Annotated in this window: 110 protein-coding genes and 5 tRNA genes (2 of these 115 running past the window's edge); 63 read left to right on the forward strand and 52 right to left on the reverse strand. The window is 58.5% G+C overall.

All coding sequences use genetic code 11. From position 1 onward, the window contains the following. The 5 genes from purB to GSF27_RS02485 all read right to left on the reverse strand — a co-directional run. On the reverse strand, nt 1-816 hold the 5' portion of the coding sequence (gene purB, locus GSF27_RS02465) for an adenylosuccinate lyase (protein ID WP_160965367.1). It extends 564 nt beyond the left edge of the window; only the first 816 of its 1,380 coding nucleotides appear in the window; the start codon lies at nt 814-816; the stop codon falls past the left edge of the window. An 80-nt stretch (nt 817-896) separates the two neighbouring features. After that, entirely contained in the window at nt 897-1,532 is a 636-nt protein-coding gene (gene hflD, locus GSF27_RS02470) for a high frequency lysogenization protein HflD (RefSeq protein ID WP_237457334.1), read from the reverse strand. A 46-nt stretch (nt 1,533-1,578) separates the two neighbouring features. Beyond that, entirely contained in the window at nt 1,579-2,706 is a 1,128-nt protein-coding gene (gene mnmA / locus GSF27_RS02475; RefSeq protein ID WP_370462550.1) for a tRNA 2-thiouridine(34) synthase MnmA, read from the reverse strand. A gap of 80 nt (nt 2,707-2,786) precedes the next feature. Beyond that, entirely contained in the window at nt 2,787-3,254 is a 468-nt protein-coding gene (locus GSF27_RS02480) for an NUDIX hydrolase (protein WP_160965369.1), read from the reverse strand. Nucleotides 3,255-3,350: 96 nt separating this feature from the next. Next, entirely contained in the window at nt 3,351-4,028 is a 678-nt protein-coding gene (locus GSF27_RS02485; RefSeq protein ID WP_160965371.1) for a pseudouridine synthase, read from the reverse strand. A gap of 132 nt (nt 4,029-4,160) precedes the next feature. Between GSF27_RS02485 and GSF27_RS02490 the strand changes: the two genes are divergently transcribed. Next, a complete protein-coding gene (locus GSF27_RS02490; protein WP_160965373.1) occupies nt 4,161-6,395 on the forward strand; it encodes an NADP-dependent isocitrate dehydrogenase in 2,235 nt (744 codons plus the stop codon). Between the two features lie 140 nt (nt 6,396-6,535). Here the strand turns inward: GSF27_RS02490 and GSF27_RS02495 are convergent, their stop codons facing one another. Next, nucleotides 6,536-6,814, reverse strand: a complete 279-nt coding sequence (locus tag GSF27_RS02495; protein WP_160965375.1) for a cold-shock protein — start codon at nt 6,812-6,814, stop codon at nt 6,536-6,538. A 360-nt stretch (nt 6,815-7,174) separates the two neighbouring features. Between GSF27_RS02495 and clpS the strand changes: the two genes are divergently transcribed. Both clpS and clpA read left to right on the forward strand, forming a co-directional pair. Then, a complete protein-coding gene (gene clpS / locus GSF27_RS02500; protein WP_160965377.1) occupies nt 7,175-7,546 on the forward strand; it encodes an ATP-dependent Clp protease adapter ClpS in 372 nt (123 codons plus the stop codon). Nucleotides 7,547-7,586: 40 nt separating this feature from the next. Continuing rightward, entirely contained in the window at nt 7,587-9,854 is a 2,268-nt protein-coding gene (gene clpA / locus GSF27_RS02505) for an ATP-dependent Clp protease ATP-binding subunit ClpA (protein WP_160965379.1), read from the forward strand. Nucleotides 9,855-9,964: 110 nt separating this feature from the next. Here the strand turns inward: clpA and infA are convergent, their stop codons facing one another. The 4 genes from infA to trxB all read right to left on the reverse strand — a co-directional run bounded on the left by infA (nt 9,965) and on the right by trxB (nt 12,699). Further along, a complete protein-coding gene (infA, locus tag GSF27_RS02510) occupies nt 9,965-10,183 on the reverse strand; it encodes a translation initiation factor IF-1 (protein ID WP_160965381.1) in 219 nt (72 codons plus the stop codon). 92 nt (nt 10,184-10,275) lie between these two features. Beyond that, nucleotides 10,276-10,983, reverse strand: coding sequence for an arginyltransferase (locus GSF27_RS02515; RefSeq protein WP_160965383.1), 708 nt, complete (start codon nt 10,981-10,983; stop codon nt 10,276-10,278). Nucleotides 10,984-10,985: 2 nt separating this feature from the next. After that, entirely contained in the window at nt 10,986-11,708 is a 723-nt protein-coding gene (gene aat, locus GSF27_RS02520; RefSeq protein ID WP_202410240.1) for a leucyl/phenylalanyl-tRNA--protein transferase, read from the reverse strand. Between the two features lie 43 nt (nt 11,709-11,751). Then, entirely contained in the window at nt 11,752-12,699 is a 948-nt protein-coding gene (gene trxB, locus GSF27_RS02525; protein ID WP_160965385.1) for a thioredoxin-disulfide reductase, read from the reverse strand. A 301-nt stretch (nt 12,700-13,000) separates the two neighbouring features. Here trxB and GSF27_RS02530 point away from each other — a divergent pair, with 301 nt between their 5' ends. The 8 genes from GSF27_RS02530 (at nt 13,001) to GSF27_RS02565 (ending at nt 22,379) form a co-directional block, all read left to right on the forward strand. After that, nucleotides 13,001-15,313, forward strand: a complete 2,313-nt coding sequence (locus GSF27_RS02530; protein WP_160965395.1) for a DNA translocase FtsK — start codon at nt 13,001-13,003, stop codon at nt 15,311-15,313. Nucleotides 15,314-15,365: 52 nt separating this feature from the next. Next, nucleotides 15,366-15,986, forward strand: coding sequence for an outer membrane lipoprotein chaperone LolA (gene lolA, locus GSF27_RS02535; protein WP_160965397.1), 621 nt, complete (start codon nt 15,366-15,368; stop codon nt 15,984-15,986). Continuing rightward, nucleotides 15,979-17,334, forward strand: a complete 1,356-nt coding sequence (locus GSF27_RS02540; RefSeq protein WP_160965399.1) for a replication-associated recombination protein A — start codon at nt 15,979-15,981, stop codon at nt 17,332-17,334. The genes lolA and GSF27_RS02540 overlap by 8 nt, the downstream gene beginning before the upstream one ends. A 54-nt stretch (nt 17,335-17,388) precedes the next feature. Beyond that, nucleotides 17,389-17,763 (forward strand): fluoride efflux transporter CrcB, encoded by a 375-nt coding sequence (crcB, locus tag GSF27_RS02545; RefSeq protein WP_160965401.1) that lies wholly within the window; start codon nt 17,389-17,391, stop codon nt 17,761-17,763. Between the two features lie 14 nt (nt 17,764-17,777). Further along, complete coding sequence (serS, locus tag GSF27_RS02550) at nt 17,778-19,055, forward strand: serine--tRNA ligase (RefSeq protein WP_160965403.1); 1,278 nt, start codon at nt 17,778-17,780, stop codon at nt 19,053-19,055. A gap of 122 nt (nt 19,056-19,177) precedes the next feature. Beyond that, on the forward strand, nt 19,178-20,584 hold the full coding sequence (cysG, locus tag GSF27_RS02555; RefSeq protein WP_160965405.1) for a siroheme synthase CysG: 1,407 nt from the start codon (nt 19,178-19,180) through the stop codon (nt 20,582-20,584). A 35-nt stretch (nt 20,585-20,619) separates the two neighbouring features. After that, nucleotides 20,620-21,987: a glutathione-disulfide reductase gene (gene gorA / locus GSF27_RS02560; protein WP_160965407.1), complete on the forward strand. Its 1,368-nt coding sequence runs from the start codon at nt 20,620-20,622 to the stop codon at nt 21,985-21,987. A gap of 125 nt (nt 21,988-22,112) precedes the next feature. Next, nucleotides 22,113-22,379: a hypothetical protein gene (locus GSF27_RS02565; protein WP_160965409.1), complete on the forward strand. Its 267-nt coding sequence runs from the start codon at nt 22,113-22,115 to the stop codon at nt 22,377-22,379. A gap of 137 nt (nt 22,380-22,516) precedes the next feature. Here the strand turns inward: GSF27_RS02565 and GSF27_RS02570 are convergent, their stop codons facing one another. From GSF27_RS02570 to GSF27_RS02580, 3 genes are all read right to left on the reverse strand, one after another. Beyond that, nucleotides 22,517-23,683, reverse strand: coding sequence for a cation:proton antiporter (locus tag GSF27_RS02570; RefSeq protein WP_160965411.1), 1,167 nt, complete (start codon nt 23,681-23,683; stop codon nt 22,517-22,519). A gap of 136 nt (nt 23,684-23,819) precedes the next feature. Beyond that, entirely contained in the window at nt 23,820-24,320 is a 501-nt protein-coding gene (locus GSF27_RS02575) for a DUF934 domain-containing protein (protein WP_160965413.1), read from the reverse strand. Then, the gene (locus GSF27_RS02580) at nt 24,304-25,965 is read right to left on the reverse strand and encodes a nitrite/sulfite reductase (protein WP_160965415.1); all 1,662 of its coding nucleotides are present in this window, start codon (nt 25,963-25,965) and stop codon (nt 24,304-24,306) included. The genes GSF27_RS02575 and GSF27_RS02580 overlap by 17 nt, the downstream gene beginning before the upstream one ends. A 735-nt stretch (nt 25,966-26,700) precedes the next feature. Here GSF27_RS02580 and GSF27_RS02585 point away from each other — a divergent pair. Continuing rightward, the gene (locus tag GSF27_RS02585; protein ID WP_160965417.1) at nt 26,701-27,156 is read left to right on the forward strand and encodes a MarR family winged helix-turn-helix transcriptional regulator; all 456 of its coding nucleotides are present in this window, start codon (nt 26,701-26,703) and stop codon (nt 27,154-27,156) included. A 93-nt stretch (nt 27,157-27,249) separates the two neighbouring features. Here GSF27_RS02585 and GSF27_RS02590 read toward each other — a convergent pair whose 3' ends face one another. Next, complete coding sequence (locus GSF27_RS02590; RefSeq protein ID WP_160965419.1) at nt 27,250-27,552, reverse strand: hypothetical protein; 303 nt, start codon at nt 27,550-27,552, stop codon at nt 27,250-27,252. 141 nt (nt 27,553-27,693) lie between these two features. After that, on the reverse strand, nt 27,694-31,398 hold the full coding sequence (metH, locus tag GSF27_RS02595) for a methionine synthase (RefSeq protein ID WP_160965421.1): 3,705 nt from the start codon (nt 31,396-31,398) through the stop codon (nt 27,694-27,696). A 337-nt stretch (nt 31,399-31,735) separates the two neighbouring features. Here metH and nfuA point away from each other — a divergent pair, with 337 nt between their 5' ends. Continuing rightward, nucleotides 31,736-32,320 carry a Fe-S biogenesis protein NfuA gene (gene nfuA / locus GSF27_RS02600; RefSeq protein WP_160965423.1) on the forward strand — a complete coding sequence of 195 codons (585 nt, stop codon included), beginning with the start codon at nt 31,736-31,738 and terminating at the stop codon, nt 32,318-32,320. 129 nt (nt 32,321-32,449) lie between these two features. Further along, entirely contained in the window at nt 32,450-33,328 is an 879-nt protein-coding gene (locus tag GSF27_RS02605) for a crotonase/enoyl-CoA hydratase family protein (RefSeq protein ID WP_160965425.1), read from the forward strand. 72 nt (nt 33,329-33,400) lie between these two features. Here the strand turns inward: GSF27_RS02605 and GSF27_RS02610 are convergent, their stop codons facing one another. The 4 genes from GSF27_RS02610 to GSF27_RS02625 all read right to left on the reverse strand — a co-directional run bounded on the left by GSF27_RS02610 (nt 33,401) and on the right by GSF27_RS02625 (nt 41,453). Continuing rightward, entirely contained in the window at nt 33,401-34,474 is a 1,074-nt protein-coding gene (locus GSF27_RS02610) for a 3-deoxy-7-phosphoheptulonate synthase (protein WP_160965427.1), read from the reverse strand. Between the two features lie 208 nt (nt 34,475-34,682). Further along, complete coding sequence (locus GSF27_RS02615) at nt 34,683-38,102, reverse strand: exodeoxyribonuclease V subunit beta (RefSeq protein ID WP_160965429.1); 3,420 nt, start codon at nt 38,100-38,102, stop codon at nt 34,683-34,685. Continuing rightward, the gene (locus tag GSF27_RS02620) at nt 38,099-40,927 is read right to left on the reverse strand and encodes a PD-(D/E)XK nuclease family protein (protein WP_160965431.1); all 2,829 of its coding nucleotides are present in this window, start codon (nt 40,925-40,927) and stop codon (nt 38,099-38,101) included. The genes GSF27_RS02615 and GSF27_RS02620 overlap by 4 nt, the downstream gene beginning before the upstream one ends. 73 nt (nt 40,928-41,000) lie before the next feature. Continuing rightward, nucleotides 41,001-41,453 carry a tetratricopeptide repeat protein gene (locus GSF27_RS02625; RefSeq protein ID WP_160965433.1) on the reverse strand — a complete coding sequence of 151 codons (453 nt, stop codon included), beginning with the start codon at nt 41,451-41,453 and terminating at the stop codon, nt 41,001-41,003. 104 nt (nt 41,454-41,557) lie between these two features. Between GSF27_RS02625 and rmuC the strand changes: the two genes are divergently transcribed. The 3 genes from rmuC to GSF27_RS02640 are packed head-to-tail and all read left to right on the forward strand — an operon-like array spanning nt 41,558 to nt 44,517. Continuing rightward, entirely contained in the window at nt 41,558-43,081 is a 1,524-nt protein-coding gene (gene rmuC, locus GSF27_RS02630; RefSeq protein WP_237457336.1) for a DNA recombination protein RmuC, read from the forward strand. Then, a complete protein-coding gene (locus tag GSF27_RS02635; RefSeq protein WP_160965435.1) occupies nt 43,081-44,040 on the forward strand; it encodes an AEC family transporter in 960 nt (319 codons plus the stop codon). The genes rmuC and GSF27_RS02635 overlap by 1 nt, the downstream gene beginning before the upstream one ends. Before the next feature lie 3 nt (nt 44,041-44,043). Then, a complete protein-coding gene (locus GSF27_RS02640; protein ID WP_160965437.1) occupies nt 44,044-44,517 on the forward strand; it encodes a DUF2489 domain-containing protein in 474 nt (157 codons plus the stop codon). 21 nt (nt 44,518-44,538) lie between these two features. Here GSF27_RS02640 and trmA read toward each other — a convergent pair whose 3' ends face one another. Together trmA and GSF27_RS02650 are read right to left on the reverse strand one after the other, a co-directional pair. Next, nucleotides 44,539-45,633 (reverse strand): tRNA (uridine(54)-C5)-methyltransferase TrmA, encoded by a 1,095-nt coding sequence (trmA, locus tag GSF27_RS02645; RefSeq protein ID WP_160965439.1) that lies wholly within the window; start codon nt 45,631-45,633, stop codon nt 44,539-44,541. 184 nt (nt 45,634-45,817) lie between these two features. Continuing rightward, on the reverse strand, nt 45,818-47,299 hold the full coding sequence (locus tag GSF27_RS02650) for a nitrogen regulation protein NR(II) (RefSeq protein WP_160965441.1): 1,482 nt from the start codon (nt 47,297-47,299) through the stop codon (nt 45,818-45,820). 205 nt (nt 47,300-47,504) lie between these two features. On the opposite strand from GSF27_RS02650, the gene GSF27_RS02655 reads away from it, so the two are divergent. From GSF27_RS02655 to GSF27_RS02675, 5 genes are all read left to right on the forward strand, one after another. Continuing rightward, nucleotides 47,505-47,580, forward strand: a tRNA-Val gene (locus GSF27_RS02655). Between the two features lie 15 nt (nt 47,581-47,595). After that, nucleotides 47,596-47,672: transfer RNA gene (locus tag GSF27_RS02660), tRNA-Asp, on the forward strand. A gap of 255 nt (nt 47,673-47,927) precedes the next feature. Continuing rightward, nucleotides 47,928-48,302 (forward strand): hypothetical protein, encoded by a 375-nt coding sequence (locus GSF27_RS02665; RefSeq protein WP_160965443.1) that lies wholly within the window; start codon nt 47,928-47,930, stop codon nt 48,300-48,302. Nucleotides 48,303-48,311: 9 nt separating this feature from the next. After that, nucleotides 48,312-49,433: a hypothetical protein gene (locus GSF27_RS02670; RefSeq protein ID WP_160965445.1), complete on the forward strand. Its 1,122-nt coding sequence runs from the start codon at nt 48,312-48,314 to the stop codon at nt 49,431-49,433. 61 nt (nt 49,434-49,494) lie between these two features. Continuing rightward, nucleotides 49,495-49,953: a hypothetical protein gene (locus GSF27_RS02675; protein ID WP_160965447.1), complete on the forward strand. Its 459-nt coding sequence runs from the start codon at nt 49,495-49,497 to the stop codon at nt 49,951-49,953. 92 nt (nt 49,954-50,045) lie between these two features. On the opposite strand, the gene GSF27_RS02680 is transcribed toward GSF27_RS02675, so the two are convergent. From GSF27_RS02680 to GSF27_RS02695, 4 genes are all read right to left on the reverse strand, one after another. Further along, the gene (locus GSF27_RS02680) at nt 50,046-51,176 is read right to left on the reverse strand and encodes an NADH:flavin oxidoreductase (RefSeq protein WP_160965449.1); all 1,131 of its coding nucleotides are present in this window, start codon (nt 51,174-51,176) and stop codon (nt 50,046-50,048) included. A 58-nt stretch (nt 51,177-51,234) separates the two neighbouring features. Next, a complete protein-coding gene (locus GSF27_RS02685) occupies nt 51,235-51,525 on the reverse strand; it encodes a DUF1330 domain-containing protein (protein WP_160965451.1) in 291 nt (96 codons plus the stop codon). A 176-nt stretch (nt 51,526-51,701) separates the two neighbouring features. Further along, complete coding sequence (locus GSF27_RS02690) at nt 51,702-52,211, reverse strand: MarR family winged helix-turn-helix transcriptional regulator (RefSeq protein WP_160965453.1); 510 nt, start codon at nt 52,209-52,211, stop codon at nt 51,702-51,704. A 193-nt stretch (nt 52,212-52,404) separates the two neighbouring features. Next, nucleotides 52,405-52,890, reverse strand: coding sequence for a hypothetical protein (locus GSF27_RS02695; RefSeq protein ID WP_160965455.1), 486 nt, complete (start codon nt 52,888-52,890; stop codon nt 52,405-52,407). A 351-nt stretch (nt 52,891-53,241) separates the two neighbouring features. On the opposite strand from GSF27_RS02695, the gene katG reads away from it, so the two are divergent. Further along, nucleotides 53,242-55,398: a catalase/peroxidase HPI gene (gene katG, locus GSF27_RS02700; protein ID WP_160965457.1), complete on the forward strand. Its 2,157-nt coding sequence runs from the start codon at nt 53,242-53,244 to the stop codon at nt 55,396-55,398. A gap of 520 nt (nt 55,399-55,918) precedes the next feature. Further along, a complete protein-coding gene (locus GSF27_RS18060) occupies nt 55,919-56,644 on the forward strand; it encodes a DUF1294 domain-containing protein (RefSeq protein ID WP_160965459.1) in 726 nt (241 codons plus the stop codon). Nucleotides 56,645-56,685: 41 nt separating this feature from the next. Here GSF27_RS18060 and GSF27_RS02710 read toward each other — a convergent pair whose 3' ends face one another. The 8 genes from GSF27_RS02710 to rsxA all read right to left on the reverse strand — a co-directional run bounded on the left by GSF27_RS02710 (nt 56,686) and on the right by rsxA (nt 63,398). Further along, entirely contained in the window at nt 56,686-57,612 is a 927-nt protein-coding gene (locus tag GSF27_RS02710) for a DMT family transporter (protein WP_160965461.1), read from the reverse strand. Between the two features lie 346 nt (nt 57,613-57,958). Then, complete coding sequence (locus GSF27_RS02715; protein ID WP_160965463.1) at nt 57,959-58,225, reverse strand: RnfH family protein; 267 nt, start codon at nt 58,223-58,225, stop codon at nt 57,959-57,961. 20 nt (nt 58,226-58,245) lie between these two features. Further along, complete coding sequence (locus tag GSF27_RS02720) at nt 58,246-58,920, reverse strand: electron transport complex subunit E (protein WP_160965465.1); 675 nt, start codon at nt 58,918-58,920, stop codon at nt 58,246-58,248. Next, nucleotides 58,917-59,639: an RnfABCDGE type electron transport complex subunit G gene (locus tag GSF27_RS02725; RefSeq protein WP_160965467.1), complete on the reverse strand. Its 723-nt coding sequence runs from the start codon at nt 59,637-59,639 to the stop codon at nt 58,917-58,919. The genes GSF27_RS02720 and GSF27_RS02725 overlap by 4 nt, the downstream gene beginning before the upstream one ends. Before the next feature lie 38 nt (nt 59,640-59,677). Then, nucleotides 59,678-60,766 (reverse strand): RnfABCDGE type electron transport complex subunit D, encoded by a 1,089-nt coding sequence (locus tag GSF27_RS02730; RefSeq protein WP_160965469.1) that lies wholly within the window; start codon nt 60,764-60,766, stop codon nt 59,678-59,680. After that, entirely contained in the window at nt 60,763-62,271 is a 1,509-nt protein-coding gene (gene rsxC / locus GSF27_RS02735; RefSeq protein ID WP_160965471.1) for an electron transport complex subunit RsxC, read from the reverse strand. Before rsxC ends, GSF27_RS02730 begins: the two co-directional genes overlap by 4 nt. A 4-nt stretch (nt 62,272-62,275) precedes the next feature. After that, a complete protein-coding gene (locus GSF27_RS02740; RefSeq protein ID WP_160965473.1) occupies nt 62,276-62,803 on the reverse strand; it encodes an RnfABCDGE type electron transport complex subunit B in 528 nt (175 codons plus the stop codon). Nucleotides 62,804-62,825: 22 nt separating this feature from the next. Beyond that, nucleotides 62,826-63,398 carry an electron transport complex subunit RsxA gene (gene rsxA, locus GSF27_RS02745; RefSeq protein WP_202410242.1) on the reverse strand — a complete coding sequence of 191 codons (573 nt, stop codon included), beginning with the start codon at nt 63,396-63,398 and terminating at the stop codon, nt 62,826-62,828. 424 nt (nt 63,399-63,822) lie between these two features. Between rsxA and nifL the strand changes: the two genes are divergently transcribed. The 9 genes from nifL (at nt 63,823) to GSF27_RS02790 (ending at nt 72,077) form a co-directional block, all read left to right on the forward strand. Next, a complete protein-coding gene (nifL, locus tag GSF27_RS02750; protein WP_160965475.1) occupies nt 63,823-65,421 on the forward strand; it encodes a nitrogen fixation negative regulator NifL in 1,599 nt (532 codons plus the stop codon). A gap of 22 nt (nt 65,422-65,443) precedes the next feature. Then, on the forward strand, nt 65,444-67,051 hold the full coding sequence (nifA, locus tag GSF27_RS02755) for a nif-specific transcriptional activator NifA (protein ID WP_160965477.1): 1,608 nt from the start codon (nt 65,444-65,446) through the stop codon (nt 67,049-67,051). A 528-nt stretch (nt 67,052-67,579) separates the two neighbouring features. After that, nucleotides 67,580-69,013, forward strand: a complete 1,434-nt coding sequence (gene nifB, locus GSF27_RS02760) for a nitrogenase cofactor biosynthesis protein NifB (RefSeq protein ID WP_237457337.1) — start codon at nt 67,580-67,582, stop codon at nt 69,011-69,013. Between the two features lie 124 nt (nt 69,014-69,137). Continuing rightward, complete coding sequence (locus tag GSF27_RS02765) at nt 69,138-69,416, forward strand: 4Fe-4S binding protein (RefSeq protein WP_160965481.1); 279 nt, start codon at nt 69,138-69,140, stop codon at nt 69,414-69,416. Nucleotides 69,417-69,488: 72 nt separating this feature from the next. After that, nucleotides 69,489-69,929, forward strand: coding sequence for an ArsC/Spx/MgsR family protein (locus GSF27_RS02770; protein WP_160965483.1), 441 nt, complete (start codon nt 69,489-69,491; stop codon nt 69,927-69,929). A 33-nt stretch (nt 69,930-69,962) separates the two neighbouring features. Continuing rightward, nucleotides 69,963-70,559 (forward strand): nitrogen fixation protein NifQ, encoded by a 597-nt coding sequence (locus GSF27_RS02775; RefSeq protein WP_160965485.1) that lies wholly within the window; start codon nt 69,963-69,965, stop codon nt 70,557-70,559. Nucleotides 70,560-70,639: 80 nt separating this feature from the next. Further along, entirely contained in the window at nt 70,640-70,957 is a 318-nt protein-coding gene (grxD, locus tag GSF27_RS02780; protein ID WP_160965487.1) for a Grx4 family monothiol glutaredoxin, read from the forward strand. 57 nt (nt 70,958-71,014) lie between these two features. Next, on the forward strand, nt 71,015-71,287 hold the full coding sequence (locus tag GSF27_RS02785) for a BolA family protein (RefSeq protein WP_160965489.1): 273 nt from the start codon (nt 71,015-71,017) through the stop codon (nt 71,285-71,287). A gap of 40 nt (nt 71,288-71,327) precedes the next feature. Continuing rightward, nucleotides 71,328-72,077, forward strand: a complete 750-nt coding sequence (locus GSF27_RS02790) for a dinitrogenase iron-molybdenum cofactor biosynthesis protein (RefSeq protein ID WP_160965491.1) — start codon at nt 71,328-71,330, stop codon at nt 72,075-72,077. A gap of 256 nt (nt 72,078-72,333) precedes the next feature. Here GSF27_RS02790 and GSF27_RS02795 read toward each other — a convergent pair whose 3' ends face one another. Both GSF27_RS02795 and GSF27_RS02800 read right to left on the reverse strand, forming a co-directional pair. Then, nucleotides 72,334-72,747, reverse strand: coding sequence for a DUF2750 domain-containing protein (locus tag GSF27_RS02795; protein WP_160965493.1), 414 nt, complete (start codon nt 72,745-72,747; stop codon nt 72,334-72,336). A 20-nt stretch (nt 72,748-72,767) separates the two neighbouring features. Further along, entirely contained in the window at nt 72,768-73,070 is a 303-nt protein-coding gene (locus GSF27_RS02800; RefSeq protein ID WP_160965495.1) for an antibiotic biosynthesis monooxygenase, read from the reverse strand. Between the two features lie 467 nt (nt 73,071-73,537). Between GSF27_RS02800 and GSF27_RS02805 the strand changes: the two genes are divergently transcribed. From GSF27_RS02805 to GSF27_RS02860, 12 genes are all read left to right on the forward strand, one after another. Then, nucleotides 73,538-74,095 carry a hypothetical protein gene (locus tag GSF27_RS02805; RefSeq protein WP_160965497.1) on the forward strand — a complete coding sequence of 186 codons (558 nt, stop codon included), beginning with the start codon at nt 73,538-73,540 and terminating at the stop codon, nt 74,093-74,095. Between the two features lie 101 nt (nt 74,096-74,196). Further along, nucleotides 74,197-74,454: a nitrogen fixation protein NifZ gene (locus GSF27_RS02810; RefSeq protein WP_160965499.1), complete on the forward strand. Its 258-nt coding sequence runs from the start codon at nt 74,197-74,199 to the stop codon at nt 74,452-74,454. A 37-nt stretch (nt 74,455-74,491) separates the two neighbouring features. Continuing rightward, complete coding sequence (locus tag GSF27_RS18065; RefSeq protein ID WP_202410243.1) at nt 74,492-76,183, forward strand: nitroreductase family protein; 1,692 nt, start codon at nt 74,492-74,494, stop codon at nt 76,181-76,183. Nucleotides 76,184-76,368: 185 nt separating this feature from the next. Further along, nucleotides 76,369-78,066, forward strand: coding sequence for an ATP-binding protein (locus tag GSF27_RS02820; RefSeq protein WP_160965501.1), 1,698 nt, complete (start codon nt 76,369-76,371; stop codon nt 78,064-78,066). After that, nucleotides 78,063-78,437, forward strand: coding sequence for a NifB/NifX family molybdenum-iron cluster-binding protein (locus GSF27_RS02825; protein ID WP_160965503.1), 375 nt, complete (start codon nt 78,063-78,065; stop codon nt 78,435-78,437). Before GSF27_RS02820 ends, GSF27_RS02825 begins: the two co-directional genes overlap by 4 nt. Continuing rightward, nucleotides 78,434-78,841, forward strand: a complete 408-nt coding sequence (locus tag GSF27_RS02830; RefSeq protein ID WP_160965505.1) for a hypothetical protein — start codon at nt 78,434-78,436, stop codon at nt 78,839-78,841. The genes GSF27_RS02825 and GSF27_RS02830 overlap by 4 nt, the downstream gene beginning before the upstream one ends. Nucleotides 78,842-78,866: 25 nt before the next feature. After that, on the forward strand, nt 78,867-79,544 hold the full coding sequence (locus GSF27_RS02835) for a glutathione S-transferase family protein (protein WP_237457338.1): 678 nt from the start codon (nt 78,867-78,869) through the stop codon (nt 79,542-79,544). After that, nucleotides 79,531-80,031, forward strand: coding sequence for a hypothetical protein (locus tag GSF27_RS02840; protein ID WP_160965507.1), 501 nt, complete (start codon nt 79,531-79,533; stop codon nt 80,029-80,031). Before GSF27_RS02835 ends, GSF27_RS02840 begins: the two co-directional genes overlap by 14 nt. A 60-nt stretch (nt 80,032-80,091) precedes the next feature. After that, nucleotides 80,092-80,406, forward strand: a complete 315-nt coding sequence (locus GSF27_RS02845; RefSeq protein WP_160965509.1) for a rhodanese-like domain-containing protein — start codon at nt 80,092-80,094, stop codon at nt 80,404-80,406. A 40-nt stretch (nt 80,407-80,446) separates the two neighbouring features. Beyond that, nucleotides 80,447-80,839, forward strand: coding sequence for a hypothetical protein (locus GSF27_RS02850; protein ID WP_160965511.1), 393 nt, complete (start codon nt 80,447-80,449; stop codon nt 80,837-80,839). Nucleotides 80,840-80,898: 59 nt separating this feature from the next. After that, nucleotides 80,899-81,132, forward strand: coding sequence for a hypothetical protein (locus GSF27_RS02855; protein ID WP_202410244.1), 234 nt, complete (start codon nt 80,899-80,901; stop codon nt 81,130-81,132). Nucleotides 81,133-81,660: 528 nt separating this feature from the next. After that, nucleotides 81,661-82,857, forward strand: coding sequence for an MFS transporter (locus tag GSF27_RS02860; RefSeq protein ID WP_160965515.1), 1,197 nt, complete (start codon nt 81,661-81,663; stop codon nt 82,855-82,857). A gap of 3 nt (nt 82,858-82,860) precedes the next feature. On the opposite strand, the gene GSF27_RS02865 is transcribed toward GSF27_RS02860, so the two are convergent. The 3 genes from GSF27_RS02865 to GSF27_RS02875 all read right to left on the reverse strand — a co-directional run bounded on the left by GSF27_RS02865 (nt 82,861) and on the right by GSF27_RS02875 (nt 86,730). Continuing rightward, complete coding sequence (locus GSF27_RS02865; RefSeq protein WP_160965517.1) at nt 82,861-83,769, reverse strand: ribose-phosphate diphosphokinase; 909 nt, start codon at nt 83,767-83,769, stop codon at nt 82,861-82,863. Then, entirely contained in the window at nt 83,769-85,352 is a 1,584-nt protein-coding gene (locus GSF27_RS02870) for a thymidine phosphorylase family protein (protein ID WP_160965519.1), read from the reverse strand. The genes GSF27_RS02865 and GSF27_RS02870 overlap by 1 nt, the downstream gene beginning before the upstream one ends. A gap of 100 nt (nt 85,353-85,452) precedes the next feature. Then, nucleotides 85,453-86,730, reverse strand: coding sequence for an MATE family efflux transporter (locus GSF27_RS02875; RefSeq protein ID WP_160965521.1), 1,278 nt, complete (start codon nt 86,728-86,730; stop codon nt 85,453-85,455). A gap of 192 nt (nt 86,731-86,922) precedes the next feature. Here GSF27_RS02875 and GSF27_RS02880 point away from each other — a divergent pair, with 192 nt between their 5' ends. Continuing rightward, complete coding sequence (locus tag GSF27_RS02880) at nt 86,923-87,825, forward strand: oxidoreductase (RefSeq protein WP_160965523.1); 903 nt, start codon at nt 86,923-86,925, stop codon at nt 87,823-87,825. Nucleotides 87,826-87,927: 102 nt separating this feature from the next. Continuing rightward, complete coding sequence (locus tag GSF27_RS02885) at nt 87,928-88,605, forward strand: haloacid dehalogenase type II (RefSeq protein WP_160965525.1); 678 nt, start codon at nt 87,928-87,930, stop codon at nt 88,603-88,605. 50 nt (nt 88,606-88,655) lie between these two features. Here the strand turns inward: GSF27_RS02885 and GSF27_RS02890 are convergent, their stop codons facing one another. The 5 genes from GSF27_RS02890 to GSF27_RS02910 form a co-directional block, all read right to left on the reverse strand. Beyond that, nucleotides 88,656-89,621 (reverse strand): nitronate monooxygenase family protein, encoded by a 966-nt coding sequence (locus tag GSF27_RS02890; RefSeq protein WP_160965527.1) that lies wholly within the window; start codon nt 89,619-89,621, stop codon nt 88,656-88,658. Nucleotides 89,622-89,758: 137 nt separating this feature from the next. Then, nucleotides 89,759-90,358: an acyltransferase gene (locus GSF27_RS02895; RefSeq protein WP_160965529.1), complete on the reverse strand. Its 600-nt coding sequence runs from the start codon at nt 90,356-90,358 to the stop codon at nt 89,759-89,761. A gap of 307 nt (nt 90,359-90,665) precedes the next feature. Beyond that, nucleotides 90,666-91,415: an endonuclease/exonuclease/phosphatase family protein gene (locus GSF27_RS02900; RefSeq protein WP_160965531.1), complete on the reverse strand. Its 750-nt coding sequence runs from the start codon at nt 91,413-91,415 to the stop codon at nt 90,666-90,668. 3 nt (nt 91,416-91,418) lie between these two features. After that, entirely contained in the window at nt 91,419-92,579 is a 1,161-nt protein-coding gene (locus GSF27_RS02905; protein WP_160965533.1) for a phosphatidylserine/phosphatidylglycerophosphate/cardiolipin synthase family protein, read from the reverse strand. Continuing rightward, entirely contained in the window at nt 92,554-92,820 is a 267-nt protein-coding gene (locus GSF27_RS02910; RefSeq protein ID WP_160965535.1) for a hypothetical protein, read from the reverse strand. Before GSF27_RS02910 ends, GSF27_RS02905 begins: the two co-directional genes overlap by 26 nt. A gap of 150 nt (nt 92,821-92,970) precedes the next feature. Here GSF27_RS02910 and GSF27_RS02915 point away from each other — a divergent pair, with 150 nt between their 5' ends. After that, a complete protein-coding gene (locus GSF27_RS02915) occupies nt 92,971-93,720 on the forward strand; it encodes a TIGR01621 family pseudouridine synthase (protein WP_160965537.1) in 750 nt (249 codons plus the stop codon). A gap of 49 nt (nt 93,721-93,769) precedes the next feature. Here the strand turns inward: GSF27_RS02915 and GSF27_RS02920 are convergent, their stop codons facing one another. Then, nucleotides 93,770-94,051 carry a pyrimidine/purine nucleoside phosphorylase gene (locus GSF27_RS02920; protein WP_160965539.1) on the reverse strand — a complete coding sequence of 94 codons (282 nt, stop codon included), beginning with the start codon at nt 94,049-94,051 and terminating at the stop codon, nt 93,770-93,772. Nucleotides 94,052-94,241: 190 nt separating this feature from the next. Here GSF27_RS02920 and GSF27_RS02925 point away from each other — a divergent pair, with 190 nt between their 5' ends. Together GSF27_RS02925 and GSF27_RS02930 are read left to right on the forward strand one after the other, a co-directional pair. Next, on the forward strand, nt 94,242-94,817 hold the full coding sequence (locus GSF27_RS02925) for a DNA-J related domain-containing protein (RefSeq protein WP_160965541.1): 576 nt from the start codon (nt 94,242-94,244) through the stop codon (nt 94,815-94,817). Between the two features lie 9 nt (nt 94,818-94,826). After that, a complete protein-coding gene (locus GSF27_RS02930) occupies nt 94,827-95,579 on the forward strand; it encodes a spermidine synthase (protein ID WP_160965543.1) in 753 nt (250 codons plus the stop codon). A gap of 60 nt (nt 95,580-95,639) precedes the next feature. On the opposite strand, the gene GSF27_RS02935 is transcribed toward GSF27_RS02930, so the two are convergent. From GSF27_RS02935 to folD, 4 genes are all read right to left on the reverse strand, one after another. Further along, nucleotides 95,640-96,707, reverse strand: a complete 1,068-nt coding sequence (locus tag GSF27_RS02935; RefSeq protein WP_160965545.1) for a methyltransferase — start codon at nt 96,705-96,707, stop codon at nt 95,640-95,642. A 24-nt stretch (nt 96,708-96,731) separates the two neighbouring features. Continuing rightward, nucleotides 96,732-97,430, reverse strand: coding sequence for a 16S rRNA pseudouridine(516) synthase RsuA (rsuA, locus tag GSF27_RS02940; protein WP_160965547.1), 699 nt, complete (start codon nt 97,428-97,430; stop codon nt 96,732-96,734). Then, nucleotides 97,417-98,205: a tRNA pseudouridine(65) synthase TruC gene (gene truC / locus GSF27_RS02945; protein ID WP_160965549.1), complete on the reverse strand. Its 789-nt coding sequence runs from the start codon at nt 98,203-98,205 to the stop codon at nt 97,417-97,419. The genes rsuA and truC overlap by 14 nt, the downstream gene beginning before the upstream one ends. A gap of 63 nt (nt 98,206-98,268) precedes the next feature. Further along, the gene (gene folD / locus GSF27_RS02950; protein WP_160965551.1) at nt 98,269-99,114 is read right to left on the reverse strand and encodes a bifunctional methylenetetrahydrofolate dehydrogenase/methenyltetrahydrofolate cyclohydrolase FolD; all 846 of its coding nucleotides are present in this window, start codon (nt 99,112-99,114) and stop codon (nt 98,269-98,271) included. 248 nt (nt 99,115-99,362) lie between these two features. Here folD and GSF27_RS02955 point away from each other — a divergent pair. The 4 genes from GSF27_RS02955 (at nt 99,363) to GSF27_RS02970 (ending at nt 100,144) form a co-directional block, all read left to right on the forward strand. Further along, nucleotides 99,363-99,439, forward strand: a tRNA-Pro gene (locus GSF27_RS02955). A gap of 69 nt (nt 99,440-99,508) precedes the next feature. Next, nucleotides 99,509-99,585: transfer RNA gene (locus GSF27_RS02960), tRNA-Arg, on the forward strand. 32 nt (nt 99,586-99,617) lie between these two features. Then, nucleotides 99,618-99,693 (forward strand) — tRNA-His (locus GSF27_RS02965). Between the two features lie 208 nt (nt 99,694-99,901). Then, nucleotides 99,902-100,144 carry a DUF4404 family protein gene (locus tag GSF27_RS02970; RefSeq protein ID WP_160965553.1) on the forward strand — a complete coding sequence of 81 codons (243 nt, stop codon included), beginning with the start codon at nt 99,902-99,904 and terminating at the stop codon, nt 100,142-100,144. A 76-nt stretch (nt 100,145-100,220) separates the two neighbouring features. Here GSF27_RS02970 and GSF27_RS02975 read toward each other — a convergent pair whose 3' ends face one another. Both GSF27_RS02975 and GSF27_RS02980 read right to left on the reverse strand, forming a co-directional pair. Beyond that, nucleotides 100,221-100,625, reverse strand: coding sequence for an HPF/RaiA family ribosome-associated protein (locus GSF27_RS02975; RefSeq protein ID WP_370462551.1), 405 nt, complete (start codon nt 100,623-100,625; stop codon nt 100,221-100,223). Between the two features lie 124 nt (nt 100,626-100,749). Further along, nucleotides 100,750-101,262: a universal stress protein gene (locus GSF27_RS02980; RefSeq protein ID WP_160965555.1), complete on the reverse strand. Its 513-nt coding sequence runs from the start codon at nt 101,260-101,262 to the stop codon at nt 100,750-100,752. 142 nt (nt 101,263-101,404) lie between these two features. On the opposite strand from GSF27_RS02980, the gene GSF27_RS02985 reads away from it, so the two are divergent. Next, on the forward strand, nt 101,405-102,412 hold the full coding sequence (locus GSF27_RS02985; RefSeq protein ID WP_160965557.1) for a hypothetical protein: 1,008 nt from the start codon (nt 101,405-101,407) through the stop codon (nt 102,410-102,412). Nucleotides 102,413-102,463: 51 nt separating this feature from the next. Continuing rightward, the gene (locus GSF27_RS02990; RefSeq protein ID WP_160965559.1) at nt 102,464-103,408 is read left to right on the forward strand and encodes a TIGR01777 family oxidoreductase; all 945 of its coding nucleotides are present in this window, start codon (nt 102,464-102,466) and stop codon (nt 103,406-103,408) included. 7 nt (nt 103,409-103,415) lie between these two features. Here GSF27_RS02990 and thpR read toward each other — a convergent pair whose 3' ends face one another. Next, complete coding sequence (thpR, locus tag GSF27_RS02995) at nt 103,416-104,027, reverse strand: RNA 2',3'-cyclic phosphodiesterase (RefSeq protein WP_160965561.1); 612 nt, start codon at nt 104,025-104,027, stop codon at nt 103,416-103,418. 98 nt (nt 104,028-104,125) lie between these two features. On the opposite strand from thpR, the gene GSF27_RS03000 reads away from it, so the two are divergent. Both GSF27_RS03000 and GSF27_RS03005 read left to right on the forward strand, forming a co-directional pair. After that, nucleotides 104,126-104,608: an Hsp20 family protein gene (locus tag GSF27_RS03000; RefSeq protein WP_160965563.1), complete on the forward strand. Its 483-nt coding sequence runs from the start codon at nt 104,126-104,128 to the stop codon at nt 104,606-104,608. A 32-nt stretch (nt 104,609-104,640) separates the two neighbouring features. Next, entirely contained in the window at nt 104,641-105,324 is a 684-nt protein-coding gene (locus GSF27_RS03005) for a class I SAM-dependent methyltransferase (RefSeq protein ID WP_160965565.1), read from the forward strand. On the opposite strand, the gene GSF27_RS03010 is transcribed toward GSF27_RS03005, so the two are convergent. Continuing rightward, complete coding sequence (locus GSF27_RS03010; protein WP_160965567.1) at nt 105,321-106,322, reverse strand: GlxA family transcriptional regulator; 1,002 nt, start codon at nt 106,320-106,322, stop codon at nt 105,321-105,323. The two genes, GSF27_RS03005 and GSF27_RS03010, sit on opposite strands and share 4 nt — an antisense overlap. 190 nt (nt 106,323-106,512) lie before the next feature. Here GSF27_RS03010 and GSF27_RS03015 point away from each other — a divergent pair, with 190 nt between their 5' ends. The 5 genes from GSF27_RS03015 to GSF27_RS03035 form a co-directional block, all read left to right on the forward strand. Next, nucleotides 106,513-108,408: a beta-ketoacyl synthase gene (locus GSF27_RS03015; protein ID WP_160965569.1), complete on the forward strand. Its 1,896-nt coding sequence runs from the start codon at nt 106,513-106,515 to the stop codon at nt 108,406-108,408. Between the two features lie 166 nt (nt 108,409-108,574). After that, nucleotides 108,575-109,120, forward strand: a complete 546-nt coding sequence (locus GSF27_RS03020; RefSeq protein ID WP_160965571.1) for a helix-turn-helix domain-containing protein — start codon at nt 108,575-108,577, stop codon at nt 109,118-109,120. A 110-nt stretch (nt 109,121-109,230) separates the two neighbouring features. Beyond that, nucleotides 109,231-111,384, forward strand: a complete 2,154-nt coding sequence (fadB, locus tag GSF27_RS03025) for a fatty acid oxidation complex subunit alpha FadB (RefSeq protein WP_160965573.1) — start codon at nt 109,231-109,233, stop codon at nt 111,382-111,384. 29 nt (nt 111,385-111,413) lie between these two features. Then, nucleotides 111,414-112,592 (forward strand): acetyl-CoA C-acyltransferase FadA, encoded by a 1,179-nt coding sequence (fadA, locus tag GSF27_RS03030; protein ID WP_160965575.1) that lies wholly within the window; start codon nt 111,414-111,416, stop codon nt 112,590-112,592. Nucleotides 112,593-112,751: 159 nt separating this feature from the next. Then, nucleotides 112,752-113,419 carry the 5' portion of a TraB/GumN family protein gene (locus GSF27_RS03035; protein WP_160965577.1) on the forward strand. The gene runs 340 nt beyond the window's last position, so only the first 668 of its 1,008 coding nucleotides appear in the window; its start codon is at nt 112,752-112,754; the stop codon falls past the right edge of the window.

Consider the following 113,419-nt stretch of genomic DNA (forward strand, 5'->3'; position numbering starts at 1 on the left):
GAGGATAGTGTTGAAGCGGGCAACGGCGTCAAACAGCTCGGCCATGTAGTCGTGTGGCTCGATCTGGGTGGTGTAGGGGTTCCAGGTCAGGCCCAGGCTCTCAACAAAGACCTGTGCATTACCTTGCCAGTCCACGTTGGGGTAAGCGGAGAGGTGAGCGTTGTAGTTGCCCACGGCACCATTGATCTTACCCAGCAGCTCTACCTCCTGGATGCGCTGCAGTTGACGGCGCAGGCGTGCAACCACGTTGGCCATCTCCTTGCCCACGGTGGTGGGGCTGGCAGTCTGGCCATGGGTGCGGGACAGCATGGAGTCAGCAGCGTAGTCGTGTGCCAGTTTGGCAATGGCGTCCACGATCTGCCGGGCCTGTGGTACCAGCACGTCATCGCGGCCCTGGCGCAGCATGATGGCGTGGGAGAGGTTATTGATGTCTTCAGAGGTGCAGGCGAAGTGCACGAACTCGGTGACTTTCAGCAGTTCGGCGTTGTCCGCGAACTGCTCTTTAATGAAATACTCAACCGCTTTTACGTCGTGGTTGGTGGTCGCCTCAATGGTTTTGATGCGCTGGGCGTGCTCTTCGCTGAAGTTGGCCACAATGCCATCCAGCAGGGCGTTGGTCTCGGCGCTGAAGGGCGGAACTTCACCGATGCCTTCGTGCTGGGCCAGACGCTGCAGCCAGCGGATTTCCACTTCAACGCGGGCACGGATGAGGCCGTATTCGCTGAAAATGGTGCGATAGTCGGTGGTTTTACTGCCGTAGCGGCCATCAATGGGGGATACCGCAGTGAGGGCGGAGAGTTCGGGAGCTGAAGCCATAGTCGTCCAAGAGCCGTTCAAAAATTAACCAGTGAGAGGGTGAGGCGCGAATGATACCGGAAAAGTCCCTGCCTGCCGACCTAATTGAGCGGCAGTGTACGCAGCAATTCCTCGGCGCAGGCCGCCAGTCGCTTGCGCTGGATCAGTAGCTGCAGCCTGGAGCCCTTCACCTGTCGCCACAGGGTCGCCGAGCGGATACCGGCAAACAGCAGGGCGCGAACCTGATTGGCGATGCGGGCCTGCTGCAGGTAGTTGAAATCGCCCATGACCTGGATGCGGAAACGGAAGGTGCTGATGGTGTCGCCATAGAGGCCACCGATACTGGCAAGGACATTCTCGTGGCAGCAGCCGAAATGGTCAGCCTGCTCGGAGATCTGCTGCAGGCGCTTGCTGATCACCCCCAGCATATCCTTGCGGCCCATCATCTTTTTCTGCAGGTGCAACATGCCCAGCACGTAACGCAGGGCATCCGGGTGCTGGCGTACCTGCTTTTGCCGCAGCACATTGAGCATCACCTGCAGGCCCAGTTCCAGGCCTGAGGCATCACCGCCGTAGACTTCCAGTGTGGAGTCCGGGTTGATCTTGAACAGGCTGGCGATTGAGGTCTGTTGGTAGCGACTGGGTACAAAGCCGGTCTTGGCCAGCTCCTCCACCAGGGCGGCGGCCTGAAATATTCCTGCCAGAGCGAGAGTCTGGTGCATCCACTGGGTCTTCAAAAATCCTGCCTCGGTTGAGTGTCGGTTGAGATTCGATTGGCAGCGTTTACAGCGCTTGCTCGATAACAGCGCCGCCCAGGCAGACGTCGCCGTCATAAAAGACCACCGACTGGCCCGGTGTCACGGCACGTTGCGGCTGGTCGAATACTACTTTGAGCTGGTTATCGCCGGTTTTCTCCACAGAGCAGGCCTGGTCTGCCTGGCGGTAGCGGGTCTTGGCATGACACCGCAGCGGGAAGGTGTCTGTCTCACCATTGATCCAGTGCGCCTGGCCGGCGGTCAGGGCCTGGCTGAAAAGGAGAGGGTGGTTGGTACCCTGCACGGCCAGCAGCTGGTTGTTGACCAAATCCTTGCCTGCGACATACCAGGGTTCATCGCTGGCGCCTTTCATGCCGCCAATACCCAGGCCCTGGCGCTGGCCGATGGTGTGGTACATCAATCCGGCGTGGCGGCCGATAACATTGCCTTCGTCGTCGACGATATCGCCGGGTTGGGCGGGCAGGTACTGCTGCAGGAAATCCTTGAAGCGACGCTCACCGATAAAGCAGATGCCGGTGCTGTCCTTCTTGTTGTGGGTAATCAGGTTGTGCTCTTCCGCCAGTTGCCGCACCACCGGCTTTTCCAGGTCGCCAACGGGGAAAAGGGAGCGGCCGAACTCCTCTTCACCGACGGCGTGCAGGAAGTAGCTCTGGTCTTTATTGGGATCCAGCCCCTTGAGCAGCTGGGCGTGGCCGTCCAGGTCGCGGCGGCGCACATAGTGTCCGGTGGCAATCAGGTCGGCACCGAGCATTTCGGCGTACTCCAGGAAGACCTTGAACTTGATCTCCCGGTTACAGAGGATATCGGGGTTGGGTGTGCGGCCGGCCTGGTATTCGGCCAGGAAGTGCTCGAACACGTTATCCCAGTACTCGGCGGCAAAATTGGCGGTATGCAGGCGGATGCCGAGGGTATCGCAGACCCGCTGGGCGTCGATGAGGTCATCCTTGGCGGTGCAGTATTCGGTGCCGTCGTCCTCGTCCCAGTTCTTCATGAACAGGCCTTCCACCTGATAGCCCTGTTGCAACAGCAGCAGGGCAGCGACGGAGGAGTCGACACCGCCGGACATGCCCACGATTACTTTGGTGGTGGCGTTGCCGGTGTGGGGATCTGGGGTCTGGGGATTACTGCTGGTCACTGGGCTGATTCCGCTGCACTGTTCGATTGCCTGCCTGAACTCTGCTGCCGGACACCGGCTGAGGCAGAAAGGCGGCTATTCTACCGGTGCTGGTAGAGCAGTTCCAATGGGTAGCGGACGCCCAGGCGGTAATCGTCAATCACCTTGAGCACAATCGGGCTGCGCAGCTGCTCCTGCAGCTCCAGCAGCTCTTCATAGCTCAGCCAGACGGCCTCAATAATACCTTGGTCTAATTGAGCGTCCTCCTTTGCGGCTATAGCTTCCGCGATCAGGGTTGAGCGCAGGTAGGTGATGCCATTGGGGGCGTGGTAGAGCGAGAGGCCACCAAAGGCTATCGGCCGGACCTGCCAGCCAGTCTCTTCCAGAGTTTCGCGAACGGCGGCGTCGGTCAGGCTTTCGCCGCCCTCGATGTGGCCTGCGGGCTGGTTGTAGACGATGCGGTTATCGCGCAACTCCTTCACCATCAGGTAGCGGCCTTCGCGTTCGACGATGGTGGCTACGGTGGCGTGAGGTCTGTTGTTGGCGGTGGTCTGTGTTGTGTCGGGCATCTGCTATCGGTTCTCCACTGGCTGGCAGCCTGTTTTGTAGTTTTGCAACAAGAATATGCTCCGGGTTCCTGGTGTCGGGCGGCGGCTGAAGGCAAATTACCGCTTGCGCGACGGCCTGTTGCCGCGTGGAGTCTGCGGGTTGGTGCGGCTGCGGCGGGTGCTGCCGGACCTGTTGCCTGGTGGTGGGCGTTTTCCCGCAGGCTTGTCCGCGGTGCTGCCGGCGGGCAGGGACACCTCGAGCTGGCGGTGCTCCCCGGGTTGCAGCTGTTCCAGGCTCCACTCCCCGATGCTGGCGCGAATCAGCCTCAGGGTGGGGTGTCCGGCTGCAGCAGTCATGCGCCGAACTTGCCGGTTACGCCCTTCGCGTATGGTAATTTCAAGCCACTGGGTGGGGATGTTGCGCCGTTCACGAATGGGAGGGTCGCGTTGCCACAGGCATGGCGGAGGCTCCATGCGCCGCACCCGGGCGGGCAGGGTGGGGCCGTCCTTGAGCAGGATGCCATCCCTCAGCTGCTGCAGGGCCTGATCGGATGGCAGGTTCTCAACTTGCACCCAATAGGTTTTCGGGAGCTTGTGGCGGGGATCGGCTATCCTGTGTTGTAGCTGGCCGTCGTTGGTGAGCAGCAGCAGCCCCTCGGAGTCGTAATCCAGTCGCCCGGCCGGGTAGAAACCGGGCATGTCATGCAGGTACTGTTTCAGGGTGGTGCGGCCATCGCTGTCGCTGAATTGGCACATTACCTGGAACGGTTTATTAAAGAGAATGATCTGGCTCATGGCGTTACTGGCTGTGGCTTTGATGTAATTTTACTACCGAAATCGGGGTGTGTCTGGTAAGATGCGCCGCGAATTTCCGGAGCCGGGCAATGGCTCCTACCAGCGGATTGACCTGACGTAACGGGAGATAAAATGTCTAACGAAACACCCAAGATCATCTATACCCTCACTGACGAAGCGCCTGCACTGGCCACCTATTCACTGCTCCCGATCGTTCAGGCGTTCGCCGGTAAGGCGGGCGTTGAAGTGGAAACCCGAGACATCTCCCTCTCCGGTCGTATCCTGGCCACCCTCAGCGAATTTCTGCCTGAAGAGCAACGCATTGCCGACGACCTGGCTGAGCTGGGAGCCCTGTGTGAGACTCCCGAAGCCAATATCGTCAAGCTGCCCAACATCAGTGCTTCCGTGCCTCAGTTGAACGCTGCCATTAAGGAGCTGCAGGCCCAGGGTTATGCTTTGCCTAACTATCCGAACGAGCCTGCCAGCGATAAGGAAGTGAAGATCAAGGCGCTCTACGACTCTGTCAAGGGTAGTGCGGTAAACCCGGTGCTGCGTGAAGGTAACTCCGACCGCCGCGCGGCGGCTTCCGTTAAGGCCTACGCCAAGAAAAACTCCCACCGCATGGGCAAGTGGACCTCCGACTCCAAGTCCCACGTGGCTCACATGACTTACGGCGACTTCTACGGCAGTGAAAAGTCCCACGTGTGTGAGAGCCAGGGCAATGTGGTTATCCAGTATGTTGGTGATAACGGCAAGGTAGAGGTCCTGCGTAAAAAGACTCCCGTTCTGGTCGGTGAGGTTATCGATGCCGCGGTCATGAGCGTCAAGGCACTGTCTGCTTTCTTCGAGCGTACTATCGAGGAAGCCCGCACTGAAAATGTCCTGTATTCCCTGCACCTGAAAGCCACCATGATGAAGGTCTCCGATCCTGTCATGTTTGGTTATGCCGTGAAAGCCTTCTACAAGCCCGTGTTCCGCAAGTGGGGCGAGGTTCTGGAAAACCTGGGTGTGGATGCCAACAACGGTATCGGTGACCTGTACGCCAAGATCGGCGTTCTGCGTCAGGAGCAGCAGGATGCCATCAAGGCGGACATCGCTGCCTGCTACGCCAAGCGCCCTGAAGTGGCCATGGTGAACTCTGACAAGGGTATTACCAACCTGCACGTACCAAGCGACATCATTGTTGACGCTTCCATGCCGGCGATGATCCGTGACTCCGGTAAAATGTGGGGCGTTGATGGCCAGCTGCACGACACCAAGGCCGTGATCCCCGATCGCAACTACGCCGGTGTGTATCAGGCGGTTATCGAAGACTGTAAAGCCAATGGCGCCTTCGACCCATCCACCATGGGCAGCGTTTCCAACGTGGGCCTGATGGCCAAGAAAGCGGAAGAGTACGGCTCACACAACAAGACCTTCCTGGCCCCGGGCCGCGGTCGTGTACAGGTGATCGACGAGGCTGGCCAGGTACTGCTGGAGCAGGAAGTCGAGAAGGGCGATATCTTCCGTATGTGTAAGGTTAAGGATGCGCCTATCCGTGACTGGGTCAAACTGGCTGTTAACCGTGCCCGCGCCACCGGTACTCCGGCTGTATTCTGGCTGGACCGCGCCCGCGCCCACGACACCCAGCTGATTCGCAAGGTAGAGACTTACCTGAAGGAGCACGACACCTCCGGCCTGGAAATCCTGATTATGTCTCCGGTTGAGGCGACCCGTTTCTCCCTGGAGCGTATCCGTCGCGGCGAAGACACCATCTCCGTTACCGGTAACGTGCTGCGTGACTACCTGACTGACCTGTTCCCGATTCTGGAGCTGGGCACCAGTGCCAAGATGCTCTCCATCGTGCCACTGATGAATGGCGGTGGCCTGTTCGAGACCGGTGCCGGCGGCTCTGCGCCCAAGCACGTACAGCAGTTTGTGGAGGAGAACCACCTGCGCTGGGATTCCCTGGGTGAGTTCCTGGCCCTGTCCGAGTCCTTTGCGCACCTGGCACACCACTTTGACCTGCCCAAGGCGCAGGTGCTGGCAGACACCCTGGACAAGGCCAACGGCATGTTCCTGGACGCCAACAAATCGCCTTCCCGTAAAGTAGGTGAGCTGGACAACCGCGGCAGCCACTTCTATCTGGCACTGTACTGGGCCAAGGCTCTGGCAGAGCAGGAGAAGGATCCAGAGCTGAAGGCGGCGTTCGCGGCTGCTGCCGAAGAGCTGCAGGCCAATGAGCAGGCCATCGTTGATGAGCTCAACACTGTTCAGGGCGGTGCTGTGGACCTGGGTGGTTACTACCGTCCGGATCCGGAAAAAGCCGCTGCAGCCATGCGCCCAAGTGCAACCCTGAATCGAGTATTGGGTCATCTCTCTGCCTGAGACAGGCTGCTGGCATGAAAAAAGCCCGGGTTTGCCCGGGCTTTTTTTTGTCTTGTTGCTGGCGATACCGTGCCAGGGTGATTCTGCGCCGGCAGCGTCGGGATGATGAGGCTTGCGGGATAGGGCCGTAAGCGCCGGGATTAGCCGTAGGCTTCAGAGTGCCGCATTTGTGGGGGCTCGGTGGTAGCACCGGCGCCGCTGTCTTCCCCCATTTTATTGGGGAGCTGGATATTGGTTGCGTGTAACCCCTTGGCGCCCTTGATGGTGTCAAAGGTCACCGACTGGCCGGCCTTGAGGGTTTTGTAGCCCTCCATGACGATGGAGGAGTAGTGAACAAACAGGTCCTCGCCGCCATCGTCAGGGAGGATAAAGCCATAACCTTTGGCGTTGTTGAACCACTTGACTGTTCCGGTGGGCATAATCAGTTCCTTACGCGAGCCTGAGGCTGTCTCTTTCCGTTGCTTTATTGTCTTTATTTGTCGGTGTCGCTGTCCGTAGCGTGTGATCCTGCCAGTCGCCGATTCCGGGTCAGGTGCGGTACCTGTTTACCGGTAAGTGTGCATCCTGTTACCCGCAAGGGTTACCTCAACCGCTGTAGTCACGGATTTGGACGTACAAACGGTCATTTGTTGGGGGTATACTCATAGATGACTGGAGGACTGACCTCTTATAACGGACATATTTTTAGCCGTCAAGCAGGGTAAGTGATCAAATTGATGATTTGTTGATCTGGCTGGCGCGTAAAAAAACACCTCAAACCTATCGGGCCTCTTAGCGATATGGGTAATCTCGACAAACTTAAACTAATATTGAGCATGGATGATCAGGAAAATGACCATGCCGGGGGGTTGGGGGTAGCTGTACAGCCAGCCAAGCCAAAATTGAAGCGCCCCTCCATGTACAAAGTGGTACTGTTAAACGACGACTACACTCCAATGGAGTTTGTTGTGGAGACCCTGGAGATATTCTTTAATATGGGTAGAGAGCAGGCCACGCAAGTAATGCTCCAGGTACACACGCAGGGAAAAGCGGTTTGCGGTATTTTCACCCGTGACATTGCTGAAACCAAGGCAGCGCAGGTGAATCAGTTTGCCAGAGAGAATGAACATCCCTTGCTTTGCGAGATCGAAGCTGTTGAGGATGACGAATAGTAGATCACTGGTTTTAACGTTGCTTTAGGGGTAATAGCCAATGCTGAGCAAGGACTTAGAAGTTACCTTGAACCTCGCCTTCAAAGGGGCTCGCTCCAAGCGTCATGAATTCATGACCGTCGAGCACCTGCTGCTGGCCCTGCTGGATAACGACTCTGCAGTTAATGTGCTCCGCGCCTGCGGTGCCAATTTAAACCTTCTTCGTCGCGAATTAATTGAGTTCGTCGATTCCACCACACCCTTGATCCCGGAAAACGACACCGAGCGTGAAACCCAGCCCACCCTGGGCTTCCAGCGGGTGTTGCAGCGGGCCGTGTTCCACGTCCAGTCCTCTGGCAAGAAAGAGGTGACCGGGGCGAATGTGCTGGTCGCTATCTTCAGTGAGCAGGAGAGCCAGGCGGTTTACTACCTGAAGCAGCAAAATGTTGCCCGGCTGGATGTGGTCAATTTCATCACTCATGGCATTTCCAAGGTTTCCGGCTCGGATGAGCATCATGAGGACCACAGCGGCGAGATGAATGAAGAAGCCGGTTTGTCCGGGGAGCCCGGCAGCCAGAGCCCGCTGGACGCCTATGCAACCAACCTCAACGAAGAGGCGCGGCTGGGTCGCATTGATCCGCTGGTGGGGCGTGAGCCGGAAGTGGAGCGGGTCTGTCAGATCCTGACCCGCCGGCGCAAGAACAACCCGCTGCTGGTGGGTGAGTCCGGGGTGGGCAAGACCGCCATCGCCGAGGGGCTGGCGAAACGTATTATTGATGGCAAGGTGCCCGAGGTACTGGAGGAGAGTGTTGTGTACTCCCTGGACCTGGGTTCCCTGTTGGCAGGTACCAAGTATCGCGGTGACTTCGAGAAACGTTTCAAGGGGCTGCTTGCTGACCTGAAGAAGCGCGACCATGCCATCCTCTTTATCGATGAGATTCACACCATCATCGGGGCGGGTGCCGCTTCCGGCGGTGTTATGGATGCTTCCAATTTGCTCAAGCCGCTGCTGACGTCCGGTGACCTGCGCTGTATTGGTTCCACGACTTTCCAGGAGTATCGCGGCATCTTCGAAAAGGACAGGGCGCTCTCACGTCGCTTCCAGAAGATCGATGTTAATGAGCCCAGTGTGGAAGACACTTACCAGATCCTGCGGGGTTTGAAGAGTCGCTTTGAGGAGCATCACGGACTGCGTTACACCGATACCGCATTGAAAGCGGCGGCGGAGTTGTCCGAGCGCTATATCTCCGAGCGTTTCCTGCCGGACAAGGCGATTGATGTGATTGATGAGGCTGGCGCCTACCAGCAGTTGCTGCCGCCATCCAAGCGCAAAAAGGTTATTGGTGTTACTGACGTTGAAGCGGTTATTGCCAAGATTGCCCGTATTCCGCCGAAGAGTGTCTCCTCCTCTGACCGGGATCAGTTGCGCAACCTTGAGGATAACCTGAAGCTGGCGGTGTTCGGGCAGGAGAAGGCGATCAATGCGCTGAGTACCAGTATCAAGCTGTCCCGTGCTGGCCTGGGTGTGGCGGACAAGCCCATCGGTTCTTTCCTGTTTGCCGGCCCCACCGGTGTGGGTAAGACCGAGCTGTGCAAGCAGTTGGCCACTACCCTCGGTGTTGAGCTGGTGCGCTTTGATATGTCCGAATACATGGAGCGACATACCGTATCACGATTGATCGGTGCGCCTCCGGGGTATGTCGGTTTTGATCAGGGCGGTCTGCTGACGGATGCGGTAACCAAGCATCCCCACAGTGTGGTGTTGCTGGACGAGATCGAAAAAGCCCATCCGGAAGTCTTTAATCTGCTGCTTCAGGTTATGGATCACGGCACCCTGACGGACAACAATGGTCGCAAGGCGGACTTCCGCAATGTGATCCTGATCATGACGACTAACGCGGGTGCTGAAGAGATGAGCCGGGCCTCCATCGGCTTTACCCGGCAGGATCACACTTCGGACGGGATGGAGTCCATCAAGAAGATGTTTACGCCCGAGTTCCGCAATCGCCTGGATGCCATTATCCAGTTTGGTGCGCTGAGCCTGGATGTGATCAAAACTGTGGTGGACAAGTTCCTGGTGCAACTGCAGTCCCAGCTGGATGACAAGCGGGTTACCCTGGATGTCAGTGAAGAGGCGCGGGAGTGGCTGGCCATCAATGGCTACGACGTCAAGATGGGTGCCCGTCCCATGGCGCGCCTGATTCAGGAGAAGCTGAAAAAACCGTTGGCGGAAGAGGTGCTGTTTGGCGACCTGGCTGTCAGCGGGGGCGTTGTGCATGTGGATGTGGAAGACGACCAGCTGGAAATCAAGGTCGAGGTGCCTGCCTGATCCGCTTTTTGCCGGGCACACACAAACCGCCCCGTTGCGAGAGCAGCGGGGCGGTTTGGTTTAAGTCGGTAGCAATCTGAAGGCGGGGCGGTGTGGCAAGCCCCGGAATATCAGCGGGCGCGGTAGGTGATACGGCCTTTGGTCAGGTCGTATGGGGTCAGTTCAACTTTGACTTTGTCACCGGTCAGGATGCGGATGTAGTTTTTGCGCATTTTGCCTGAAATGTGAGCGGTGACGACGTGGCCGTTCTCCAGCTTCACACGGAAAGTGGTGTTTGGAAGGGTATCGATTACCTCGCCTTCCATTTCAAAATTGTCTTCTTTTGCCATTCGGCAACTTCCTCGATTGGTTTAAATCTCTGAGCCCGGTTTCGAGCAGGGCGTGATTGTGCCTGAAAAGCGCCCCTGAGCCAAGCTGCAACTTAATTCATGCGCAGCCAGCGGTGATCAATCAGCAGCTCCAGGGGACGATATTCCGATTTGTAGCGCATTTTCTGGCACTGTTTGATCCAGTAGCCCAGGTAGACGTGGCTGAGGTGTTCTTCAGCGGTCATGGCTATCTGCCAGAGGATGGCAAACATCCCCAGACTGCGTTTCTCTTCATCGGGGTCATAGAAGGTGTAAACGGCCGAGTAGCCGTCGTTCATGCGATCGGCGACGGCGACGGCAATCAGCCGCTGCTGGTGGCGGAATTCCAGGTATGCGGTAACCCCCCATTCGCTGGTGAGGAAGCCGCTGTACTGCTCTTCACTGGGGGGAAACATATCGCCATCGCTGTGCCGGGCTGCAATATAGCGGGCATAGAGCTGGTAGTGCTCAGGCGAGTCGATGCTGCGGACAATACTAACGGTCAGGTCCTGATTGCGGTTCCAGCACTTGCGCTGACGGCGGTTTTGCCGGAATACCTGTACCGGGATGCGCGCCGGGATGCAGGCGCTGCAGGTGTGGCAGTGGGGGCTGTAGATATGTTTGCCGCTGCGACGAAAGCCACGCTCCGACAGTGCACTGTAGAGCTCCGGGGTAATGGTCTGGTTGGGATCGACGAAAATACTCGTCGCTTCCTCCCCGGGCAGGTAACTGCAGGCGTGGGGCTGCGTGGCGTACAGCTTGATGTTGGTGAGGTCAGTCATGTTCAGTCCCGAATACTTGCCTCAAACGGTGTTTGACTGATCAGGGTGGCCGGCCAGGGTAATGGCTCGGCAGCTGGTGATGGCAGCCTGCGCTCGAATTCCGTCCTAGGGATTTCGACAGCGCCAAGGCTGGCCAGATGTTGAGTGTATACCTGGCAGTCGATCATGTGAAAGCCTGTACGCCCCAGGGCTGAGATCAGGTGCACAAAGGCCACCTTGGAGGCGTTGCTCGCACGGCTGAACATGGACTCGCCATAGAAAACCGACCCGATGGCCACCCCGTAAAGGCCGCCTGCCAGCTCGCCGTCCAGCCACACTTCCACCGAATGGGCGTGGCCTGCGGCGTGCAGCCGGCTGTAAGCCGCTATCATCTCCTCGCTTATCCAGGTGCCATCCTGGCCGGGGCGGGGTTCCGCGCAGAGACCCATGACTGTCTCGAAAGCCGTATCGCAGGTAACGCGAAAGGTTTTTTGCCGCAATACCTTGGCCAGGCTACGGCTGATGTGCAGCTGCTCGGGAAACAGCACCAGGCGAGGGGAGGGGGTCCACCAGAGAATGGGTTGCCCTTCGCTGTACCAGGGGAAGATTCCCCTGCGGTAGGCGGCCAGCAGCTGCCGGACGGACAGGTCGCCGCCGGCGGCTATGAGACCATTGGGCTCATCCAGAGCCCTGCTGCTGGGGGGGAAGTTCTCCGCACCCGGATCCATCCAGGGCAGCATGGTCATCGCTGATGTCGCCTCTCAGGGGACTGCAAGGGCAGTGTGTTGATCAGAGGTCGTCCAGGTATTTTTCTGCATCCAGTGCTGCCATACAGCCGGCGCCGGCGGAAGTGATGGCCTGGCGATAGACATGATCTGCTACGTCACCGGCGGCGAATACACCGGGCACACTGGTGCTGGTGGCTTCACCATTGAGACCGCTCTTGATGGTGATGTAGCCGTCTTTCATGTCCAGCTGGCCGGCAAAAATGTCGGTGTTGGGCTTGTGGCCAATGGCGATAAAGACGCCGGCAACGTCAATCTCGCTGGTGCTGTCATCCTGGGTGCTGCGCAGGCGCAGGCCGGTCACACCGCTGTCATCACCGAGTACCTCGTCGAGAGTGTGGTTCCAGACGATGTTGACGTTGCCACTCTCGGCTCTGGCCAGAATCTTGTCCTGCAGGATCTTCTCCGAGCGCAGCTGGTCACGGCGGTGTACCAGGGTGACTTCGGAAGCGATGTTGGCGAGGTAGAGCGCCTCCTCCACGGCGGTGTTGCCGCCGCCAATCACAGCGACCTTTTTGTTGCGGTAGAAGAAGCCGTCACAGGTAGCACAGGCGCTGACGCCCTTGCCCATGAAGGCCTCTTCAGAGGGCAGGCCCAGGTACTGGGCGGAGGCGCCGGTAGCAATAATCAGCGCGTCACAGGTGTAGGTGTTGGAGCCCTTAAGCACAAATGGACGCTGGTTCAGATCGGTTTCGTGAATGTGGTCGAAAATGATCTGGGTGTCGAAGCGCTCGGCGTGACTCTGCATCTGCATCATCAGATCCGGGCCCTGCAGGTCGGCGACACCGCCTGGCCAGTTTTCAACTTCGGTGGTGGTGGTAAGCTGACCACCTTGCTGCATGCCGGTGATCACAACCGGGGTAAGGTTCGCCCGTGCGGCATAGATAGCGGCGGTGTAACCGGCAGGGCCGGAACCCAGGATAATCAGCTTGTGGTGCTGGGGCTCGCTCATGTGCAAAATCCTATCTGGCAGTCTGAAAAAATCGATGCCTAATGATAGGGCAAAAGCCGGAGCCGGCTCCAGCGTTGCTGTGCAATCAGCGTCATTGGCGCTTGCTATCGCAGGTGATCCACGCAGTTTGCGGTTGTTTCACAGACATTAACGGCAAAAATGGTAGAATGCCTGCCATTATAACGACGCGCACAACCGCAGGCCGGGTTACCCCCCGCCGGACCTCCTGCGGCCACTACGCAAGACCAGCAGATCAGGTGAAGATTTGAAGTCCAAACAGTCAACCGCAGAAGCTTCGTCCATGGCACCCAGAAGTCACATGTCGCTGAAGATACTCACGGAAGGGGCGCTGATAGGGTTAGTGGCGCTGTGTGCATTCCTGGTTATGGCCCTGGCCTCCTATGTGCCTTCGGATCCGGGCTGGTCCAGCACCGGCAGCGGGACTTCTGTGCGCAACGCCGGCGGAGTGTTTGGCGCCTGGTTGGCTGACGTATTCTTCTCTCTGTTTGGCTACATGGCCTATCTCTTTCCGCTGTTGATTGCCTATCGCGCGTGGCAGTTGTTCCGCCAGCGGGACTCCAGCAAGGAGTTCGACGGTGTGGTTTTCGGGCTGCGGGTGGTTGGCTTTGTGCTGGTGATGCTCTCAGCCACCGCCATGACCAGCCTCTATTTTGGTATGGAGTCCGGTGACCTGCCGTTCTCCAACGGTGGTGTTCTGGGCTCCAGCGTGGCCACAGGTGTGGAGTCTGCCTTCAGCTATGTGGGCGGTACGCTGCTGCTGGCAGCGGTGTTTCTGTTTGGCATGACGGTTTTTACCGATCTCTCCTGGTTGGCCCTGATGGATGGCATTGGTGCGCTGACCTTAAACCTGATCGACAAGGCAGTGACCTCCTGGCGTAATTACCAGCAGCAGCGCCACGAGAAAAGCGTTGCGGAAAAGGCGCAGCAAGCGCGCCGCGTGGTGATCGAAAAAGAGACCGCGAAGCAGAAGGAGCGCACGCCGCCCACTATCACCGAGCCGGTGAAAAAGGCCAAGCCCAGTCCCCGACTGGAAAAAGAGAAGCAGGCGACGCTGTTCGACGATGCCCCGGTGGTGGGAGATCTGCCGCCACTGACCTTGCTCGACCCGGTGGATAAATCCAACAGCAAGGGCTACTCCAAGGAGTCGCTGGAGGCAATGTCACGCCTGCTGGAGTTAAAGCTGAAAGACTTTAACGTCGATGCCGAGGTGGTGTCCGTGCTGCCCGGGCCGGTGGTAACCCGTTTCGAGTTGCAGCCTGCCGCTGGCGTAAAAGCCAGTCGCATCACCAACCTGGCCAAGGATCTCGCCCGCTCGCTCGCAGTGATTAGTGTGCGTGTGGTGGAGGTGATCCCGGGCAAATCCGTGGTGGGTATCGAGATTCCCAATGAGCACCGCGAAATGGTGCGCTTGCGTGAGGTGCTGGCTTCGGATGTGTATGACAATTCCAAGTCCCCGTTGACCATGGCGCTCGGGCACGATATTGAAGGTGAGCCGGTGGTGGCTGACCTCGCCAAGATGCCACACCTGCTGGTAGCGGGTACCACCGGCTCCGGTAAGTCCGTGGGTGTGAACGTGATGCTGCTGAGCTTGCTGTACAAATCCTCACCCAAGGATGTACGCCTGATTCTGGTGGACCCGAAGATGCTGGAATTGTCCGTATACGAAGGCATTCCACACCTGCTGACACCGGTGATTACGGATATGAACGATGCTGCCAACGGCCTGCGCTGGAGCGTGGGCGAGATGGAGCGTCGCTATAAGCTGATGGCGGCGATGGGCGTGCGTAACCTGGCTGGTTATAACCGCAAGGTGGAAGAGGCCAACCGTCGCGGCGAGCCCATCCCGGATCCGTTCTGGAACCCGGAAGAGCATTATCAGGCAGGTGAAGAGGTGGCTACGCCGCCGAACCTGGATACCTTGCCTGCCATTGTCGTGGTGATCGATGAATTCGCCGATATGATGATGATCGTCGGCAAGAAAGTAGAGCAGCTGATTGCCCGTATTGCACAGAAAGCCCGTGCCGCCGGTATTCACCTGATCCTCGCCACCCAGCGTCCTTCGGTGGATGTGATCACCGGTCTGATCAAGGCTAACGTACCTACCCGTATCGCGTTCCAGGTCTCCTCCAAGATCGACTCCCGTACCATTCTCGACCAGGGCGGGGCGGAGCAATTGCTGGGGCACGGTGACATGCTTTACCTGCCGCCGGGCACCAGTTTGCCGCAGCGGGTACACGGCGCTTTTGTGGACGATCACGAAGTGCACAAGGTGGTCAGCGACTGGAAGAAGCGCGGTGAACCGGATTATCTGGACGGTGTCGTAGATGACAGCGCCAACAGCATCCCGGTGCCCGGACTGGCCACCGAAGGTGGCGAAGAGGGCAGCGATGAGTCGGATCCGTTGTACGATGAAGCAGTGGCTTTTGTGACCGAGAGTCGCAAGGCTTCTATCTCTTCCGTACAGCGTAAGTTGCGGGTTGGATACAACCGCGCCGCCCGACTGATCGAAACCATGGAAGCGTCTGGTGTGGTTTCCGAGATGGGGGCCAATGGTAATCGTGAGGTGCTGGCGCCAGCGCCACCGAAGCATTGACGATTGCCTGGCGCCACCGTTCCAGGGTTTTCAGGTTACAAAAGGATCTTTTATGTTGCTGAAACACAGCCGGGTTATTGGTGTTGTACTGCTTCTGAATCTGCTTTTCGGCGCAGGGCTGGCGCGGGCCGACAGTGCCGAGTCGCTGGTAAACGAGCTCTCCAGTGTGGCGAGCTTAAGCGGCAGTTTCACCCAGCAGCAGTACGGTAACGACGGCAGTCTGCTGCAGGAGTCGTCAGGTACCTTTGTGATGCAGCGGCCACAGATGCTGCGCTGGGAGACCACTGAGCCTTTCCCGCAACTGCTGGTGACCGATGGTGCCACTGTCTGGTTGTACGATCCCGATCTTGAGCAGGTGACGATCTCGAGGTTGGATCAGCAGATTTCCAGCAGCCCGGCAGTGATCTTGTCCGGCGATCTGGCCACCATTCGCCGTCATTACACCGTGTCCGGCAGTAAGGGCAGTTACCTGTTGCGGCCTATTGACGACCAGGCGTTTACCGAGTTGCGCCTCACTTTCCGCAAGCAGATGCTGGCGTCCATGGAGTTGCTGGATTCCCTGGGCCAGACCACTCGCTTTGTCTTCAGTGGCGTGCAGGCCTCGGAGTCGCAGCCGCAAGAATATTTCACCTTCGAGCCGCCACCGGGAAGTGACATTCTGATCAATGAGTGACCTGTTCAGTAAAGAGGTTTACCAGCCACTGGCGGCGCGCCTGCGCCCCCGGCGTCCCCAGGATTACATCGGTCAGGAGCACCTGTTTGCCGAAGGCAAGCCGCTGCGCGAAGCGATTGAGCGTCAGCAGCTGCACTCCATGGTGCTGTGGGGGCCGCCCGGTGTGGGCAAGACCTCCATGGCCCGTATGCTCGCCGAACTCAGTGATGCCCACTTCGAGACGCTTTCTGCGGTATTGGCCGGGGTAAAGGATATCCGCGCCGCGGTGGCTGTTGCCCAGCAACTGCAGCAGCAGAGTGGGCAGCAGACCATCCTGTTTGTGGATGAGGTGCATCGCTTTAACAAGGCGCAGCAGGACGCATTCCTCCCTTACGTGGAGGACGGTACCGTGATCTTTATCGGTGCCACTACCGAGAATCCTTCCTTTTCGCTCAATAATGCGCTGCTCTCGCGGGCCCGGGTGTATGTGTTGCGACCGCTGGAGCACAGGCACCTGCTGGCGATGGCTCACCGGGCCCTGCAGGATACGGAGCATGGCCTGGGCAGCGAGAAGTTGCAGGTGGATGACGAACTGCTGGAGACCCTGGCCCACGCCGCCGATGGCGATGGTCGCAAACTGCTCAACCTGCTGGAGATTGCTGCCGATCTGGCCGAGCCCACCAGTGATGGCAAGCTGGTCACCGAGTCCATCGTGCGGGAGATCCTCTCCAATGAGGTGCGTCGTTTCGACCGTGGTGGGGATGTGTTTTACGAGCAGATATCAGCGCTGCACAAGTCGGTCAGGGGCTCGAGCGCCGATGGCGCGCTCTACTGGTTTGCCCGTATGCTGGATGGCGGTTGTGACCCTCTCTATATCGCCCGTCGCGTGGTGCGTATGGCCAGTGAGGATATTGGCAACGCCGACCCCCGGGCGCTGCAGATCTGCCTGAACGCCTGGGAGGTGCAGGAACGGCTCGGGAGTCCCGAAGGCGAGCTGGCGATTGCCCAGGCGCTGGTCTATCTGGCGGCGGCTCCCAAGAGTAACGCGGTGTACAAGGCTTTTAACACTGCTATGGCAGAGGTAAAATCCCAGCCCAGCCACGAGGTGCCGTTGCATCTGCGCAACGCGCCAACCTCACTGATGAAATCCATGTCCTATGGGCGGGAGTACCGTTACGCCCACGATGAGCCGGGTGCCTATGCGGCCGGGGAGAACTATTTCCCTGAAGCGCTGGGCCAGCGCGACTACTATCATCCGGTAGAGCGTGGCCTGGAGCAGAAAATCGGTGAAAAATTGCGCTATCTGCGCCAGCTGGATGAGCAGAGTGCCTGGCAGCGTTATGGCGACAGCGACGTCAGCGAGAGTTGATCTGTCCTCAGATATTGAAGCGGAGACAAGAGTGAACCTGCAGGAGAGCAACAGATGATCTGGCTGTCAGTGGCTATTGGTGGTGCCCTGGGCGCCATGGGCCGTTACTCGGTCACCGCGCACCTGTTTCCGGTCATGGCAAACCGTTTCCCGATGGGAACGCTGTGCGTTAACCTGCTGGGCTCGCTGCTGATCGGCGTCTGCTACGTGCTGATCATTGAGAAAGGTGTGTTGGCTCCGGAGTGGCGCAATGTGTTGATGGCAGGCTTTCTCGGCGCCTTCACTACGTTTTCCACTTTCGCGCTGGACGCCGTTACCCTGTGGCAGAACGGCCATAGTGCTATCGCTCTCACTTATGTCGTGGCTAATGTGGCGGGCTGCCTGATGGCGGCGGCCGCCGGCCTCTACTTAACAACGAAATTAATTTGATTGGTTGCTGACTTATGTTGGATTTTAAAACTGTCCGTGAAAATCCCCAGGCTGTAAAAGCCGCACTGGCAAAAAAAGGGTTTGATCTGGATATTGAACTGTTGATCGGGCTTGATGAAGAGCGCAAGGCCATTCAGGTAAAGACCGAAAACCTGCAACAGGAGCGCAACACCCGCTCAAAATCCATCGGCAAGGCAAAAGCAGCGGGCGAGGATATTGCGCCGCTGTTGCAGGAGGTCGATAACCTCAAGCAGCAACTGGCAGAGGCGGAACAGCAGCTGGGTGATATCCAGCAGCGTCTGGACGATCAGTTAAGCGTTATCCCGAACGTGCCGGTGGACGAGGTTCCCGAAGGTGCCAGCGAAGATGACAATGTTGAGGTTCGTCGCTGGGGTACCCCCAAAACCTTCGATTTTGAAGTCAAGGACCATGTTGACCTGGGCGCGCAACTGCAGGGGCTCGACTTTGATACCGCTGCCAAACTGACCGGTTCCCGCTTCGCGGTGATGCAGGGTGCCATTGCCCGTATGCACCGGGCATTGATCCAGTTCATGCTCAATACCCATGGCAACGAGCATGGCTACAACGAAATCTACGTCCCTTACGTGGTTAACCGTGAATCCCTCTATGGTACCGGTCAGCTGCCCAAGTTTGAGGAGGACCTGTTCCGCCTCGACGACGAGCGCAACTTCTATCTTATCCCGACGGCGGAAGTGCCGGTCACTAATATCCTGCGCAATGAAATTGTCCGCGATGCGGATACCTTGCCTCTGAAGTACGTCTGTCATACACCGTGCTTCCGTTCCGAGGCGGGCAGTTACGGCCGTGATACCCGTGGCATGATTCGCCAGCACCAATTTGAAAAGGTAGAACTGGTGCAGTTTGTACGGCCGGAGGAATCCGAAGCAGCGCTGGAGCAGCTGACCGGTCACGCCGAAGCGATCCTGCAGGCGCTGGGGCTGCCGTACCGCACTGTCATTCTCTGTGGCGGTGATCTCGGTTTCTCTGCTGCCAAAACCTACGATATCGAGGTGTGGCTGCCGTCCCAGGAGAAGTACCGCGAAATCTCTTCCTGCAGTAACTTCCGCGACTTCCAGGCGCGTCGCATGAAAGCCCGTTTCAAAAATCCCGAAACCGGCAAGCCTGAACTGCTGCACACCCTGAACGGGTCGGGCCTGGCGGTAGGGCGTACCCTGATTGCGGTGCTGGAAAACTACCAGCAGGCGGATGGAACCATTGTGGTACCGGAAGTCCTGCGTCCTTATATGGGCGGCCAGGAAGTCATTGGTTAAGCCATCGCAACACGCTGTCTGATTATTCAGAGCCCGTCCTCCGGGGCGGGCAGTCCCCAGGCTCTGTTGTATACTGAACGCCAGAGCCTCTTCTCCTATCCCTAATTGAGCACGGATCCGTCATGGAGTATTTTCCGCTGTTTGTGCGCCTGTGTGGTCGCCACTGTCTGATCTTTGGCGGTGGCCGCATCGCGTTGCGCAAGGCGCGCGGATTACTGCGGGCGGGAGCCTCGGTAGAGGTGGTCGCAGAGCAATTTGATCCCGGCTTTCGGGAACTTGGTGGCCAGACCCTGCAATTGAGCCAGGGGACGTTTGATGCAAGCACACTGTTCACCGGCAGTGCGTTTCTGGTGGTAGCTGCTACCAGTGATCGTGAGCTCAACGCCGTGATTGCGGAGCGCTGTGAACAGCTGGGCATTCTCTGTAACCAGGCCAGCAATGCCGCAGACGGTGATGTCAGCTTGCCGGCAATTATCGAGCGCGACCCACTGGTGGTGGCCCTGCACACAGGCGGAGCTTCACCAGCGCTGACCCGCTATCTCAAGAGGCAGCTGGAAGCCTTCCTGCCGCAACGCCTGGGTGCACTGGCGAGCTGGTCCGAGCGCTGGCGGCAACGTATTGCCAATGCGGTACCGGAAGACAGGACACGGCAGGGTTTCTGGGATCGGCTGTTGTCTGGCGTCGCCGGGCAGCTGGTGCTGCAGAACGACCCGGACAAGGCGGACGAGGTATTACAGCGGGCACTGGACCTGGCGCCGGAAAGCCGCTCGGTGGGAGAGGTATATCTGGTGGGGGCCGGCCCCGGTGACCCGGAGTTGCTGACCCTCCGGGCCCTGAGGCTGATCCAGCAGGCCGAAGTAGTGCTCTACGATCGGCTGGTGTCACCAGCCGTTATGGAGTTGTTGACGCCTCAGTGTCAGCGCATCTATGTTGGCAAACAGCAATCCAATCACGCCTTGCCGCAGCCGGAGATCAACCAGCGGTTGGTGGATCTGGCGCTGGCGGGACACAACGTGTTGCGCCTGAAGGGCGGCGACCCCTTTATCTTTGGCCGCGGAGGCGAAGAGCTGGAGCTGCTGGCGGATGCCGGCGTACCGTTTCAGGTGGTGCCGGGGATTACGGCCGCCTCAGGCTGTTCCAGCTACGCCGGCATTCCCCTGACCCACCGGGATCACTCGCAATCGGTACGCTTTGTTACCGGTCACCTGCAGAATGATCAGATCAATCTGCCCTGGCCCGAATTGGCTGCGACCAACCAGACGCTGGTATTTTATATGGGGCTGACGGGGCTCGAAGCCATCTGTGAAGCGCTGATGCGCCATGGCCGTGCCGGCACAACACCAGCGGCCGTAGTTGAGAAGGGCACTTTGCCCGAGCAGCGGGTGGTCACCGGCACCCTGCAGACGCTGCCGCAGAAGGTGGCGGCGGCGGCATTACGTGCGCCCACGCTGATCATCATCGGTGAAGTGGTCTCGTTGCGCAGCAAGTTACAGCCGGACCTGCAGGCAGGTACCGGCCTTGAACCGTAAAATCGACACGCATTCGGAAACGACAGGGGGTAGGTGTGGCTGACTACGATTACGATTTGTTTGTTATCGGTGCCGGTTCGGGTGGTGTACGCGCCAGCCGTATGGCGTCGCAGTTCGGTGCCCGGGTGGCAGTGGCTGAAGATACGTTTATGGGCGGCACGTGTGTCAATGTTGGTTGCGTACCGAAAAAACTGTTTGTGTACGGTTCCCATGTCTCTGAAGAGCTGGAAGCCGCCGCCGGTTATGGTTGGCAGGTGAATGCTGCCGCGTTTGACTGGCCGACGCTGCGGGACAACAAAACCAAAGAGATCCAGCGCCTCAATGGTATCTACCGTAACCTCCTCAACAATGCCGGCGTAGAAGTTATTGAGGGGCGCGCCACCATTACCGGGCCCCACAGCTTGCAGGTCAATGGCAAGAGCTACAGCGCTGAGCGTATCCTCATTGCCACCGGTGGTTGGCCACGCATGCCGGAGATTCCCGGCGCCGAGCATATGATCAGTTCCAACGAAGCCTTCTACCTGGAGACGTTTCCCAAACAGGTACTGGTACTGGGAGGCGGCTATATCGCCGTTGAGTTTGCCGGTATTTTCCACGGCCTGGGGGCGGAGACAGAACTGATTTACCGCGGCCCCATGTTCCTGCGTGGTTTCGATCAGGATGTCCGCGAATTTACTGCCAAAGAGCTGGCCCAGAAGGGCGTTCGGCTCAGTTTTGATCTCAATATCACCGCCGTGGAGAAGCTGGCCAACGGTCGCCTGCGGGTATCCATGACTGATGGCAGTGAGCGGGAAGTGGATTGCGTGATGGCGGCTATTGGTCGAGCCCCGAAGATTGCCGGCCTGGGGTTGGAAAATACCGGTGTCACTCTGGATGAGGCCGGATTTATTGCGGTCAATGATGATTACCAGACTGCAGAGCCCGGTATCTACGCCGTAGGTGACGTGATTGGCGGGCTGGAGCTGACACCAGTGGCGTTGGCGGAAGGGATGGCACTGGCGAAAAACCTGTTCAACAACGAGCAGGTAAAGGTTGATTACAGCAACATTGCCACGGCGGTTTTCTGTCAGCCCAATATCGGCACGGTGGGGCTGACAGAAGAGCAGGCGTTGCAACGGGGGCATTCACTGCGCATCTATACCTCTGACTTCAAACACATGAAGCACACCCTCAGTGGCCTGCAGGAGCGCACCTTCATGAAGCTGGTGGTGGACGACGCAACGGATAAAGTGCTCGGCTGCCACATGGTTGGGCAGGATGCCGGTGAAATTGTGCAGGGGCTGGCGGTTGCGCTCAAACTTGGCGCAACCAAGAGTGATTTTGATGCAACGATTGGTATTCACCCAACCGCTGCCGAAGAGTTTGTCACCATGCGGGAAGTAAAACGCCGCGTAAGCCCCTGATAACTTTGGGTGTCGGATCTGGTTCGGCGCCATTGGTTAAAAATCGTCCGCGCCACCCTTGCTGAGCGTCTATACTGACAGACGTGCACCTTCAAACTTCGACGGCAGCAGCAGGGGTGGTAGCTATGATAAAGGAGTTCGTGGCGTTTTATTGGGGGCTGTATCAGCAGTTTACCTGGGAGCCGGTGTACCTGCTGGCAACCGATCCTGACAAGTACCACTTCCACAGGCGGCGTTTCACCAAGAAGTACCGTCAGAAGCAGAGGGTTGTTCGCAGCCTCTGGTTTTCAATGATGCTTACCGTGCTGGCATTTCCGAGCCTGCACTTTGCCACCATCGTGACACTGTTCACCACCTTCCTCTCGTTTTGCATTCTCGACGAAACACCCTGATCCGCTCTGCTTAATGTCATTCCCGCACAGGCGGGAATCCAGCGATCATGCAATTCGGTAGCCCCCCGGCTGTGCGGGGGCGACTGCAAAACGGGGCATGCATGGCAGCCTGAAACAGCGATGCTTGTCGTCGGGAATCAATCCCGCCGCAGGCGATCGCTGACAGCAATCGGGTTCGGGTAGTTGAAGATGACGATGTAGCTGGAGATCAGGAAGGTAATGATAGCGGTTGCCTGAATCAGCACCGAAGCGCGCTCCCCGATCAGTGCCGCATTGGCAGCTACAAACGCGATCAGCAGCGAAAACTCACTGATTTGCCCCAGTCGAAAGCCGATATCCCATGCCAGTCCGTTGTTCTCACTTTGGCGGTGCAGCAGGAAGCGGAAGGTCACCGGTTTGACCAGCAGGATCAATGCGGCCAGTACCAGGCTGGCCAACCACACATCACCCAGCAGGCCGAGATTGAATCTGGCGCCCAGTGAAAAGAAGAACAGGATCAGGAAGAAATCCCGCAAGGGTTTGAGGCTGATGGCGATGTACTGGGAGATGGGGCTGGTGGCCAGGGTGATACCGGCGATAAAGGCTCCGATCTCGGCCGACAGGCCGAGGAAATGGGCCAGTTCCGCACAGCCAAGGCACCAGCCGATTGCAACCAGGAAAATATACTCGTGAAAGCGATCAAAGCGGTGGATCAGTTTCAGCAGTACGAAGCGGACGAAACAGTAGGCGAACAATATCAGCAAGGGCAGGGCCAGCAGGGTTGCGCCAAGTTGTGTCAGGTCCACCTGGCCCACGTCGCCACTGTAGAGAATCATCAGGCAGAGGATGGCGAGAAAGTCCTGCAGCAGCAGCAAGCCCACCATCAGCTCGCCGGTATGCTTGTGGTGCAGAACCGTTGTGGGCAGCAGCTTGATGCCGATGATGGTGCTGGAGAACATCATGGCCATGCCGATGACCAGGCTCTCCATATGGGTAAAGCCGAACAGGTAGCCGGTCACATAACCCACTACCGCGAACACCGCGGAACTGATCAGGCCGGTACTGGTGGTTTGGCTGAGGGTAGAGAGCAGGGACCTGGGTTGCATGTCCAGGCCCAGCAGGAACAGCAGGAAAATAATGCCGATGTGGGCGATATCGGTGACGAGGGCAATATCGTCCACCAGTTGCAGTCCGTAAGGGCCCAGCGCCGCGCCCAGTGCGATGTAGGCCACCAGCAGTGGCTGGCGGGTGTAGAGCGCCAGCGATGCGATAACGGCGGCACCACTGAAGATCAGGAAGAAGGACTGGAACAGGGAATCGTGCATAAGGCTCTGCTGCAACGTAAGGGCGGGGATCTATAGTGGATTTGTACCGCAATTGCCCGCAATTTGCGAGATGCCGCGTCGGCAGGCAGACACAAAAAAGCCCGCGTTAGCGGGCTTTTTTGTGTGCAGCGCCGGATCAGGCGCGGCGGCGGAACAGCGGCAGAGGTTGGTCCACTGCGGCCTGGTAGGTCTCGCTGAAGTCGCTGAAGGAGTTCAGGGCGGCCTCCAGGTCAGCGCCTTCGGGCAGGTCGAAGCTGTTAAAACCACAGCGCTGCAGGAAGAACAGCTGGTCGCGGATGATGGAGCCTACCGCACGCAGTTCACCGGTAAAACCGTAGCGTTCGCGCAACAGGCGGGCGGTGCTGAAGCCACGGCCATCCATAAAGCCGGGGAAGTTAACGGCTACCAGTGGCAGCTGTTGGGCTTCCTCGCCCAGCTGGTCGGCAAACTGATCGCTGTTCAGCCATACACCCAGGGTGGCGATGCGACCGGCCAGCTCCTGCTTGCGGGCCAGCCATACGTTCAGGGGGACAATAACGGCGTCAGCAGGTACTTCCACCGTTTCCGGTGCGTCGGTGGCTTCCATCAGCAGCCAGCTGTTGTCAGCGATGGCCTTGTCCTTAATCAGCTTTGGCATACACCTTCTCCTTAAACGGATCGACGCCGACACGGCGGTAGGTATCAATGAAACGCTCGCCTTCAACACGCTTGTCGACGTAGATATCAACCAGCTTCTGGATCACGGACGGAATCTCTTCGGCGCCGAAAGCCGGGCCCAGTACGCTGCCGAGGCTGACGTCAGTGCCGGCGTTGCCACCGAGCTGGATCTGGTAGAACTCTTCGCCTTTCTTGTCCACACCGAGAATGCCGATGTGGCCCACATGGTGGTGACCACAGGCGTTCATGCAGCCGGAGATGTTGAGGTCCAGGTCGCCCAGGTCGTAGAGGTAATCCAGGTCATCAAACTGGCGCTGGATGGACTCGGCAATGGGAATCGACTTGGCGTTGGCCAGGGAGCAGAAATCGCCACCGGGGCAGCAGATCATGTCGTTGAGGGTACCGATATTCGGCGTGGCAAAGCCCTGTGCCCTGGCGGCTTGCCAGACATCGAACAGTTTTGATTTTTCCACTTCACCCAGCACGATGTTCTGCTCATGGGTGGTACGCACCTCGCCGAAGCTGTATTGGTCCGCCAGGTCAGCAATGGCTTCCAGCTGTCCGTCGGTGAGGTCGCCGGGGGCAACGCCGGTGGGCTTCAGGGACAGGGTAACCGTGGCATAGCCGGGCTGGCGGTGTTCGCCCACATTGCGGGTCAGCCATTTGCCAAACGCCGGGGCCTCTGCAGCCTGTTGTTGCAGCAGGGCATCGGCGGCGTTATCCAGGCTCTGGTAGGGCAGGGTGGGGAAGAAGCGCTGCGCACGGCCGATCTCTTCGCCGGTGAGGGTGATGGGACCATCCTGCAGGTGGGCAAACTCTGCCTCAACCTTGGCGCCGAAGGCTTCTGCACCCAGTGCTTTCACCAGAATCTTGATGCGGGCCTTGTACTTGTTGTCGCGACGACCCAGCTGGTTGTAAACACGCAGGATCGCTTCCAGGTACGACAGCAGGTGGGCTTCCGGCAGGAAGTCACGGATCAGTGAGCCAATAACCGGGGTGCGACCGAGGCCGCCACCAACGAAGACACGGAAACCGGTGTCGCCAGCGTCGCTGCGAACCACCTGCAGGCCAATGTCATGTACCTGCACGGCCGCACGGTCGTTGTCCGAACCGGTGACGGCAATCTTGAATTTGCGCGGCAGGAAGGCGAACTCCGGATGGAACGTGGACCACTGACGGATGATCTCGCAGTAAGGACGCGGATCCACCACCTCGTCGGAGGCGATGCCGGCAAACTGGTCCGAGGTCACGTTACGGATACAGCTGCCACTGGACTGGATGCCATGCATTTCGACTTCTGCCAGCTCTGCCAGGATCTCCGGCACTTCCTCCAGCTCCGGCCAGTTGAACTGCACGTTCTGGCGGGTGGTAATGTGGCAGTAGCCTTTATCGTAGGTGCGGGCGATGTGGGCTAGCTTGCGCAGCTGGGTACTGCTCAGCATGCCGTAGGGCACGTTGATACGCAGCATGGGCGCCAGGCGCTGGATATAGAGACCGTTCTGGAGTCGCAGCGGCAGGAACTCTTCGTCTTTCAGCTCGCCGGCCAGGTAACGCTCGGTCTGGCCGCGGAACTGGGCTACCCGGTCACGTATGATTCTGTGATCATACTCGTCATATTGGTACATATGAGAGATACACCTACTGTTATCAGGGTTAAATGAGGCCTTTTGTGCCTGAGATCTCTATAGATTTCAGGGACTTGGCCCTCCTGCAAAGGCGCGAAGAATACACCAATTGGTTCGCGGGCGCGAGAAGCCCGGTTGCAACGGTTAGTAACAGATTTTGTTACCATTTATTTGCAAGTCGTTGATTGCCAATAACATTTAAGACAATTTGCGAATAACGGCGTTTCCGCAGTTGCTATATTGTTTTTTCCTATGTCTATAATCGGATCGGCTATGCAGTATTGGCTTCACCCATTCATGTCTAGCGGAGAATAAGAATAATGGACAATCAGATCGAACTGCAGGAAACCGGAGATAGCGCGGCCGATGCCCTGGCCGCCGTTGTGCTGATAGGCGTTTTTGTTGCCACCTGTATTTTCTGGATCAGCAGCCAGTAATCCGGCGTTAACAAACTCAAGGGAAAGTCAGTCGGTAGTGGTCCCAGTACTGCTGCCGTTTCTCTTTTGTTTCCCCCTCATTCAGTCCAACTGGCAGCTTTTGCTGACCTGCCGGGTGCGGCTTGCCGGTCTCAGCGGTAGTTCGCTAACCCTTATTAGTCGGTTCACCCGGATTTAACCTTCATTGATCGGGTCTCTCCAGAACTCCCTGTTTTTACAGGGGCTGCATGGCTCAGTGTTGACTGGGCAATAATTGCTCATGATATAGTGGCTCCATCTTTTCAGGGAGGGCGCCGGATTGAGCTTTCAATTACACAACAGTTTTACCTTCTGGATTTGTCGTTTGGCCAGTGCCATGCAGGAGCAGTTCAATCATGACCTGGAGGCGCTCGACATTACCTGGCCACAGTGGATGGTGATGAATGTTTTGCATCACTCCAGCTCCAATACGCCCGCCCAGATTGCGGAACAGATCGGGGTGGACCGCTCAGCGGTCACTCGTTTGTTGGACAGGCTGGAGAAAAAGGGGCTGGTAAAACGGGAGCACGATCAGTTGGACCGGCGTTCGGTAAAGGTGATGATTACCGATCCGGGCAAGCTGATGCTGGATCATATGGACGATGCGGCGGAGAAGCATCAACAGACCTTTCTGTCCCAGCTGCATCCCACCGAACACCGGGTGTTGAAGTCCAATATCCAGAAGCTGCTGCGAGCAGCGGAGATCGATTCGCAGCAGCTGTGGCGCCATCTCTGACGGCCCCGAATCCCTCTTGCAGTGTTTTGGCGCTGCGGTGGGAAAAGGGCTGCAGAGAATGGCTGGTTCGGGCAGGGCGGCGCGGCGCGACGGTCAGTTGCTCTGTGCCACCATTTCACCGGACTCCACCCGAATGCCGTGGGCAGTCAGAATCTCGCGGGCGGCCTTGTAATCCCACAAGCCAATGCGCAGGCGATAAAAGCAGTCCATACGTGCCTGCCCGTCAAGATCCGAGCAGCTGTTACGCAAAGTGCGGTAATCGTTGACGATGGTCAGTGCCAGCTCGACCTCGGGGTCGACCGTATTTTGTTTGTCGCTATTGGTGTCTGCCGCGAAAGCGGTGACAGTGGCCAGTGCGGTGAGCAGGCCAAGCAGGGCGGGGGTTTTACGGAGCATCGCGGGTACCTCATATCGGATGACCGGGGTACTTTACCGGCGCTTTGTGACAGAGAGGTGTCGCTTGCTTCGTTATCGGGTAATTCAGGCGATGATTGGTTTTTGGGGGGTGCCCCGGGCCGCCTGGGCCCGGGGCCAGTCTCAGTTGTCGTAGCCCAGAACCGGCTGCAGCCAACGCTCCAGCTCCGGCATAGTCATTCCCTTGCGCTCCGCCAGCGACTCTACCTGGTCCTTCTGGATTTTACCGGTGGCAAAGTACTGCGCCTGCGGGTGGGAGAAATACCAGCCGGAGACGGCAGCCGCGGGCAGCATGGCGTAGTGCTCGGTGAGGGACACGCCAGTGGCTGCGGTGGCATCCAGTACCTGGAAGAGGGTGCCTTTCTCGGTGTGATCCGGGCAGGCGGGGTAGCCAGGGGCAGGACGGATGCCCTGGTACTTCTCCCGAATCAGGGCGTCGTTGTCCAGTTGCTCGTCAGTGGCATAGCCCCAGAACTCCTTGCGCACCCGCAGGTGCATATGCTCGGCGAAGGCTTCGGCGAGACGATCCGCCAGGGCTTTCACCATGATGGAGCTGTAGTCGTCGTGCTGTGCCTCGAACGACTTGGCCAGTTCTTCGGCGCCGATACCGGCGGTCACGACAAAGCCGCCCACATAGTCCGCCTTGCCACTATCCCTTGGTGCCACAAAGTCCGCCAGTGACATATTGGGTTTGGTGTTGCCTGGCTTCTGTACCTGTTGGCGGATATGGTGCTGCAATGCTACCGGGGTTGTGCGGCTCTCATCGTCATAGAGGGCGATATCGTCGTGGTTCACCTGGTTGGCAGGCCAGAAACCCACCACGGCGCTGGCCTTGAGCAGCTTCTCGTCAATAATGCGCTTGAGCATGGCCTGGGCATCGGCAAACAGGTTGCGGGCCGCTTCGCCCACCACTTCGTCTTCCAGGATCTTCGGGTACTTGCCCACCAGGTCCCAGGAAATAAAGAACGGTGTCCAGTCGATGGTATCCACCAGCGCTTCCAGCGGGTAGTCATCAAACACTTTTGTGCCGGTGAAGCTGGGGGCCGGGGGGGTGTAGTTATCCCAGTCCAGTTTCAGGCCGTGCTCGATGGCTTCGGCGTAGGTGCGTTCAGTGCCGCGGGCCTTGCGGCCGGCGTTGCGCTCCCGTACCACTTCGTACTCTTCCTTCAGCTTCTCTACGAAGGCCGGACGTTGCTCGTCAGACAGAAACGCAGCGGCCACGCCCACGGCGCGGGAGGCGTCTGCCACATAGGCAACCTGGTTGATAGAGAGCTGTGGGTCGATCTTCACCGCGGTGTGGGCCTTGGAGGTGGTGGCACCGCCGATCAGAAGCGGTTTGTTGATGCCCTGACGCTCCATCTCCTTCGCTACCGTGACCATCTCGTCCAGCGACGGTGTGATCAGGCCGGAGAGGCCGATAATGTCGCAATCCTGCTCGACAGCGGTCTTGAGGATGGTTTCGCAGGGCACCATGACGCCCAGGTCGATAACCTCGAAGTTGTTGCACTGCAGTACCACGCCGACAATGTTCTTGCCGATATCGTGTACGTCACCTTTTACGGTGGCCATCAGGATCTTGCCGTTGGCCTTGGCGCCTTCCTCTTTCTCGGCTTCAATGTAGGGCTGCAGGTAGGCCACCGCCTGCTTCATGACACGAGCGGATTTCACCACCTGGGGCAGGAACATCTTGCCGGCGCCAAACAGGTCGCCGACCACATTCATGCCGTCCATCAGCGGACCTTCGATCACGTCCAGTGGGCGCTTTGCGGCCTGGCGCGCGGCTTCGGTGTCTTCTTCGATGTAGGCGGAGATGCCCTTCACCAGGGCGTGCTGCAGGCGCTGTTTCACTTCCCAGCTACGCCACTCCAGGTCCTCTTTCTTCTCGCCGGTGGAGCCGTCGCCGCGGTATTTGTCGGCGATGGCCAGCAGGGCTTCGGTGCCTTCCGGTGTGCGGTTGAGGATCACATCCTCCACCCTGTCGCGAAGCTCGGCCGGCAGGTCGTCGTAAACCGCCAGCTGACCGGCGTTGACGATACCCATGTTGAGGCCCGCCTGGATGGCGTGATAGAGGAATACAGAGTGGATCGCCTCGCGCACCGGGTTGTTGCCGCGGAAGGAGAAGGAGACATTGGAGACCCCGCCGGAAATGCCGGCGTGGGGCAGGTTGGCCTTGATCCAGCGCGCCGCCTCAATAAAGTCCACCGCGTAGTTGTTGTGCTCGTCGATACCGGTGGCGACCGCAAAGATATTTGGGTCAAAAATGATGTCGGCGGGGTTAAAGCCCACCTTGTCCACCAGTACCCGGTAGGAGCGCTCACAGATTTCGGTCTTGCGCTGCAGGGTGTCTGCCTGGCCGGTCTCGTCAAAGGCCATGATCACCACAGCCGCGCCGTAGCGCTGGCACAGTTTGGCCTTGGCGATAAACTCCTCTTCACCTTCTTTAAGGCTGATGGAGTTCACCACCGGCTTGCCCTGGATGCACTTGAGTCCGGCTTCAATTACCTCCCATTTGGAGGAGTCCACCATGATCGGCACCTTGGCGATATCCGGCTCGGAGGCGATCAGGTTGAGGAAACGCACCATGGCCGCTTCCGCGTCCAGCATGCCTTCATCCATGTTGATGTCGATAATCTGGGCGCCGTTCTCTACCTGCTCCAGGGCCACTTCCAGAGCGGTGTCATAGTCACCCTCGACGATCAGACGCTTGAAACGGGCAGAGCCGGTGACGTTACAGCGTTCGCCGACGTTCACAAACAGGCTTTCAGAGGTGATATTGAAAGGCTCCAGCCCGGAGAGTCGGCAGGCCGGCTCAATCTCCGGCAATGGGCGGGGCGCGTGCTTGCTGACGGCTTCGGCGACGGCGCGAATGTGATCCGGGGTGGTGCCGCAGCAGCCGCCGATAATGTTAACGAAGCCGCTGGCCGCAAACTCCTCCACAATCACCGCCATCTCTGCCGGCGTCTGGTCGTATTCGCCAAACTCGTTGGGCAGGCCAGCGTTGGGGTGTGCGGAGACGTGGCACTCGGCCACCCGGGACAGCTCCTTCACATACTGGCGCAGCTCCTGGGCACCCAACGCACAGTTGAGGCCGATGGAGAGAGGGCGGGCGTGGGCCAGGGAGTTGTAGAAGGCCTCGGTGGTCTGGCCGGAGAGGGTACGGCCGGATGCATCGGTAATGGTGCCCGAAATCATGATGGGCAGCTCAATACCTTCGCGATCAAAGTAAGCCTGCACCGCAAACACCGCCGCCTTGGCGTTGAGGGTGTCGAAGATGGTTTCAATCAGGATCAGGTCGGCACCGCCTTTTACCAGGCCGTCGACGGATTCCAGGTAGTTCTCCACCAGCTGGTCGAAGGTGACGTTGCGGGCACCGGGATCGTTAACGTCCGGGGAGATGGAGCAGGTGCGGGAGGTCGGGCCCAATACCCCGGCCACAAAGCGCGGGCGATCCGGGGTCTCGGCGGTTATGGCGTCGGCGGCTTCGCGGGCGACGCGGGCCGCAGCCACGTTGATCTCGTAGGCCAGGGACTCCATCTCGTAGTCCGCCATGGAGATACGGGTGGCGTTAAAGCTGTTGGTCTCGACAATGTCGGCGCCGGCTTCCAGGTATTCGGTGTGAATGTCCCGGATAATGTGCGGTTGCGTAATGGAGAGCAGGTCGTTATTGCCGGCGATATCCATGTGATAGTCGGCAAAACGCTCACCGCGATAATCCGCTTCCTGCAGCTTGTGGCTCTGGATCAGGGTGCCCATGCCGCCATCCAGGATCAGAATGCGGTTTTTCAGGGCCTCTAGCAGAGCTTCTCTTCTCTCAGCGGAAGTGGACATTTGTGTAGCCTATTTTGTCGAAGTGAGTGTGGTTAAACGTATTGTAGTCGGGGGTAATCCCCGGAAAGGGGCGCGATTGTAACCTGATCGGCAGCCAGCCCCAACGATCTTTGGTAATCTATATCAAAATATTTTGATGTAGATGGGCATTCTAGCAGTTAATGGCCTCCCAAACCAAAGGTTGAGGCACTGAACTTGCGCGTAAAGGCTGATAGCACAGGTTAAAAGATTGACTTAAGTGGTTGATTTTATAATCCACAAAAACTTGCGGGTTTTTTATTAACCGCTGAAACCGTAGAATGGCGCCCATCTTTCGACTTGCATGGTTGTCACTTAAATGGTCAATGTAACGATTACCGACTCGGCCCAGGAATATCTGGCGGAACTGCTGGCCAAGCAAAACTGCGACGGAATCGCGATCCGTATGTTTGTGGCCAATCCTGGTACGCCACAGGCTGAGACCTGCATTGCCTACTGCCGTCCCGGCGAAGAGCAGGAGGAGGATGTGCGGGTCGACCTGGACAAAATCAGTGCTTTCTTTGAGGGCCGCAGCCTGCCGTTCCTGGAGGAGGCCAAGGTGGACTACTCCGCAGACCGCATGGGTGGCCAGCTCACCATTCGCGCCCCCAACTCCAAGATGCCCAAGGTGACCGACGACAGTCCGGTAGAGGATCGTATCAACTACGTGCTCTATAACGACATCAACCCCGGTCTCGCCTCCCATGGCGGTAACGTCACTCTGGTAGAGTACACCGAGGATCACTACGCAGTACTGCAGTTTGGCGGTGGCTGTCAGGGCTGCAGTGCCGTGGATATCACCCTCAAAGAGGGGGTAGAGAAAACCCTCAAGGAGAAGATTCCGGGGTTGCGCGGTGTCCGCGACATGACCGATCACACCGATACCTCGCAAGCTTTCTACTGATAGCATGGGCCGCAACTAAGCGGCCCTTTTTGTTTCTCCCCTCTGCAAATCCGGCCGCCAGCACCCGGGCGTCGCTGTTGTTCCTGCTGCAGTGCCGTCTGCCGACCCGACAATAACAATGAGGCTGCAATGAGCTACAACACCATTGGCTATGCGGTTGAAGACCGTGTTCTCACCATCACCCTCAATCGTCCCGAGGCCATGAACGCCTTTACCGTGGAGATGTGCAACGAACTGGTGGATGCCATCAACTGCGCCAGCAACGATGACGCCGTGAGCGTGATTGTCTTTACCGGCGCCGGCAAAGCCTACTGTGCCGGTATGGACCTGAGCGTCGACGGTAATGTTTTCGGCCTGGATGAGAGCCAGAACCCGGGCTGGCAGGACCTGGAGGAGCGATTTGAGGCGCCGGAGATCGTTGACGGTGTGCGTGATACCGGGGGCCGGGTCACCCTGGCGCTGTATGACTGCAACAAGCCGGTGATTGCCGCCATCAACGGTGTGGCAGTCGGTATTGGCGCCACCATGACCCTGGCCATGGATATCCGCCTGATCTCCAGCAAAGGTCGCATGGGGTTTGTCTTCAGCAAGATTGGCATCACGCCGGAGGCCTGTTCCACCTGGTTCCTGCCGCGGTTGGTGGGAATGAGCAAGGCGCTGGAGTGGACTTACAGTGGCGAGATCCTTGATGCGCAAACCGTAAAGGAGGGTGGTCTGGTGACGGCGGTGTATGAACCGGATGAGCTTTTGCCTGCGGCTTACGCACTGGCCCGCAAGATTGCCGACAATACCTCGCCGGTGGGCGTGGCCCTGACCCGGCAGATGATGTATCGCAATTCTGCGGCGGCGCATCCGGTGGAGGCGCACAAGGTGGAGTCGCTGATGATCTTCGATATCAGCCAGAAAGATGGCCGTGAAGGAGTGCAGGCGTTTATGGAGAAGCGCAAGCCGCAGTTTACGCAGAAAGCCCCGTCCGATATGCCGGCGCTGTTTCCCTGGTGGGAGTAATCCTGCGCGGGAATGGTTGAAGCAACAATAAAAAAGGCCGCAAATGCGGCCTTTTTCAGAGGGGTCTGACAATCAGCGATTGCGGGCAGGCAGCACGCTGCGCAGTTTGTCCGCCATATCCCGGATGCTGTGTTCGGTGGTAGTCCAGTCGATACAGGCGTCGGTAACAGACACACCGTACTGCAGGTCATCCAGGTTACTGGAGATCTTCTGGTTGCCGGGGCCGATGTTACTTTCCACCATGATACCCATAATGGAGTTGTTGCCTTCCAGGATCTGGTTGGCGATGTTGTCCATTACCAGCGGCTGCAGCTCGTGGTTCTTGTTGGAGTTGGCGTGGCTGCAGTCCACCATGATGTTGGTGGAAACACCGGCCTTCTCCAGCTCCTGTTCGCACAGGGCGATGCTGACGGAGTCGTAGTTGGGCTTGCCGTTACCGCCGCGCAGCACCACGTGGGCGTATGGGTTGCCTTTGGTGTGGGTGATGGCCACCTGGCCGTCGTTGTTGATGCCGAGAAAACGGTGCGGGTTGGCAACTGACTCCAGTGCGTTGATGGCTACGGTGAGGCCACCGTCGGTACCGTTCTTGAAGCCCACAGCGGAAGAGAGGCCACTGGCCATTTCACGGTGAGTCTGGGACTCGGTGGTACGGGCGCCAATGGCGGACCAGGAGATCAGGTCCTGGATGTACTGTGGGGAGATCGGATCCAGCGCTTCGGTGGCGGTGGGCAGACCCAGCTCGGCCACATCCAGCAGCAGCTGGCGGCCAATGTGCAGGCCTTCCTCAATCTTGAAGGAGTCATCCAGGTGCGGGTCGTTGATCAGGCCTTTCCAGCCCACGGTGGTACGGGGCTTCTCGAAATAGACCCGCATCACGATAAACAGGGTATCGGCAACTTCATCTGACAGCGTCTTGAGGCGCGCCGCGTAATCCTTGGCGGCCTTCACGTCGTGAATGGAGCAGGGACCGATGACGACCATCAGGCGGTGATCCTTGCCCTCCAGAATATTGCGCACGACCTGGCGACCTTCGGTCACGGTGGTGCGTGCAATATCGCTCAGCGGCAGCTCTTTTTTCAGATTTTCGGGGGAGATCAGGATCTCCTGCGAGACGATGTTGACATCATCTACGGCGTAATCGGTCATGAAACTATCCAGCGTGGTCAATGTAAAACGGGCATTCTACTGAAATTTGGGGGCTTGTGGGAAATTATCAAGCGCCGTCTTTTAAACTAGTGTTCAGGACGCTGACGCTACAGGACACGTTGTTACAGGACGCTATCGCTACAGGCAGACCTGTAGCGATAGCGTCCTGTAAGCTGTAGCGTCAGCGTCCTGTAGCAAAGCGTCCTGTTTAATCGCACTCGGCCAGCGCCTCCACCGGCACCAGAATGGAGAGCAGGGGGAAGTAGAGCGCGGTGGTCACCGGCAGGTCACTGTCGGCGAACAGTTGCCGGTAGTTGCCCAGCTGTTCGCGGTAGCTGGCACATTCACCATCGATAAACGCCTGCAGTGACTGCCCGTTGGCTGGCTCACTGGATTTGTAGTCAATGATCCAGCGCTGTTGCCCGGCTATCGGGTCTGTGGCTATAAATGTGCGGTCAATAATCTGCTGGCGCGGGCGGCGGTGGTTGCTCCACAGGCTCAGCTCACAGGCGGAATCCTGGTGGGCATCGTCTAAAAGCCAGCGGCCGCGTTCATCGGCGAGGGTTTTACGCAGCCCCAGCTCCACCCGGTTGCAGGCGTCCTGCAGGGCGCTGCCGGCCAGGCCGAGGGAGCGCAATTGTGCCAGCCAGGCGGGTCTCTGACGGGCAATGCGCGGGTCATCCCATTGTTGCAGCCCTTCGCTAACCACTTGTGCGAGCGCCCGGTGCAACACGGTGCCGGTATGGCGGGCAGCACGGGCACGGAAGTAGTCGTCCTGTACGCGGTTTTCCTCTTCCCCGAACTCCCGGCCGCGATAGCTGGCCAGCAGGCTGCCGGGTACCAGCGCCGGGCGCTGCCACTCCGGAGCCAGACGGCGGATCAGGGGCAGCATGGGGAGCGGGGCGGCCGCAGCCTCCGGGGCTGGCGTCGTGTCATCGGCACATTCGTAGTAACGGGCCTGCTCCTCAAGCTGTGGCCAGAGGCAGTTGAGCAGGCAGCCTGCAGACGGGGCGCGGATATCGCCCTTGCTGTTGCGCTGTACGTTGGCCAGCAGGTGCAGGCGGCGGATAGGCCGGGTGCAGCCCACGTAGAGTACGCGGGTAGCTTCCAGGGACTCCTTCAGCTTCATCTCTTCCCGCAGGTAGCTGTAGAGTGGGTCGTCGTCACTGCCGGTGGCCGCCAGCGGGCTTAACAGCAGGCGTTTCTCGTGCTGGCGGTTGATGCGTTGTTGCCACAGCAGCAGCTCCTTGTCGCTGGCGCGGCCACTGCGATCCAGTCCGGGGATGATCACGGTATCGAACTCCAGCCCCTTGGATTTGTGAATGGTCATCACCTGTACCCGGGGATCTGCATCCGATGCCGGCTTGGCGTAGAGCATGGCCACCGCATCTTCAAACTTGCCCCAGTCCTCAATCTGGCCGCCCCGATCGTGGCGATCCAGCAGGGCAAAGAAGTCGCGCAGGTTGATGTGGTCGGCAGGATTGAGCAGCGTGGCGGGGCCACCGAGGGCGGTCCAGGTGCCTTCAATCCACTGTCGCAGGCGCTTGCGGCGACGGTTCTCCCAGGCCAGCTGCAGCTGTGGCAGGCTGCGCTGCAGAATCTGTTTGCCGTCGTGGCTCAGGGGCAGGTCGCGGTAGTCGCCGAGGATTTCCAGCAGGCTGCGGCTATTGCCCTGCGGCAAGCCGGCCAGCTGCAACAGGTCGCTGTTGTCGAGGCCGATGACCGGGGAGCGCAGCAGCGCCAGCCAGGCGTTGCGGTCGGCCGGGTTGAGCAGTGCACGGGTGAGGCTGAGGCCGTCGATTACCGCCATGCGGCTGCTGAGCGGGTCGATCTCGGTGGCCTGGGCGCGGATGCCGGCGGCACTCAGGGCCGGCAGGATGTCGCGCAGCTGGGGCCGGGTGCGCACCAGGATCGCCACCGTGCCCTGGGGATGGTCCTGCAGCGCCTGCTGCACCAGCTCCGCAACCTTGGCGGCTTCGGCGCTGCGATCGCTGGCGCCAGCAAACAGGTGTGCGGTGGCAGCAGGGCCGTCAAGGGGCTGTTTGAACGCGACTGACGATGCGTAGCTCACGGCTCCGCGGGAGATGTCGTCAGCACCGGGGAACGCCTGTCGGAAGGCGTCATTGACCCAGTCCACGATACCCTGCTGGGAGCGGAAGTTGACCTGCAGATCCAGCATTTCCAGTGGCACTGTGCCAATGCCGGCCTGGCGGGCGTCGAGAAAGATGCCCACATTGGCATCGCGGAAGCCGTAACAGGACTGCATGCCGTCGCCGACAATAAACAGGCTGCGGCCGTCACCGGGCTGCCAGCCGGCGGTCAACAGCTCCAGTAAGTTGAGCTGGGGCGAGGCGGTATCCTGGAACTCATCGACCAGGATGTGGCGCACCTGGTAATCCAGCAGCAGTGCCAGCTCGGTGGGATCGTCGACGCTCCCCAATGCGGTGAGGGCACCGTGGGTAATTTCACTGAAATCGGTGGCGTTGAGGGAGCGAAAGGCCATTTTCAGGTGCGCGACTACCTGCGGCATCACGCGGGTGAGGCTGTCCAGCAACCGCCACTGGTTGTGGGGGTAGTGGCAGGGCGGCAGGATGCGTACCACCCGCAGGGCCTCCAGCAGACCGGGTATGGCCTGCAGCTCGCCCAGCAGGGCACCCATCTGCTCTTTACGCGCCTTTGCCGCCGCCTTCTCTTCCTTGGCCTTGGGGGCGGGGAAGCCGATTTTAACGTTCAGCCCGCCGGGTTTGCGCCAGTCACCGTCATTGGTGAGCAAAAAGTCGGTGATGCGCTGCCAGTCGCTGAGCGCTTCCGGGGCCAGCTCCGGCAGGCCGTCGATGCCCGCCAGCTGACAGAGTGGTGACTGAGGATTGTGCTCCTGCAGGTTACTGGCGGCATAGTCAGCCAGCAGGCAGAGGTCGCTGGCCAATGGGCGCAGCAATTCAGCGGCTTGCTGCAGGCTCTCGTCTACCAGCTCCTCAAGGACGTTTTCCAGGTACTCGCGGGCATCGCGGGCCTGTAACAGCGGCTGCAGCCACTGATCCCGGCGCTCCAGCAGAGAGACCAGGAAACCACTGAGTCGCTCCAGGTTGTTATCGAGATGTTGCAGCAGCTCGCTCAGGTCCCGCTGCAGTGGCCCCGGGGTCTCCAGCCCCCGCAGGGCGCCGTCCACCGCCTGTTGATAGACCAGTGTCGGGTTGTCCAGCAACTGGCTGCTGCCGCCAAGGCCGCTGCGAATGGGATTGTGTTGGGTGAGCGAGCGGCAGAGGCCATCAATGGTCTGGATGCGCAGGCGGTTGGGGTTCTGCAGCAGCTGCCAATGCTGCTCCGCGTCGCGCTCGATCACTTTGCGGGCCAGGTCCCAGGTGAGCTGGGCGTGGGGATCCTGCGGGCGGGCGGTAGTGGCGGCCAGCTGTATGGCGTTGAAAATCCGCTCCTGCATCTCCGCGGCGGCCTTGCGGGTAAAGGTGATACAGAGCACCTCCTCCGGTTCGTTGCAGAGGGGCAGCAGGGTCAGCACCCGCTGGGTGAGCAGGCCGGTTTTACCGGATCCTGCCGGTGCCGCGACTGCAAAGGAGCGGTGCGGGTCGAGGGCGTCCCGGCGGGCCTGATAATCTACGGGCTGGTTCATGACTGGCTTCCTTCCCCGTTACCGGTCTGCTGCTGGCGCCTGTTGCCGGGTTGCTGCTGGTAATAGCCCGCCACAATCTCTTCCTGTTCGTTCCAGCGCAGTATGGGCAGCAGGTGTTCGTAGTAGCGTCCGGCCTGGGCCTGGCTGAGGTCCGGAGGAGTTTCGCCCTGCAGGAACTCTTCCGCCAGCGCCGTCAGGTGCCTACGCCAGTGATCGCGCACCGCTTCCCATTCTGCCGGCAGGCCCAGTTTGTCGCTTTGCGCCGGCGTGTTGATACCCGGGTGGGGCTGGGAGAGCTCGCCCAGACCCATAATGGCAATCTCGTTGGCGTTGATCTGCACAAACACAATGGCGGCGATATCGGCGCTGTAACAGAGGCAGTAGAGTGGCAGCTGCGGCTCCTCCGGGCGCTCGCCCCCCCACTGGCGGGGTTTGGGGCTGCCGGTCTTGTAATCGATCACCAGCAGTTCACCATTGCTGAGCTGATCCATGCGGTCCAGCCGCAGGCGCAGTGACAGGCCCGCGAACTCCACCTCCAGTAATTCTTCATTGGCCACCACGGTAAAGTCGGGCCGTTCCAGCTCCTGCAGCAGCCACTGGTCGATCAGTCGCTGCTGGCGCTGGCGCTCCAGCAGGCAGTATTGATCGCCGAATACCTCCGGTTCCCGCTGCTGGTAGCGCCGAATGATGGGTTCCAGCGCGTCGTTGATCTGTTGCTGACGTTCGCTGTCGGTAAGCGCGGCCAGTACGGCGAGGGTCTGCCATTGTGTCCACAGCCGGGAGAGGGCGTCGTGGAGTATCTGCCCGCGATCAATGGGGCTGAAGCCCCGGGCCAGCAGTGCGGGCGCGTCGGCTTGCAGGCGGTGGATAAGGAAGGCGGCCTGGGGCAGCAGCGCCTGGTTGCGGAAGATCTGGCTGCCACCGCGAATTAACGGTTTTTCCGCCGCGCTCACCGCCGGAGCACTGCCAATGTTGAGCCATTGCAAGCGCTGGCGGGTAGCCAGGGTCTGCTGGTAGGCCTGCCAGCCGTTATTGAACAGGCTATCGGCTTCAGGGAGCGCCGGCCGGGGAGTGCCGCCGGTATCCAGTGGTTGCAGTAAGGGGCTGGGGTGCTGTGGCCGATCTTCATCAAAGCGGGCATAGCTGATCACCCACTGGCCGGTACCGTGGCGATAGTTATCGAGAATGGCGCGGGCGTAGTGCAGCTCGCGGTCCGCGTCGGCGTGGGGCATGTGGTAGTGGCGCTGCAGCGGCAGGGGCAGCAACGGGTTGGGTGTGGGCGCCGGCGGCCACTGGTTCTGGCTCAGGCCCAGCATCCAGACGTGACTGAAATTCAGGCCGGCACCCTCGAGGATACCAAGCACCTGGATCGGGGTTTCCGGTGTTTGTGCCTGGTAGTGGGTCTGTCCCACCAGCTGATTAAGCAGCTCCAGTGCCCGGCTGCAGCTCACCGGCTGTTGCAGGGCGTCCAGCTGGCAGTAGCTATCCAGCAATTGCAGCCATTGGCTCATCTGCTGGTACTCGTTACTGTCCGGGCGGCGTTGTCCGGGCCAGCCCAGCAGGTGCAGCTGCTGGCGGAACAGGTCGAGCCAGACGGAGGGCAGGTGCTCGCGGCCAAACTGGCGCCGCAAGGACTCAAAGTCCTGCAGAGCCTGATCCAGTGCCTGCCACTGTGGCAGGGCGGATAACAGGGGCTCGTCGGCCTCTTCGGTAATACTGGTCTTGTGCACCCACTGGCGCAGCTTACCAATCCTCAGGGAGTTACGCTGATGACGCTGCAGGCGTTGCAGCAGGGGCAGGCTCAGGCTCAGCTGTTCACCGGCGAGCCAGAAGGGGGAGCTGAGCAGTTGCTGCAGCTGCGGTGTCTCCATCTCCTGGTGGTTCAGGCGCAGTAGTGCCAGGGCGTCGTTAATGAGGGCGGTATCCCCCAACGGTATGCCAGCAGAAAAGTTAAAGGGCAGGGTGTAACGGGGTGTCTCCGGCAGGGCGTAGTGAGGCTCCAGCACTTCGCTGAAGATACGCTCGGCACTGCTGCGGATCTGGCCCAGGTTCGGTGCAATGACGCCGATAGTAGCGTCGGGATCCTGTAACAGGATCTGTTCGCACCACAGTGCTGCAGCCCGTAGTTCGTCGTCGCTGCTGGCGTAAGGGGCAACGGCGACACACTGTGGCTGGCGCTGCGGATCGTTGGCGGGCAGTTCGGTGACGGTGGTGGCTGCGGCACGGAACAGTGCCCGCTGCAACGGTGTCACATCGTCAAAGCCCAACAGGATCAATTCTTCTGTGGGTGGTTTGCCGGCGCTGCCCCAGTGTTGCAGCAATTGCGTCTGTACATCCTCGCGGGTACACAGCTGCCGCTGTTGCAGTGCCTCGTGAAAACTGTGGGCCCACTGGGCAAATGGGGAGTCGTACTGCCACTGGCGCTCATCACAGAGCGACTGCAGTTGCAGGGGATCGATCTGCCAGCGCTGCAAAGTCTGCCAGGCATTGTGGGCATCATTGGCCAGCTTCAATGGATTAACCAGTTCGGCTCCCTCTGGCGAAGCCTGGATAATATTCAGCCACAGTTGTTGGGCGGCGAAGGTGGTGAGCAGGGCAAAGGGTGCCGGCAGAGCGGCACTGTCCAGCAGCTTTTGATAATGCTCGCTCAGCCATTCATCGACACTGAAAACCTGTGGCCCCTGCCAGCTGCTGCAATCGCTGCTCTGCTGCTGGTGCCAGGCAGTCAGCAATTTGTTGCGCAGGCGACTGTTGGGTGTAAGGATGCACGCGCCGCGGGCAATGGCGGGCAGCAGCGGCTGAATATTGAACAGGGTGCGGGACATGCGAGCATCGGGTCCGGGTTGGAAAACTGGATCATGGTCTCACAGGCGGACCGGGCAGACTACCGGATGCCTGTCACTGATTGTCAGTGGCGTCGTTCTCTCTGGCGGCCACAAACTCGCTGATGGTGTTGAGGTAGCAGGGGTCTTCATTCTGGAACAGGGCTTTGCCACCCAGTGTGTAAGCCTGTTGCAGGTGGTTACGCGACGGCAGGCGCTCGCCGAGGTGGTAGAGGCATTGGCCCAGGCGCAGCTGGATAAACGGGTTGCCGCGGCAATCGGGGCAGTGATCGGCGGAACGCAGCGCTTCGCTGCCTGGGGTATACTGGCGCAGGCGGAAGTAGGTGTCCCCGATGCCCACCAGCACCCAGCCGGCTTCGGCGTAATGGGTCTGGGGTTTGGGCAGCAATACCCAGGCTTGGTAGAATAGTCGCAGGGCTTTACGAAACTCTCCCTGGTCGTAATGGCTGTAAGCGTCGGCACAAAGCGCTTTGACTTTGTTGGTGGTTTCGGTCGCCAGATGAGGCATGGGCGGGCTCGACTCCGTTAAGTATTGATGACAGCTTGCCAGAAACCGCACAAATATAACGATCTTGACTGGCAAACTCAAAACCATTTACAGGATTCTGCTACATGGTAATCACTCCCGAACTGGTGGGACTCGTATTCATTTCCGTTGCTTTGATCATCGCCGTCGCGTTGTTGTTCCTGCAGCTCGGAAAAACCCGTCAAGCGCGACGGGATGCGGACCAGGCCTTGCAACAGCTGCAACAGACCGGACAGCAGTTGTCACTGGCGCAGCAACAGCAGCAGCACCTGCAGACCGGCACCGATCGCTTACAAAGTGAGCTGGCGGAGGCCAATGCCCGCTGGCAGGCAGAACACCAGCAGCTGATGCAGGCGACGCAACAGATCGCCGGACTGCAGGCCTCGCAGGAAGAGTTCAATCGCCTGCGCACGCAACTGAATGAGCGCGAAGTGGCGTTGCGGGAACTTACCGCGGAACACCGCTCGTCGCTGGCCAAAATGGATGCCGAAAAGAGGGCGCTGGAAGAGAAGCTGGCGCTGCTGAAAGACGCCAAGGAACAGCTGAACAGTGAGTTCCGCCTGTTGGCGCAGCGCATCTTCGAAGAGAAACAGCAGAGTTTTAACCAGCAGAGCCAACAGGTATTAAAAGCCAGTGTTGATCCCTTGCGGGAACAGATCGACTCTTTCCGCAAAAAAGTGGAAGACGCCTACGACAAGGAGAACGCCGAGCGCAACAAGCTGGTGGGGCACATTCTGGAATTGCAGAAGCAAACCAGCCAGATTGGTCAGGATGCGGTCAATCTCACCAAAGCTCTGAAGGGGGATAACAAGGCCCAGGGTAATTGGGGTGAAGTGATCCTGGAGCGACTGCTGGAACAGTCCGGTCTGCAAAAGGGTGTCGAGTACGATATCCAGGTAGCGCTGCAGGATGAGGACGGCCGTCGTCGCAACCCGGATGTGATTGTGCGCCTGCCGGAAGGCAAGGACATCGTGATCGACTCAAAAGTATCGCTGCTGCATTACGAACAGGCCTGCGCTGCCGAGGATGAAACGGAGCGCCGCCAGGCACTGAAACTGCACGTTAATTCCGTGCGTACCCATATACAGCAACTGAGTGGCAAGTCCTACGACAAGCTGGAAGGGCTGCGAAGCCTGGATTTTGTTTTTCTGTTTATCCCTGTGGAAGCGGCCTTTATGGCAGCGATGCAGGAGGAGCCGGGCCTGTTTCAGGAAGCCTACAGCAAACACATTGTGGTGGTCAGTCCCACCACGCTGATGGCGACGCTGCGCACGGTGGAAAATATCTGGCGTTACGAAAAGCAGAACCGCAACGCCGAGGAGATCGCCCGTCAGGCCGGCGGCCTGTACGACCAGTTCGCGCTGTTGCTGGAAGCCTTTGAAGATATTGGCAAGCAGCTGGGTAAGGCGCAGGAGGCGTTTGAGCTCACCCGTAAACGCTGGAGCACCGGGCGGGGGAATCTCATGCGCCGGGTGGAAACACTCCGCCAGTTGGGTGCCAAAACCAAAAAGCAGCTGCCAGTCAGTGACGATATGCTGCCGGACCTGAACGATTCCTCATCCGACAGGGATGACGCTGACAGCGATATAGCGGCGGACGAAACACTCTGATGCTGGCCACACTGCAGTTTTCCCTGTCGGTCACCTTGCCGATCTTTGGCTGGCTGGTGCTGGGATTGCTGTTGCGACAGCTGCGCCTGATCAACACCCTCTGGACCAGCCGCATGTCGTCGCTGGTCTTTTATGTGAGCCTGCCGCTGCTGATGTTCAGCAGCGTGGTGCGTTTTCCCATCAGCGATATCCTGCAGCCGGCAGTGGTGTCGGTAACGGTAGCGGTGACGCTGCTGATATGGCTGCTGGCGCGGCAACTCAATCGCTACCGCAAGGTGGAAGGGCGGCAGGCTGCCGTTATCGAGCAGGCCGCCTTTCGCGGCAACCTGGGCATTGTGGGGATCTCACTCTGCCTTAACGCCTATGGCAGCGAACTGCTGGCACAGGTGTCGCTGCTGATGGCGGTGCTGACACTGGTCTACAACCTGTTAAGTGTGTATGTATTCGTTGCCGCCAATGCCAGCGGCAAGGTGTCGGTAGGGCAACTGCTCAGTCGTATCCTCAGCAACCCGCTGATCCTCGGTTTGCTGGCCGGGGGGCTGGTGGCGCTGGCGACGACACTCTTCCCGGCGCTGCAAATGCCGCAGTGGTGGTTTGTGGTGACGGATTACTGGATCCAGTGGACCTTGCCGCTGGCGTTGATCGCCATTGGCGCCAGTCTTGGATTTGGTACCATGCGGCGCCACTGGCAGGTGTTGTCGGAGGTGGCCGGCTTCAAGCTGTTACTGATGCCACTGCTCTCGGTCGTCACTTTACTGGCGCTCGGCTGGCGTGGAGAAACGATTGGCATGGTGTTCCTGCTCTGTGCCAGCCCCACCGCGGCGGTGAGCTATGTAATGGCCAAGGCCTATGGTGGCGATGCCGAGCTTGCTGCCAACCTGGTGGCCGTGATTACCCTGGTCTCGCTACCCTGTATCAGCCTGGGTGTATTTATTCTGAAGTTCTGGAGTCTGATGTAAGTTATGCAAGCGCTTTTCACCAACCCGCTGTTCTGGCTCGTTATCGGCGCCGTCATTGTTGTGGCCCTGTCCGGCGTTGCCGCCTGGTACCTGCTGGCGCTGCGCCGCCTGCGTCAACGCCAGGCCGGGCAGATGGAGATCCTGCGGGCTGAGCGGGACCAGCAGCGTCAGCGGCTCAACAACAGTATCCAGGTGTTGGCGCAGGGGTTGCTTGAAGAGCAGCTTACGCTGACGGAAGGGGCCATACGGATTCGCGTGTTGCTGGACAGCCTCAATATCAGTGATGACGAGCGTGAGAGTTATCGGGCGTTTTATCTGTTGGCCACCGCCACTGATCACATCCCGATCCTGGAGCAGTGGAAGGCACTGAGCACGAAAAAGAAACTGGAGTTAACCCGCCAGCGGGAAAAACTGGAATCCGATCACCGCGAGTTCGTGCTGGACGCGGCGAAACGGATTCTGGGCCAGCAGTTCTGACGGATAGCGCAGAGGTCTGGCTCAGTCCTGGCGACGCTGCAGCAGGACGCCGCTCTCCATGTGATGGGTGTAGGGAAACTGGTCGAACAGGGCGCAACGGCTGATGCTGTGCGTGGTGGTCAGCACCTGCAGGTTGTTTACCAGTGTCTCCGGGTTACAGGAGATATAAAGGATGGTGTCGAACTGCTGGATGATCTGGCAGGTGTGATCATCGAGACCGGCCCGGGGCGGATCCACAAACACGGTGGAGAAGTTGTAGTCGCTTAACTCAATGCCTCGCAGGCGGCGGAACTCCCGCTCCCCGTCCATGGCCTGGGAGAACTCCTCGCTGGACATGCGCACTACCTGCACATTGTCGATGCTGTTCATCTGCAGGTTGTAATTGGCACTGTTCACTGACGTCTTGGAGATCTCGGTGGCCAGCACCTTGTCAAAACAGCGGGAGAGGGGCAGGGTGAAGTTGCCGTTACCGCAGTAAAGCTCCAGCAGGTCGCCGCTGCTGTCACGTACCGCTTGCTGGGCCCAGCCGAGCATCTTTTCGCACACCCTGCCGTTGGGTTGGGTAAAACCGGTTTCTACCTGCTGGTAGCGGTAACCATCGCCGTTGACCTGCAGCTCCTCAATCACAAAGTCTTCCCCAATGACCCGCTTCTGGCCACGGCTGCGGCCGATGACACTGACCTGGAGCGATTCCGCCAGTGTCCGGGCCTCAGCTTCCCAGTTCTCCTGCAGGGCGCGATGATAGATCAGGGTGACTACAGCCTGGCCGCTGAGGGTGGTCAGGAATTCCACCTGAAACAGACGCTTTGAGAGCTCGGTACTGGCGTTAACGCCGTCCAGCAGCTGTGGCATCAGGCGGTTGATGAGCTCGCTGCCAACGGGAAAGGTCTCGATTACAAACGGCTTTTTATACTCCCCGGGCTGGTACATGGCGTAGTGGGCACGCCCGTCCTCGTGCCAGATCTTGAATTCGGCGCGCTGGCGGTAGTGGCTTACCGGCGAATCAAACACCTCAAGTTCGGGGGCGCCAAAGGGGGCAAATTGTGCCTGCAGGCGCTCGCGCTTCTCCTGCAGCTGGTTGGCGTAGTTGTCCGGGAATACCTGATGGATGCTCATGACCGGGGGCCTGTCGGGAAAAAGGCGCAATTATAGGCGTCGCTGGCGGGCGGTGCCAGTTGGCAGGCGGATTCCGGAGTCGTGCGGGGCAAGTGTGCAAGGAGGTAGCCCGGCGGGGGCGCGGGGGCCGGATCTTGTGAAAGCCTTCATGACGAGGTTGCTGGAGGAGACGCGGTAAGGGCGGTTACGCACAGGGCAGGGTGATCACAAAGCGGGTGCCCCGGCCCGGTTCGGATTCCACCTCAATGGTGCCATCGTGGTGTTCGGTGACGATAAAGTAGGTCACCGACAGCCCCAGGCCGGTACCCTGGCCCACCTCCTTGGTGGTAAAGAATGGCTCGAAGATATGCCGTTTAACGCTGTCGGGCATGCCGGGGCCGTTGTCGCCTATCTCAATACGGACTGCGCCGGGAACCGCCCGGGTGCGCAGGGTCAGGGTCGGTGCGGCCTGTTGTTCACTGGCTGGCGCAGTGAAGGCCTGGCTGGCATTGCGCAAAAGGTTGAGTATCACCTGCTGCATCTCGGCGGCTGAACACCTGACTTTCGGCGCCTGCGGGTCGTAATCCCTGACAATCTTCAATGTCTGTGAACCGTCGGCGGTCTTCAGGTCGAATGAATTCTTTGCCAGCTCCAGGCTGTGCTCCACCAGGTCAGCCACATCGGTCAGCTGGTGACTGCGGTGGTTGCTGCGGGAAAACTCCAGCATGTTGGTCACGATGCGCGCAGAGCGATCACCCGCCTCGCGGATGGCCTCCAGGAAAGAGTAGATGCCGCGGGCCTCCAGATAACGCTCCACATCCTTGACCGAAATACCCAGCTCCTCAGCAGTGGTGCGGTTGCGTGGCAGGTCTTCACTGGTGCGGCGGTAGATGTTCTGCACACCGTGCACGATGGCGCTGAGTGGGTTATTGATTTCGTGGGCGATGCCGGCGGCCAGCTCACCGAGGGACATCATCTTCTCGTTCTGGATCATCATGTTTTCAATGCGTACCCGCATGGTGACATCGTCGATACGAATCACCGCGCCGGTAATCTCCGCCGACAGCAGCGGGTAGATGGTGACGTCGCAATGCTGCGCGTGGCTGCCACTGCCCAGCTGGATGTTCTCCTGGGTTTGGGGCACACCACTGTCGATGGCCTCTGTCACCATGTCATTGCTGACCGGAATATCCCCGTACACCTCAAACAGCGGACGACCGAGGGCATCCTTGGGCGAGACCCCGGTCACTTGTGCGGCAGCGGTGTTCCAGTGGGTGATATTGCCCTGGCGGGTGACGCCGATCAGCACAGACGGCATAGAGTTGAGGATGCTGTTGAGATAATCCTGGGTTTCCCGCAGCAGCTCTTCGGTAATTTCGTGGCGGGCGATCTCTTCGTAGAGCTGGTTGTTAATCGTGCGCAGGCGGTTGGTGCGCTCTACCACACGCTGTTCCAGACTCTTCTGAGCGGTCTTGAGGTGTTCTTTCTTGAGCTTCTGCCGTTCCCGGCTGAGGTACATGCCGTAGAGAATCAGGCTCTGCAGGATAATCACCGGCCACAGCAATAACGCCTGCACCTGGGTGTTGTTAAGCCATTGCAGTCCGCTTGATTCTGCAGCCGTCGCTGCCAATGGCAGGCAGCTGGCAAGCAGCAGCAGAGCAGGGCGGGTGACGGGAGAATGGCGCATGCATAGATTCTGGCAAAGTGGCAGTTGCAGGCCCATCAGCGGGCACTGGCTGGAAATGCTACACGATGCCGGGAGGCTTGCATAACCAGCCAGTAAGTGACTGATTTTCAGCCAAAAAATGTAATCGAGAGTTTCCTGGTGTGAGCAGGAGAAAGTGTTTGACAGGGCCCCTGATTTCGGTAGAATGCGCCTCTCTTGCAAAGCGGGGTGGATAGCTCAGCTGGGAGAGCATCGCCCTTACAAGGCGAGGGTCGGGGGTTCGATCCCCTCTCCACCCACCATTTTGCAAGTATCGCGGACCGGTAGTTCAGTTGGTTAGAATACCGGCCTGTCACGCCGGGGGTCGCGGGTTCGAGTCCCGTCCGGTCCGCCAAAATTTAAAAAGCTGCCCTAAACCGGCAGCTTTTTTTATGCCTCGAAAAACCTCCCTCCTCAACACCTGACTGCTTACCTGTTGCCAGAGCGTTTGCGCAGGCAGTCTGATCTTGGATGCAAGTTACGGTGTGCAAAGCACGCAACTCTCTGCCGAGCTGTGGCAGCTTAAGGTATGTGAGCGTGGTAACCGCCTGCTAGCCGTTGGATAGTTGCATTCGGTGCCAAAAGTGGCCTATCAAGGTGACATCGTTCAGTGTGGCTGCAAAGCTGTGTCTATACTCTTCGAAAACGGAGAAAGCAGATGCTGAAAAAAGCACTTGCGGTAGCGGCAGGGAGTTTGCTTACCGCAGGAACCCTGGGGGCCGCAGAGCTGTACGGAAACCTCAGAGGCATTCCCCCCAACACCCAGATGTCAGTCAAATGCGGGCAGGCATCATTCAAGCCCTCCATTGATAAGAACGGCAATTATCGTGTTGCCGGTATTCCGCCCAATTCAACCTGCACCCTGGAGCTGGTGAACGCCGGCGCAAAATCCTCCCAGGTGTGGGTGCCGGTCAAATCCGGGCAGGTGGCCTTTAATGCCAGTATCCGCATAGCGGGCAGTAAAATACTGGTGCTCAAAGAGTAGGGACAGGCGATGAATGACAAAGGGAAGGATTCCAATGTCGATTGGTTTGACCGGCTTTCCAAACTGACCATACCTGTAGCCGGTGCTCTACTGGTTGCCCTGGCAGCCTTCTTCGGGGATCAGTATCTGGGCGAGTTCTCCAGTCGCCAGGAAAATGCCCGGCTGATTACCCAGCTGCAAATACAGCGGGAGCAGGCGGAGATCGACCTGCGCAAAGATGTCTTCAACCAGGCGCTGGCGGCGTTGCTGGTGGAGGAGGGGCCGGAAGGACCCAACATCTCCAAACGCATGCTCAAGCTGGAACTGCTGGCACACAATTTTGGCGACTCACTGAATCTGGCTCCAATCTTCTCGGAATTTAATCGCGACCTGGACCTGCTGGAGGTGGGGCCCAACAGCCTGCACGAAAGTTTACGGGTGGCGGACGCGCGCGAGCGCCTGCGCCGGCTGGCGCGCCGCCTCACCAGCAAACAGCTCTCGGATCTGGCACAGCATGGCGCGGAGTTTGATGTCATTATTCCGCTGCCCACCGGGGAGGATGCGGAGTTCACCCAGTACAACTGGCCGGAACAACTGGTATGCGATCGGGTCGGCAACCCGGCGGATTACGCTGACGATACGGTTGTGGAAGGTTGGGACTGCCTGAATTACGTGCGCAATCGTCGTAGCTACCAGAAACTGCCTGCGGTGTTCGAGGAGTACTTCGATAGGGAGTTGCGCTCAGTGGCGTTAAGACAGCACGCTGGCTCTTACTATTTTCTGTCTGTTACTGTCGATGACCTGAAACTGGATGATCAGTCTGTGCGAGTGTCCTTTGCCATTTGCGCGGACGCTAACGCCGACACGGCTATCGAACATTGCAACACCAAAGCGCAAAAACGCAGCTTCCGGCTCGACACCTTTAACTTCCCCAAGATCGATAACACCCGCCTGGGAGACAGTCAGCGCTTTGCTATCGTGCTCGATAATATCGACAGCAAGAAAGACAGTCTCAATCCCAACCTGTTTCTGTCCGCCGTGGTTTTCCCGTCGGAGCGGGCCAGCCTGCGTGAGCCACCGAGCATGGAAGAGGCGGTTACGCTGCTGCATTCGGTACTGAAGTCACAGGAGGTCAAGGCAGACGATGATTAGTGCTATCCGAATTATCCGTTGCCCGGGTTGGGCACCATTGTTGTGGCCGCTGATACTGTGTGTGGCAATCCTGGCTTTTGATCTGCAGGCTCAAACGGAGGGTGAGGGGGCGTCACTGAGCGCTGGAACCTGGGCAGGCGAATACGATCTTGCCGGTATTGACGATGTGCCGGTTACCCTTACCCTGAATGCCGGTGATGATGGACTGGAAGGCAATATTGAATTTGCGGGATCGAAAAGTTACGACGCGAACGTGGTTGTTGATGACTCAGGTTTGGTTAGCGTGACGTTTGGTAGAGGCGGCGACCGGCACCAATGCGAGTTACGCTTTGTGGGTGGTGAGCGGATGCGAGGGGATTGTGTGTCGGCTGGGTCAGACAAAGCCACCCTGAACCTGACAAGGGTAGAGGGAGGGAGTGTCTTGCCGGATAAGCCTGTGGCGGTGAGCGCTGGCATTGAGTCGAAGGATGGCGAATCGCCGTCAGGCACAGAGGCGGAGACGGCGCAAACGAGCCCGTAATACGGATAACAAAGAGAGGGCGCAGGTGCTATTCAGCAGTATCAGGGCAGGGGCGTCAGCGGTTGGCCGGCGCCCCTGTTTTTTGATCATACTTATTTGGGGGAAACCGCTTCCCCGCCTTCCAATGTCATAAGCAGCTCTTTACTGAACACCTGCAGTTTGTCCAGCTCGCCATTGCGTACCAGCTGTGGCCAGTCCGCATTGGCGATCAGCGCACGGCCAACCGCAATCAGGTCAAACTCCTGATTTTCCATACGGTCGTAGAGCTGGTTCAGGCTGTTGTCGGGTTTGGCATCTTCGAAGCCGTTATCTTCCACCAGAAAATCCCGGTCAAGGCCAACGCTGCCGACGGCGATTGCCGGCTTGCCGGTGAGTTTTTGGGTCCAGCCGGCCAGGTTCAGTGGGCTGCCGTCAAATTCCGGTTCCCAGAAGCGGCGCACGGAGCAGTGGAAAATATCGACCCCGACATCCACCAGCGGTGCCAGGAATTCCCCCAGTTGCTCCGGCGTCTCTACCAGCTTCGCACCGTACTCCTGCTGTTTGAATTGCGAGTAGCGGAAAATAATGGGGTACTCCTCTCCAACCGCTGCACGCACCGCCTTGATCAGCTCAATGGCAAAACGGGAGCGTTGCTGCAGGTCACCACCATAGCCGTCCTTACGGGTGTTGGTCTTGTCCCAGAAAAACTGGTCGATCAGGTAGCCGTGGGCGCCGTGGATCTCGATGGCGTCCATGCCGATGGCTTTGGCGTCGGCGGCGGCACGGGCGAAGGCGGCGATGACGTCATCAATGTCCTGTTGAGTCATGGTATGACCACTGACCACGCCAGGCATATTGATGCCCGAAGGTCCGTGGCCGGGAGTCGCTCCGCCGGGCTCCACGCCAGCTTCACGCACAGCGCCCACGTGCCAGAGCTGTGGGGCAATCTTGCCACCTTCGGCGTGGACGGCTTCAACCACCTTGCGCCATCCGGCCAGGGCTTCGTCGCCGTAGAAGTTGGGCACATGGGGGAAGCCGTGAGCGGCAATATGATCCACGCAGGTCCCTTCGGTAATAATCAGGCCCACACCACCGGCAGCCCGGCGGCGGTAGTATTCAACCACACGCTCATTGGGGACGTTGCCGGGACTGGCGCTGCGGGTCATGGGGGCCATCACTATGCGATTGGGCAGGTCCAGTTTTTCGGAATGGAAGGGCTGAAAGAGAACTTCTGCGGATGACATGCGCATCTCCTGTGGTGTCGCTCATCAATAGATCAAATCAAGTGGTGTTGGGGCGGGCTCAGAGACCTTCTACCAGAAACGCCCGGTGGCGAGCTGCCTGCAAGCGTTTGGGCAGAGCCTTCTGGTAGTCCTCGCTGAAGTACCACTGGCGGGCCTCTTCCATGGTGGGAAATTCCAGCATGATCACACCATCAGGCGCTTCGCCCTCCAGCGCCTGAACTTCGCCGTAGACCACTTTTGGTGCGGGTTTTACCGCAGTTGTCATCTGCCGGGTGAGGGTCTGGTACTCCTTCATGGACTCAGGGTCGCGCAGCGGTTCTTCGCGAGTAACGATGATGTAGGCGGGCATTGGTATTTCCCTCTTTTTATAGTTTTCTGGTTGGTGTCTGGCGGGGATGGCCCCGGTTTGATTGCCTGGCGGGAATTTTAGGAAATGCTCCTGTCCGGGGACAAGCATGAAGTATTTAGCCCCCTAAGTATCCCGGTCGCAGGCTGGAGTGGGTAAGGCACGCTGCCTTTACTTCCTCAGGGCTTGAAGTAGCGGTCAAGCTCGTTATGCAGCTCTCCCATTATCCTGCCAAGGGCCTGCTGATCCTCTTCGGACAGGTTGCGGAAGCAGCGTACGAAGGCCGCCTGGGTATTGATGCCGCGGTCCACGGCGTTGACGATGTCGCTGCCTGCATGGGTCAGCTCAAGTACGAACGCGCGGCGATCGCTGCGGCTGGGGAGGCGTTGCAGAAAACCTCGTTCTGTGAGCTTGCGTATACGGGTTGAAAGTACCGCATTAGAGACGTTGAGGCGCTGTGCCAGGTCGGTGGCGCGCTGTTCGGTGGCGCCTTCGGACTGCAGTACCCCCAACAGGTGGAAGTCGGCGATGCTGATGTCGTGTTGGCGACAGATTCTCTCGAGGTCGGTGGTCAGCAGATGCCCAACCTTGAAGGTGTGCCAGATCGCGGGGAAATAACTGACATCAAAGTTGTGCTCGGCATAGTAGGCAGTGGCAGCCTGTTGCTGATCAACGGGTTTCCTGGGCATGGGTGGAACCTGAATCCGGGCCATTACTGGCTGGCGGGCACCACCTGGTGGGAAATGCCCGACAGCGTTTGCCCCATGATACTGAACTCCCGCTCGCTCTCCAAAGCGCTTTATCACGCTCCGGCCAGAGGCTGGAGCACACATGGAGAGGAAACTTCACGCTTGTGACAAACAGGCAAGTTTCCGGGCTGACTCAGATGATTTGCAGCAAATCAGTCTGCAGTTTCTGAAATTGTTTGGTCTTCTCCATGCTTTCACACCAGTGTGCAAAGTAATTGCGTAAGTCGTTGCTGTTACCAGTGCCGGCTATGCTGCTTTTCAGTGAGAGGTAGCCATATTGGCCGTGAAAATGTCCGATGGTGTTGAGCATGAAATTCTTGGCTTGCTCAAACTCTGCAGCACTGCGCTGTAAGGGCAGTGCTGTCAACTGCTCCGCGTAGCTATTGCTGTCGTTCTTTGGTGGACTTTCTGTGGAGCCGGGGGCGGCAGTGATGTAGCCGCTGTCTTGCAGCTGCACGAGCAGTTCCGCAGCGGATGCTCCCCCCAGGGTCTGGGCAAGCTGCGTTGAATCAATGGTTCCGTTGCAGAGGATAAGTGCGCGGCGTTGTTTTGGGGTCAGTTGTCCCGAAGGGCGAGCGATCTCTTCGCGGCCCTTATCCGTTTTCAAATAGGTAGTCATGCCTGATCCAATCTTTATTGTTGTTTTGAAATCCAGGGCTGCTGAGCTTCAGCATGCGACCCTGAAAAATTATCAGGGGTGCCAGGCGAATTCAAACGCCATGAGCGATTTGGCGCCTATACTTTAGTCGGGTGGGACAGCCACAAGGGTTGATGGTGTTGCTGGCTGGCCACCTGAGTCATCCCCAAAACGCCCAATCTTTCGCTGTCATAGTCACAGTCTTCCAGATCGGTAGTTGTAATTGATTATGCGCTCAGCTCACGGTGTCTATACTGACCTCTGTGCAGTGGTTGGATAATCCTCCTGCACATTTCCGTTACTACTAAATAACGACGGCCAAGGAGAGTAACTATGTCTGAAGGTAAATGCCCGGTAATGCATGGCGCCAACACCGAATCGGGATCATCCGTGATGGAGTGGTGGCCCAGGGCGCTGAACCTCGACATCCTGCATCAGCACGATCGTAAAACTGATCCCATGGGTGAATCGTTTAACTACCGGGAAGCGGTGAAAACGCTGGACTTCGCGGCGCTGAAAAAGGACCTGCTGGCGTTGATGACTGACAGTCAGGAGTGGTGGCCCGCAGACTGGGGGCACTATGGTGGCCTGATGATCCGCATGACCTGGCACGCGGCGGGTACCTACCGTGTGGCAGACGGGCGTGGTGGTGCCGGCACGGGCAACCAGCGTTTTGCTCCCCTCAACTCCTGGCCCGATAACGGCAACCTGGATAAAGCCCGCCGTCTGTTGTGGCCCATCAAAAAGAAGTACGGCAACAAGCTGAGCTGGGCTGACCTGATCGCCTACGCCGGTACCATGGCCTATGAGTCCATGGGCCTGAAAACCTTCGGTTTTGGTTTCGGCCGGGAAGACATCTGGCACCCGGAAAAAGACATCTACTGGGGCTCTGAGAAAGAGTGGCTGGCGCCCACCGGCAGTGAAGGTACCCGTTACTCAGGCGAGCGCGACCTGCAAAACCCGCTGGCGGCGGTCATGATGGGTCTTATCTATGTGAATCCTGAAGGTGTGGATGGCAAGCCCGACCCGCTCAAAACCGCCCACGACGTGCGTGTGACTTTCGAACGCATGGCCATGAACGACGAGGAGACTGTAGCCTTGACAGCTGGTGGTCATACCGTTGGTAAGGCCCACGGTAACGGCGACGCCGACCTGCTGGGCCCGGCCCCGGAAGGTGGTGAGCTGGAGGACCAGGGTTTCGGCTGGCTCAACAAAACCAAGCGGGGAATCGGTGGCGATGCAGTTACCAGTGGGCTTGAGGGCGCCTGGACCACCAACCCGACGCAGTGGGATAACGGCTACTTCGAACTGCTGCTGAACCACGAGTGGGAGCTGAAAAAGAGTCCGGCAGGCGCCTGGCAGTGGGAGCCGGTGGATATGAAAGACGAGCTCAAGCCCGTCGACGCGGAAGACCTGACCACGCGCCGTAACCCGATCATGACCGATGCCGACATGGCCATGAAAATGGATCCGGAGTATCGCAGGATTTCCGAGCGCTTTTATAAGGATCCAGCCTATTTCTCTGAGGTGTTTGCCCGCGCCTGGTTCAAGTTGACCCACCGCGATATGGGACCCAAGGTGCGCTACATCGGCCCTGATGTGCCTGGCGAAGACCTGATCTGGCAAGACCCGGTGGTGGCTGGTAATACGGGTTACGATGTACAGAACGTAAAAGACAAAATCGCGGCCAGTGGCCTCAGCGTCAGTGACATGGTCGCCACCGCATGGGACAGTGCCCGGACCTACCGGGATTCTGACAAACGCGGCGGCGCCAACGGTGCCCGTATTCGTCTGGCACCGCTGAAGGATTGGGAAGGTAATGAACCTGAGCGTCTGGCGCGGGTGCTGCCAGTACTGGAAGGCATCGCTGCTGGTAGCGGCGCCAGTGTGGCGGACGTGATTGTGCTGGCCGGCAACGTCGGTGTGGAGCAGGCTGCCAAGGCTGCAGGTGTCAGCGTGTCGGTTCCATTCTCGCCCGGTCGCGGCGATGCCAGCGATGATATGACCGACGCTGTATCCTTTGCCGTGCTTGAGCCGCTTCACGATGCCTATCGCAACTGGCTGAAGGGCAGCTATGTGGTCACTGCTGAAGAGCTGATGCTGGACCAGACCCAATTGCTGGGACTGACTGCCCATGAGATGACCGTATTGGTGGGTGGCATGCGGGTTCTGGGCACCAACCATGGTGGTAGCAAGCACGGTGTGTTCACCGATAATGTCGGTGCCCTCAGCAATGACTTTTTCGTTAACCTCACCGACATGAGTTACACCTGGAAGCCTGCCGGGGAGAACCTCTACGAAATCCGTGATCGCAAGACCGATCAGGTCAAGTGGACTGCGACCCGTGCGGACCTGGTATTTGGCTCTAACTCGATTCTGCGTGCCTACGCGGAAGTTTATGCCCAGGATGACAACAAGGAGAAGTTTGTACATGACTTTGTTGCGGCCTGGACCAAGGTGATGAATTCGGATCGCTTCGATCTGGCCTGATGAACGCCATAGCCATCGTCTGGTGGCTATGGCGTCGGATAAATCCCACTACCGTCATCGCGAGCGGAGCGTGGCGATCCATGTGTGGCTCGGGTTATCCAGTGTGGTGCCAGACATGGGTTGCTTCGTGGCTTAAGGCCCCTACTTTTGGCGCTGAAAAACGCTCCTCGCAACGACGGGGTAGGGGTGGAGATCAGCCCAACGATCTCCAGCCGGCTGAAGCTGAACACCATTGTCATCGCGAGCGAAGCGTGGCGATCCAGGTCTGGCACGGGTTGGCCGATGTGGTGCCGGACATGGGTTGCTTCGTGGCTTAAGGCCCCTACTTTTGGCGCTGAAAAACGCTCCTCGCAACGACGGGGTAAGGATTGTTGTCCCGGTGGTCACATTTTTGGCGCCAGGGCGGTATTGTCAGGCGGTTAAAACAACTAGAATCATTGCCCATAACTATTGGCGTAATCGGCCGGATAGCCGCACCTGTGGACGGTAGCCGGGTTTGGCCAGCGGAGAGTAATCGGGCGTGAAGCAAAAGGGTAAGTTAACCTCGTGGGATGACGACAGAGGTTTTGGTTTTATTGAGCCATCGTTGGGCGGGGACAAGGTGTTCCTGCATATCAAAGCATTCCGTGGCCAGGGGGCACGGCCACAGGTGGGACAGCTATTGGTGTTTGAGTCCGCTAAGGACAAGCAAGGCAGGTTGCAGGCAACCGTAGCCGTGCCATCGGTGTTACTGGCGTCAGACTCGCGCAGTCAGGGGAAAGGTCAAAGTAAGCAGGTGCCGAAGGTGCCCTCCCGAACGTCTGGGCATAAAGGTCGTAAGAAGGGGACTTCGCATACAAGTGCGTTTGCGATTGTGCTTCTGTTCCTGGGGGGTGTCATGGCTGCGGTGGCACTGGATAAAATCCCGTTGTGGATTTTGGTGGTGTATCTGCTCCTGTCGATCGTAACCTGGTTTATCTATGCCGACGACAAGGCTGCGGCAAAAGCTAATCGCTGGCGCACACCGGAAGATCTCCTGCATGTGTGGTCACTGGCAGGTGGTTGGCCGGGTGCGTTGTTGGCGCGAAGAATCTTGCGGCACAAGTCCCGCAAACAGCCATTCCGAACCGTCTTCTGGGTCACAGTACTACTGAACTGCGCCGCGTTTGGCTGGACGCTTACCGATCAGGGTCAGCGTTTTATGGGCCAGTGGATGGAGTGGGTACCTAAGGAGCGCAATTACATTCGCTGGTCACAACCGGATTGACACTACTCCCGGTTCAAGTGGCCCGGGAGTAGTCTTTTGCTTCAACTCTTGGCTTCCGGCACTGGTGATACCAGTTCAGTTGCCGGCTTCAGGGCGGGTTTTGACAACAAGCCCTGATGAACCGCCAACGCCAACAGTACCATCGCACTGCCTATCAACAGCGTCCAGGAGGCGCTTTCCCCCAGAAATATCACCCCGATGCAGATGGCCAGTACCGGCGTAATCAATGGTACCAGTGCCACCGTGTCCACGGACATGTGCTGCAGGATGTAGTAATAGGCCGCAAAGCCAACCAGCGACGCGATCAGTGCCAAATAGAGCAGTGACCCCAATGAGGTGGCGGTAAACGTCAGCGGTTCGATGCCAGTGCCATAGACCCAGAACAGCGCCAGGCCCGGCAAGGAAAAAGCCATGGCCCCCAGCGACTGCTCGAACGGTGTCACTGTGATGGTGGCATTGAGCTTTTTGACCCACAGGGCACTGCCGGAAAACAGCACATTAGAGAGCAGCATCAGGCCGAAGCCAAACAGGGCCCCCTCGGAGGCAATCAGTACATTGTCCTGCAGGATAACCACCAGGCCCACTACCGCCATGCCTATCGCCAGCAATTTACGCGGCTGTAACAGGTCCTCACCCAGGATGGGTCTGGCCAGTACGGCGGTAAAAAACGGCGTCAGGCCAAACATCAGCGAGATCAATCCCGAGGGCAGGTACTGTGCCGCCTGGTACACCAACACCATATTGGGAAAGATGCTGATGGAGGCGGCGAAATAGAGTTTCCAGTTGCGACGCAACGCCAGGCTGGTGAAGCCACAAACGGTGGACACCACGCAGCCCACCGCGAGGGCCAGCGCCATACGCAGGGTTAATCCGGCAACCGGAGCCAGTGTTTCGCTGCCAAGCTTGATGGCAAGTGGGGTGGTGGCCCAGATCATAATGACCACCAGGTAGGCCAAACGCACCAACATGTGAAAATCCTCAGGTTGATCCAAAGTCGAGGAATTTATCGGCGCCCTGAAACGAAAAAGGCCGCAGATAAATGTCTGCGGCCTTTGGAAAATTCAGTGTAATAACTCAGTATTTTCCGGCCGCACAGGAGACAAACCAGCGCTTGGCACACAGGCGCAGGTCGTGAATCATGTTGGCGGCGAATACCGGGTTCATAGCTTTTAGTCAGTCTTTCTGGATTGCTGAAAAATAAAAACGCCACAGGTTTCTGCGGCGGAAGCGACACTATAGGGGATCAGCTTTGTTGGCGGCAAGCACTAATTCAGGAAATTGGTGCTGCGGGGAATTATGCGTCAGTGGTGAGGCTCAATCGTCATCATCATCGTCGTCATCTTCATCCAGTACCCGGGTGATGCGGCGATAAATTTCTACCCGGTCACCGTCCTGAAGGGAGGCAGAAAGGGGAGTCACCTTACCGTATACGCCCACCTTGTTTTGCCCGAGGTCGATCTCGGGAAATTTTTCCAGCAGGCCGCTGCACTGAATTACCTGCTCAATGGTGGCGTCATTCTCGGCTTCCAGTTCGACCCAGGACTGATGCAGGGGACCGGCGTAGGCAACACTGACTTTCACGTTTTGCTCTCCTTGTCAGATTAGAGGGTGGGTACAACCAGCTGTTCGGTATTGCCGGACTTGAGACGGCGATCCACCACGCGCTTGAAGGCGATCAGTAAACCCAGGGCGATAAAGGCGCCGGGTGGCAGTACCGACAGCAGGATGCCGGAGTAGTTGGGGATAACTGTAATTTCCAGCCAGGCGAAGGAGTCACCCAGCAGCAGTGATGCGTGGGAAAAGAGAGTGCCGCTGCCGAGGATCTCGCGCATACCGCCGATCACGATCAGTACCCAGGTAAAGCCCAGCCCCATGGCTAATGCGTCGGCGGCGGCCAGGCGTACACCGTTTTTGGCGGCAAAGCTTTCGGCCCGTCCGAGGATGGCGCAGTTGGTCACGATAAGGGCGATAAACAGCCCCAGCACTTTATAGAGCGGGTGCAGCAGTGCATTGATGGCCATATCCACCAGTGTCACCACCGTGGCAATCAGCACGATCAATACCGGGATGCGCACTTGGGGTGTAATGATGCCGCGAATCGACGAAATGATGACGTTGGTCAACAGCAGTACCACCATGGAGGCCAATCCCATACCGAGTCCGTTGGTGGCGGTGGTGGTCACTGCAAGCAGCGGGCAGAGGGCCAGCATTTGTCCCATGGCGACGTTGTTGTTCCAGAGGCCATCGCCAAATATCTGTCGGTAACTCTGACTCATGGGTTTACTCCTTGCTGATGCTCCACTGCAGTGGGTGCGGCAGTTGCCGGTGCAGCTGCAGGAGGCTGTTGCTGTTCCTGCTCCCGGGGTGGTTGGCTGGCCAGCTGTTGTTGCTGCCATTCAGCCATAACTTCCAGCGCGCGGTGAACACCGTTGACCATGGCCCGCGGGGTAATGGTGGCGCCGGTAAACTGATCGAATTCACCGCCATCCTTCTTTACTGCCCACTGCGAGGGGCTAAGGGATTGCAGCGAGTGACCGTTAAAGCGGGTGATCCAGTCGCTCTTGTCCAGCTCGATACCGTCAGCCAGACCGGGGGTCTCCTTGTGGGAGATCACCCGCACACCGGTGATGTTGCCCTGTTTGTCGGCCGCAATAATAAATTGAATGTTGTCACCCCAACCGCCGACACTGCTCTGCAGCACCACGGCACTCAGCTGTCCGGCCAGCATGGCGGGTGCGATTTCCACCGGTTTGGTGAAGCCATTGATGTTGTCCAGCACTTCGATCTCGCGAAGTGGGGCATTGTCGTAAAGCGCGGCGGGTAATACCTGACCGAGCAGGAATTGCTTGTCGGCTTCCAGGTGATCACTGATGATCTCCTCGCTCTCCATATTGCCGATGAGCAGCAACATACTCACCAAACAGCAGATACCAGCCAGCAGGCCGGCGTGATAGCTGACACGTTGGCGGTAACTGGGACTTGCTACTGTTGCCATCTCAAAACCCTTTTGCCTTCAGAATTCAGGGACGCAATTCACTTGATGCGTCGTGTAGTGTTGCGCACCTTCAGCGCCTTGCCTGCCACGTTGCGGCCATAGGCTCGCGGTTTGCAGTAGCGATCCAGCAGCGGCGTGAGGGCATTCATAAACAGAACGGCGAAACCCACGCCTTCGGGGAATCCGCCCCAGCTGCGGATGGCAAACACCAGCACCCCGCAGCAGGCGCCAAACCAGAGGCGGCCGCTGTTGGAGGAGGGTGAAGTGACGTAATCGGTGGCGATGAAAAACGCACCGAGCAAGGTGCCGCCGCTGAGCAGGTGTACCATGGGTCCGGCGTAGCGGCCGGGATCAACCGCGTTAAAAAAGGCCGACACCAGCAACAGTGACAGCAGCATGGCCACAGGGATGTGCCAGCTGATAATCCTCAGCGCCAGCAGCCAGATACCGCCGGCCAGGATCAGCAGGGCAGAGGTCTCGCCGAGGCTGCCGGCAGTGAAGCCGAGGCCGGCATCGAGCCAGAAGAAGTGGGCGTCGGTAATGCTGGTGACGGTGGCGTCACCGCTGTAGGCGGTTTTCAACTCACCGAGGATGGTGGCTCCCGTGGTGCCATCCGGCATTGGCATTCCCTGGAAGATAATGCCCAGTGAGGTGATGAAGTCCGGCGTGTGCTGGCCGGCCAAGGGCCAGGTGGTCATCTGGACCGGGAAGGAGACCAGCAGCGCGATCCGGGCCAGCATGGCGGGGTTGAAGATATTCTGGCCAATACCGCCGTAGAGGTGTTTGCCCACGGCAATCGCGAAAAACGAACCACCGACCCCGATCCACCAGGGGGCCCAGGGCGGCAGGGAGAGTGCCAGCAGCCAGCCGGTCAGCAGGGCGGAGAGGTCTACGGAGTGGTGCAAAGGCTTGCGACGCAGCCACAGGCAGAGCACTTCAGTGGCAACCGCACTGACGCAGGTGAGTAGCCACAACATGGCCGCGGGCCAGCCGAATTGCCACAGGCCGAAAAGGGTGGCGGGTGTCAGTGCCAGGCAAACCTGCAGCATGATGCGCTCCACCGAGGAGCGGTCGTGGGTGTGGGGGGCGACCATGGTAAGTGGCGCGGAGCTGGTATCCTGGGTCATGACTCTTTCTCCGCGGTGTCGCTGGTGGTCGCTGGTTCGGGAGTGCTGGCCGCCTCGGCTTTAGGTGCTTTGGCACGTTTCTTCTTTGCGGCCTTGGCGGCGCGTTTGGCTTCCGCCTCCCGCTCAACCCGCTCACTGCGCCGCGCTGTCAGCTGCTGGGTGTAGGCGAGCTTGTGCTCTGCCACGCGTCGCTGTTTCATCTCGCCCTTGGCGTATTCGAAGTAGTTCACCAGCGGAATGCGGGATGGGCAGACGTAGGAACAGGAGCCACAGAGGATGCAGTCCCGCAGGCCATAGCTGCTGGCTTCCTCAAAGTTATCTGCCTTGGCGTGCTTGGCCATTTCCAGGGGCACCAGGCCCATGGGGCAGACCTGCACACAGCGACTGCAGCGAATACAGTTGGAGGGGGTTTTGTCGTTTACTTCTTTCTGCGTCAGCGCCAGCACCCCGGAGGTGCCTTTCATCACCGGCACCGTGGCGGCTGGCAGTTGCTGGCCCATCATGGGACCGCCCATAACCAGTCGTGCCGGTTGGCTGCTGATACCACCACAGTGGTCGATAAGGTGCTGGATGGGTGTGCCGAACAGGGCCTCCACATTGCGGGCCTCGTTGAGGCTGCCACCGGCGAGGGTCAGTACCCGGGAGATGAGGGGTTTACCATAGCGCAGGGTCTGCTGGATGGCGTAGGCGGTGGCGACGTTGTGCACCAGCACACCCAGGTCATTACTGCGGCCACCGGCGGGTACTTCCAGCCCGGTAATCGCCTTGATCAGCTGCTTGGCGGAGCCCATGGGGTAGAGGGCGGGTACCACTTCCACCCGTACCTTGCCATAGGGTGCGGCTGCCTCGCGCATGGCGGCGATGGCTTCCGGTTTGTTGTCTTCAATACCGATAACGGTTTCGTAGGCTTCGATGATGTGCTGGATCAGGCGGGCGCCTTCCACCACCTCGGCGGCGCGCTCGCGCATCAGCTGGTCGTCGGTGGTGAGGTAGGGCTCGCATTCACCGCCATTAATGATCAGGGTTTTGATCTCAAAGCGGCGTCCCTGACGTAACTTGATGGCGGAGGGGAAAATAGCGCCACCCAGTCCAACAATACCGGCCCTTTCCACTTCGCTGGCAAGCTCTTCGGGGGAGCGCTGAAAGGGATCAGACTCATCCGGCAGCTCCATCCAGCGGTCCTCTCCGTCACTTTCCAGCACGATGGCTGCGGAGTTGAGGCCGGATGGGTGCGGGGCAATGATCTCTTCGACGCCGATAATGGTGCCGGAGGTGGGGGCGTGCAGGTTGGCGGAGAGGCCTTCACCGGTTATGGCCAGCTGCTGGCCCTTGAGGACCTTGTCGCCGGGCTTCACCAGTGGCAGGGCCATGGCGCCTGCCTGCTGGAACAGGGGCAGGTAGAGACGCTTTGGCAGCGGCAGATCGGTGACAATGGGTTTACCCGCCGAATCCTCTTTATGGGACTCGGGGTGTACACCGCCGCGAATGCGTGAAAATCCAAACATAGCGTTACACCAGTTGTGGCTTGGGCCAGTGCCAGGAGTTGAGGTCCACGGCTTCCGGGCTCAGGGAGATACAGTCTTCAGGGCAGGCATCCAGACACTTCGAGCAGCCGGTACAGGCGCGGTTGATGACGGCGTGAATCTGTTTGGTGGCACCGACGATGGCGTCAGTCGGGCATACCTTGTAACAGCGGGTACAGCCGGTGCAGAGACTCTCGTCGATGCGCGCCAGCATGGGGGCGGCAGTGGCGCCAATGCTGTTAATGTCGATACCCAGCAGGTCGGCCAGGGATTCCACCAGTGAGCGCCCCCCGGGCGGGCAGCAGGTCACGTCGGCCTCGCCGCTGGCAATGGCCTCGGCGGCTGGCCTGCAACCGGGGAACCCGCACTGCCCGCACTGACTGCCGGGCAGCATGGCTTCGATTTCATCGCTGACGGAATTCTCTTCACCGACGCTGATCAGCTTGGCGGCGTAGCCGAGCAGCCCGCCGAGGCTGAATCCAAGAGCAGTGAGAACCAGAGTGGCTGTGAACATTACGCTACCTCGTCGTTCGGTTTTACAGCATGCCGCTGAAGCCCATGAATACCAGTGACAGCAGTCCGGCTGTCACCAGCCCCACCGGGGTGCCGGCGAAGGTCTCTGGCACATCGGCAATGGCCAGACGCTCGCGGATCCCGGCAAAAATGATCATCACCAGGGTGAAACCGATGGCACAGCCGAGGCCGTAGACCAGGCTCTGGGCCAGGTCGTGTTTTTCCCGGACGTTAAGCAGGGCGACACCCAGAACGGCACAGTTGGTGGTAATCAGAGGAAGGAAGATGCCCAGGGAGCGATGCAGCACCGGGCTCAGTTTGCGCATCACCAGCTCCGTAAACTGCACAATGGCGGCGATGATAAGAATAAAGCAGAGGATGCGCAGGAATTCGATGTTCAGGGGCACCAGTACCCAGGTCTCAATCAACCAGCCACTGAAGGCGGACAGGGTCAGTACAAAGGCGGTAGCGATGCCCATGCCGACGGCAGAGCTCAATTTGTTGGAGACCCCCATCAGGGGACAGAGTCCCAGAAATTTCGCCAGCACGATGTTGTTTACCAACACGGTGCTGCCTAACAACATGACATATTCCATAACCGCTTCCGTCGTGTTTTCGGGTATGTACCCGGGGTGCCTGGGCGGGATTGCTGCTGGCAAAATTTCCCGCTGACGCGTTTGTAACAAAGCGCGTTCTCACGAAAGGGCAGGTGCATTTAGCATGCCATTGGATTGTTTGCGACAAGGTTTGATCCAGATCAAATACCGGAGCTCACCAGTCAGCGCATCCGAATGGCAAAGGGTGCAGAATTGTCGTGTTTGCTACAAAACGGCTTCGGGGAGAAAAATTGCCCTTGTCTGACATGCGACAAAATTGTCTGACAATGGCGGTTTTCTGATAGGAATGGGGGGATTTTGTAGCTGGCGCACTAATTGCACCTCGTCTGATGGCGGTTAGCGCTTCCCTCCCGGAAGACGCGGCTCCTCTAAAACCATCCGAGCTCCCAGCAGAGGATTCTTTATGTCCCAAAGTAAAAGTTCCAGCGATGCCTCGTCACTGTCGGTGGCGGCCGACAGTGCTACGCACCAGGCGATGATCAATGCGGGACTGCACTTGAAGGATAGCAACCTGTCGGAAGAAGTCTTCTTTCAGGCGGTTGAACACTGTCCGGTCGCCATTTCGATCACCGACCTTAAAGCCAATATCCTCTACGCCAACCGCTCCTTTACCCAGGTTACCGGTTACGCGGACAGTGAGGTTGTCGGTAAAAACGAATCCATCCTTTCCAATCACACCACGCCGCGCATTGTCTACCAGGCACTCTGGGGGCGCCTGGCGCAACAGAAGCCCTGGACCGGGATGCTGGTCAATCGTCGCAAGGACGGTCAGCTCTACCTGGCCGAGTTGACCGTGGCGCCGGTGATTAACGAACTGGGCGAGACGGTCTATTTCCTTGGCATGCATCGCGATGGCACGGAAGTACATCAGCTGCAACAGCGGGTGCTGAACCAGAAGCTGATGATGGAATCCATGATCAACTCCGTGCCGGCGGCCATGGTGCTGCTGGATGCAGACGAGAAAATCGTGATGCAGAACCAGGGCTTTGAACGCCTTGCCCAGGATTTTGCAGCCGGTGGCAACAGCGCCTTCCTGGGTATGCTCACCCGCCAGCTGGAGGGGCATTTCGAACGCCTCAAGGGCGAGCGCAGTCACTTCAACAGCAAAGAGATCACCATGGATCGTGGTGATGGTCGCCCCCGGCACTTCTCCTGCTTCGGTACCACCATCGAGATCGCCCAGGAGAGCCCTGACGCCTTCTTTGAACAGGACATCAGCCACTACATGCTGCTGATGATCAACGATATCTCGGATTTCCGCCGACATCAGGAGGAGATGCATCTTAATACCCTGAAGGCATTAATGGCCGAAGAGAACCTGGTGCAGGGTATGCGGGAAACCGTCAATGGCGCCATTCACCAGTTGCAGGGACCGGTCAACCTGATTGCCGCAGCGGTAAGCACACTCAAGCGTCGTGCGGCGCGGGGTGATAAGGACGACCTGGTGTTGTCTGCTGCCGAAGAGGCGCTGGAAGCCGGGCAGGCAGCGCTCGACAACCTGATCGACTCCCTGCCGCCGCCGCTGGATGAATCAAAGCAGTCGATCAACATCAACCAGATCATTCGTGAGGTGCTGTCGCTCTGTACTGACCAGCTGCTCTGCCAGGGCATTACCATCAACTGGAAGCCTTCATTACACCTGCCTTCACTGGCAGGGCAGGAGCGTCGCCTGCGCAGCATGTTCAAACAGCTGGTGGACAACGCCATCGAAGCCATGAGTGCACGTGAAATCCGTCAACGTGATTTGCACATCGTCACCAGCGCCACCAAAGAGCTGCTGGAAATAGAAATAGCCGATACCGGCCCGGGTATTCCGGAGCAGGATATTTTCCGGGTCTTTCAGCCGTTTTACAGTACCAAGACCACTCCGTCGGGCTTCCGCGGCATGGGACTGTCAATGGTGCAGGAGGTGGTCGCTGACCACCTGGGCAGTGTCTTTATTGATACTGACTACAAGCAGGGCTGTCGCATTATCGTGCAGCTGCCTTTGACCAACGTATGAAGTCCGATTCGGGTATTTGCCAATGATCGATACGTTCAGTTCTACCAGCCGGTACAGTGTGGGGGCAACGAGCCGTTCGGAAGTGGTTGATCGCCAGTTCAGAGCCCTGTGTACATCCGCTCATATTCTCTGTCGGGTTACCAATATCGAAGAGAGCCTGAGTGAAATCCTCAAGGTCCTGCACGATGAAGCCGGACTGCTTCACGGCATAGTCACCCTTGCCGACCCTGAACATACCATCTTGCAGGTGGGCGCGGTTTACACCGATTCCGAAGCGGTGATCAAGGCCTCGCACAGCACCCGCTACCAGGTGGGTGAGGGGATCGTGGGCCGTATCCTGCAACACAATCAGCCCATTGTCCTGGGACGCATCTCCTCGGAACCTCGCTTCCTGGACAAGCTGGCACTTTACGAAATGGAGCTGCCGTTTATCGGTGTTCCCATCCGCGACATCGATGGCTCTGCTATTGGTGTGCTGGCGGCACAGCCGGACGTGCCTGCGGACGACTACCTGCCGGAGCGAACCGCGTTCCTCAAGGCTGTGGCTGACCAGTTGTCACAGACCTGTCGGTTGCTGGTGAACGTGGAGCGTGGCCAGACTCTCGCCAGTGAGCGGGACGAACTGCGGCGCGAGGTGCGTGGCCAGTACGGCTTCGACAACATGGTGGTCGGACATACGGACAACATGCGCCGGGTATTCGACCAGGTGCGCCGTGTGGCCAAGTGGGATAGTACGGTGCTGGTGCTGGGTGAATCCGGTACCGGTAAAGAGCTTATCGCCAGTGCCATTCATTACAACTCACCCCGGGCTCACAAGCGCTTTGTGAAGCTGAATTGCGCCTCGCTGCCGGAAAACCTGCTGGAGTCGGAACTTTTCGGTCACGAGAAAGGGGCCTTTACCGGCGCGGTGAAGCAGCGCAAGGGACGTTTTGAGCAGGCTGACGGCGGTACCTTGTTTCTCGATGAGATCGGTGAGATCTCCCCGATGTTCCAGGCCAAGCTGCTGCGGGTGTTGCAGGAGGGTGAGCTGGAGCGGGTCGGCGGGACCCAGACCATCAGTGTGGATGTGAGGATTGTGGCAGCCACCAACAGGAACCTGGAGGACGAAGTAGAGAAGGGCAAGTTCCGGGAGGACCTCTACTACCGCCTCAACGTCATGGCTATTCGAATTCCTCCGTTGCGTGATCGCCTCGCCGACCTGCCGGAGCTATCCCGGTTCCTGGTGGAAAAACTCTCCCGGCACCAGGGCCGGGAGTTGCGGCTTACCGATAATGCCGTGCGCATGATGATGAGTTACGACTGGCCCGGTAACGTGCGGGAACTGGAGAACTGCCTGGAGCGTGCTGCCGTAATGAGTGAGGAGGGCGTCATCGACACAGATGTTATAAGCCTCAACGGTGTACACAACGTGGCGGTGCCTTCGGTGGGCAGCAGCAGTGTCAGTGCTCCGGTGGTGGCGCGCCCATCGCCGGACATGGACGATCCTGACCTGGACGAACGGGAGAGGGTCATTGCGGCGCTGGAGCAGGCCGGTTGGGTGCAGGCCAAGGCCGCGCGGTTGTTGGGTATGACACCGCGGCAGATAGCCTACCGTATCCAGACCATGAAGATTAACGTTCGCAAAATCTGATCATCCCACCTCTGCCCGGAGCCCGGACAGGGTTCCGGGCCTTCTCTTTTTTCCTCGCTTCACAACACGCCTGTCTCCCTTCGCCAGCTTTTCTTCTGCTGGTATCGCTGTAAAAGGCGAACAGCGTCCCGGGCGGTATCCGGATGATCGCGCGTTGCCACTGTTGTAACCGGCTGGCGGTACTGAGGCCCCTGACCACGAGCCTTGCAGCGGTGTCGTTTCTGCTTCCGGCAACTGTCATCTAAAACACAAACGCCACCACAAAGGCTTGTGTTAAAGCGTACAAAATCGCTGCTACAAAACCATAAAATCCAATAAAAACAATGACTTAAATATTGGGCACAGCCATTGCAACAGTATTCTGCGAAGAAGTGGATTCCCCACGACACCATTTACTCATCCGCCCTAACGGGGGACCAGACAGGAGTTCTCGCTATGGAGCTAACGGTGCTAGATCAAAACAACGACGCGGCTGCTGCCGCCGCGGGAGGCTGCTCCACCGGTTCATGCGGCACGACCGATGATCAGATGTCTCACCTGCCAGACAGCATCAGAGAGAAAGTTGAAAACCACCCCTGCTATTCCGAAGAGGCGCATCACTACTTTGCGCGTATGCACGTGGCAGTGGCACCTGCCTGTAACATCCAGTGTCACTACTGCAATCGCAAGTACGACTGTTCCAATGAATCCCGCCCGGGTGTGGTGTCAGAGCTGCTGACTCCTGACCAGGCCGTGATGAAAACCAAGGCCGTTGCTGCCAACATCCCGCAAATGACCGTGCTGGGCATCGCCGGTCCCGGCGATCCCCTGGCCAACCCCGAGCGCACCTTTGAAACCTTCCGCCGTCTCTCCGAAGAGGCCCCGGACATCAAACTGTGTGTTTCCACAAACGGCCTGGCGCTGCCAGAGAGCGTGGATGAACTGGCCAAGCACAACATCGATCACGTCACCATCACCATCAACACTGTCGATCCTGACATCGGTGCCCAGATCTATCCGTGGATCTACTGGAACAACCGCCGTATCCGTGGCCGTCGTGGTGCTGAAATCCTGATCGAGCAGCAGCAGAAGGGTCTGCAGATGCTGGTGGATCGCGGCATCCTGGTGAAGGTTAACTCCGTGATGATTCCCGGTGTGAACGACCAGCACCTGAAGGAAGTGAGCCGCATCGTTAAAGAGAAAGGCGCTTTCCTGCACAACGTTATGCCGCTGATCTCCGAGCCTGAGCATGGAACCTTCTACGGTCTCATGGGGCAGCGTGGTCCGGAGCCTGAGGAACTGCAAGACCTGCAGGACGAGTGTGCCGGTGACATGAACATGATGCGCCACTGCCGTCAGTGTCGTGCCGATGCCGTTGGCCTGCTGGGTGAAGATCGTGGTGAGGAGTTCACCATCGACAAGATCGAGCAGATGAACATTGACTATGACGCTGCCATGCAGACCCGCAAGGTGGTACACGAAGGCATCATGGAAGAACTGCACGAAAAGCAGGAGAAGAAGCGTCGCCTGGCCGCGGTTTCCGTCTCAGCCAACGACGCAACCCCGCAAGCCAATACCCGTCCGGCCCTGATGGCGGTGGCTACCAGCGGCGGCGGCCTGATCAACCAGCACTTTGGTCACGCCACCGAGTTCCTGATCTACGAAGCTTCACCTGCCGGCGTGCGCTTTATCAGTCACCGCAAGGTAGACCAGTACTGTATCGGTAACGACAGCTGCGGTGAGAAAGAGTCGGCGTTGGCTGGCAGCATTCGCGCCCTGAAAGGTTGTGAGGCGGTGCTCTGCTCGAAGATTGGTTATGAGCCCTGGTCGCTTCTGGAGGAAGCCGGCATCGTGCCCAATGGTGAGCACGCCATGGAGCCGATTGAGGAAGCGGTACTGGCCGTCTATCAGGAGATGGCCGCCGAAGGCAAGTTGGAGGAGCCCCAGCCTGAAGCTGCGGTATCCCAGACTGCCAGCGCCTGATAGCGATGCCATAAAGGCTACAACCGCAGTTAAAGCCGGCACCCACAGGGTGGGTGCCGGCTTACCTGAGCCAGAATAGCAATCCCGGTGTCACTCATCGGTCGTCCCCACAAAGGAGAACAACATGTCATTAGCAATCGTTGATTCCTGCGTTAACTGCTGGGCCTGCTACGACGTCTGCCCCAGCGACGCCATCTATCAGTCAAGCCCCCATTTTCTGATTGACACTAAAAAGTGTACCGAATGCGAGGGCGACTACGCCCATCCTCAATGTGCCAGTATCTGCCCGATTGAGCAGGCGATCCTGGATGCTTCCGGAATGCCCGTAAACCCCTACGGCTCCCTTACCGGTATTCCGCCGGAACTGCTGGAAGATGCCATGCAGGAAATTCAGTCTCGCTGATGCAGTACTGTCAGTGAAGAGCAGCGGTACGCCGGTGGTGTGCTGCCAATGGACGACAGTGGAAGAGATGGTATGAGCTCTGCACCCATTACCTTTTACGAAAAATCAGGCTGCCTCACCAACAAGAAGCAGAAAGATCTGTTGCGCAGGGCCGGCTACGAACTTCTGGTAGAGAATCTCCTGCGTCACGACTGGAGTGCCACCGAACTGCTGCGCTTCCTGGGGCCGCTGCCGGTCAGCGAGTGGTTTAATCCCAGTGCGCCGGCCGTCAAAAGCGGCGTCGTGGTTCCCTCCGAACTGGACGCTGACAGCGCCATTGCGCTGCTGCTGGATGAGCACCTGTTGATCCGCCGTCCCCTGCTGGAGCGTGAAGGCAACTGTATGGTGGGCTTTGATCTGGAGGATTTACAGCAGATCCTGCAGGTGCGACTGCCGGAAGAAGAGGGGACGCCAGGTGAAGGGTGTTCCAGTAGCCACAAGCCATGCCCGGAAGTGCAGGCCCGTGCGCTGTAAGCCGGCAATGAGTGGAATGGGAAACAAATCATTATGAATCTTGCGGTATCAGGATTGGACGGTCGAACAGCGGAACAAGACGCTGCCGGCGTGGTGAACAGCGAAGTGCTCTACAGCTACTACCTGCGCCTGTTGTGGCAGCAGCAGCGTGCCGGCCATGGTTGCCTGCCCAATCACCTCGGACTCTATCCGTTGAACTTTATCTGGCTGTCGCAGCGTTACCTGCAATCTGCCCACGATGTTCACGGACTGGACCGCGGCACTGAAGAAGGTGAGCTGCGTGAAGAGTTGCTGGAGATGCGTCGTGACGAGTGGCAGGAGCTGAGGGAGTTACTGATGCAACATCGTGCCCATCGCCATGTGCTGGAAGTCGCTCTGGCAGAGATTGTGGCCGCCGGTTGCATGGGGGGCGACCACCTCTGGCGTGACCTGGGCTTTACCGATCGTCGCCAGCTCTCTGACCTGATTACTCTGGCGTTTCCCGAGCTGGCAGCCCGCAATAACGCGGATATGAAGTGGAAGAAGTTTTTTTATCGCCAGTTGTGTGAAGAGGGTGGGCATTTTGTCTGTCGCTCCCCCAGCTGCGAAGCCTGCGCCGCATGGCACGACTGTTTCGGTCCCGAAAACTGATGGTGTGTGCCTGAAACCTGTACACAAACAATACGGTGCCCACAGAGGGTGCCATACCAGTACCCCGAGGAGTAAATGTTATGTCTACTGAAGAAACCATCAAGAAGCAGATTGCCGACAACCGGGTGCTGATCTACATGAAAGGCACACCCGATGCACCGGAGTGCGGCTTTTCTGCCAAGGCGGTAGCGGCGCTGAAAAGCACTGGCACGGACCTGGCCTATGTGAACGTACTGCAGTCCCCCTTTATCCGTGAACGCCTGCCAAAAATTTCAGGCTGGCCAACCTTTCCGCAGCTGTTTGTAAATGGCGAACTGATTGGCGGCAGCGATATTGTTGTGGATATGGTAGCCGACGGATCCCTGCAGCCATTGCTGGCCCAGGCCGCAGAGGCCTGAGCGGAAGTCCGTTAAACAGTGGCCGGAAGCGGTCACTGTCAGCAAGAAGGAGAACTCATGAAAGCTGAAGAGATTATTGCGCGGGTGCGTGAAGCTGTGCCTGACGCCGTGGATATCGAAGCCCAGGGAGCGGACTGCGACTTTGCCGTACTGGTGGTGAGTCCGACGTTTGCCGGTATGTTGCCGGTCAAGCGCCAGCAGCTGGTGCTGGCTGGTTTTACCGAACTGTTGGCCAGTGGCGAATTGCACGCCCTGAGCGTCAAGGCCAAAACCCCCGAGGAGCTGGCAGCCAGTGCTGCGGCCCCGGGCCTGACACAGCTCCAACTGTAAGCAGCTGATGCGTAACAACAACCCAAACCGGAGGTGCTGAGTGGTTGAACAAGCAAATCTGAGTCGCGAAGCCGCCCTGCGGATTGCCCTGGCAGCGCGAACCTTGCCTGGCGTCACCGTTGGGTCCCTGCTGGATATCCTGCATCAACGTATCGAGGGTATCCTCGATGAGGAGAGCCTGACAACAGTCACTGTGACTGACCTGAAGACAGCGTTTGCCAGTGCCGACGGTGAGGAGGACGGTGAGGATATCGGTATCGGGCTGCCAGCTCTGAAAGAAGCGGTGCGTATTCTCTGGGGCGAAGAGCAGGAGGAGAATCTGCCGGACATCGTCGAGGCGCCGGAACCATTGCCGGATTCGGTGCGGGTGGCTGTCTCTTCCAACAGTGGTGAGACCCTGAACGGTCACTTTGGCTCCTGTATCCGCTATCTGGTCTATGAAGTAAACGCTACCGACTACCGATTGGTGGATGTGCGATCGGCGCTGGAAGCGGACTTTTCCGATGACCGGAACGGTTTCCGTGCGGACCTTATCCGTGACTGCCAGGTGCTCTACGTAGTGTCAGTGGGCGGACCGGCAGCGGCGAAGGTAATCCGGGCGGGTGTCTACCCAATCAAGAAGATCGAGGGTGGTGAGGCCCGGGATGTACTGGTGGATTTGCAGAAGGTGATGGGCGGCAAGCGACCACCGTGGCTGGCGAAAATCATGGGTGTGGGCGCTGAAGAGCGGGTGCAGTTCAGCGGCCGTGGGCAGTCACAGGATGAAAGCCTGGACGAAAGCGTCGCCTGACAATGAGTTTCTGCAATTAACACTGCAATTGCACTACAGAGTATTTCAAGTTCGCGTTCAGTTTGTCTCTAATTCATCGAATTTAATGGCAAACCCTTTTGCGGCAGGTCCCGTTCAGAGCCTGCCGTTTTTTTTGCCTGTTGTTTTTGCGTGCCGGAAGACAAACGCTGTTCAGATCCGGTTACAGGGCAAATGAGAGTAGGGATTTCCGCCGCGTGCCCCGGGGAGCGTGCGGCGGCGGAGAGGTGGCCTGTTATCAGGCGTCCAGTGAGTAGGTGCCGCTTTCCATCATACCGGTGAAAATATCCAGCAAACGGTGCGGGGATACAAGGCAGCCAGTGCTTTCTTCGGAAGTCATTACCGCCAGCATCACATCCTCTTCAATTAGCGAGGGCAGGGTGTGATCCATAAAATCTTCCAGGGATTCTGCAGTGGGCAGCAGGTTATTGGCGGCGGGCAGGTTGGATGCGGCGCTATTGGCCAATTGCTGGTAGGGCCAGATGGGCATGGCAGAGTGGGCCGCCAATTGAATAGTGGCCCACTCGCAATCGTCTTCCAGTCCCCACACTTCCTCGGTTTCAAAGACGCGGGTCAGGAAATATTCCAGTAACTGGGATTCCGACATCACTCCCAGCTCTTTTACTTCGGTCTCGTAGGGGGCATAACGCATGGTTTGCGGCTCCTGGTTAGTCAGATAACGGCGGTAAAGCATTCCAGTTGGGGTGGCCCCAGGTAGACGCCCTTACTGCTGCCGGCATTGGCGTGGGCCTTACGGAAAGCCTCGGAGTGAGTCCAGTCAGCGAAGGCGTCTTCGGACTCCCACACAGAATGGGAAGCGAAGAGGGTGCATTCATCGTTGCCGGGCCCCTGTAAGAGGTGGAATTCCTTAAAGCCCGGAACCTCCTGCAGAAAGGTATCGCGCTGCTTCCAGATGGCGATGAACTCCTCTTCCTTGCCCGGTGCGATCCGGAAGCGATTCATGGCAATAAACATGGTGTTCTCCTCAAGCCTGTTTGTCAGTGGCAACGGTGATTGTCCGGGTGTCATTAACATCATTGTAGTAACAGTTAGCAAGAAGAGGGCCGTCGGCAACCCATAAGTGGATTGTTATGTTTGCTGCAAATTTGGCGCCTGTAAGGGTTTCCCAGACCTGTCCCAAACCTGACAATCACCTTAATCCAATTTCTATAAATATCTGTTAACTATTTGATAATTAGACTATTTATCATGAGGTTAATTTCAGGCACAGAGATTGCGACAGCTACCCCAGAGAGTCGTTGCGGATGACGAGGCACGCGAGTTCAGAGTGACAGGCTGAGCAGCTTTGTCGCTGAGTCGACAGGGCCGGCCGGTACACCCCGGAACAGGTTGTCGCATCTGCGACAGAGTTGGCCGGGGCACCCGGGGTATTACGAAAAGTTTTTCGAAAAGGTTTTACGTTCGTTCTATGGAGAAAAGTTGTGATTATCAATACCTACAAAACTGACAACCTGCTGTTCAACACCAACTTCCTGGAAGAGAGTTCCACTGCCGGGCTGTTCGGCTATCGCGGTGACCTGGTCATCGTTGACGGCGGTTTGGATGACAAGGGGCACCCTAATCCACCGGAAGAGGTCCTGCGTGGCAGCGTGATTCTGGCTGATGAAAAAGTCCACATGCTGATCGGCAGTCTCGATGACATGGCCATGCTGCCCACATTGCTGGAGAAGTTCAGCGGTGATTTTGCGGATGATCTGGCGTTCATGTTGTTTGTAGTTAACGCCAAGGAGCGCGCTGTTTATGAGCTGGGCGCTACCAAAGTCGCCATCATTCCGCTGGTGCAGGGCGTTTGCTGGAACGAGGCCATTGATGAGCTGGCTCTGGAAAAGAGCGACTTCAAAGGCCAGACTCCAGCAGACAAGATCGCTACGGTCTACAAAGAGATGAAGGACTACAAGCCCAAGGGTGCCGCTAAATCCATGGAGCAACTGGTGTCAGACGTGACTGCACAGAAGCGTGAGCTGTGGGGAGCCGTATAAGGCCCTCCACCCGCCGGTAGCTTTGCGGTTACCGGCGATCCGGCGGCAGCGGCATGTCCGCTGCCGCCGCATTCCGCAGGATGAAACGCAGGAGAAGTACCATGCAGCACCGAGAAATGCAGAAAGGTGACGCGGTCTACGCAACCACCACTATCATCAATGACGGTTCCGTTCCTGGTTGTGAACCCGGTGAAGTGTTTGCACAACCGGGCACCATGGGAATGCTGATTAACACCGGCTATGTGGAACTGGAGCCGGATACTGAATTGTTCCTCGTCAGTTTCCGCATGGAAGACGGCAATTCCGGCCCTCCGGTCGCTTGCCTGGCGGATGAGATAAGCCCCGATCCTCTCTCCTGAACCTGACCGTAGTAACCTGTAACTCGTTGGAACAGTTGTGAATGACATCGTCAACGAAGAGGCCAGCGTAAACAGCGTTGCCAGCGTGGTGGAGTACCATCAACGCACCAAACACCACTTCAGCGGCTACGCCCGTGGTCCCGAAACCATTGACTGGGATCGCCAGCCCGATCCGTTCCGCCGCTTTGAAGGGACGGAGCTGGTTCAATTACCACTGGTTGGCATCGACTCGCCGCTGGATAGTGGAGATCTGCCCGATACCGGCCTGGATCAGGCGATAGAGACGAGTCTTGATGGTTCGCCTGCAGCCGTCTCCCTTGTTCGTGTCGCGCTGATGCTGGAGTACTCCCTGGCGCTTAGCGCCTGGAAGCAATATGGCGGCTCCCGTTGGTCGCTGCGCGTTAATCCGTCCAGTGGCAACCTCCATCCCACAGAAGCCTATCTGCTGTTAACCGGCATTGAAGGACTGCAGCCGGGTCTCTACCACTATCGCGCTGACTGCCACAGTCTTGAGCTGCGATGTCACTTGCCATCGCTGGCCGATGACGGCCCACAGTTACTGATCGGTCTTAGCAGTGTCAGCTGGCGTGAGTCCTGGAAATACGGTGAACGGGGCTGGCGTTATTGTCAGCTGGATGTAGGGCATGCCCAGGCAGCACTCAGTTATGGCGCGGCTCTCAACGGCTGGCGCTTGCAGCCGCTGCTGGTGGACGACGGCATGCTGAATCACTTGCTGGGAACCGATCGTAATGAGGAGTTTATAGCCAGCGAACGCGAGGAGGCCGACTGTCTGCTGCGTATCATCCCCAGCGATGTGTGTGAGGGTGATGCTTTAAGTCCGGCCAGTTGGTTATCAGCTCTGGCAAAGGGGCAGTGGTACGGTAAGGCCGCCGTGCTTGATCATCGTCACTTCTACAAATGGCCGGTCATTCAGCAGGCGGAGTTTCTGGGGCGTCTACCGGCGGTGGACCTGGAGGTATTCCGAAAAACTGCTGAAGTTTCTGCCGTAGCCCGGGCCGGGGCACAATGGCCCCAGCCTATTTCAGGGCGCTATCGGGATAAACTGCCGCAAGCTATTCGGCAGCGGCGCTCCGCGCAGGCCTTCGATGGTGAGACTTCGCTGGCTGCGGAGGATTTTTTCGTCCTGTTGGATCATCTCTTACCGCGACTGCACAGCCGCCCGTGGCAAGCACTGCCGTTGGCCGGGCATCTGCACCTGGCGCTGTTTGTGCACCGGGTGGACGGGCTGGCGCCAGGACTCTACGCGCTGCCGCGCAGCGCTGCCGGCGAATCCGCCATGCGCAGCTGCTTGCGCCAGGAGTTTTTGTGGCAGTCGGTGGCGGGGGCGCCTGAGCACCTCCCGCTTTACCTCTTGTTGCAGGCCAAGGCAGAGCGCACTGCCGGTAAGCTCAGTTGTCATCAGCCAATTGCCGCACAGAGTGCTTTCAGTCTGGCGATGTTGGCCGAGTTCGATCATGTGGAGGTTCAGCCCTGGCGCTATCGGGAGGGCATGCGCGAAGCCGGAGCCCTGGGCCAACAGCTCTACCTGGAAGCGGAAGCCATTGGGCTGCGCGGCACGGGTATTGGCTGCTTCTTTGACGACGCCGTGCACGAACTCCTGGGCATCAGTGATGAGCGCCTGCAAAGCTTTTATCACTTCACGGTGGGTGGGCCAAAACAGGATGCGCGGATTGTTACACTTCCGCCATATGGCCGTCGTAGCGCCTGACACCTGAGTCATTGTTTTGTCATAAACCCGACAGCGGCCACTGGCCGCTGTTTTTGTTTTGGTCTTTGTAACCTATTGAAATAAAACAAAAATAAATTTATTGGTTTTGCGATTTTGCGCGGCGCGCTTCTTGCTCCCTCTATAGCAAGTACCGAATTTCCAGAGGTTGTGGAGTAAGAACAGTCATGAAATTGCTGGTAGAACGCAATTACGTTGAAGCGATGATCGATCGTTTTCCCGAACTCTCCGCTTACGCCGAGCAGCTGAAGTTCGGCAATCGCGTGGAGATGCAGGGCAACCAGCTGTCACCGGATCACCTGCAGCTGCTGGCCGAACTCTACGCCGCTGCCGGCATAAGCATGCAGGGGCGTGCCGCCCAGATCACCACGCTGCGTCAGGCACGCCTGCACGACGGGCGGGTCTACCAGGAGGGTGAGCTGGAAAACCTGGTAGCGGATATTGCCGAGTTCCTGCTGCAGGATGCTATCTACGGCTGGCTGTTCCTTGCCAACAGTGGCGGTAAGCCGTTGCCATACCTGGTAACCCGCATTGACTACAGCCCGGCCGGAGAAGAAGAGACCGGCAGGGTGATGCTGGAGCTGCAGGCCAACGCCATGGGCAAGATTGTCACACAGTCATTGGCGCTGCGGGAACGGGACATGGTGGGCAACACCGTCGCCGGAATATTTGCCAATCGCGGTTACTTCCACGAGACGCCACTGCTGGTAGACAACTATGAGCGCTCCGCCGACCGCTTTTTCCGCTGGCGCGCCGACTACGGCATGCAATTTTCCGGCACCGGCGTGGGTATCTTTGCTGAAGACCCCACCGCCTCACACCGCAACACCGACTGGTCACGCAAGAGCAGAGTGGTGCTGTCATCCTCTGGCGGTTCCGCCAGGCTGGTCAACGACGAACAAATTCTGGCCGAGCGCGCCCTGACCCTGGACGCTACCGGTAACATTCTGAGCAAATACATTCGCAAGGCCGGTCGCAGTGCCAATTACGATGAGAAGGTCGAGCAGGCGGCAGAGGATCTGCAATCCACTATGCCCGCCGGTATGTTTACCCGCCTGCCAGTGCACGGCTATATCCTCATGTTCCACCTGGAGCTGCACCATCACCTGTGGGTTCATGTAGATGATATTGAGCCGTACAACTACCAGCCGGAACTGAAAACCAAATTAATCCTGCCGGCAGAGCAGACCGACCTGATTGATATCCTCACCGCCGAGATGGACATGCTCGCCGATGACATTATCGAAGGTAAGTCAGGCGGTACCACCGTACTCTGTTGCGGTCCGGCGGGTGTGGGCAAGACGCTCACCGCCGAAGTCTACGCCGAAATTATCCGCAAGCCGCTCTATCGTGTTCACTCTGGCCAGCTGGGGCTGAATGTGGCGGAGATGGAGAAAGCGCTGCAGGAGACCCTCACCCGCGCTCAGCGCTGGGGCGCGGTGATGCTGATTGATGAGGCGGACGTTTACATCAAACGACGCGACGACAACCTGGCGGCCAACGCCGTGGTGGGTGTGTTCCTGAGGGTGCTGGAGTATTTCAACGGCCTGCTGTTCCTCACCACCAACCGCACCGATGATATTGACGAGGCCATCGTCTCCCGTTGTATCGCGGTGATCCGCTACCACGCACCCAACCGCGACGACCGGCGCCGCATCTGGCGGGTGATGAGTGACCAGTTCCAGCTGCAGTTACCATCGGAACTGGTGGACCAGCTGGCGGACCAGTTTCCCGAGGCAAGCGGTCGCGACATCAAGGGACTCACCAAGTTGGTCTCCAAGTACTGTCAGCACAAATCCCTGGCGCCTACGCTGGAAGTTTTTGACCGCTGCAGTGTGTTCCGGGGACTGGAGCGCTGCGCATGACCGCGGCGGCTGCAAGAATCGCCGTGGCCAGTAAGGACGGACTCTCCGTCAACCTGCACTTCGGTCACGCCAAAGAGTTCTTTGTCTATGACGTCAGTGACGACGCCATAACGCTGCTGGAGCGTCGCAAGGTGGACCACTACTGTCATGGCCAGACCGGCGACCAGTCGGCGATGCAGAAAATTCTTGCCACCATCAATGACTGCAGCGCAGTTCTGGTGGCCAAAATCGGTGACGGCCCAATTGCAAAGCTGAGCCGTATCGGAGTAACCGCAGTGGACGAATACGCCTATCAGGGCGTGGAAGAGTCGCTGCGGGCCTGTGCCGACACAATCCTGTCGGATGTTTCAGCGAAGGAGGTAATCGCATGAAGTCCTTTAACGAAGTGAATCACTGGGCACGTCGGTTTCCATTGATTCCGGTACACGTGGATTGTGCCATCGCCGTGATGCTCAAGATCCTTGACGGCAAGTGCAAGATGAAGCCGGAAGAGAAGGTGGTTATGACCCATCTCTATCATGCGGTTAAAAATCGCCCCAGTCGCCTGCTGGGTGGGGAGATGCACAGTCTCATCTCACGTGCGGAAGAGACCCGTGACCGGGACCTTCTGGATGCCATTTACGAGCAGCGGGTACTGGCGGAAACCATGATTTCGCGCCCGGTCATGAAAACCTTTAAATCGCTGATTCGCCAGCAAGGGTTGTTCGAAAGCGCAGTGGTACAGGTGGAAGAGGAAGAGCATTGGGTCGACGACCTGGTGGCAGAATTCGTCTGATTGTGTGGGATTAAGGAGTTAAAACATGAGCACTATGAAGTTCTATTTTACGCCCGGATCCTGCAGCACCGGGATTCACATTCTGTTGGAAGAGATTGGTGTGTCGTTTGAAGCCTGGCCGGTGAACCTGGTCAAGGGCGAGCAGTACCGCCCCGAGTTTCTCGCTATTAACCCCAAGGGGACGGTCCCGGTGCTGGTACTGGAAGACGGCACGGCGCTGACCGAGTTCATCGCCATTGCCATGTGGCTGGCGAAAAACTGCAGCCGCAAACCTCTGGTGCCCGCTAATACCAAAGCGCTGATCGAGATGCTGGACCTGATGAACCTGATTATCAGTGCCTGCCACGGCCAGGGTTTTACCCGCATTTTTACCACTGAGCGTTACAGTCGTAACCCGGCAGATTACGAGCAAATCCGTAATCAGGGCCGAAATATTGTGCAGGGATGCCTGTCCACCATCGATGCCCGTATCCGCTACGGTCGCATTGTGAGTGAACAATTCAGCATTGCCGACGCCGCGCTTTTCTACGTGGAGTTCTGGGCAGCAAAAACCGGTATACCTCTGCCGGAAGCCTGCCACGAACACTATCAGCGCATGTTGCAGCGCCCATCGGTACGTCAGGTGCTGATGGAGGAGGGGTATCACTCCACTCTGGCGGGCGAACCCGTCGCAATGCGGGCCGATGTGCATGCAGTTGCGTGATCTGTTTGATGAAGTCAGTCGCGGTGACTCCCAGGTAATTCCTCTGGAACTGCAGCAACTGCTGCGCCGCGACCTGGATGTCAGCAGCGATTGGCGCAGTGCTGAGGACTTGCTGCTTACCGCCAGGGAGCGCCTGCCACATCAACTGGAAGTGTTGGTGGCCCTGTACAAGTTGTACGCCTACAGCAATCGCTTTGATGAGGCGCTGCAGGTAATCGACGACACCCTGGCACTGGCGTCGCAGCAGGCGGGATTTACAGCAGATTGGCGCCAGCTGGATGAGAACAGCGCTAGCTGGCATCCAGCCAGGGGGGCTCTGCGCACTTACCTGTACAGTCTAAAGGCCACTGGTTTTGTGCGTCTGCGGCGTGGAGACCTGGATGAAGCCTGGACGGTGCTGCTGAAACTGCAGCAGCTGGATCCGATGGATCAGGTGGGTGGCAGTGTCGTGCGCGATATGGCCGAGAGGCTGCTGGAAGATGATTAGATAATCGCCGCAGCTGCTCCTGGGGGCAGGAGCAGGCGGGATTAACCGGGGACACGCATCATGAAAAAGTTCGACACCATCAAGGTTAACCAGATGCCCGACGTGCTGGCACAGGACGGGGCCATGTTACTGGACTGCCGGCTGTTGCGGGATTACCGCGAAGGGCATATTGACGATGCCCTGCACGCCCACGATGACCTGGTGGAAACCCTGATCCGCAGTCGGGACAAAGCCCAACCGCTGGTGATCTATTGCTATCACGGCCACAGCAGTGAACACCTGGCTGAGCTGTTCGGAAATTTCGGTTTTAACAAGGTGTACAGCGTCGAAGGCGGTTATGCCGCCTACCAGGCCATGCAACAGACTGCGGGTTGAGGCCACGCTGTTGATGTTAACGTTGCCAGGAGAGGTGCCCATGCTCAACTTTTTGCGTCCAAAGAAACCGCCAGCTGCTGAGAATATCTGGTCCCTGCGACGGGACAAGAGCATTCGCCGCCTCTTACTGATCCTGCGTGAGCAGTTTGGCCAGCAGGCGTTTGAGATTGAGCATAACGTGGACACCAGTCAGTACGCGATCTTTGTGCGCCACCCGCAGGAGCCGGAGCTGCGGGCTTACCTGTTTACTTACGGGCAAGATCCAAATCGTTACGGCATTCACCTTGAATACGTGCAGGAAAATCTGGTGGACAGCCTCTATGACGTATTTGAGGGACTGACCAGCAGGCAACTGGCGGATATCCTGTCCAGCCACTTCAACCTGCTGCCACTGCCACAAAAGACCCATTTGCGGGCAGGGTGTGGCCAATGAACTTACGTACGGAAACAGTAATCGGATACCGCGGACCTATGCCTCGCGAAGATTTTTTCATGATCACCACGCTGGAAGGGAAATTGAAAGCAGCGGTGGACCTGAGCAAACCCAATGACGAATTTTGGCTGTTAAAGATCAAGCTGGTTTACGACGGTGAGCCGGCCGGTGAGCTCAGTTTTAATCTCAATGGCTACGACCACGCGGAAGCCGAGGCTGTGGCGCGTAATATCCACAGCAATGACTACCTGATGCGTGAAATAGATGAATACCTTTGGGGAGAGAGTGACTGACGCAGCGCTACCGCTGCTGTCACGGTCCTGGCAACGCTTCTCCCTGGACACCGTTTGGCACGTCCAATCCGGCTGCAGACCCGCTGACTGCAGCCGGATTGGCTTTTTTTGACCCCGTGAGCGGCAGCGTGGCTGTGCCAGGCTATCCGGATGTACTCTGAACCTCTCCCGTCTCGCTGCCGCGAAGGCAGGAGCAAATAGTTTGTGCCCCGTGTGGATTCCCGCCTGCGCGGGAATGACGTGGTTCGGTAATGGTTTCCGGCAGAGACCGTATCACCACCGTCGCTCCCGCGAAGGCGGGACTCCATAACCTGCCCATCCCGTGCTCTGCCGTCGTCGCGGTAATAACCTTAATTTGAAGCGCTCCTCTCACCGGGCACCGAGCACCGAGCAACTGGCTCTGAGTAACGGGCACCCGCCACCGGGGCAGGGTTTCTGGTTTGTACGCTGCCCAGCCTGTAAAATGCGTTGCCTTGCGGACAGCTACCGACCGTAACTGCCGTTCACTGGTATTGGCAAGGCTACACGATGAACAAACCCCGGCTCTGGACCAAAGATTTTATTATCGTCTCGCTGCTGAATTTTTCGCTGGTGCTGGTTTTCTATCTGCTGGTGGTGGTGATTGGTCAGTATGTGACCGGTGACCTGGGTGCGTCTGTCAGCGAAGCCGGTCTGGTGGTGGGTGTATTTATTGTCGGTGCCATGTTGGGGCGGCTGTTGATTGGCCAGAACATGGACGTGGTGGGGCGACGGCGCAGCCTGCTGGCCGGGCTGGCGCTGGCGGCATTTTCCAGCGCACTCTATTTTGTCGAGGCGGGTATTAACTGGTTAATCGCACTGCGGTTGCTGCACGGCATCAGCCTTGGTATTGCCAGTACTGCCAGCAGCACGGTGGTGGCGCATCTGATCCCGGCCTCCAGGCGAGGGGAGGGTATCGGCTATTTCAGTATGAGCAACTCCCTGGCAACTGCGATTGGCCCGTTTATCGGCATCTGGCTGGCGCAGCACAGCAGTTTTGATGTGATACTGCTGTTCTGTTGTGCGCTCAGTGTGGCCAGTTGCGGCGTGGCGCTGCTGTTGCGTGTGCCGGAGGAAAACTACAGTGGCGAAACACCGCCCCCGCAACGACTGTCGTTCTCGCCCTCACGGTTTCTTGAGCCGAGGGTGGTGCCACTGTGCGTCATTATCCTGCTGGTGGCGGTGTTCTACTCCGGGGTTTTATCGTTTGTGAATGCTTATGCCACGGAGCGACAGCTGGTGCAGGCCGCCAGCTTTTTCTTTATGGCGTACTCCCTGAGTGTACTGGCATCGCGTCCGTTTACCGGACGCTTGCTGGATGCCCGCGGGGCGCATGTGATTATGTATCCGGCGTTTGTGCTGATGGGTAGCGGGCTGTTACTGCTGGGTGTTGCAGATAGTGGCTCGATGCTACTGGTCTCCGGCTGCCTCATCGGCATCGGTTTCGGCAATATGCAATCCTGCATACAAGCGATGGCGATACAGGCGGTGGACAGCAACCGCATGGCGCTGGCCACCTCTACCTTTTTTATCTTCATCGACGCCGGGCTGGGATTCGGCCCGTCACTGCTGGGCCTGCTGATTCCCCACATCGGCTTTGCCAATATGTATATGCTGCTGGGGGCTTTGACCCTGCTGACTATGCTCCCGTATCTGCTGTTGCATCGGCGGGGTATCGCCACCTTCGCGACCGAACGTCGCGTATAGCGCTCAGTCCAGGGGGACATTCAGCAGGGGCGTGAGGGCCTCTGCCAGCAGCGGGGCCATACTGATGGCATTGCTGTCATGGATGATGGTATCCGTACTCCAGATATTTCCGACGCCGGCTTGTTTCAGGAGCTCGACAGCGTCGCCGGCAAACAGGGCATGGGTCACCGCCACATCCACCGTGGCAGCACCTGCATTTAACAGTGCCCTTGTGGCCTGCGCCAGGGTGTGGCCGGAACTGGCCACGTCATCCAGCACGACCACCTGACGACCGTTAACGGGGAGATCCGGAAGCTCCACCGTCACATCCCTGTCGCCGCGACGCACTTTCTGGCAAACGCCGAAATCCGCGCCGATACGCACCGCTGCGGACTCCACCCATTGGCGGGATTCAGCGTCGGGACCAATCAGCAGGGGCTGTTGCAGGTTGTCCCTGATCAGGTCTGCCAGCCGCGGCGCACCGCTGACGAATACCGCTGCAGATAGCGGTATGGCCTGCTCCAACCGCTCAATACGGTGCAGATGGGGATCAACGGTAATCACGCCATCGAACAGTTCTGCGAGAAACTGACCGACGATGGTCTGGCTGACAATTTCGCCACTGTGGAAAGCAATATCCTGGCGCATATAGGCCAGGTAGGGGGCCACCAGGATCAACTGCCGGGCTCCCAGCCGGCGCAGGTGGCGCGCAATCAACAGCAGCTCTACCAGTTTGTCGTTGGGACGATCAAGGCTGCGGTAAAGTACTACGGTAGCCGGCAGTGCGGCACTGTCCTGCAGGGGCAAGGTCAGGCGCAGCTCCTGATCAGGGAAACGGTGACATTCGTAACTGAGGCAGGGGACAGCCAGAGCCTGTGCCAGGGGGCAGGCTGCCGATTTCTCCTCAACACTGCAGAGGAACAGAGCGCTCATCAAAACTCCACAAACACATGGGTCAGCTGATCCGGCGGGCCGATACTGTAACCATTGTTTTTGTCGGCGGCCTGGCGGGCGAAGCCAAGCTCCGTGGGGTAGGCGGCGTAAACCCGGTAGAGGGGTTGGCCACGGGTGACCGTTGCCCCGAGCTTCTCCAGCATATCGACACCTGCGCCCTTGGATCCGGGGGCGCCGGCAAGCCTGGCGATACGGGCAACCTGCTGGTTATCGATGGCGGTAACCGTGCCATCAAACTCTGCCACAACCTCAAAACTGAGTGGCGCGAGGGGAGGATTGTCGAAATCGAACTCCCGTCTGCCCTGGGCTTCAATGATGGCTTTCATCTTGTGCAGTGCGCGCCCGGACTCGAGAATATCCCTGGCGATGCCGTAGCCATCGCCGCCACGGACGTCCGGGTCGAATTCCAGCATTCGGCCTGCGAGACGCAGTGCTTTCTGGCGCAGGTCGTTGGGCGCTTGCGGATGGTTTTCCAGCACCTGCATAACGTCCCGGGCTTCCAATACCGGTCCTATGCCGTTACCGATGGGTTGGCGTCCATCGGTGATCACCACGTCGATGGTCAAGCCCAGGCGGCCGGCGACAAACTCAAACAGTTTACGCAGCCGCAGGGCTTCCGGCATGGAGCGTACCTTGGCGGTCGGACCGATAGGGATATCCAGCAGCAGGTGGGTGGAACCGGCGGCGATCTTTTTCGACAGGATGGAGGCCACCATCTGCCCCGGGGAGTCGATGGAGAGTGGGCGTTCTACAGAGATTAATACGTCGTCAGCCGGGGACAGGTCGGTGGTGCCACCCCACACCAGGCAGCCGCGCTGGTGCCTGACCAACTCGCTCAGCTCCGAGAAGGGCATGTCCACGGTGGCCAGCACCTCCATGGTATCGGCGGTACCGGCCGGAGACGTGATCGCCCGTGACGAGGTCTTCGGGCAAAGCATGCCGTGGGCGGCAACGATAGGCACCACCAGCATGGAGGTACGGTTACCCGGGATGCCTCCGATACAGTGTTTGTCCACCACGGTGTACTCATTCCAGTCCAGCTTGCGACCTACCTTGCTCATGGCACTGGTGAGGTAGAACACCTCTTCGCGATCCAGCTCTACCTGGTTGCAGGCCACCACAAAGGCGGTCAGTTCGATCTTCGAGTAACGGTGCTCGGCGATATCCTGCACGATGTGCCCGAAATCGTCGTGACTGAGTCGTTCACCGGCGATCTTGCGGTGCAGGGCGGGGATGGACTGGGCCGGTTCGGCCTGGGAAATGGTGACCGGGTGTCCCTCTTCAAGACCCAGCTGGGTAAAGGCATCTTCCGACAGTCCTAGCTGCTGGCAATCCACGATGGATGTGTCATCGACCACGTTGAGGGTCGCCAGTATGCGTGAGCCATTGGCGGATATTTCGACTTTGGCCAGGGCCTGGAAGCCTTCAGCCCGATAGGGTTCGCATTCGCGGTGCAGGTAGGCGACGTTTTCGCGGTAGGTATCAATACCGACACGGCGCAGGGCCAGGGGCGAAGGAGAATCGGTCTTGCCGCAGCGGCCGGAGGGGGACGATCGGGACATGGCAACACTCTCTGTGCAATAGCGTTTACTCTACTGAGGCCGACGGCCGGTGCCAAGCCGGTAATCGTCGCAGCAGACGATTGTCTTCAGGCTGCTCGGGTCAGGCTGCAGAGCTGCCAGCAGCCTGACGGCGCAGGGCTTGGCGAATCCAGAGATAGCTGACTATGCCCGCCAGGACATTGGCCGTGGCAGTGCCAAGGAAAATGCCGTTGAGCCCGGCCAGCTCGCGTCCGATCAGTACGCAGGGTACATAGAACAGTACGACCCTTATGACCGAAAGCATAACCGCCGGCAGTGGCCTGCCCAGGCCGTTAAACGCCGACGTAGAAGCGATCATCACGCCGGAGAGGCCAAAGCTGAAGGGAACCAACAGCAGGAAACTGGCAATAATGGCGATGATTTCCGGGGAGTCGGTAAACCAGGAGCCGATAAACTCCCCACCCAGCCACAGCAGTACCGCGCTGATGGCAGAATAGGCAAAGCTGAAACGCAGGATCAGGCGCATGGCTTCCATTTGGCGGTGTCGATATTGCTCGGCCATATTGTGACCAAAAAAGGGACCGACGATACCTGCCAGCGCATAGAATACGATCATGATCACCGGCTCCACCCGCTGCACCACGCCCAGTGCTGCCACCGCGTCAGGGCCGAAGCCGGCCACCAGCACCAGGGTGAAAGCGCCGGCGGCGGGCACGATCAGGCCGCTGCCCATGGAGGGAATGGCTACGTGCAACGTGGCGCGCCACGCCTTCAGAGTGGAAGAGAGGTTGAGGCTCGGTGCCGAGATCAGCTTATAGCGCCACACCAGCAGGTAAAAACCCAGTGCAACCTGCAACAGGCGGGAGACCACGGTGGTCCAGGCCGCGCCGGCGATTTCAAAGCGGGGAATAGGACCAAAGCCGAAGATCAGCAGTGGGTCGAGGATGATGTTGATCAGTGCGGTACCGATCATCAGTAATCCCGCGACCCTGGCATAACCGGAGGCCTGCAGCACTGCCATGAATACGGTGGATAGGGCGAAGAAGGGCGCGTTAAGGTACCAGGGGCCCATATACTCTTCGATCAGGGTAAGCAGTTCCGGACCGGCACCGAGTGCCACAAAGGTACTGTGCAGCTGCCACCAGCCAATGAACATGATGGTGAGGGCGATCATCATCGCCAGCATCAGGCTGTCGGCTACCAGTCGTTGCGCTGACAGCTTATGGCCTCCACCCAGCATGCGGGCGTAGACAGAGGAGACGCCGGTTGCAAAACTGACGGCCAGGGCAGTGACCAGCAGTACCACCGGGAAGGTAAAGCTCATGGCTGCCAGTGAGTCGCTGCCCAGCTGGCCGACGAAGTAGGTGTCGGCGGTATTGAAGGATAGGTTGGCTGCCATGCCCCAGACTCCCGGCATGGCCAGGTGATAGAGTTGACGGCCGACGGGGCCCTGAGTAAATGAGATCGCTTTGGGCACGGGGTTATCAGTCCGGGCTGGTTTCAGTGGCGGGCATTTAAGCATAAACCACGGCAGTAATTACAGCTCGGCGTCCACGGGCACCGCAGACAATAATAACAAGGAGACACAATCATGCCGGATTCCAGAGGCTGGTCCGTTGCCGATATGGCAGACCAGAGCGGTCGTATCGCCATAGTCACCGGTGCCAGCAGTGGTATAGGGCTGGAGGCTGCCCGGGCGCTGGCGGCAAAAGGGGCAGAGGTGATCCTGGCGGTGCGGGACGCGGCCAAGGGTAGCAGCGCCCTGCGCAGCATTACCGACAGCTGTCCGGGGGCTGAGGTGAGCATGGAGCTGCTGGACCTGGCTGACCTGGGATCGGTACAGCGATTTGCCCGCTATTGCCTGACCCGGTTGCCGAAGCTGGATCTGCTGATCGATAACGCCGGGGTGATGATGTCTCCCTACGCCACCACCAGTGATGGCTTTGAACTGCAGATGGGTACCAACCACCTGGGCCACTTCGCCCTCACTTTGCAACTGTTGCCGCTGCTGCGCAACACGCCGGGATCCCGCATCGTTGTGGTGTCGAGCCTTGCTCATCACCGGGGCAATCCTGATTTCGACGATCTTAACTGGCAGTTGCGGGGCTACGATACCGTACAGGCCTATTGCGACAGCAAACTCGCGAATCTCTGGTTCGTGCAGGGGCTGGTGCAACGACTACAGGGCGAAGAAGCGCCACAGGTGACCGCAGCCCACCCGGGCTGGACCCGCACAGAATTGCAGCGCCACTCCCTCAAATATCGCCTGCTGGGGCTGTTTATGGCTCAGGACACTGCCAGCGGTGCTCTGCCAACCCTGCGGGCGACGGTGGATCCTGAGGCACAGAGCGGCGACTTCTACGGACCCGGTGGCAAGAAGCAGATGAAAGGACCGGCGGTGAAAGTGGTGACCAATCCAGCGGTGAAGGATGGCGGGCGAGTGCAGCAGTTGTGGCAGTTGTCGGAAGCGTTAACCGGTGTGCGGTACGACTAGTGCGACTGCGACCAAAGTCCGGTCGAAGGCGGCGGGATCGGCTTCTATACTGAGCGGAACCCGGCCACTCCAAAATAACAGTGCTGAATCCCGAGGTGAAATGTGTCTGTCGTACTGGCTTTTGATGTCTACGGAACCCTGATTGACACTCAGGGGGTCACCAAAACCCTGCAGCGTCACGTCGGGGAGCTGGCGCCGGAGTTTGCCCGTATCTGGCGAGAGAAGCAGCTGGAGTACTCGTTCCGCCGGGGGCTCATGCGCAGCTACCAGCCATTCTCGGTGTGTATAGCGCAGTCGCTGGATTACACCACTTCGTTGCTGGGGTTGAGTTTGCCGTCCTCAACCCGTGACGAGCTGTTGCAGGCCTACCGAACCCTGCCGGCGTTTATGGATGCCAGGGCAGGGCTGCAACAGGCTGCTGATGCCGGTATGCGCTGTTTTGCGTTTTCCAACGGGGCGGGTGACGCGGTAGAGGGGCTGTTGCAGCAGGCGGGTATTCGCGAGGCATTTGAGGGTGTGGTCAGTGTTAATGACCTGCAGACCTTCAAACCGAACCCCGACGTGTACGACTACTTTCTGCGCAGCAGCAAAGGTGAGGCAGATAGCAGCTGGCTTATCTCCGGCAATCCGTTTGATGTGATCGGTGCGCGGGAGGCTGGCATGAAGGCGGCCTGGGTGAAGCGGTCACCGGCGGCGGTTTTTGATCCCTGGGGGATTGAGCCAACGGTGGTGATCGAGAGCCTGGCGGGACTGGTGGCCGCGGTCAAATCACACTCCTGACGCGGCGGGATGGAGGCTGTATACACAGCCTCCAACGGCGCTTACTGACGTTACAGGTTACAGAGTCTCTGTTTGGCTGCGTCGTATTCGGCCCGTAACTGAGCGACCAGGTCGCCTACCTTCTGTACTTTCTTCACTGCACCAACACCCTGGCCACAACCCCAGATATCTTTCCAGGCTTTGGCATCGGTGTTGCCGCCGGAGCCAAAATCCATTTTTGACGGGTCGCTTTCCGCCAGTTGCTCGGGATCGAGTCCGGCATTGATGATGGATGGCTTCAGGTAATTACCGTGCACACCGGTGAACAGGTTGGTGTAGACGATATCCTCCGCCTGGCTGTCCACCAGCATCTGCTTGTAAGCGTCTACGGCATTGGCTTCGTCGGTGGCGATAAACACCGAACCCATATAAGCGAGGTCAGCGCCCATGGCCTGGGCCGCGAGTATGGAGTCACCCCGGGCAATGCAGCCGGAGAGTGCCAGGGGCCCGTCAAACCAGGCACGGATCTCCTGGATCAGGGCAAAGGGCGATTGGGTTCCGGCGTGGCCGCCGGCGCCGGTGGCAACGGCGATGAGACCGTCGGCGCCTTTCTCAATGGCTTTGCGGGCAAAGGCATCGTTGATGATGTCGTGCAGCACAATACCGCCGTAGGAGTGGATGGTCTCGTTGACATGCTCCTTGGCGCCGAGGGAAGTGATAACCACCGGCACCTTGTATTTCACACACAGCTCCAGGTCTTCCTGCAGGCGATTGTTTGAATTGTGCACAATCAGGTTGACGGCAAATGGCGCGGCCTGCTGTTCCGGGTTAGCACTGTCCCAGTCCTGCAATGCAGTAGTGATCTGCTGTAACCAACTTTCAAAAACACCTTCGCCACGGGCGTTGAGGGAAGGAAAGGAACCGACCACACCGGCCTTGCACTGTTCAATCACCATGGTGGGATTGGAGACAATAAACATGGGAGAGGCGATTGCCGGCAGTTGCAGACTTCCCTTGAGTACATCAGGTAAGGCCATGGTTTTTCCTTTTTCTGAAATCGGTCTGGTTCAAAAGCAAATTGCCGCCTGCTGCCTGGCAGAGTGCCAGTGCGTGCAAATTTCAGGCGGCGGCAAGAATAGCACCGAAACGCCCCCTAGCCCAGAGTTGGGGGGCTTCAGCAGCGGCGGCCAATAGCCCGGGCCGGGTTGCCAGCCACCTTGGTGTAGGGCTCCACATCACGGGTCACCACGCTGCCCATACCGACCACGGCACCATCGCCAATGGTCACGCCATCCACAATGCCCACCCCGGCGCCGATCCAGACATCACTGCCAATGCGAATGCCGCTCGAGGTGACCGGCTGGTCACGAATTAACCGATCGGCGTCCATGCCATGATCAAAGGCGTAGATGGTGCAGCGGGCGGCGATACGGGTGTTGTCACCAATCTCGATACCGGCTCGGCCACCGTCCAGTATGGCACCCTGGTTGATACCGACGTTGTTGCCTATCCGCAGCGGTCCGTGCAGGAAAACTTCGGCGGCGATCTGGCAGCGGTCACCCACCACAATGTCGCGCCCCGGCTCGGCAAACAGTGCTGCTTCCGGTGCAACAAAACCGCCGTCTCCGAACCGTATGGTTTCAAGAGCCATCAAGGTTTGCTGGATTTCAGCTTGCCAGGGCTCGGCCCATTGCCGGTGTTTGGGCTTGAGGGTGAAGTAGAGCCAGGGCATGTAGCTGAGGCGGCGTTTGTGTTGCCGGGTGTAATCGATCATGGCGGAATGGCAGGTTGGGGAGACAGACAGGGATGATCAACAAAGTGTGGCGCGGGCACAAGCGTCAAAACAGGAAAGTGGGGGAGGTGGCAGGTGCCCGCCGGATGACTCACTGTAAACGCTGCCAATTAGAGCTTGTTCAATAGTATCGCACTCTGCACTCAGGGCAGGCGATAGCTCAGACACAGCGGACACTGATTATGTGTCGTATCCGGAGCTTCGTGACTCAGCCATTCGGGCCGGTTGAGTCTGGCGGGCACCTGACTGCAGTATAGGCTGACTGTCCGAATGCTGACCAGTAGCGAAATTAATTCAGCAAAAATTTTGCGTACACAGGGCAGTGATCAGAGAGGGTTTCCCACGGCTTGCCGTGCAACACTTCACACTGTTCCAGATAGAGGTTTTTGTAGTAAATCCGGTCCAGACTCAAGGCCGGTTGCAGGGAGGGAAACGTGGCCTGCAGGCGACCAAACTTCTGCTGGGTGGCCTCCTTGACACCGAACTTGCGCTGCAGGTAGCGATGAATGCGCCGGCTCCAGTCATTCATGTCACCCATTAAAATCACCGGGTCGGAGGGTGAGAGTTGTTGCAGCCAGCGCCCAAGCTTCTGGGTCTGGCGCCACTGCTCATAGGGTAAAAAACCCATGTGTACGCAGGCGACCTGAATGGCGCGGTGGCCCGGTACCTGGATGCGGCCATGCAGAAGGCCCCGTTGGGAGAAACGCCACTGACTGATGTCCTGGTTGAAGACACTGAGGAACGGGTGTTTGCTCAGCAACGCGTTGCCGTGATGCCCCTCCTGGTAAATGGCGTTTTTACCGTAGCTGTAGTGATCCCAGACGGAATCGGCGAGATACTCGAAATGGGCTTCACGATGCCAGTTGTCAATGCGGCTGGCATGGCCGTGGTGTTCGCCCTGTACCTCCTGCAGTGCCACCAGGTCGGCGCCGGTAGCGCGGATCGATTGGCGAATGGCGTCCAGCACGTAGTCCCGGTTGCCGAGACTGAAGCCCTTGTGAATGTTGTAGGTCAGGCAGCTGATTGAAGGGTGTTCCATGGTTTACATCCAGTAGCGCAGGGAGCGGGCAATCAGGCCCGGCAGTAGATTCAGGCTGCGGGAGTGTGATGCAGCGGTGGTGACTTCGCGCGAATATTCAAGATCCCGCGCAAACCAGGCCTGCAGTTGGGCCTTGCTGTCAGCCTGGTGTAAAAACAGGTCCAGCTCCAGGTCGTGCAGGTAACTGCGGTGATTGAAGTTGGTACTGCCGAGGATGTGCTGGTCATCAATGATCAGCAGCTTCGCGTGCAGTACCTCCGGCAGGTATTCGAATACCCGCACGCCGGCGCTGAGCAGATCCTTGTAGTAAGTAGCGGTCAGCAGCGGGAACAGGTGAATGTCGGATCGCGCTGGTACCAGAATCCGTACATCGACGCCGCGGGAGGCGCTTCGTTTCAAGGCCCTGACCACTTTGGCGGAGGGGGCAAAGTAGGCGCTCATTACCCAGACCCGTGAGCGGGCGCGACGAATACGATTCACCAGCTGCAGGTTTTTGCGCCGCCGGGCCCAGCGTGTGAGGTTGTGCCAGTAACGGCGGAGGGGATGCTTAACCGCGGAGAATTTACGCCTTTCCCAGAGCGCGCTGAAATCGGTTTGCAGTTCTGCCACAAGCGGGCCTGTCAGGCGCACCCCGTAGTCGTGCCAGTTGGCTCCGCCCTGTTCATCGCTCAGATGCACAGCGGCGATGTTCAGGCTACCGGTCCAGAGCGCTGTGCCATCGATGACGATCAGTTTACGGTGGTCACGGCGATTGATCTTGCGCAGAAAGTAGAGTGCTTTGTCGAGTACGCCACCACGGCGCAGGGAGCGCCGGTAGTGGGACAGCTGCCAGGGCAGGGGGTGATAGATACGTACATCGCCACCGGCATCTTCGAGACGCTGACTGATACTGTTGGCGTGCAGCGAACTGCCTATGCCGTCCATCAGTAAGCGTACGCGGACGCCCCGTCGGGCGGCGTCCACCAGGGCCTGCAGAATCTTTTCGCCGAGGGTGTCGAGCTGGAAGATATAAACTTCGATATCAATGCTGTGACGTGCAGTCGCCAACTCCTGCAATAACTGGCGAAAGTAACTGTCGCCGCCGTCAAACAGCTGTTCCGTGGATTGGCGGGTGAATGACAGCTCCTGATCGCCGCTCTTATTTACCGCCGTGGGATGGCTCATCGATGATGATCAGGCCATCAAGACAGGTAATGCGGATGCCATCGAGCCGCGGGTGTTTGTCGGACCTGAGTCGTTCGGCCATCTCAGCCGTATCCAGCAGTACAGTGCCAAGGTGCAGCACTCGTACCGCGACACCGCCGCAGCCGCTGTGCGTGAGCAGGTCGCGCAATTGCAGGCTGTTGACTTCGTAGCGACCGCTGGGAAATTGTTCGTGTAACTCCACAAATTTATCGTACTGCATGCATACTCCTTGGCGGACCGGGAGATTTGATTGTTCCCGGTGGCTGGCTGCATCCGGGTGTCAGTGTTGATACTGATACAGACCCGGGTAAACCTTGTTGATATAGTGCAACCGTTTTTATTGTTGCCGGTGTGGCGGAGACGAAACGCCTTGAATTACTCCTTGCTTGATCATAATGCCGATTTTGTCGTCGTCAACAAAGGGTCGTCGATTGAGGTGCACAATCCCCAGCACCCGGATACGCAAGCGGGCGTCTCTGGCGACCACGGATTACTGGCTCAAGTCGCCCGTGACTTGGGTCTGGAGCGGGTCTACCCCGTGCACCGGCTCGACCGGGGCACCAGCGGAGTTATGATCATGGCCTGCCACGCTGCCGCCAACCGGCAGTTGTCGATGGCGTTTGCCGCCCGTCAGGTGCAGAAATTCTATCTCGCCGTCAGTGACTCCAGGCCGGCGAAAAAACAGGGACTGGTAGCGGGTGACATGGAGAAAGCCCGGCGTGGCAGCTGGAAGCTGGCGCAGTCCCGCCACAATCCGGCGGCGACGCAGTTTTTCAGTAAATCTCTGGGCGGCGGAAAGCGGCTTTTCCTGCTCAAACCCTGTACAGGCAAGACCCATCAGCTGCGGGTAATGATGAAGGCCATCGGTGCACCCATTCTCGGGGATAGCCGCTACGGTGGCAGCGCTGCAGATCGTATGTACCTGCACGCCTGGCAACTGCAGTTCCCGTGGCAGGGACAAGCCCGTGGTTATGCGGCGTTGCCGGAGTCCGGGGCATGGGTTGGGGATGTTAGCCTGACAGAAGCGCTGGCCGAGTGGCAGGAACCGATGAACCTGAGCTGGCCGAAATTACCGCCCGGGCTGGTGATTACCAGTGAAGGCGCAGGAAAAGAGGAGTAATTAGCGGGGGAGCAAGCCCCCGCTGAGAGGTCACGGGGAAGGATCCCTGTTACTCGTACAGGCAGAGGTAGGCGCTCTCAACCACGGCCGTGACCTTGAAGCTCTGGTTGGCTTCCACTTCGAAGGTTTCGCCCTGGGAGAAGGTCTGCCAATCAGCAGCGCCAGGCAGCAGCACGCGCAGCTGGCCGGAGGTGACGGTCATATACTCTTTCTGGGAGGTACCAAACTCATAGTCCCCCTGGGCCATAACACCGATGGTGGCGGGCAGGGTTTCGGTCTGGAATGCAATGGATTTTACCTTGCCATCAAAGTATTCGTTGGTTTTGAACATGGTTTGGGTACCTGCAAATAAAGGCCGGTTGTCCGCAGCTGGCGGCCCCCGGCATAAGTGAGGCGGCGATTATAAGGACGGCGGGGCGGCTCAGCAATGCCGCCGGCGCTGTCCGTCGGTTGCAATCCGGGGGCTTACGTGTAGTCTGGGGCGACATTCAGCCGCCTTCGTTGAACACAGGCCAGACAGTATGCACAACCCGTTTCTGGAGCCGTTACAGCAACTGTTGCTCCAAAACCCCCAACGACAGTGGACCGAACATGAACTGCTGCTGGGGATGGTTCAGCAAGGCCTGCTGGACCCCGCCTACGGCCGCGATTCGATGGCACTGTTCCATGCCCACTTCCTTACCATGAATGCCCTCTACCAGCTGCGCACCATGCTCTGGAACGAACAGCAGTGGTCGCTGCTGATCACGCCCCTGGAAATTCGTCTGCAGAGCACCGGCAGCGGAGAGGGGATACTTGCTGGTGACACCGCTGACGAAAGGCTCGCTCAGTACTACCTGGATTGGTCCAACTTCCAGCGCGCCGACCGGCGCTCCATCGGCGAAATGTTGCAGGAGTTCTGGCGGCGATTTGTACGTCCACCGGGTCGCGAGAGCGCTCTCCAGGTTCTGGGCTTACAGGACCCGGTGAGTGATGGTGAAATTCGTCAGCGCTACCGCCAGCGGGTAATGGAGTGTCATCCGGATCGAGGTGGCAGTGTCGATGATATGGTGGCGCTCAATCGTGCCATGGAGACCCTGCGGCATCCGCGCAACTGACCTGGACCTATGACAATTCTCTGGCACAAGAACGAAGCCGGCACCCGCTATGAGGTGCGCAGGGCGGGTAATGCCTTACGGCTCTACAGTAACGGTGTTTTCCATAGCCAATACAACCCTGTACAACCGGTGGCTGGCTCTGTCTGGGACATGTTGCTGGTGCCTGCATTTCTGGCCAGGAACGGGCGTCCCGGGCGGGTGCTGGTTCTGGGCGTGGGCGGTGGGGCAGTGATCCGGCAGTTGAACGACTTCCTGCAGCCCGACCTGATTGTGGGTGTGGAGCTGAATCCGGTACATCTGCATGTGGCGAAACGCTTTTTTGGCGTAACCCAGGCTAATGTCACCCTGTTGCAGGCGGACGCCCTGCAGTGGTTACGTCATTACCGGGGGCCGGCCTTTGATCTGGTGGTGGATGACCTGTTCGGCGAGTGTAATGGCCAGCCGCAGCGAGCCATTGCCGCCGACCAGGGCTGGGCCGAGTCTCTGGACCGGCTTGTCAGTCCGCAGGGCGCCCTGGTTTCCAATTTCGACAGCACCCTGGCACTGCGTCGGAGTCACTGGTGCCGGGACCCGTCGCAGCTGTTGCGGTGGTCGCAGGCTCGGGTGCTGAGCACCGCAGCCTTCGAAAACCGGATGTTGGTCCTGAGCCGGGAATACTGCTGTGACGACGAGTGGCAGCAGCGTATGGCGGCGCAGCACCCGTCGCTGGATCGCAGTCGTCGCAGTTGTCCGCTTAACTACGTTTCTCACCCGCTATGGTAGAACGGTTGGTGGGCGGGATGCCGGAACGTGGCGGACAGGGTTGTCAGTGTGACGACCCGCTCAGAGCGGCTGGCTGAGTCGCACCACCTTGAATTGACGATCATTGGCCAGAATCTCTGCCTTGCGGAAATAGTCCAGGGCCAGAGTTTCCAGTGCAATAAACTGGTTCACCACCAGCAACGCGTGAGCACTCTGTTGGGTGCGATCCAGCAGACATGCAGTTTGACGCAGGAAGGTCCTGGTCAGCTCACTGCTGGTGTCAAACCCCTGGTGAAAGGGTGGATTGCAGAGCACAACTTCAAAGCGTGAGCTGATCTGCTGGCCGCAGTCATCCGCACTGAGTGCAACCTCAAGACCGGCGTTACGGAAATTGGCTTCCGCACATTGTATCGCCGCAGCATTGTTGTCGGTGGCGGCGCGACTCGTGATGGGCCAGTGGCGGGTGCGCAGGGTCAGGTAGCCATAGCCACAGCCAAGATCCACCAGGCTTACCGGAAAACCACTCTTTTCATAGAGTGTCTCAGCGGTATCCATCAGCAGGCGACTGCCCTGATCTTCCTTGTTCCAGCCGTAGACGCCGGGTTTCGACAGCACGGTAACCGGTGTCGCACCATCGAGTTCCAGCACGGCTCGCAGGCGGCGGTAATCCTTGTCATCCAGCTGTTGCTCCGGTAGCCAGTCGCTGTGTTTGACCAGTTCGGCACTGTAACAGTTGCCGGATTTACGCGCGGCCTGGCGATCGCCAAACAGTTTGCCGGCTTTTTCGACGTAGCCTTTGATACCCTCGTTCTTTTCACCTGCCAGCCACAGCTTGCCGCCGTGTTTCAGCAGCCGCCAGGCCTGGTTTATAACGTGATGTACGACAGGCCTCTCTTTGGAAACCCGGTACACCACCTGATCCAGTGTCCCATCAGCAAAGTTGCTGAAGTCAAAATCGCTGAAGCTGCATTCCAGTCCGCGATTGTTGGCTGACTGTTGCAGGTCAAAACGGTTGGTGACCAGCAGCAGCTGGTTGTGGGGGGCAACTGCTGATACGTCGGCGGTTACATTTTCATCCGCAACCCAGAGGGTTTTGGCCTGCGCATTGCGCAGGGCCGGGGCGATCAGGGACAGGCTGTTGTCGGTCATGTGATGGCTTGCTGTTGCGAAAAGTCAGTGGGCGCCGACGCTGGCGATTTCGGTCTCAGACAGCGGGCGATAGTCACCTTCGGCCAGCTCTTCTTCCAGTACGATGTCACCCACCTGCAGCCGATGCAACTCCTCCACGCGGTTGCCAACAGCGGCAAACATGCGCTTTACCTGATGGTACTTGCCTTCACTGATGGTGAGTAGGCATTCGTTGGTGTACAGCTGTTGCAGGGTGGCGGGCTGGGTGGGCTTGAATTCGCCTTCCAGCATCACACCTTCGGCGAAGCGCGTGGCGGTGTCCGGTGTGATGTCTTCGGCCAGGGTCACATGGTAGGTTTTGTTGCAGTCACGGCGGGGGCTGGTGACGGCGTGGTTCCACTGGCCGTCATCGGTAATCAGCACCAGCCCGGTGGTGTCGATATCCAGGCGGCCGGCGATCTGCAGCTTGTCCTTGTTGGGCTCATCCAGCAGCTCCAGTACCGTGGGGTGTTCCCGGTCCTGGGTGACACAGACATAGCCTTTGGGCTTGTGCAGCATAAAGTAACGTGGTCCGGGGGCCTGCAGGGGTTCGCCTTCCAGGGTCACCACGCTGTCTTCGGCAACCTGCAGTGCGGCATCCTTGGTGACCTCGTCGTCCACGCTCACCAGACCGCTGCGCAACAGGCGTTTCACCTCTTTGCGGGAGAGGTCGGTGACCTGACTGATGTATTTATCCAGGCGCATGCTGGTCTCCTGTTGGGTGGGTGGTGTGGTTTCCGAGCCAGGCTTCGGGCAGCGTCGGCAGCCAGCCAAAACGATCCAGCAGGCGCTGCATGGTGGCATCCAGTGGCGCATCGAGCTGCAGCGGGGCACCGGTCAGGGGGTGCTGCAGGCAAAGCCGGGCGGCATGCAGCAACAGGCGGGGGGCATCCAGGTGATCGCGAAAATAGCGGTTGTGGCGCCCGCGGCCATGTTTGGCATCACCGATGATCGGGTGATTGATGTGTTTCAGGTGGCGACGTATCTGGTGCTTGCGGCCGCTGAGGGGCAGGCACTCCACCAGCGCATAGCGACTCTGGGGGTAGCCTTCAATGCTGACCGGCAGTTCGCAGTGGGCGAGGGTGCGGTAGCGGGTCTGTGCCTCCTTTGCCGGCTTATCTGCCTGTGCCTTACGGTCGGCGATCTTGTCCGGCTCTTCCCGCAATGGGTGATCGATCAGGCCTGCCTCCGGCGGAAAACCCCTGACCACCGCCAGGTAATGTTTTTGCACGCTGTGGGCGGCGAACTGCTCGCTAAGGGCCCGGGCACTTTCGGGACTGAACGTAAAAAGCAGTACCCCGGAGGTGGGCTTGTCCAGCCGGTGTACCGGGTAAACGTGGCGACCACACTGGTCCCGTACCATCTGCAGCGCAAAGCGGGTTTCGTGGCGGTCGATCATACTGCGGTGCACCAGCAGGCCTGAAGGCTTGTTGACGGCTATCAGTGTGTCGTCCTGATAGATTACAGGCAGGGCTTGCATGGTGGCGTAAACCGCGGTGGGGAGGGTAAGGAGCAGGGGGCATATCTGCCCCCTGGAATCGGATCAGCCGATCTTGCGTTCACCGGAATCAACAGATTGATAGATCAGGGTGTTGATGGTCATGGGACCCACACCGCCGGGAACAGGGGTATAGGCGGCGACGCGCTCTTTCAGGGGCTCGAGTTCAATGTCGCCCACACCGCCCGGGTGATAGCCGGCATCGACTACTACAGCGCCATCCTTGATCCACTCCGCCTTGATGAATTCCGGTTTACCCACGGCGCCAACCACAATATCCGCCTGGCGAATGTGGTCTGCCAGGTTTTGCGTGCGGGAGTGACAGATGGTGACGGTGGCGTTGGCGCCCAGCAGCATCATGGCCATGGGTTTACCGAGAATAGGGGAGCGACCGACGACGACGGCATGTTTGCCAGCGATATCGATGTTATAGGCTTCCAGCAGGCGCATGATGCCCTTGGGCGTCGCACAGCCATAGGCCTCTTCACCCATGCTCATGCGGCCAAAGCCGAGGCAGGTAACGCCGTCTACGTCCTTTTCCAGGGCGATGGCATCAAAACAGGCGCGCTCGTCGATCTGCTCGGGAACCGGGTGCTGCAGGAGGATGCCGTGGACGTTGGGATTGGCGTTCAATTCTTCAATTTTGGCCAGCAGTTCGTCAGTGGTGGTCTCTTCCGGCATCTCGACCTTGAGGGAGTCCATACCGATTCGGGTGCAGGCATTGCCCTTCATCTTGACGTAGGTTGCGGAAGCCGGGTCGCCGCCCACCAGGATCGTGGCCAGGATCGGGGTCTGGCCGCCGCTCTTGGCTTTCAGCTCAGCCACACGGGCAGTCAGTTCTTGTTCCGTTTTTTGGGCCAGCGCTTTGCCGTCCAGAACCAGTGCAGTCATTCAGGGTACCTGTTTGAACCGTTATTAGGGGGGTAGTATGAAAGCGCGCTATTGTCCCACAAGCTGCTCGGGGGGCCAACTGCGCAGCTTGTGGATCTGCTGTTGGCCCCGGCTTTGGCGGGTTCTGCAAATCGGCCTTTAAGTAACTGGCCAGATTGAAAATTTTTTTCACAAAAGCCGTTGACGGAAAAAGGGGCCATGGGTAATATGCGCACCTCCTCAAGGGCGACAGCACTTGCGGAACAAGTCGGAGTGTAGCGCAGCTTGGTAGCGCATCTGGTTTGGGACCAGAGGGTCGGGGGTTCGAATCCCTCCACTCCGACCACTATTTCTCAGTTCGAGCCTGGGAAGGCATGAGTCTAGGGCTCAGCAGTTGCCGCAAGGCAATCCAAAAGCGCCCGTAGCTCAGTTGGATAGAGCATCCGCCTTCTAAGCGGATGGCCGCAGGTTCGAATCCTGCCGGGCGCGCCATTTTCGGCGCGGGCCGGACACACCGTTCAATGGTGGGCGTAGCTCAGTTGGTAGAGCCCTGGATTGTGATTCCAGTCGTCGTGGGTTCAAGTCCCATCGTCCACCCCATTTTCTCCCCCTTCGATTGCTATTCTTCACCGGCTTCACGCCGGCCAAGCCGTTTCTGATTATTCCTGCGCGGTCTTCAGCTATGCCCCTGTTCGCCGCTGTAGACGCACGACCTGAAGCGCATATACTTGAACTGGGCTGCAACAACCTGTTGTAGCCATCCCGTTGAGTTTTTGCGGTTCAGTTACGCAGTTGATGGAGTCAACCCATGACGACAGAGCAGGAATTGCATCAGGCCCTCGCCAAATTGAAGCAGGTTATGCGCGAGGCACTGGGAGATCACGAAAGGGATCTGTTTGGTGATATTGCTACCCGCATCGCTGGTGGGCATCCGGATGAAAATGTGAAGGATGAGCTGGCGGAAAAGGCTGTGGAGTTCGAGGTATCTCACCCGACTCTGGCCAAGACCATCAAAGAAGTGATGGAAACTCTCAAGAATATGGGGGTTTAAGGGGAGTTTGAATGTGCTCCTCCCCGTTCCTTGCCCGGGGAGGAGGTCGGCTGATTCGGATGGTCAGATTAAGCGATCAGTGAAGATCTTCACCCAAGTCCAGCTGTGGTTTTTCGTGGCCATGATCGGCCCGCTTGCCTGATACCTCTTTCAGCTTTCTTTCTGCAGCTTTAAACAGGTCCCTGACAGCGATATGCAGTGATGCATTGTCCTGATGCAGAATGACCGGTTGCCCCTTGATACCAAGCTCGATCTGCGCCCTGAAGAGCTTGCCTTTATTACTGTGCTGGTGAGGGGTGCCGAGAACAACACGGCTGCTGTTGATCTGATCGCAAAAGCGGTTGAGCTTATCGAGTTTGCGATGAATGGTGTGGTTGAGCGCCTGAGAGGCGTCGATGTCGCGGTAAACAATTGCATTAGGTGAGCGCATAGATTTCTCCTTCGCCTTGCTAAGGATCCGTTTACGAAAACAGGTGGCCACCTGAACTTCACTATTGCGCCACGCGCTGACGAATTCAAGTCTTTTTTACAGCTTTGTTACTCAAAACGGGTTTGTGTGTTCCGGATCAATTAACGGTTGTTAAGGCGGTGGGCGCGGTGGCTCTCTACTGCTCTCCTTCGAGGCAAACTGCCAACAGGTCGCATTGAACTTCGTGCAACAGGTTGTCCCGGGTGGTGCCGAACAGGGCGCGCCATTTGCCGTGCGGGTGTCCACCCACAACGATCAGGTCGTAATTACCAGACTGCTGTACCTGCAACAGATCCTGCACCGGGTCGCCAAACTCTATGCGTGCCTGGTCAGGCTTCAGACCCTGCTGGTCAAGCAGTTGTTTCAGTCGCGGAAAGAGTTGCTGGCGGATCTGTGTTTCCGTTACCACATGGTATTCGCCGGGTTGCTCACCATAGCCGCTGATAGGGTGCTCGGCTACGTGGACCACCGCGATGGCTGCAGGATCTGCTGACAGGGCGATGGCACGTTGCACTAATAGGTGGCACTTTTCAGTCAGGTCAACAGCACACAAAACTTTGCGGTACAGCGCCATGGATAAGCCTCCTGCATGGTGGTATCGGCTGGGCAAAATTTGACCGAATGCATCCCAATTATGACGTTTGGCCATGCCCGGCCACTTGTAATCAACAGAGCTGATCGGTAGAGTTGGCGCCTATTATTCAAACCACAAATATTAAATTAGCTGCTTAGTTATAAAAGCAATATTCAAGCAGTCATATTACGCAGCAACCCAAGACTCCCAGACTATCATGAAATTCAAAATCTTAGTGGCACTGCTACTGGCTTCCGCCAGTGTGTCCAATACTTTCGCCGCCGAGGCGCCGGGGCCCGAACAGGACAAGTTGGATCAGTACTACCAGGCCCAGGAGCTGAAGCAGTCCCAACTGGAAGAGTACGAAAACGAAGCCTACGGTTATGAGACCAAGCTCGATCAGGCGCGTAAAGAGCTGAAGGAGGCTGAGGCCGAATTCGACGCCGCCAAGAAAGCCGAGGTAGAGGCCCGTATCGCCTATGCCGGTGACGAATCCCAGGATAACGAACGTGCGGTGCGTCTCGCTGAGCACGCGCTGGCCATGGCCGAGCGGGGCGTACGCAACCGCGCCAAGCGACTGACCTTCGCGGAAGAGCGGCTGGCAGAATTGGACGGTTCCCAACAGGCGCTGAAAACTGAACTGGCTGATCTGCAGAAGCGTATCAAGACTCAGGAAGCGGTGGTCCGCGAAGCCGAATCTCGTCAGGATGCCGAGCAGAAGCGCCTGTTGGCCAAAGCGGAGGCGGCACGCCTGGAAGCGGCCAAGCGACGCGCGGCAGACGCTCCCAAGGCAGCGCCCGAGAAAGTCGCGAAAGCGGCTCCGGCCCCGGCAGTTGCTGCGGCAGCAACACCCGAAGAGCGCAAGGCGGCAGCTATCGAAGCCTTGTCCGACCTGGACCGCCAGGCGTTGGGCTATATCAGCACCGAGATGGAGCGCTTCAAGCAACTGAGCCTCGGTAGCAACGCGCGACCACTGTATCGCTTCCTGAACCTGCAGGGCGACAAGGTGAAAACAACTGATTTTGAGCATCGCGGCAGGGACCAGTACTGGGCCGAAGCTGTGGTCAGCAAGGGACCACAGGAGTTTCGCATCAACAACTTCAAGTTTTCCCGTATCGTTCCGGCGGCTCATGACGGCGAAACCTACGTATTCATTTTTGACTCCAAGCGCGCCTCCCGCCCGCGCCTGATCATGTTCAAAAAATCACTGCTGGATCTGATTTAAACGGGTTCCGCACTGCCTACGGGCAGCTTGGGGCCCTGACGAGAGGGCCCCATGACTTCTTCCTCTTTCCCTGTTCCCGGGGATCAATCAATACTCCTTACCGGGGTGACCGGCTTTATTGGCCGTGAGCTCCTGCCTCTGCTGCTGGCGACAGGCTACCAGTGCTGGGTCCTGACCCGTCATCCGCCCAGGTCCGCCGGCCACAGGGAACTCTTCTACTTCTCTGACTTTGAGCATCTGCCTGAGCAGCTTCCTGCTTCGGTCATCAATTTGGCTGGGGAGGGAATCGCTGACAGGCGCTGGACCGGTGCGCGCAAGCACCAGCTGACGGATAGCCGGGTCGGGGTTACGGATTCTCTGCTGCGGGCTTACCGTGACCGTAACCAGTCCATTACGCGCCTGCTTTCCGGATCCGCCGTGGGGGTTTACGGCTGCCGCAAGGACAGCATCCCCCAAGCAGAGCATATGCTGCTCCCCGGAGTGCTTCCCCATGGGCATGAGGAGGAGTTTGGTGCCCGGTTATGTGCCGCCTGGGAACAGTCTGCGCTGGCAGCAGTAACCGGGGGCAGTGAGGTATGCCTGTTGCGAATCGGCCCTGTGCTGGCCTCTGACGGGGGTATGATTGCCCGCCTCAGGTTGCCATTTCTCCTGGGTATGGGAGGGCCAATAGGCAGTGGAACCCAGTGGCTGAGCTGGATTCACCGGCAGGACCTGTGTCGCGCTATCCTCTTCCTGTTGCAGGCTGAACATTTGCCGGGCTGTGTGAATCTGGTGGCCCCGGCAGCGGTGACCAATCTTGAGTTCGCCAGGGCTCTGGGCAAAGCCTGGCGGCGGCCGGCGTTTATGCCTCTGCCTGGTTTGGCTGTGCGGCTGCTGTGGGGGCAAATGGGTACGGAGCTGTTGCTCGGTGGGCAGAGAGTGGTCCCGGAGGTGTTGCAGCAAGCGGGATTTGAGTTCGACTTTCCTCAAGTGACGGATGCTTTGCGCTCGCTCTGACGGGCGTTCAGGCGTGTGTCAGGGGAACCCTGAGTAAGGGGTGATAGATACTTCCGTCCGGGGTCAGCTGGCTCTCAAACAGGGCCACACTACGAACCGGTAGTGGAGGCAGTCGCAGTCCGGCTGGCAATTGTCGGGACAATTCGTCGGCGATCTTTTGCCTGGCGGATCTTTTACGTCTGGCGAGGGTAATGTGTGGCCGGAAAGGCTTGCCCGTCGGCTGATAGGTTGCCGGGTCAAGGCTCGCGACCAGCTGCCGCTGTAAATCCTCCAGTCTATTTAGTTGTTCCCGACCAAACAGTGCCACTATCAAATCTCCTCGTCGACGATTGAGGAAATCTATTCTCTGTGGCTGCAGTGAGAATTCATGATGATCACGGCACGAGAGCATTGCGGTTGCCAGGTTATGCAGCAGGCCCGGAGGCAAGTTGCCAAGGAATACAAGGGTCAGGTGATAGTTGTGCCGGGGGATTTCTCGCCACTGCGGCCTCAGGCAGTCTGACAAGGTGCTGCGCAGCGCTGATTCCAGCAAGAGCCCGTATTCCGCTTCAACCTCTACGGCAATAAACCCGCGAAAAGGATCGGAGGAGGGGGTTGAAATCTTTTCCAGTGGATCCATATATCCTCTGCAGCCTGCTCATGAGAGGGGTTGTAAAAGAGGTTCGGTCGAACGACGGACCACACACAGACATATTGCTTAACGATAAGGGTATGACGATGAGAAATACAGATTTTTCCCCACTGTTCCGCACAGCCATTGGCTTCGATCGAATGGCATCCATTCTTGATGGGCTCAGTCGCAGCGAGCAGACCCAGGGTGGCTATCCTCCCTATAACATCGAGCTGATCGATGAGAATGAATACCGCATCACTATGGCACTGGCCGGCTTTACCCAGGAAGAGCTGGAAATTCAGGCGGAAGAGAATCTGCTGGTGATCACCGGTAACAAACAGGATGACAGTAACGGTCGAAAGTTCCTTCACCAGGGCATTGCCGCGCGTAATTTCGAACGCCGCTTCCAGCTTGCAGATCATGTGCGCGTACATCGCGCGAGCATGGAAAACGGCTTGCTGCATGTTGAATTGGTGCGTGAAATTCCAGAGGCAATGAAGCCGCGTCGGATCCCCATCGGTAGTTCCAGTCCGGCACAGGAAGAACAGGCCGCAGCGGACGCGACACTGCAGACACACGTCGCCTGATAACCGTCCCTTATACGTAGACCCCGGCAGAGATGCCGGGGTTTTGTCGCTTGTGCCCGGCGCAGAAAAAGGATGTCGTCTTGCTGCAATGTTGTATTTGTAATTACCCATGCCAACCCTGGTGGCAGGATCGGAAACGCCACTACTGGCACTGCAGCCACTGCGGTTGTGTGCAGGTTCCGGCGCAATTCTATCTTGCGGCTGCGGATGAAAAAGCGGAATACGACAAGCACGAAAACAATCCCGATGATACGGGCTACCTGACGTTCCTGGGGCGGGCAGCAACCCCGCTTATTGAGAGACTTAGAGTGCCGTCCAGCGGCCTTGATTTTGGCTGTGGGCCTGGTCCTGCGCTAAACAGGCTGCTTGAAGATGCTGGTCACACGGTATCGCTGTACGACAAGTTTTACTGCGCAGATGAGACGGTGTGGCTACGCAATTACGATTTTATTACGTTGACAGAAGTGGCAGAGCACCTGGCAGATCCGCTCGCCACCCTGGAGTTATTGTGGCAACACCTGCGCCCGGCAGGCTGGCTGCTGATCATGACCAAGCGGGTGCAGGACCTGGATGCCTTCAAACGCTGGCACTACAAAAACGATCCCACCCACATTACGTTTTTCCACTGGAAAACCTTCGAATTCCTGGCCACCAAATGGGGAACCGTTGCCGAGGCGGTTGCTGACGATGTGGTGATGCTGCGCAAGCCGGCTTAATGAGTGTCGGCGGTAAATAATTTCGCCCTGACCGTGGTGCGGTAATCGCTGGGTGTGGTGGACAGCAATTTCTTGAACAGGCTGGAGAAGTGCCCCATGTCCTGGTAACCAACCTTGTAGGCAATCTCGCTGACTGACAGGTTGCTGGTCTGCAAAAGGTCTTTCGCCATGTCGATGCGGATCTCCTGCAGGTATTGCAGCGGCGTTTTACCGGTGGCGTTTTTAAAGCGTCGGTTAAAGGTACGTACGCTCATATCAAATTTCTCTGCCACACTTTTCAGCAAGATCTCTTTCTGGCAATTGTCCTGCAGCCAGATCTGTGCCTGCACAATATCCTCGTCCGGGTGGTAGCGATGCTTGTCGTCGTAATAACTGGTGCTCTCGTATTGGCGACGGATCTCATGGGAGAAGTTGCGCTGTACGTGACTGGCCACCTCCTTGCCGTAGGTGCGGTGGATGAAGTGAACTGTCAGGTCCGCCACCGCGTTGACGCTGCCGGCGCAGTAGATATTGCCGGATTGGGTAATGAAGTACTGGCGCTTCAGCTGCACTTCCGGGTAGTCGTGGGCAAACTGGTCGAAGTAGTGCCAGTGGGTAGTGGCAGCCTTGCCGTTGAGGATTCCGGCCTCGGCGAGGAAGCAGGCTCCTGTGCCTACGGCAATCAGGATAGTCCCGCGCTCATTCTGTTGTCGAAGCCACTCCACCAGTTTTCGGTTGCGGCGCACGATAGGGCGGGGATTGCGCCAGAGCGAGGGCAGGATGACCATTTCCGTACTGCGAATGTCGTCCAGGCAGAGGTCCGGGGTCAGGGAGAACCCCGAGCGGGTGCTGACCGGGTCCCGGGTCACCCCGGCCGAGGCGATATTGAGGCGGGCTTTCTGGTGGGTCCTCGCCCGGGCCGCACTGGCCGCGGCATTCATCATCTCAATGGGGAGGGTAATACTGGTTGCCAACATCTCTTCCACCACAATAAAAGTCGCTGCCAGCCTTCGCTTCATGAAACCGCTTCTCCACGCAGATACAGATTCAACCCAAGGTATAGGCGCTGAAGGGGGGAGTGGCCGTAGCTTCACCCGCCAGATGGCTCAAATACCAACATTTATGTCCACTATACCGATAACCAAGGGGGTTGGCTCCACTTAAAATGCCTTTTAAACACCCATTTGAGTTACACAAAGGAAAAGTAGTATGGCTCGACTCCCGATTATTGTCGGTTTTGGTGGCTACAATGCCGCTGGCCGCAGCTCGTTCCATCACGGTTTTCGTCGCATGGTGATTGAGAGTCTCGATGAGCAGTCCAGGCTGGAAACCCTCGCCGGACTGGGTGTCATGACCGGGATCATCAAGGGCGACAACAGCGGATTCATCTCCACTGAGGGCGACAGCCTGTCACTCAAGGATATCGAGAGCCGTTTCGGCAAGCAGATCCTGGATGCGACCCTGATCCGCCGGATTGAGCCCAGCTACTTTGATGTGGACGCCACCCCCTGGCAACAGTCCCTGACCCTGGCTACCGACGACGGCAAGACCCGCTTCCTCCTGTCCCGCCGGCAGCTGCCCGAGGTAGTGCCGGCCACATGGCATGTGGAAGATTATTCCGATACTCATGTCTCCATCACCCTCGCCGACAACGTCGAGGTCAAGGTTGACTCCATGCGCGATATGCCGGTCAAGTCCGCAGGCCAGCTGCCCAGTGGTTTTGATCCCGCGCTGCTCTACAACTCCCGATTCCATCCTCGCGGACTGCAAATGACCATCATTGGTGTCAGCGACGCACTGCACTCCATGGGCATTACCTGGGAAGAGGTTGTGGCGGCGGTCAAGCCGGACGAGATTGCGGTTCACGCCGGCAGTGTTATGACCCAGGCAGATGAATACGGTTTTGGCGGCATGCTGCAGTCGCGTCTCAAAGGCACTCGCGTTACCGCGAAGCAACTGCCTCTGGGCCTGAACACTATGCCCGCTGACTTTATCAATGCTTATGTGCTCGGCAACGTCGGTACCACCGGTGCTGCCACCGGTGCCTGCGCTACGTTCCTCTACAACCTCAAGCAGGGCGTAGAGTCGATTCAGGCCGGCAAGGCCCGGGTTGCTATTGTGGGTAGCAGCGAGGCACCAATTACCCCGGAAATCATCGACGGCTTTGCCGCCATGAGCGCCTTGGGTACCTTTGAGGGCCTGAAGAAGCTGGAAGGTACCGACAACCCGGACCTGCGTCGTTCCAGTCGCCCATTTGGCGAGAACTGCGGTTTCACCATTGGCGAATCCTGCCAGTTTGTAGTGCTGATGGACGATGCCCTGGCGCTGGAGCTGGGAGCCCAGATCCACGGTGCAGTCTCTGATGTGTTCGTCAACGCGGACGGTTTCAAAAAGTCCATTTCCGCACCTGGTCCCGGTAACTTTATTACCCTGTCCAAGGCGGTCGCAGCAGCCCGTCAGCTGGTCGGTGACGACGGCATTCGTGAGCGCAGCTTTATTCACGCTCACGGCTCAAGCACCCCGGCAAACCGCCAGACCGAATCCGAGCTCTTCCACCGTGTGGCAGAAGCCTTCGGCATTGAGCACTGGCCGGTTGCGGCGGTGAAAGCCTACGTTGGTCACTCCATCGGTCCTGCCAGTGGTGACCAGGTCGTGTCAGCGCTGGGTTCCTTCCACTATGGCCTGATTCCCGGTATCAAGACCATCGACAAGGTTGCCGATGACGTCTATGCCGAGCGCCTGGATATTTCTGTCCAGGATATTCGCAAGCAGGGCCTTGATGTGGCCTTCATTAACAGCAAGGGCTTTGGCGGCAATAACGCCACAGGCGTCGTGCTGTCACCGGAGGTGGCCAAGCGCATGATGCAGAAGCGCTATGGCGATGAGGCCATGGCGCAACACGCAGCGCGCAGCCAGGCTGTGGAAGCGAGGGCTGAAGCCTATGAGCAGCGCGCACTGCATGGTCAGTTTGATGTGATTTACAGCTTCGGTGAGAAACTGATGGATGATTCCCAACTGGGTATTACCGATGCCACGTTGTCCGTTCCGGGCTGGGATCACGCTATCGAGTATCCCAAGGACACCCGTTACCAGGACATGGTCTGACGTAAAGGCCGGCAGCCCACCGGGCTGTACGGTTGAATTCCCCCGACCATTGTGAGACAAAATGCTCCAGGTCGGGGCGCAAAGCCCCGCAGGTCAGGCAAGGTGCCGGTGAGACCTCGGGGCTTTTTGCATTTGCAGGATAGCGTGTCACATTGCAGGGGACAGCATGTCAGAATCCGCCGGGCTCGGAACGCGCCTCAGGGTCATCAGGGAGTTTTACGGGTGGTCGCAGAGGGAGCTGGGCAAGCGCGCCGGTGTGCCCAACAGTGCCATCTCGGTCATCGAGCAAGGGACAGTCAGCCCCTCCATTCAATCGCTGGAGAAAGTCCTGAAAGGCTTTCCTCTGAGTCTGCCGGATTTTTTCGCCATTGATATCCAGAATTGTCATGCGCGGGTGGCACATACCGATGCGGACAGTGCCACACGAAATCACGCCGTACATTACCATCCGGCGAAAGAGGGGGGCGGCCATGAGCTCTACTTGCGCACCTATTGCCGCAGCCCGGCAGATCCGCCACTAAACCTGTTATCCCGGGGGCAAACCCTGGTGTTGCTGTTGCGGGGCGAGGCCATGTACCGCTCTACCGGGTCCGAGCATCACCTGCGTGCAGGCAGCAGCCTCTCCCTCAACGGGATAGCACCTTTCAGGCTGGAGCCGGAACAGAATGACACCGAGTGGGTTGTAGCCTGCCTGCCAAAAGTGGTGGGCTAGCCCATGCCAGCCAGTCCGGCGGCAATTGACTGTCAAATTGGGGTGTACTTCCGAATTCAAACTAGTGTTTAATTACATCTTTCACCCACTGCCAGCAGAAGAGGTCGTTTATGATGTTTGAAGGCAAGTCGGTCAGGCTCACTGCCCTTGAGGAGCCGGGTGTTGTCGAGCTGTGTTTCGACAACCAGGCAGAGTCGGTTAACAAGTTCGATACACAGACGGTTGCCGAATTAGAGCAGGCCATCACCCTGCTGGAGTCCACCGCGGATCTGCGCGGTGTGCTCGTAACCAGCGCCAAACCCGTGTTCGTGGTCGGTGCGGACATCACCGAGTTTGTGCCCCTGTTCAAGACCGGGCCCGAGAATGCCGGTGACCATCTGGCAAAGAACAACATCAACTTCAACCGTATTGAGGACCTTAAAGCGCCGGTGGTAGTGGCCATTAATGGTTTCGCCCTGGGGGGCGGGCTGGAGTTCTGCCTGGCCTGTGATTACCGGGTGATGGCGGCGTCTGCAAAAATCGGTATGCCGGAAACCAAGCTGGGCCTGATTCCCGGGTGGGGCGGAACAGTGCGTCTGCCCCGTCTGGCGGGCTGCGAAACGGCGGTAGAGTGGATCGCCGCCGGTGCCGAGCAGCGCGCCGACGCAGCCCTCAAGGCCAGGGTGGTTGATGGTGTTGTGGCCGACGACGCACTGCGTGAAGCAGCCCTGAATGTCCTGTCACAGTGTATCAACGGGTCCCTGGATTACGAGGCCCGCCGCGAGCAGAAGAAGGCGCCACTGCAGCTGAACGACATCGAATCCCTGATGACTTTCTTTACCTCCGCAGCCTTCGTCGGTGCCCAGGCAGGCCCCAACTATCCCGCCCCGGTGGTTGCAGTGAAGTCGATGGAGAAGGCTGCCAAGCTCGGCAGGGATGAGGCACTTGAGGTGGAGAAGGCGGGCTTTATCAAGGTCGCCAGCACGGAGGTGGCCAAGTCCCTGGTGGGCCTGTTCCTCAGCGACCAGCTGCTGGGCAAAAAGGCCCGGGATTGGGAAAAGAAAGCCAGCAAACCTGTCACTTCTGCTGCGGTACTGGGCGCCGGCATTATGGGGGGCGGAATCGCTTACCAGTCAGCATTGAAAAATGTGCCAGCGAAGATGAAGGATATTGCCCAGGCGGGCCTGGATCTGGGTATGGCTGAAGCCAGCAAGCTGCTCAGCAAGCGGGTTTCCCGTGGCCGTTTAACACCAGCCAAAATGGGCGAGATCCTGAGTCGCATCCATCCCACCCTGAGCTATGACGGCTTTGGCGATATCGATATTGTGGTCGAGGCCGTGGTAGAGAATCCCAAGGTCAAGCACGCTGTGCTGGCGGATGTGGAAACCCGGGTCTCTTCCGACACCGTTATTGCCTCCAACACGTCATCTATTTCCATCAGCTATCTGGCCCAGGCGCTGAGTCGCCCGGAAAATTTCTGTGGGATGCACTTCTTCAACCCCGTCCATGCCATGCCTCTGGTAGAGGTAATTCGCGGGGAGAAGACCTCAGATGAAGCGGTGGCGCGCACTGTCGCCTACGCCAACGCCATGGGCAAGAAAGCCATTGTGGTCAAAGACTGCCCGGGCTTTCTCGTGAACCGGGTCCTGTTCCCGTATTTTGCCGGCTTTGCCGGGCTGGTCAGGGACGGTGCGGATTTCGAAAAAGTCGACAAAGTCATGGAGAAGTGGGGCTGGCCAATGGGGCCTGCCTACCTGCTGGATGTGGTTGGTATCGATACCGGTTGTCACGCCGAAGAGGTGATGGCAGAGGGTTTCCCTGACCGTATGGCCAAGAGCTATAAGACTGCTGCAGACGTCATGTTTGAAAACAATCGCTATGGCCAGAAAAACGGCCACGGTTTTTATTCCTATGAAACCGACAAGAAGGGCAAACCCCGGAAAGTGGCAACCCAGGAGGCTTATGACCTGATTGCGCCGGTGTGTGGGGAAACTCGCGAATTTACCGACGAGGAGATCATCATGCGCATGATGATACCCATGGCCACCGAACTGGCACGTTGCCTGGAAGAGGGGATTGTTGGCAGTGCAGCCGAAGCCGACATGGCCCTGATTTACGGGCTCGGTTTTCCTCCCTTCCGCGGCGGGGTATTCCGTTGGCTGGATAGCTTGGGCATGTCTGAATTTGTCGCGCTGAGTGACCAATATCAGGGTCTTGGCAAGCTTTACGAAGCCACTGACAACCAGCGCGCCATGGCCGCCGCTGGTGACAGCTATTACGCCTGACCGCGGACAGTATTACAGGAGACGACAAAGTGAGTTTGAATCCAAGAGATGCAGTGATTGTAGATTTCGCGCGCAGTGCCATGGGGCGCTCCCGCAACGGCTGTTTCCGCAATGTGCGTGCTGACGATCTCAGCGCCCAGGTTATCAAGGGCTTGCTGGCGCGACACCCGCAGCTGGACCCGGCTTCCATCGATGACCTGATCTGGGGCTGTGTTATGCAGCGGGAAGAGCAGGCGATGAACATTGCACGCATGATTGGCTTGCTGGCCGGCTTGCCACACACCGTGCCGGCACAGACGGTTAACCGCCTGTGCGGGTCTTCCATGTCTGCCATGCATACGGCAGCTGCCAGCGTTATGGCCGGGTTGGGCGATGTTTATCTGGTGGGTGGCGTGGAGCACATGGGCCACATCAGCATGATGGAAGGCATAGATCCCAATCCGTTGATGGGACTGTCGGTCGCCAAGGCGGCGGGCAGTATGGGCCTGACCGCAGAGATGGTGGCACTGTTGCACGGCGTTACCCGGGAGGCGATGGATGAGTTTTCTGCCCGTTCCCACCGGCTCGCAGCCAAGGCCCGGGCGGAAGGTAAATTTGCCCGCGAGATTATCCCGGTCATGGGGCATGACGAAAACGGCGTGCCTTTCATGGTGACGGACGACGAAACCATTCGTCCCGAGACCACGGTGGAGGCGCTGGCCAAATTACCACCTGCCTTTAACCCCAAAGGAGGGCTGGTAACTGCGGGCTCTTCGTCGCAGGTGACCGATGGTGCCTCTGCGATGGTGATCATGTCAGCGCAAAAGGCGCAGGAGCTTGGCCTGAGCCCCATTGCCAAAATCACGGCCATGACGCTGGCGGGTGTAGACCCCTCCATCATGGGTTATGGGCCGGTCCCGTCCACCCAGAAGGCACTGAAGCAGCTGGGCATGGGTATCAGCGATGTCGATTACATGGAGCTCAATGAGGCGTTTGCGGCACAGGCTATTCCGGTCCTCAAGGACCTGGGTATCCTTGACGACATGGAGCAAAAGGTGAACGTGCACGGTGGCGCCATCGCGCTGGGTCACCCTTTTGGTTGTTCCGGTGTGCGCATCAGCGGCTCTCTGCTGAATGTCATGGAGGACCGCGACCTGACGGTTGGCATCTCCACCATGTGTATTGGTCTGGGGCAGGGCATTACTACCGTGGTAGAGCGGATCGCCTGACGAAGCGGGTCAAAAATTCCCGTTAGCCTGAGACGAAGGCGGAGTCCCAATTGGGGCTCCGCCTTTTTCATTTTGTCCGCTCACTTTGTGGCCAACCTCGTGTCTGTTATTATCGCGCCCCCTTCAGCGCGGCCCAGCGGCCGGAATGCGGAGATTTCTGTGCACCACACACTGTCCTTTAAAGACTCCGACGCTGCTCGTGCCTGTTCCGGAACCGGGTTGTGGCCATTACCCCAGGTGCACCCTGAGCTGGAAAGCTGTGTCCGTCTGCTGGTGCGATTGTGGTACGCGCTGCTGTTGGTGTTGTGCAGCCCGATCCTGCCGGCGTCAGCTGAAATGGCACCATCCACACCCGCACTCTGGCAGGTGGACTCCCGGGATGGGCAGGGCCGTCTTTATTTATTGGGTTCCATCCATTTTGGCAATCCGGGGCTCTATCCGCTCCCGTCTTACGTCAACCAGGCATTCAAGGACAGTGAGGTTCTGGCAGTTGAGCTGGACCCGCAGAGGCTGGATCCGGCTGAAGTATCGCTGGTACTCACCAATTATGGCCGCTTGCCGACCGGGCAGCTGCTTAAGGATTATCTGCCGGAGAGCGATTGGCACAAGCTGCAGGCATTACTTAACGCTTCCGGACTACCGGCCGAGACCATGCAACGCCTCAAACCCTGGCTGGTCGCGGTGCAGCTGACAGCGGCCCAGGTACGACGTGCCGGCTTCAGCGAAGGCTATGGCATCGATCGCCATTTCCTGACACTGGCGCGCCACCCCGAAGCGCCAAAACAGATTCTGGAGCTGGAGAGCTTCCGCCAGCAGATGGCGATGTT

It is taken from the genome of Pseudomaricurvus sp. HS19 (assembly GCF_009857815.1).
Taxonomy (GTDB): Bacteria; Pseudomonadota; Gammaproteobacteria; order Pseudomonadales; family Cellvibrionaceae; genus Pseudomaricurvus.

Bases quoted from the DNA above. Each gene is read 5' to 3' on its own strand.
- GSF27_RS03015 (WP_160965569.1), top strand. From the start codon at position 106,513: ATGGCTCGACTCCCGATTATTGTCGGTTTTGGTGGCTACAATGCCGCT.
- GSF27_RS02690 (WP_160965453.1), bottom strand. From the start codon at position 52,211: ATGCCCAGGAAACCCGTTGATCAGCAACAGGCTGCCACTGCCTACTAT.
- GSF27_RS02590 (WP_160965419.1), bottom strand. From the start codon at position 27,552: ATGCTCCGTAAAACCCCCGCCCTGCTTGGCCTGCTCACCGCACTGGCC.
- GSF27_RS02845 (WP_160965509.1), top strand. From the start codon at position 80,092: ATGAAAAAGTTCGACACCATCAAGGTTAACCAGATGCCCGACGTGCTG.
- GSF27_RS02720 (WP_160965465.1), bottom strand. From the start codon at position 58,920: ATGAGTCAGAGTTACCGACAGATATTTGGCGATGGCCTCTGGAACAAC.
- rsxC (WP_160965471.1), bottom strand. From the start codon at position 62,271: ATGTTTGGATTTTCACGCATTCGCGGCGGTGTACACCCCGAGTCCCAT.
- GSF27_RS02810 (WP_160965499.1), top strand. From the start codon at position 74,197: ATGCAGCACCGAGAAATGCAGAAAGGTGACGCGGTCTACGCAACCACC.
- GSF27_RS02860 (WP_160965515.1), top strand. From the start codon at position 81,661: ATGAACAAACCCCGGCTCTGGACCAAAGATTTTATTATCGTCTCGCTG.
- GSF27_RS02640 (WP_160965437.1), top strand. From the start codon at position 44,044: ATGCAAGCGCTTTTCACCAACCCGCTGTTCTGGCTCGTTATCGGCGCC.
- GSF27_RS02880 (WP_160965523.1), top strand. From the start codon at position 86,923: ATGCCGGATTCCAGAGGCTGGTCCGTTGCCGATATGGCAGACCAGAGC.
- nifL (WP_160965475.1), top strand. From the start codon at position 63,823: ATGTCCCAAAGTAAAAGTTCCAGCGATGCCTCGTCACTGTCGGTGGCG.
- truC (WP_160965549.1), bottom strand. From the start codon at position 98,205: ATGCAAGCCCTGCCTGTAATCTATCAGGACGACACACTGATAGCCGTC.
- thpR (WP_160965561.1), bottom strand. From the start codon at position 104,027: ATGGATCCACTGGAAAAGATTTCAACCCCCTCCTCCGATCCTTTTCGC.
- trxB (WP_160965385.1), bottom strand. From the start codon at position 12,699: ATGAGCGAGCCCCAGCACCACAAGCTGATTATCCTGGGTTCCGGCCCT.
- folD (WP_160965551.1), bottom strand. From the start codon at position 99,114: ATGACTGCACTGGTTCTGGACGGCAAAGCGCTGGCCCAAAAAACGGAA.
- GSF27_RS02825 (WP_160965503.1), top strand. From the start codon at position 78,063: ATGACCGCGGCGGCTGCAAGAATCGCCGTGGCCAGTAAGGACGGACTC.
- GSF27_RS02850 (WP_160965511.1), top strand. From the start codon at position 80,447: ATGCTCAACTTTTTGCGTCCAAAGAAACCGCCAGCTGCTGAGAATATC.
- GSF27_RS02830 (WP_160965505.1), top strand. From the start codon at position 78,434: ATGAAGTCCTTTAACGAAGTGAATCACTGGGCACGTCGGTTTCCATTG.
- GSF27_RS02980 (WP_160965555.1), bottom strand. From the start codon at position 101,262: ATGGCCAAACGTCATAATTGGGATGCATTCGGTCAAATTTTGCCCAGC.
- GSF27_RS02570 (WP_160965411.1), bottom strand. From the start codon at position 23,683: ATGCACGATTCCCTGTTCCAGTCCTTCTTCCTGATCTTCAGTGGTGCC.
- fadB (WP_160965573.1), top strand. From the start codon at position 109,231: ATGATGTTTGAAGGCAAGTCGGTCAGGCTCACTGCCCTTGAGGAGCCG.
- nfuA (WP_160965423.1), top strand. From the start codon at position 31,736: ATGGTCAATGTAACGATTACCGACTCGGCCCAGGAATATCTGGCGGAA.
- GSF27_RS02615 (WP_160965429.1), bottom strand. From the start codon at position 38,102: ATGAACCAGCCCGTAGATTATCAGGCCCGCCGGGACGCCCTCGACCCG.
- GSF27_RS02730 (WP_160965469.1), bottom strand. From the start codon at position 60,766: ATGACCCAGGATACCAGCTCCGCGCCACTTACCATGGTCGCCCCCCAC.
- crcB (WP_160965401.1), top strand. From the start codon at position 17,389: ATGATCTGGCTGTCAGTGGCTATTGGTGGTGCCCTGGGCGCCATGGGC.
- lolA (WP_160965397.1), top strand. From the start codon at position 15,366: ATGTTGCTGAAACACAGCCGGGTTATTGGTGTTGTACTGCTTCTGAAT.
- GSF27_RS02905 (WP_160965533.1), bottom strand. From the start codon at position 92,579: ATGAGCCATCCCACGGCGGTAAATAAGAGCGGCGATCAGGAGCTGTCA.
- grxD (WP_160965487.1), top strand. From the start codon at position 70,640: ATGTCTACTGAAGAAACCATCAAGAAGCAGATTGCCGACAACCGGGTG.
- GSF27_RS02740 (WP_160965473.1), bottom strand. From the start codon at position 62,803: ATGTTCACAGCCACTCTGGTTCTCACTGCTCTTGGATTCAGCCTCGGC.
- GSF27_RS02970 (WP_160965553.1), top strand. From the start codon at position 99,902: ATGACGACAGAGCAGGAATTGCATCAGGCCCTCGCCAAATTGAAGCAG.
- rmuC (WP_237457336.1), top strand. From the start codon at position 41,558: ATGGTAATCACTCCCGAACTGGTGGGACTCGTATTCATTTCCGTTGCT.
- GSF27_RS02925 (WP_160965541.1), top strand. From the start codon at position 94,242: ATGCACAACCCGTTTCTGGAGCCGTTACAGCAACTGTTGCTCCAAAAC.
- GSF27_RS02930 (WP_160965543.1), top strand. From the start codon at position 94,827: ATGACAATTCTCTGGCACAAGAACGAAGCCGGCACCCGCTATGAGGTG.
- metH (WP_160965421.1), bottom strand. From the start codon at position 31,398: ATGTCCACTTCCGCTGAGAGAAGAGAAGCTCTGCTAGAGGCCCTGAAA.
- trmA (WP_160965439.1), bottom strand. From the start codon at position 45,633: ATGAGCATCCATCAGGTATTCCCGGACAACTACGCCAACCAGCTGCAG.
- GSF27_RS02890 (WP_160965527.1), bottom strand. From the start codon at position 89,621: ATGGCCTTACCTGATGTACTCAAGGGAAGTCTGCAACTGCCGGCAATC.
- GSF27_RS02495 (WP_160965375.1), bottom strand. From the start codon at position 6,814: ATGCCCACCGGAACAGTCAAGTGGTTCAACAACGCCAAAGGTTATGGC.
- GSF27_RS02935 (WP_160965545.1), bottom strand. From the start codon at position 96,707: ATGACCGACAACAGCCTGTCCCTGATCGCCCCGGCCCTGCGCAATGCG.
- nifB (WP_237457337.1), top strand. From the start codon at position 67,580: ATGTCTCACCTGCCAGACAGCATCAGAGAGAAAGTTGAAAACCACCCC.
- GSF27_RS02575 (WP_160965413.1), bottom strand. From the start codon at position 24,320: ATGCCAAAGCTGATTAAGGACAAGGCCATCGCTGACAACAGCTGGCTG.
- GSF27_RS02635 (WP_160965435.1), top strand. From the start codon at position 43,081: ATGCTGGCCACACTGCAGTTTTCCCTGTCGGTCACCTTGCCGATCTTT.
- GSF27_RS02820 (WP_160965501.1), top strand. From the start codon at position 76,369: ATGAAATTGCTGGTAGAACGCAATTACGTTGAAGCGATGATCGATCGT.
- GSF27_RS02990 (WP_160965559.1), top strand. From the start codon at position 102,464: ATGACTTCTTCCTCTTTCCCTGTTCCCGGGGATCAATCAATACTCCTT.
- GSF27_RS02895 (WP_160965529.1), bottom strand. From the start codon at position 90,358: ATGATCGATTACACCCGGCAACACAAACGCCGCCTCAGCTACATGCCC.
- GSF27_RS02670 (WP_160965445.1), top strand. From the start codon at position 48,312: ATGAATGACAAAGGGAAGGATTCCAATGTCGATTGGTTTGACCGGCTT.
- GSF27_RS02785 (WP_160965489.1), top strand. From the start codon at position 71,015: ATGAAAGCTGAAGAGATTATTGCGCGGGTGCGTGAAGCTGTGCCTGAC.
- clpS (WP_160965377.1), top strand. From the start codon at position 7,175: ATGGGTAATCTCGACAAACTTAAACTAATATTGAGCATGGATGATCAG.
- GSF27_RS02580 (WP_160965415.1), bottom strand. From the start codon at position 25,965: ATGTACCAATATGACGAGTATGATCACAGAATCATACGTGACCGGGTA.
- GSF27_RS02490 (WP_160965373.1), top strand. From the start codon at position 4,161: ATGTCTAACGAAACACCCAAGATCATCTATACCCTCACTGACGAAGCG.
- GSF27_RS02625 (WP_160965433.1), bottom strand. From the start codon at position 41,453: ATGCCTCATCTGGCGACCGAAACCACCAACAAAGTCAAAGCGCTTTGT.
- GSF27_RS02710 (WP_160965461.1), bottom strand. From the start codon at position 57,612: ATGTTGGTGCGTTTGGCCTACCTGGTGGTCATTATGATCTGGGCCACC.
- GSF27_RS02795 (WP_160965493.1), bottom strand. From the start codon at position 72,747: ATGCGTTATGCCCCCTACGAGACCGAAGTAAAAGAGCTGGGAGTGATG.
- GSF27_RS02620 (WP_160965431.1), bottom strand. From the start codon at position 40,927: ATGTCCCGCACCCTGTTCAATATTCAGCCGCTGCTGCCCGCCATTGCC.
- GSF27_RS03005 (WP_160965565.1), top strand. From the start codon at position 104,641: ATGCCGGGGTTTTGTCGCTTGTGCCCGGCGCAGAAAAAGGATGTCGTC.
- infA (WP_160965381.1), bottom strand. From the start codon at position 10,183: ATGGCAAAAGAAGACAATTTTGAAATGGAAGGCGAGGTAATCGATACC.
- GSF27_RS02840 (WP_160965507.1), top strand. From the start codon at position 79,531: ATGCAGTTGCGTGATCTGTTTGATGAAGTCAGTCGCGGTGACTCCCAG.
- GSF27_RS02765 (WP_160965481.1), top strand. From the start codon at position 69,138: ATGTCATTAGCAATCGTTGATTCCTGCGTTAACTGCTGGGCCTGCTAC.
- GSF27_RS02770 (WP_160965483.1), top strand. From the start codon at position 69,489: ATGAGCTCTGCACCCATTACCTTTTACGAAAAATCAGGCTGCCTCACC.
- serS (WP_160965403.1), top strand. From the start codon at position 17,778: ATGTTGGATTTTAAAACTGTCCGTGAAAATCCCCAGGCTGTAAAAGCC.
- clpA (WP_160965379.1), top strand. From the start codon at position 7,587: ATGCTGAGCAAGGACTTAGAAGTTACCTTGAACCTCGCCTTCAAAGGG.
- rsxA (WP_202410242.1), bottom strand. From the start codon at position 63,398: ATGGAATATGTCATGTTGTTAGGCAGCACCGTGTTGGTAAACAACATC.
- GSF27_RS02900 (WP_160965531.1), bottom strand. From the start codon at position 91,415: ATGGAACACCCTTCAATCAGCTGCCTGACCTACAACATTCACAAGGGC.
- GSF27_RS03020 (WP_160965571.1), top strand. From the start codon at position 108,575: ATGTCAGAATCCGCCGGGCTCGGAACGCGCCTCAGGGTCATCAGGGAG.
- GSF27_RS02650 (WP_160965441.1), bottom strand. From the start codon at position 47,299: ATGCGCCATTCTCCCGTCACCCGCCCTGCTCTGCTGCTGCTTGCCAGC.
- GSF27_RS03010 (WP_160965567.1), bottom strand. From the start codon at position 106,322: ATGAAGCGAAGGCTGGCAGCGACTTTTATTGTGGTGGAAGAGATGTTG.
- GSF27_RS03000 (WP_160965563.1), top strand. From the start codon at position 104,126: ATGAGAAATACAGATTTTTCCCCACTGTTCCGCACAGCCATTGGCTTC.
- GSF27_RS02875 (WP_160965521.1), bottom strand. From the start codon at position 86,730: ATGGCAGCCAACCTATCCTTCAATACCGCCGACACCTACTTCGTCGGC.
- GSF27_RS02685 (WP_160965451.1), bottom strand. From the start codon at position 51,525: ATGCCCGCCTACATCATCGTTACTCGCGAAGAACCGCTGCGCGACCCT.
- GSF27_RS02680 (WP_160965449.1), bottom strand. From the start codon at position 51,176: ATGTCATCCGCAGAAGTTCTCTTTCAGCCCTTCCATTCCGAAAAACTG.
- GSF27_RS02485 (WP_160965371.1), bottom strand. From the start codon at position 4,028: ATGAGCCAGATCATTCTCTTTAATAAACCGTTCCAGGTAATGTGCCAA.
- GSF27_RS02480 (WP_160965369.1), bottom strand. From the start codon at position 3,254: ATGCCCGACACAACACAGACCACCGCCAACAACAGACCTCACGCCACC.
- nifA (WP_160965477.1), top strand. From the start codon at position 65,444: ATGATCGATACGTTCAGTTCTACCAGCCGGTACAGTGTGGGGGCAACG.
- rsuA (WP_160965547.1), bottom strand. From the start codon at position 97,430: ATGCGCCTGGATAAATACATCAGTCAGGTCACCGACCTCTCCCGCAAA.
- GSF27_RS02695 (WP_160965455.1), bottom strand. From the start codon at position 52,890: ATGACTACCTATTTGAAAACGGATAAGGGCCGCGAAGAGATCGCTCGC.
- GSF27_RS02910 (WP_160965535.1), bottom strand. From the start codon at position 92,820: ATGCAGTACGATAAATTTGTGGAGTTACACGAACAATTTCCCAGCGGT.
- GSF27_RS02835 (WP_237457338.1), top strand. From the start codon at position 78,867: ATGAGCACTATGAAGTTCTATTTTACGCCCGGATCCTGCAGCACCGGG.
- katG (WP_160965457.1), top strand. From the start codon at position 53,242: ATGTCTGAAGGTAAATGCCCGGTAATGCATGGCGCCAACACCGAATCG.
- GSF27_RS02515 (WP_160965383.1), bottom strand. From the start codon at position 10,983: ATGACTGACCTCACCAACATCAAGCTGTACGCCACGCAGCCCCACGCC.
- GSF27_RS02605 (WP_160965425.1), top strand. From the start codon at position 32,450: ATGAGCTACAACACCATTGGCTATGCGGTTGAAGACCGTGTTCTCACC.
- GSF27_RS02540 (WP_160965399.1), top strand. From the start codon at position 15,979: ATGAGTGACCTGTTCAGTAAAGAGGTTTACCAGCCACTGGCGGCGCGC.
- GSF27_RS02985 (WP_160965557.1), top strand. From the start codon at position 101,405: ATGAAATTCAAAATCTTAGTGGCACTGCTACTGGCTTCCGCCAGTGTG.
- GSF27_RS02920 (WP_160965539.1), bottom strand. From the start codon at position 94,051: ATGTTCAAAACCAACGAATACTTTGATGGCAAGGTAAAATCCATTGCA.
- GSF27_RS02610 (WP_160965427.1), bottom strand. From the start codon at position 34,474: ATGACCGATTACGCCGTAGATGATGTCAACATCGTCTCGCAGGAGATC.
- aat (WP_202410240.1), bottom strand. From the start codon at position 11,708: ATGACCATGCTGCCCTGGATGGATCCGGGTGCGGAGAACTTCCCCCCC.
- GSF27_RS02725 (WP_160965467.1), bottom strand. From the start codon at position 59,639: ATGGCAACAGTAGCAAGTCCCAGTTACCGCCAACGTGTCAGCTATCAC.
- GSF27_RS02775 (WP_160965485.1), top strand. From the start codon at position 69,963: ATGAATCTTGCGGTATCAGGATTGGACGGTCGAACAGCGGAACAAGAC.
- GSF27_RS02800 (WP_160965495.1), bottom strand. From the start codon at position 73,070: ATGTTTATTGCCATGAATCGCTTCCGGATCGCACCGGGCAAGGAAGAG.
- GSF27_RS02855 (WP_202410244.1), top strand. From the start codon at position 80,899: ATGATCACCACGCTGGAAGGGAAATTGAAAGCAGCGGTGGACCTGAGC.
- cysG (WP_160965405.1), top strand. From the start codon at position 19,178: ATGGAGTATTTTCCGCTGTTTGTGCGCCTGTGTGGTCGCCACTGTCTG.
- GSF27_RS02565 (WP_160965409.1), top strand. From the start codon at position 22,113: ATGATAAAGGAGTTCGTGGCGTTTTATTGGGGGCTGTATCAGCAGTTT.
- GSF27_RS02870 (WP_160965519.1), bottom strand. From the start codon at position 85,352: ATGTCCCGATCGTCCCCCTCCGGCCGCTGCGGCAAGACCGATTCTCCT.
- GSF27_RS02530 (WP_160965395.1), top strand. From the start codon at position 13,001: ATGGCACCCAGAAGTCACATGTCGCTGAAGATACTCACGGAAGGGGCG.
- GSF27_RS02865 (WP_160965517.1), bottom strand. From the start codon at position 83,769: ATGAGCGCTCTGTTCCTCTGCAGTGTTGAGGAGAAATCGGCAGCCTGC.